General features: G+C 58.5%; 100 protein-coding genes and 1 tRNA gene (2 of these 101 running past the window's edge). 45 read left to right on the forward strand and 56 right to left on the reverse strand.

The window, feature by feature from the left end; all coding sequences use genetic code 11:
- From ACA074_RS22260 to ACA074_RS22270, 3 genes are all read right to left on the reverse strand, one after another.
- Positions 1-371: the 5' portion of a UbiA family prenyltransferase gene (locus ACA074_RS22260; protein WP_497677813.1), read on the reverse strand. 1,099 nt of this gene lie to the left of the window's left edge; the window shows 371 of its 1,470 coding nt (coding positions 1-371); the start codon lies at positions 369-371; its stop codon lies off the left edge, out of view.
- Positions 368-730 carry a GtrA family protein gene (locus ACA074_RS22265; protein WP_187680211.1) on the reverse strand — a complete coding sequence of 121 codons (363 nt, stop codon included), beginning with the start codon at positions 728-730 and terminating at the stop codon, positions 368-370. Before ACA074_RS22265 ends, ACA074_RS22260 begins: the two co-directional genes overlap by 4 nt.
- Before the next feature lie 197 nt (positions 731-927).
- On the reverse strand, positions 928-2,349 hold the full coding sequence (locus tag ACA074_RS22270; protein ID WP_401266415.1) for an amino acid permease: 1,422 nt from the start codon (positions 2,347-2,349) through the stop codon (positions 928-930).
- A gap of 624 nt (positions 2,350-2,973) precedes the next feature.
- Between ACA074_RS22270 and ACA074_RS22275 the strand changes: the two genes are divergently transcribed.
- From ACA074_RS22275 to ACA074_RS22290, 4 genes are all read left to right on the forward strand, one after another.
- Entirely contained in the window at positions 2,974-3,432 is a 459-nt protein-coding gene (locus ACA074_RS22275) for an REP-associated tyrosine transposase (RefSeq protein WP_489878947.1), read from the forward strand.
- Between the two features lie 292 nt (positions 3,433-3,724).
- Entirely contained in the window at positions 3,725-4,183 is a 459-nt protein-coding gene (locus ACA074_RS22280) for an REP-associated tyrosine transposase (RefSeq protein ID WP_497679344.1), read from the forward strand.
- Positions 4,184-4,509: 326 nt separating this feature from the next.
- Positions 4,510-7,644 carry a transglycosylase domain-containing protein gene (locus ACA074_RS22285; protein ID WP_497677814.1) on the forward strand — a complete coding sequence of 1,045 codons (3,135 nt, stop codon included), beginning with the start codon at positions 4,510-4,512 and terminating at the stop codon, positions 7,642-7,644.
- 202 nt (positions 7,645-7,846) lie between these two features.
- A complete protein-coding gene (locus ACA074_RS22290; RefSeq protein WP_497677815.1) occupies positions 7,847-12,994 on the forward strand; it encodes an NEL-type E3 ubiquitin ligase domain-containing protein in 5,148 nt (1,715 codons plus the stop codon).
- Positions 12,995-13,042: 48 nt separating this feature from the next.
- Here the strand turns inward: ACA074_RS22290 and ACA074_RS22295 are convergent, their stop codons facing one another.
- From ACA074_RS22295 to ACA074_RS22320, 6 genes are all read right to left on the reverse strand, one after another.
- Positions 13,043-14,287: a hypothetical protein gene (locus ACA074_RS22295; RefSeq protein ID WP_497677816.1), complete on the reverse strand. Its 1,245-nt coding sequence runs from the start codon at positions 14,285-14,287 to the stop codon at positions 13,043-13,045.
- A 52-nt stretch (positions 14,288-14,339) separates the two neighbouring features.
- Complete coding sequence (locus tag ACA074_RS22300) at positions 14,340-14,840, reverse strand: CS1 type fimbrial major subunit (protein WP_401266407.1); 501 nt, start codon at positions 14,838-14,840, stop codon at positions 14,340-14,342.
- Between the two features lie 27 nt (positions 14,841-14,867).
- A complete protein-coding gene (locus ACA074_RS22305) occupies positions 14,868-15,617 on the reverse strand; it encodes a molecular chaperone (protein WP_489878801.1) in 750 nt (249 codons plus the stop codon).
- 43 nt (positions 15,618-15,660) lie between these two features.
- Positions 15,661-16,869: a hypothetical protein gene (locus ACA074_RS22310; protein ID WP_497677817.1), complete on the reverse strand. Its 1,209-nt coding sequence runs from the start codon at positions 16,867-16,869 to the stop codon at positions 15,661-15,663.
- Between the two features lie 3 nt (positions 16,870-16,872).
- Entirely contained in the window at positions 16,873-19,395 is a 2,523-nt protein-coding gene (locus tag ACA074_RS22315; RefSeq protein WP_497677818.1) for a CS1-pili formation C-terminal domain-containing protein, read from the reverse strand.
- Positions 19,396-19,504: 109 nt separating this feature from the next.
- Positions 19,505-19,996: a CS1 type fimbrial major subunit gene (locus ACA074_RS22320; RefSeq protein WP_497677819.1), complete on the reverse strand. Its 492-nt coding sequence runs from the start codon at positions 19,994-19,996 to the stop codon at positions 19,505-19,507.
- 498 nt (positions 19,997-20,494) lie between these two features.
- On the opposite strand from ACA074_RS22320, the gene ACA074_RS22325 reads away from it, so the two are divergent.
- Both ACA074_RS22325 and ACA074_RS22330 read left to right on the forward strand, forming a co-directional pair.
- Positions 20,495-21,070 carry a PadR family transcriptional regulator gene (locus tag ACA074_RS22325; RefSeq protein ID WP_187680222.1) on the forward strand — a complete coding sequence of 192 codons (576 nt, stop codon included), beginning with the start codon at positions 20,495-20,497 and terminating at the stop codon, positions 21,068-21,070.
- Positions 21,067-21,852, forward strand: coding sequence for a siderophore-interacting protein (locus ACA074_RS22330; RefSeq protein ID WP_489878799.1), 786 nt, complete (start codon positions 21,067-21,069; stop codon positions 21,850-21,852). Before ACA074_RS22325 ends, ACA074_RS22330 begins: the two co-directional genes overlap by 4 nt.
- A gap of 180 nt (positions 21,853-22,032) precedes the next feature.
- Here ACA074_RS22330 and ACA074_RS22335 read toward each other — a convergent pair whose 3' ends face one another.
- Together ACA074_RS22335 and ACA074_RS22340 are read right to left on the reverse strand one after the other, a co-directional pair.
- Positions 22,033-22,677 (reverse strand): Pr6Pr family membrane protein, encoded by a 645-nt coding sequence (locus ACA074_RS22335; protein ID WP_497677820.1) that lies wholly within the window; start codon positions 22,675-22,677, stop codon positions 22,033-22,035.
- A 1-nt stretch (position 22,678) separates the two neighbouring features.
- The gene (locus ACA074_RS22340) at positions 22,679-22,909 is read right to left on the reverse strand and encodes a VF530 family protein (RefSeq protein ID WP_187680225.1); all 231 of its coding nucleotides are present in this window, start codon (positions 22,907-22,909) and stop codon (positions 22,679-22,681) included.
- A 301-nt stretch (positions 22,910-23,210) separates the two neighbouring features.
- Here ACA074_RS22340 and ACA074_RS22345 point away from each other — a divergent pair, with 301 nt between their 5' ends.
- From ACA074_RS22345 to cmoB, 12 genes are all read left to right on the forward strand, one after another.
- A complete protein-coding gene (locus ACA074_RS22345; RefSeq protein WP_497677821.1) occupies positions 23,211-24,572 on the forward strand; it encodes a carbohydrate porin in 1,362 nt (453 codons plus the stop codon).
- A gap of 131 nt (positions 24,573-24,703) precedes the next feature.
- Positions 24,704-27,115 (forward strand): glucose/quinate/shikimate family membrane-bound PQQ-dependent dehydrogenase, encoded by a 2,412-nt coding sequence (locus ACA074_RS22350; RefSeq protein ID WP_497615286.1) that lies wholly within the window; start codon positions 24,704-24,706, stop codon positions 27,113-27,115.
- Between the two features lie 499 nt (positions 27,116-27,614).
- Positions 27,615-27,980 (forward strand): DUF6124 family protein, encoded by a 366-nt coding sequence (locus ACA074_RS22355; RefSeq protein WP_497615288.1) that lies wholly within the window; start codon positions 27,615-27,617, stop codon positions 27,978-27,980.
- 252 nt (positions 27,981-28,232) lie between these two features.
- Positions 28,233-29,459: a hydroxymethylglutaryl-CoA reductase gene (locus ACA074_RS22360; protein WP_497615289.1), complete on the forward strand. Its 1,227-nt coding sequence runs from the start codon at positions 28,233-28,235 to the stop codon at positions 29,457-29,459.
- A 3-nt stretch (positions 29,460-29,462) separates the two neighbouring features.
- Positions 29,463-30,521, forward strand: a complete 1,059-nt coding sequence (locus tag ACA074_RS22365) for a mevalonate kinase family protein (RefSeq protein WP_497615290.1) — start codon at positions 29,463-29,465, stop codon at positions 30,519-30,521.
- Positions 30,518-31,519, forward strand: a complete 1,002-nt coding sequence (mvaD, locus tag ACA074_RS22370) for a diphosphomevalonate decarboxylase (protein WP_497615291.1) — start codon at positions 30,518-30,520, stop codon at positions 31,517-31,519. The genes ACA074_RS22365 and mvaD overlap by 4 nt, the downstream gene beginning before the upstream one ends.
- Positions 31,520-31,972: 453 nt before the next feature.
- Positions 31,973-32,347 carry a DUF6124 family protein gene (locus ACA074_RS22375; protein WP_187680604.1) on the forward strand — a complete coding sequence of 125 codons (375 nt, stop codon included), beginning with the start codon at positions 31,973-31,975 and terminating at the stop codon, positions 32,345-32,347.
- A 658-nt stretch (positions 32,348-33,005) separates the two neighbouring features.
- A complete protein-coding gene (gene lon, locus ACA074_RS22380; protein ID WP_497615293.1) occupies positions 33,006-35,429 on the forward strand; it encodes an endopeptidase La in 2,424 nt (807 codons plus the stop codon).
- Between the two features lie 217 nt (positions 35,430-35,646).
- The gene (locus tag ACA074_RS22385; RefSeq protein ID WP_497677822.1) at positions 35,647-36,039 is read left to right on the forward strand and encodes a protease inhibitor I42 family protein; all 393 of its coding nucleotides are present in this window, start codon (positions 35,647-35,649) and stop codon (positions 36,037-36,039) included.
- Positions 36,040-36,041: 2 nt separating this feature from the next.
- Positions 36,042-36,677 (forward strand): lysoplasmalogenase, encoded by a 636-nt coding sequence (locus tag ACA074_RS22390; protein WP_497615294.1) that lies wholly within the window; start codon positions 36,042-36,044, stop codon positions 36,675-36,677.
- Positions 36,678-36,889: 212 nt separating this feature from the next.
- Complete coding sequence (gene cmoA / locus ACA074_RS22395; RefSeq protein ID WP_489878791.1) at positions 36,890-37,633, forward strand: carboxy-S-adenosyl-L-methionine synthase CmoA; 744 nt, start codon at positions 36,890-36,892, stop codon at positions 37,631-37,633.
- On the forward strand, positions 37,630-38,586 hold the full coding sequence (gene cmoB, locus ACA074_RS22400; RefSeq protein ID WP_497677823.1) for a tRNA 5-methoxyuridine(34)/uridine 5-oxyacetic acid(34) synthase CmoB: 957 nt from the start codon (positions 37,630-37,632) through the stop codon (positions 38,584-38,586). Before cmoA ends, cmoB begins: the two co-directional genes overlap by 4 nt.
- 165 nt (positions 38,587-38,751) lie before the next feature.
- Here the strand turns inward: cmoB and tadA are convergent, their stop codons facing one another.
- The 7 genes from tadA to treP all read right to left on the reverse strand — a co-directional run bounded on the left by tadA (position 38,752) and on the right by treP (position 48,085).
- Positions 38,752-39,252: a tRNA adenosine(34) deaminase TadA gene (gene tadA / locus ACA074_RS22405; protein WP_497615296.1), complete on the reverse strand. Its 501-nt coding sequence runs from the start codon at positions 39,250-39,252 to the stop codon at positions 38,752-38,754.
- Positions 39,252-40,628, reverse strand: coding sequence for a multicopper oxidase family protein (locus ACA074_RS22410; RefSeq protein WP_187680609.1), 1,377 nt, complete (start codon positions 40,626-40,628; stop codon positions 39,252-39,254). The genes tadA and ACA074_RS22410 overlap by 1 nt, the downstream gene beginning before the upstream one ends.
- 108 nt (positions 40,629-40,736) lie before the next feature.
- Entirely contained in the window at positions 40,737-41,036 is a 300-nt protein-coding gene (locus ACA074_RS22415) for a PTS sugar transporter subunit IIB (protein ID WP_497615297.1), read from the reverse strand.
- A 2-nt stretch (positions 41,037-41,038) separates the two neighbouring features.
- A complete protein-coding gene (gene ptsP, locus ACA074_RS22420; RefSeq protein ID WP_497677824.1) occupies positions 41,039-43,576 on the reverse strand; it encodes a phosphoenolpyruvate--protein phosphotransferase in 2,538 nt (845 codons plus the stop codon).
- A gap of 62 nt (positions 43,577-43,638) precedes the next feature.
- Positions 43,639-44,862, reverse strand: a complete 1,224-nt coding sequence (locus ACA074_RS22425; RefSeq protein WP_401266369.1) for a maltoporin — start codon at positions 44,860-44,862, stop codon at positions 43,639-43,641.
- A 105-nt stretch (positions 44,863-44,967) separates the two neighbouring features.
- Positions 44,968-46,614 (reverse strand): alpha,alpha-phosphotrehalase, encoded by a 1,647-nt coding sequence (gene treC, locus ACA074_RS22430; protein WP_497677825.1) that lies wholly within the window; start codon positions 46,612-46,614, stop codon positions 44,968-44,970.
- Between the two features lie 28 nt (positions 46,615-46,642).
- Positions 46,643-48,085 carry a PTS system trehalose-specific EIIBC component gene (gene treP / locus ACA074_RS22435; protein WP_401266363.1) on the reverse strand — a complete coding sequence of 481 codons (1,443 nt, stop codon included), beginning with the start codon at positions 48,083-48,085 and terminating at the stop codon, positions 46,643-46,645.
- A 236-nt stretch (positions 48,086-48,321) separates the two neighbouring features.
- Between treP and treR the strand changes: the two genes are divergently transcribed.
- From treR to ACA074_RS22450, 3 genes are all read left to right on the forward strand, one after another.
- Positions 48,322-49,026 (forward strand): trehalose operon repressor, encoded by a 705-nt coding sequence (treR, locus tag ACA074_RS22440; RefSeq protein ID WP_489878783.1) that lies wholly within the window; start codon positions 48,322-48,324, stop codon positions 49,024-49,026.
- A 101-nt stretch (positions 49,027-49,127) separates the two neighbouring features.
- Positions 49,128-52,223: a membrane-targeted effector domain-containing toxin gene (locus ACA074_RS22445; RefSeq protein ID WP_497677826.1), complete on the forward strand. Its 3,096-nt coding sequence runs from the start codon at positions 49,128-49,130 to the stop codon at positions 52,221-52,223.
- A gap of 186 nt (positions 52,224-52,409) precedes the next feature.
- Positions 52,410-55,514: a membrane-targeted effector domain-containing toxin gene (locus ACA074_RS22450; protein WP_497677827.1), complete on the forward strand. Its 3,105-nt coding sequence runs from the start codon at positions 52,410-52,412 to the stop codon at positions 55,512-55,514.
- A gap of 89 nt (positions 55,515-55,603) precedes the next feature.
- Here the strand turns inward: ACA074_RS22450 and guaA are convergent, their stop codons facing one another.
- The 4 genes from guaA to ACA074_RS22470 all read right to left on the reverse strand — a co-directional run bounded on the left by guaA (position 55,604) and on the right by ACA074_RS22470 (position 60,272).
- On the reverse strand, positions 55,604-57,181 hold the full coding sequence (guaA, locus tag ACA074_RS22455; RefSeq protein WP_187680618.1) for a glutamine-hydrolyzing GMP synthase: 1,578 nt from the start codon (positions 57,179-57,181) through the stop codon (positions 55,604-55,606).
- Positions 57,182-57,280: 99 nt separating this feature from the next.
- Positions 57,281-58,750, reverse strand: coding sequence for an IMP dehydrogenase (guaB, locus tag ACA074_RS22460; RefSeq protein ID WP_187680619.1), 1,470 nt, complete (start codon positions 58,748-58,750; stop codon positions 57,281-57,283).
- A 116-nt stretch (positions 58,751-58,866) separates the two neighbouring features.
- A complete protein-coding gene (locus ACA074_RS22465; RefSeq protein ID WP_497677828.1) occupies positions 58,867-59,415 on the reverse strand; it encodes a sugar ABC transporter ATPase in 549 nt (182 codons plus the stop codon).
- Between the two features lie 89 nt (positions 59,416-59,504).
- Complete coding sequence (locus tag ACA074_RS22470) at positions 59,505-60,272, reverse strand: sulfite exporter TauE/SafE family protein (RefSeq protein ID WP_497677829.1); 768 nt, start codon at positions 60,270-60,272, stop codon at positions 59,505-59,507.
- Between the two features lie 100 nt (positions 60,273-60,372).
- On the opposite strand from ACA074_RS22470, the gene ACA074_RS22475 reads away from it, so the two are divergent.
- The 4 genes from ACA074_RS22475 to leuA all read left to right on the forward strand — a co-directional run bounded on the left by ACA074_RS22475 (position 60,373) and on the right by leuA (position 65,622).
- Entirely contained in the window at positions 60,373-61,263 is an 891-nt protein-coding gene (locus ACA074_RS22475) for a LysR family transcriptional regulator (RefSeq protein WP_497677830.1), read from the forward strand.
- Positions 61,264-61,273: 10 nt separating this feature from the next.
- Entirely contained in the window at positions 61,274-62,653 is a 1,380-nt protein-coding gene (xseA, locus tag ACA074_RS22480) for an exodeoxyribonuclease VII large subunit (RefSeq protein ID WP_401272023.1), read from the forward strand.
- A gap of 3 nt (positions 62,654-62,656) precedes the next feature.
- Entirely contained in the window at positions 62,657-63,478 is an 822-nt protein-coding gene (locus ACA074_RS22485; RefSeq protein WP_489878777.1) for a peptidoglycan DD-metalloendopeptidase family protein, read from the forward strand.
- 464 nt (positions 63,479-63,942) lie between these two features.
- On the forward strand, positions 63,943-65,622 hold the full coding sequence (gene leuA, locus ACA074_RS22490; protein WP_489878776.1) for a 2-isopropylmalate synthase: 1,680 nt from the start codon (positions 63,943-63,945) through the stop codon (positions 65,620-65,622).
- Positions 65,623-65,800: 178 nt separating this feature from the next.
- Here leuA and ACA074_RS22495 read toward each other — a convergent pair whose 3' ends face one another.
- From ACA074_RS22495 to trmJ, 21 genes are all read right to left on the reverse strand, one after another.
- A complete protein-coding gene (locus tag ACA074_RS22495) occupies positions 65,801-66,592 on the reverse strand; it encodes an amidohydrolase (RefSeq protein WP_497677831.1) in 792 nt (263 codons plus the stop codon).
- Positions 66,580-67,728 (reverse strand): pyridoxal phosphate-dependent aminotransferase, encoded by a 1,149-nt coding sequence (locus ACA074_RS22500; RefSeq protein WP_401272020.1) that lies wholly within the window; start codon positions 67,726-67,728, stop codon positions 66,580-66,582. Before ACA074_RS22500 ends, ACA074_RS22495 begins: the two co-directional genes overlap by 13 nt.
- A gap of 292 nt (positions 67,729-68,020) precedes the next feature.
- The gene (gene der / locus ACA074_RS22505) at positions 68,021-69,490 is read right to left on the reverse strand and encodes a ribosome biogenesis GTPase Der (protein ID WP_187680628.1); all 1,470 of its coding nucleotides are present in this window, start codon (positions 69,488-69,490) and stop codon (positions 68,021-68,023) included.
- A 139-nt stretch (positions 69,491-69,629) separates the two neighbouring features.
- Positions 69,630-70,781 carry an outer membrane protein assembly factor BamB gene (bamB, locus tag ACA074_RS22510; RefSeq protein ID WP_497677832.1) on the reverse strand — a complete coding sequence of 384 codons (1,152 nt, stop codon included), beginning with the start codon at positions 70,779-70,781 and terminating at the stop codon, positions 69,630-69,632.
- Positions 70,774-71,415 (reverse strand): YfgM family protein, encoded by a 642-nt coding sequence (locus ACA074_RS22515; protein WP_489878773.1) that lies wholly within the window; start codon positions 71,413-71,415, stop codon positions 70,774-70,776. The genes bamB and ACA074_RS22515 overlap by 8 nt, the downstream gene beginning before the upstream one ends.
- A gap of 41 nt (positions 71,416-71,456) precedes the next feature.
- Positions 71,457-72,746 (reverse strand): histidine--tRNA ligase, encoded by a 1,290-nt coding sequence (gene hisS, locus ACA074_RS22520; protein WP_201236920.1) that lies wholly within the window; start codon positions 72,744-72,746, stop codon positions 71,457-71,459.
- Positions 72,747-72,782: 36 nt separating this feature from the next.
- Positions 72,783-73,892 carry a flavodoxin-dependent (E)-4-hydroxy-3-methylbut-2-enyl-diphosphate synthase gene (gene ispG / locus ACA074_RS22525; RefSeq protein WP_095190527.1) on the reverse strand — a complete coding sequence of 370 codons (1,110 nt, stop codon included), beginning with the start codon at positions 73,890-73,892 and terminating at the stop codon, positions 72,783-72,785.
- Between the two features lie 3 nt (positions 73,893-73,895).
- A complete protein-coding gene (locus ACA074_RS22530; RefSeq protein ID WP_497677833.1) occupies positions 73,896-74,930 on the reverse strand; it encodes a RodZ domain-containing protein in 1,035 nt (344 codons plus the stop codon).
- Positions 74,930-75,688 carry a type IV pilus biogenesis/stability protein PilW gene (gene pilW / locus ACA074_RS22535; protein ID WP_497677834.1) on the reverse strand — a complete coding sequence of 253 codons (759 nt, stop codon included), beginning with the start codon at positions 75,686-75,688 and terminating at the stop codon, positions 74,930-74,932. The genes ACA074_RS22530 and pilW overlap by 1 nt, the downstream gene beginning before the upstream one ends.
- A gap of 12 nt (positions 75,689-75,700) precedes the next feature.
- Positions 75,701-76,849 carry a dual-specificity RNA methyltransferase RlmN gene (gene rlmN / locus ACA074_RS22540; protein ID WP_497677835.1) on the reverse strand — a complete coding sequence of 383 codons (1,149 nt, stop codon included), beginning with the start codon at positions 76,847-76,849 and terminating at the stop codon, positions 75,701-75,703.
- A gap of 28 nt (positions 76,850-76,877) precedes the next feature.
- A complete protein-coding gene (gene ndk, locus ACA074_RS22545; RefSeq protein WP_042560926.1) occupies positions 76,878-77,303 on the reverse strand; it encodes a nucleoside-diphosphate kinase in 426 nt (141 codons plus the stop codon).
- An 89-nt stretch (positions 77,304-77,392) separates the two neighbouring features.
- The gene (gene iscX, locus ACA074_RS22550) at positions 77,393-77,593 is read right to left on the reverse strand and encodes a Fe-S cluster assembly protein IscX (protein ID WP_194691274.1); all 201 of its coding nucleotides are present in this window, start codon (positions 77,591-77,593) and stop codon (positions 77,393-77,395) included.
- A 15-nt stretch (positions 77,594-77,608) separates the two neighbouring features.
- Positions 77,609-77,950, reverse strand: coding sequence for an ISC system 2Fe-2S type ferredoxin (gene fdx / locus ACA074_RS22555; protein ID WP_497615308.1), 342 nt, complete (start codon positions 77,948-77,950; stop codon positions 77,609-77,611).
- A complete protein-coding gene (hscA, locus tag ACA074_RS22560) occupies positions 77,950-79,815 on the reverse strand; it encodes a Fe-S protein assembly chaperone HscA (protein ID WP_489878770.1) in 1,866 nt (621 codons plus the stop codon). The genes fdx and hscA overlap by 1 nt, the downstream gene beginning before the upstream one ends.
- 51 nt (positions 79,816-79,866) lie before the next feature.
- Positions 79,867-80,388, reverse strand: a complete 522-nt coding sequence (gene hscB / locus ACA074_RS22565) for a co-chaperone HscB (RefSeq protein WP_187680637.1) — start codon at positions 80,386-80,388, stop codon at positions 79,867-79,869.
- A gap of 8 nt (positions 80,389-80,396) precedes the next feature.
- Positions 80,397-80,720 carry an iron-sulfur cluster assembly protein IscA gene (iscA, locus tag ACA074_RS22570; protein WP_157710466.1) on the reverse strand — a complete coding sequence of 108 codons (324 nt, stop codon included), beginning with the start codon at positions 80,718-80,720 and terminating at the stop codon, positions 80,397-80,399.
- 34 nt (positions 80,721-80,754) lie between these two features.
- The gene (gene iscU / locus ACA074_RS22575; RefSeq protein WP_003227907.1) at positions 80,755-81,141 is read right to left on the reverse strand and encodes a Fe-S cluster assembly scaffold IscU; all 387 of its coding nucleotides are present in this window, start codon (positions 81,139-81,141) and stop codon (positions 80,755-80,757) included.
- Between the two features lie 83 nt (positions 81,142-81,224).
- Positions 81,225-82,439, reverse strand: coding sequence for an IscS subfamily cysteine desulfurase (locus tag ACA074_RS22580; RefSeq protein ID WP_187680638.1), 1,215 nt, complete (start codon positions 82,437-82,439; stop codon positions 81,225-81,227).
- 50 nt (positions 82,440-82,489) lie between these two features.
- Positions 82,490-82,981 (reverse strand): Fe-S cluster assembly transcriptional regulator IscR, encoded by a 492-nt coding sequence (gene iscR, locus ACA074_RS22585; protein WP_007956690.1) that lies wholly within the window; start codon positions 82,979-82,981, stop codon positions 82,490-82,492.
- A 182-nt stretch (positions 82,982-83,163) separates the two neighbouring features.
- Positions 83,164-83,940, reverse strand: a complete 777-nt coding sequence (gene cysE / locus ACA074_RS22590) for a serine O-acetyltransferase (protein ID WP_187680639.1) — start codon at positions 83,938-83,940, stop codon at positions 83,164-83,166.
- Positions 83,941-83,943: 3 nt separating this feature from the next.
- Positions 83,944-84,714: a tRNA (cytosine(32)/uridine(32)-2'-O)-methyltransferase TrmJ gene (trmJ, locus tag ACA074_RS22595; RefSeq protein ID WP_095122505.1), complete on the reverse strand. Its 771-nt coding sequence runs from the start codon at positions 84,712-84,714 to the stop codon at positions 83,944-83,946.
- 145 nt (positions 84,715-84,859) lie between these two features.
- On the opposite strand from trmJ, the gene suhB reads away from it, so the two are divergent.
- Together suhB and ACA074_RS22605 are read left to right on the forward strand one after the other, a co-directional pair.
- Entirely contained in the window at positions 84,860-85,678 is an 819-nt protein-coding gene (gene suhB, locus ACA074_RS22600; protein WP_016984379.1) for a type III secretion system regulator SuhB, read from the forward strand.
- A gap of 388 nt (positions 85,679-86,066) precedes the next feature.
- Positions 86,067-87,038 carry an IS110 family RNA-guided transposase gene (locus ACA074_RS22605; RefSeq protein WP_497657778.1) on the forward strand — a complete coding sequence of 324 codons (972 nt, stop codon included), beginning with the start codon at positions 86,067-86,069 and terminating at the stop codon, positions 87,036-87,038.
- Between the two features lie 92 nt (positions 87,039-87,130).
- Here ACA074_RS22605 and ACA074_RS22610 read toward each other — a convergent pair whose 3' ends face one another.
- The 6 genes from ACA074_RS22610 to queA all read right to left on the reverse strand — a co-directional run bounded on the left by ACA074_RS22610 (position 87,131) and on the right by queA (position 93,233).
- Entirely contained in the window at positions 87,131-87,679 is a 549-nt protein-coding gene (locus ACA074_RS22610) for a glycine zipper 2TM domain-containing protein (RefSeq protein WP_187677955.1), read from the reverse strand.
- A gap of 120 nt (positions 87,680-87,799) precedes the next feature.
- Positions 87,800-88,714 (reverse strand): protein translocase subunit SecF, encoded by a 915-nt coding sequence (gene secF, locus ACA074_RS22615; RefSeq protein ID WP_497677836.1) that lies wholly within the window; start codon positions 88,712-88,714, stop codon positions 87,800-87,802.
- A 9-nt stretch (positions 88,715-88,723) separates the two neighbouring features.
- Positions 88,724-90,592, reverse strand: coding sequence for a protein translocase subunit SecD (secD, locus tag ACA074_RS22620; RefSeq protein ID WP_401272038.1), 1,869 nt, complete (start codon positions 90,590-90,592; stop codon positions 88,724-88,726).
- Between the two features lie 64 nt (positions 90,593-90,656).
- Complete coding sequence (yajC, locus tag ACA074_RS22625; RefSeq protein ID WP_007916913.1) at positions 90,657-90,995, reverse strand: preprotein translocase subunit YajC; 339 nt, start codon at positions 90,993-90,995, stop codon at positions 90,657-90,659.
- Between the two features lie 43 nt (positions 90,996-91,038).
- Entirely contained in the window at positions 91,039-92,154 is a 1,116-nt protein-coding gene (gene tgt, locus ACA074_RS22630) for a tRNA guanosine(34) transglycosylase Tgt (RefSeq protein WP_170947342.1), read from the reverse strand.
- Between the two features lie 14 nt (positions 92,155-92,168).
- Entirely contained in the window at positions 92,169-93,233 is a 1,065-nt protein-coding gene (gene queA, locus ACA074_RS22635; RefSeq protein WP_497677837.1) for a tRNA preQ1(34) S-adenosylmethionine ribosyltransferase-isomerase QueA, read from the reverse strand.
- A gap of 108 nt (positions 93,234-93,341) precedes the next feature.
- Here queA and ACA074_RS22640 point away from each other — a divergent pair.
- The 11 genes from ACA074_RS22640 to ACA074_RS22690 all read left to right on the forward strand — a co-directional run bounded on the left by ACA074_RS22640 (position 93,342) and on the right by ACA074_RS22690 (position 102,883).
- Positions 93,342-93,426 (forward strand) — tRNA-Leu (locus ACA074_RS22640).
- Between the two features lie 164 nt (positions 93,427-93,590).
- The gene (locus tag ACA074_RS22645; RefSeq protein ID WP_497677838.1) at positions 93,591-94,832 is read left to right on the forward strand and encodes a tyrosine-type recombinase/integrase; all 1,242 of its coding nucleotides are present in this window, start codon (positions 93,591-93,593) and stop codon (positions 94,830-94,832) included.
- Between the two features lie 280 nt (positions 94,833-95,112).
- Positions 95,113-95,952 (forward strand): hypothetical protein, encoded by an 840-nt coding sequence (locus ACA074_RS22650; protein ID WP_497677839.1) that lies wholly within the window; start codon positions 95,113-95,115, stop codon positions 95,950-95,952.
- A 92-nt stretch (positions 95,953-96,044) separates the two neighbouring features.
- A complete protein-coding gene (locus tag ACA074_RS22655) occupies positions 96,045-96,365 on the forward strand; it encodes a helix-turn-helix transcriptional regulator (RefSeq protein ID WP_497677840.1) in 321 nt (106 codons plus the stop codon).
- On the forward strand, positions 96,362-96,970 hold the full coding sequence (locus ACA074_RS22660; RefSeq protein ID WP_497677841.1) for a hypothetical protein: 609 nt from the start codon (positions 96,362-96,364) through the stop codon (positions 96,968-96,970). Before ACA074_RS22655 ends, ACA074_RS22660 begins: the two co-directional genes overlap by 4 nt.
- A complete protein-coding gene (locus ACA074_RS22665) occupies positions 96,967-97,272 on the forward strand; it encodes a hypothetical protein (protein WP_497677842.1) in 306 nt (101 codons plus the stop codon). Before ACA074_RS22660 ends, ACA074_RS22665 begins: the two co-directional genes overlap by 4 nt.
- 531 nt (positions 97,273-97,803) lie before the next feature.
- A complete protein-coding gene (locus tag ACA074_RS22670) occupies positions 97,804-98,088 on the forward strand; it encodes a hypothetical protein (RefSeq protein WP_083354188.1) in 285 nt (94 codons plus the stop codon).
- Positions 98,085-98,357: a DUF3077 domain-containing protein gene (locus tag ACA074_RS22675; protein ID WP_497677843.1), complete on the forward strand. Its 273-nt coding sequence runs from the start codon at positions 98,085-98,087 to the stop codon at positions 98,355-98,357. The genes ACA074_RS22670 and ACA074_RS22675 overlap by 4 nt, the downstream gene beginning before the upstream one ends.
- The gene (locus tag ACA074_RS22680; RefSeq protein ID WP_497677844.1) at positions 98,354-101,260 is read left to right on the forward strand and encodes a DUF927 domain-containing protein; all 2,907 of its coding nucleotides are present in this window, start codon (positions 98,354-98,356) and stop codon (positions 101,258-101,260) included. The genes ACA074_RS22675 and ACA074_RS22680 overlap by 4 nt, the downstream gene beginning before the upstream one ends.
- Before the next feature lie 93 nt (positions 101,261-101,353).
- A complete protein-coding gene (locus ACA074_RS22685) occupies positions 101,354-102,298 on the forward strand; it encodes a chromosome segregation protein SMC (RefSeq protein WP_497677845.1) in 945 nt (314 codons plus the stop codon).
- A 219-nt stretch (positions 102,299-102,517) separates the two neighbouring features.
- The gene (locus tag ACA074_RS22690; RefSeq protein WP_497677846.1) at positions 102,518-102,883 is read left to right on the forward strand and encodes a histone-like nucleoid-structuring protein, MvaT/MvaU family; all 366 of its coding nucleotides are present in this window, start codon (positions 102,518-102,520) and stop codon (positions 102,881-102,883) included.
- A 324-nt stretch (positions 102,884-103,207) separates the two neighbouring features.
- Here the strand turns inward: ACA074_RS22690 and ACA074_RS22695 are convergent, their stop codons facing one another.
- Positions 103,208-104,383, reverse strand: coding sequence for an MFS transporter (locus ACA074_RS22695; RefSeq protein WP_497677847.1), 1,176 nt, complete (start codon positions 104,381-104,383; stop codon positions 103,208-103,210).
- 94 nt (positions 104,384-104,477) lie between these two features.
- Between ACA074_RS22695 and ACA074_RS22700 the strand changes: the two genes are divergently transcribed.
- Positions 104,478-105,371: a LysR family transcriptional regulator gene (locus ACA074_RS22700; RefSeq protein WP_497677848.1), complete on the forward strand. Its 894-nt coding sequence runs from the start codon at positions 104,478-104,480 to the stop codon at positions 105,369-105,371.
- 387 nt (positions 105,372-105,758) lie between these two features.
- On the opposite strand, the gene ACA074_RS22705 is transcribed toward ACA074_RS22700, so the two are convergent.
- Positions 105,759-106,013 carry a bacteriocin immunity protein gene (locus tag ACA074_RS22705; protein ID WP_347803078.1) on the reverse strand — a complete coding sequence of 85 codons (255 nt, stop codon included), beginning with the start codon at positions 106,011-106,013 and terminating at the stop codon, positions 105,759-105,761.
- Between the two features lie 7 nt (positions 106,014-106,020).
- Positions 106,021-107,346 (reverse strand): S-type pyocin domain-containing protein, encoded by a 1,326-nt coding sequence (locus ACA074_RS22710; protein ID WP_497677849.1) that lies wholly within the window; start codon positions 107,344-107,346, stop codon positions 106,021-106,023.
- Between the two features lie 1,035 nt (positions 107,347-108,381).
- Between ACA074_RS22710 and ACA074_RS22715 the strand changes: the two genes are divergently transcribed.
- Positions 108,382-108,984, forward strand: coding sequence for a hypothetical protein (locus ACA074_RS22715; RefSeq protein WP_497677850.1), 603 nt, complete (start codon positions 108,382-108,384; stop codon positions 108,982-108,984).
- Between the two features lie 265 nt (positions 108,985-109,249).
- Here the strand turns inward: ACA074_RS22715 and ACA074_RS22720 are convergent, their stop codons facing one another.
- Positions 109,250-109,606 (reverse strand): DUF7079 family protein, encoded by a 357-nt coding sequence (locus ACA074_RS22720; RefSeq protein ID WP_497615309.1) that lies wholly within the window; start codon positions 109,604-109,606, stop codon positions 109,250-109,252.
- A gap of 74 nt (positions 109,607-109,680) precedes the next feature.
- A complete protein-coding gene (locus ACA074_RS22725) occupies positions 109,681-109,941 on the reverse strand; it encodes a DUF6429 family protein (protein WP_497615310.1) in 261 nt (86 codons plus the stop codon).
- Positions 109,942-110,170: 229 nt separating this feature from the next.
- Here ACA074_RS22725 and ACA074_RS22730 point away from each other — a divergent pair, with 229 nt between their 5' ends.
- Complete coding sequence (locus ACA074_RS22730; protein ID WP_489878767.1) at positions 110,171-110,500, forward strand: hypothetical protein; 330 nt, start codon at positions 110,171-110,173, stop codon at positions 110,498-110,500.
- A gap of 19 nt (positions 110,501-110,519) precedes the next feature.
- Here the strand turns inward: ACA074_RS22730 and ACA074_RS22735 are convergent, their stop codons facing one another.
- Positions 110,520-110,888, reverse strand: coding sequence for a PH domain-containing protein (locus tag ACA074_RS22735; protein ID WP_187677962.1), 369 nt, complete (start codon positions 110,886-110,888; stop codon positions 110,520-110,522).
- A 45-nt stretch (positions 110,889-110,933) separates the two neighbouring features.
- The gene (locus ACA074_RS22740; protein ID WP_497658057.1) at positions 110,934-111,680 is read right to left on the reverse strand and encodes a hypothetical protein; all 747 of its coding nucleotides are present in this window, start codon (positions 111,678-111,680) and stop codon (positions 110,934-110,936) included.
- A 119-nt stretch (positions 111,681-111,799) separates the two neighbouring features.
- Between ACA074_RS22740 and ACA074_RS22745 the strand changes: the two genes are divergently transcribed.
- The 4 genes from ACA074_RS22745 to ACA074_RS22760 all read left to right on the forward strand — a co-directional run.
- Positions 111,800-112,165: a hypothetical protein gene (locus tag ACA074_RS22745; RefSeq protein ID WP_187677964.1), complete on the forward strand. Its 366-nt coding sequence runs from the start codon at positions 111,800-111,802 to the stop codon at positions 112,163-112,165.
- Between the two features lie 101 nt (positions 112,166-112,266).
- A complete protein-coding gene (locus ACA074_RS22750; RefSeq protein WP_497677851.1) occupies positions 112,267-113,004 on the forward strand; it encodes a hypothetical protein in 738 nt (245 codons plus the stop codon).
- A gap of 72 nt (positions 113,005-113,076) precedes the next feature.
- Complete coding sequence (locus tag ACA074_RS22755; protein ID WP_497677852.1) at positions 113,077-114,996, forward strand: alkaline phosphatase D family protein; 1,920 nt, start codon at positions 113,077-113,079, stop codon at positions 114,994-114,996.
- Positions 114,997-115,227: 231 nt separating this feature from the next.
- Positions 115,228-115,343 carry the start of a type II toxin-antitoxin system prevent-host-death family antitoxin gene (locus ACA074_RS22760; protein WP_086791676.1) on the forward strand. Its footprint extends 139 nt past the window's final position, so the window shows 116 of its 255 coding nt (coding positions 1-116); its start codon is at positions 115,228-115,230; its stop codon lies off the right edge, out of view.

Raw genomic sequence — 115,343 nt, forward strand, 5'->3', positions numbered from 1 at the left:
AACACCTCATCGAACACCTTCAGGTGTTCGGCAATGCGTACTGCCAATGAGTAATGGCTGGCCGTGGCCAAGACTATTTTCCGGCCGCTTTTGCGTTGCCCCTCAATCATCCAGAGTACGTCGGGATCGTAGGGCAGCGTGGCGACATCGATTTCCGTCGATTGCGCCAATTGCTCTTTCAAATACGCCTTGCCATGACTGAGCCAGGCCAAAGGTTTCAGACATTGCGACGGCTTACTGCGGATAAAGGCCATTGCGCATTCGAACAGCAAATCGGACTTGAGGAGGGTTCCGTCCAGATCGACTACGAAGGGCAGTGAAGTCACGCAAGACTCGGACGTCAGGGGGTAATCCGTCAGTGATACGTTCATGTCTGACGCTCACGAAACAATACAAAACGGAAAAAGCAGTACCCGAACAAGATATTCAGCAACGAAAACGAAGCCACGGTCACTAGCCCGGGAAGATTACGGGCATCAGCAATCACGCCCACGCCGAAACTCACGGCCCCCATCAGGCCGATAAACATCAGGTAGACGAACACCGACGTTTCTCGCTCGAACGTATAAAGCGCATTCACGTAAAACGAGAATGCCGCGGCCACACAGAACGCCGCAAAATTGCTGGCCGCCTGATCAAGGCCAACCGCAGTGCGGAGCACGAAGAATATTTGCCAGTGGATAAGTGCATCGGCCACGCCGATCACGCTCGTTGCGGAAAATCCTTTCATGCCCGTTCCTTGCCGTTGCCAATTGCCGGGCTTTCAAGCTAGGCCAAGGGGATGGGCCGGTCTACTGTCAGAAATTACAGGTAGGCGGGTGATTCCGACCAACGGTCGCGCCTGCTTTACCCGCCCCGCGACCGGGTATCACCCACAAAAAAGCCCCGATCTCTCGACCGGGGCTTTGCTGTTTCAGCCTCTGCAAACTACGAAACCGAACGCACCGCGCCTTGCGCCGCGTTGGTCGGTTGCAGCTTGAACACGTAGAACAACACGGTCAGCAGCACCAGGAACACAGGGCCCACGTACAGGGCAATGCGCGTGTCCGGGAAGTACGCCATCAGGCCGACCACCAGCACCAGGAACGCCAGGGCAAAGTACGAACTGACCGGGTACAGCCACATCTTGTATTTGAGGCCGGCACGTTCGCTGGCACTCAGGCCTTTGCGGAATTTCAGTTGCGCCAGCAGGATCATCACCCAGGTCCAGATCGCGCCGAAGGTGGCGATCGAGGTTACCCAGACGAAGACTTTTTCCGGCACCAGATAGTTGAGCAGCACACCCAGCAGCAGCGCAAAAATCGACAGCAGCAGCGCACGACGCGGCACACCGTTGTTCGACGTCTTGGCGAAACCGGCCGGGGCCTGACCATTTTGCGCCAGGCTGTAGAGCATGCGCCCGGTGCTGAAAATGCCGCCGTTGCAGGACGACAATGCAGCGGTGATCACCACGAAGTTGATGATGCCGGCGGCCGTCTTGATGCCCAGACGTTCGAAGGTCATCACAAACGGACTGCCCTGGGTGCCGATTTCATTCCACGGGTAGATCGACAGAATCACGAACAAGGCGCCGACGTAAAACAGCAGAATCCGCCAGAACACCGAGCCGATCGCGTTGGGGATGGTCTTCTGCGGGTTCTTCGCCTCACCGGCGGTCAGGCCGATCATTTCGACGCCGAGGTAGGCGAACATGACCATTTGCAGGGACATCAACACGCCCTGAATGCCGTTGGGCATGAACCCGCCGTGGGCCCACAGGTTGGAAATCCCCAGTGCCACGCCATCGTTGCCGAAACCGAAAGCGATAATGCCGACGCCACCAATCACCATGGCAATGATGGTGACGATCTTGATCAGGGCGAACCAGAACTCGAACTCACCGAAGGCTTTCACTGCGATCAGGTTGATCGAGCCCATGCTGACCAGCGCCGCGAGCGCCCAGATCCAGCGCGGTACGTCGGGGAACCAGACGCCCATGTACACGGCCACGGCGGTGATTTCCGCCACGCAGGTCACCAGCCACAGGAACCAGTAGTTCCAGCCGGTGAGAAAGCCCGCCAATGGGCCGAGGTAGTCTTGTGCATAGCGACTGAACGAACCGGCCACCGGGTTATGCACGGCCATCTCGCCGAGGGCGCGCATGATCACCAGGATCGCCAGCCCGCCAAGAATGTAGGAGAGCATGATCGCCGGGCCAGCCATTTCGATGGCCTTGGCCGAACCTAAAAACAGACCGACGCCGATACAGGCACCGAGTGCCATCAGGCGAATATGCCGTTCGCCGAGTTCGCGTTTGAGCGGACCGCCCTGAGCGGTTTCGCCGTGAGGCAGGTGATTGCCAACTGGCATAGGGATACAACCTCGTCTTGTTATTGGATATGACCACCGAGTATCGAAGCGTCGGCCGATAGGCCTTGGCTGGCAGGAAACCGCGCCTGCTTCGTGGGCAGACGCGTCTTGCAGGACAAACCTTCAAGATCAGCGGGGCGTGCAGTATAAAAAGCCTTCTGCAGGCGTTTTCACTCTATAAACCACAACATTCAGCGACAACTCTCGGTAAAAGTGGGGTTTTCGGAGAGGCATTAGCTGGTTTACGTAGGAATACTCGCCACAGAAAAAGGCGCCGAGTATTGCACAGCATTGGTGCATCGTCATGCCCTGGGGTTTGGTGGTATTGCTCTGGCAATCGCTCTACCCCGCGGATCTGTCCGGGGTCCCTATGTGGCGAGGGGATTTATCCCCGATGGCCTGCGCAGTAGGCCCAAATCCAGAGAATGCGGTGTGCCTGAATATTTGGGGGATAAGGTTTTGGGGCTGCTTCGCAGCCCATCGGGGATAAATCCCCTCGCCACGGGTACAGACCTTTACCAGTCCTTCACACGATAAGGAAAATTCACTCAGCAGTTACAGATCCGGCTTGGATAAGCGAGCTCTAGCCTTAGGAGATCAATGAACCAACACACGGAAGTGAAAGTGCCTGCCTATCCAAACTCCTATCGTCTGCGTCTTGGCCGAAGTTCCGAAATTGGGCGCGCGTACTTCATCACTGCGGTGGTACACGAACGCCAGCCCATATTTTCTGATTGGCAAACGGGCCGTCTGCTAGTCGCTCAACTTCGTCAGGCTCACGACGAAGGCCAAGCAGAGTCAATTGCCTGGGTTGTCATGCCTGACCATTTTCATTGGTTGATGCAGTTGAAAACCGACAATCTTGGAGAGGTCGTCGGTGGAATAAAGGCTCGCTGCACCCATGCTGTTAATAAAAAAATCGGACGTCGCGGTCCTTTATGGCAGACCGGGTTTCACGACCGCGCCATCCGCGATGATGAAGACTTGAAGCCATTCGCCCGCTATATCGTGGCCAATCCCCTAAGAGCTGGATTGGTAACGAAAATCGGCGATTACCCGCTTTGGGATGCCTGCTGGCTCTGAACCTGATTCAGCTCGGTTTATCTGTGATGGAGAGGTATCAGTGGCGAGGGGATTTATCCCCGATGGCCTGCGCAGCAGGCCCAAATCCAGAGAATGCGGTGTGCCTGAATATATGAAACCTGAGGTTTTGGGGCTGCTTCGCAGCCCATCGGGGATAAATCCCCTCGCCACGGGTACAGACCTTTACCAATCCTTCACACGATAAGGAAAATTCACTCAGCAGTTACAGATCCGGCTTGGATAAGCGAGCTCTAGCCTTAGGAGATCAATGAACCAACACACGGAAGTGAATGTGTCTGCCTATCCAAACTCTCACCGTCTGCGCCTTGGCCGAAGCTCGGAGGTCGGTCGCGCCTACTTCATCACCGCTGTAGTACACGCACGGCAGCGGGTATTTTCTGATTGGCAGACAGGTCGTTTATTAGTCGCCCAACTTCGTCAGGCTCATGACGAAGGCCAAGCAGAGTCAATTGCCTGGGTTGTCATGCCTGACCATTTTCATTGGTTGATGCAATTGCAAACCGGCACGCTGGGCGGGGTGATTGGCGGGATAAAGGCACGCTGCTCTCACGCAGTTAACAAAAAAACCGGACGACGGGGGCCTTTGTGGCAAACCGGCTTTTACGACCGCGCGATTCGCGACGGCGAGGACTTGAAGCCATTCGCCCGCTATATCGTGGCCAATCCCCTAAGAGCTGGACTGGTGAAGAAAATCGGCGATTACCCGCTTTGGGATGCCTGCTGGCTCTGAACCTGATTCAGCTCGGTTTATCTGTGATGGAGAGGTATCAGTGGCGAGGGGATTTATCCCCGATGGCCTGCGCAGCAGGCCCAAACCCAGAGAATGCGGTGTGCCTGAATATTTGGGAGATGAGGTTTTTGGGGCTGCTTCGCAGCCCATCGGGGATAAATCCCCTCGCCACAGATAAATTCCTCGCCACAGCCCATGACCCCAAAGTCAGATACTTATTTCAGATTTATTCAGCTTCCCAACCTTTCACAATTTTTTCACCACCGCCAACCACCGTCTAAGCTTCAGACAAGTCCGATCAATCTGCGTGAATGGATCAATCGACTATGGGCGCTTTGTGGCAAACCGATTCGAGTAAAGCCGTGGTTCCGACTGAACGTGTGGATGATCAAGCGCCTGTCCCTGAAAAAACCCGCCGCCGGCACGGGTGGAAGGCTTTCTGGTTGTTGCTGCTGATTATCGCGGTGGTGGTGGGGCTCGCCGCGTCAAAAGAGATGCGCACCTCGCGCTTTCAATCCCGTGAGCTCAGCCAATATGCCGCCTCGCTGACCTACAAACTGGAGCCCGGACCCAGTGAAGCCATTCGCTATCCGGGTAACGGGCCGTTCGATCTGCGTCTGGGTTACAGCGCCCTCGATGAGTTCCTGCCGCGCCTGCTCAAGCGCAATTATGTTGTCACCGAGCAGACACGCTTTTCGCCCGCGCTGCTCAGCTACACCGACAAAGGCCTGTTCGTACCGTATTCCGAGAAGATCCAGGCCGGGCTGTCGATCACCGATTGCCGGGCCGCGCCGCTGTACAAGTACAACTATCCGCAGCAACTGTATGCGAGCTTCGCGACGATTCCGCCGGTAGTGGTCAGCAGCCTGTTGTTCATCGAAAACCGCTTTCTGCTCGATCCCAAACAACCGCTCGCCAATCCGGCGGTGGACTGGCCACGGTTCGGCAAGGCCGCGTGGTCGCAAGTGGCCAAGTTACTGAACCTGCCCGGGCAATCGGCCGGCGGCAGTACGTTGGCCACGCAATTGGAGAAGTACCGGCATTCGCCTGACGGCCTGACCGTCTCCGGCGCCGAGAAAATCCGCCAGATGATGTCCGCCAGCGTGCGCGCCTATCAGCCCGGCCCGCAAACCCTGGAAGCGCGGCAGAACATCGTGCGCGATTACCTCAACAGCGTGCCGCTGTCGGCAGTGCCTGGGCATGGCGAAGTGCATGGCATGGCCGAAGGCTTGCGGGTCTGGTACGGCAGCGATTTCAACAAGGCCAACGCCCAGTTGAACAGCCCGGCAACGGATGCGAAAACCATGGCCGACAAAGGCCTGGCCCTGCGCGAAATGCTCTCGCTGATGATTGCCCAGCGGCGCCCGTCGCATTACCTGACCAAGGGCCGTGAAGAACTCTCCGACCTCACCGACAGCCACTTGCGCCTGCTCAAGCAGAGCGGCGTGATCGACAGCGCCCTCGCCGATGCTGCGCTCGCCAGCAAGGTCAGCTACCGCGACTGGCAGACTCAGCCGACCATGCAGCCGATTGAAACCAACAAAGGCATCAGCGCTGCCCGCAGTCGTCTGGCGAGCATGCTCAATCGCCCGTTGTACGATCTCGACCGCCTCGACCTTTCGGCCACCAGTACCCTGCAGGGTGACCTGCAAACTCAGGCCACCGCCTACCTGAAGAAACTCGCCGATCCGGCTTATGCCGGCGAAATCGGTTTGCTCGGTGAACGTCTGTTGACGCCGACCAGCACCACGCAGGTGCGCTACAGCTTCACCCTGTTCGAACTGACCCCGGACGGCTCGCGTGTACGGGTGCAAACCGACAGCACTGACCAGCCGTTCGACATCAACGAAGGCAGCAAACTCGAATTGGGCTCAACGGCGAAAATGCGCGTGCTCACCACGTACCTGCAAATCATCGCTGAACTGCACGACAAGTACGGCGCGATGAGCGTGCCGGAACTGAAAAAAATCGAGGTGCCCGATCAGGATCGCCTCAGCCAGTGGGTCATCGACTACCTGATCCAGAACAAGGACCACGACCTGTCAAAGATGCTCGGCGCCGCACTCGATCGCAAATACTCGGCCAGCCCCGGCGAGGCGTTTTTCACCGGCGGCGGGTTGCACACCTTCAACAACTTTCGCAAGGAAGACAACGGCCGCATACCGACCCTGCGTGATGCCCTGCGTGAATCGATCAACCTGCCGTTCATTCGCCTGATGCGCGACGTGGTGCGCTACGTCACGTATTCCGGCCCCAACAGCAGTGCCGAGTTGCTCAAGGACGATCGCGACCCGCGACGCCAGGAATACCTGGCCAGTTTTGCCGACCGCGAAGGCACCTCGTTCCTGCTCAAGTTCTGGAAAAAATACAAAAACAAGAACACCCAGGCGCGCCTCGACACGTTCCTCGACAGCATGCGTCCGACACCGATCCGCATGGCTGCCGTGCACCGTTATCTGTTGCCGAACGCCAGTCAGGAAGACTTCAACAGCTTCGTGCGCTCGCATCTCAAAGGCGCCAAGGTCACCGAGAAGCTCACCGATGATCGCCTGATCAGGCTCTACGATTCCTACGGCCCGGGCAGCTACGATCTGCCGGATCAAGGCTTCATCGCCAAGGTGCATCCGCTCGATCTGTGGCTGATGGGTTATCTGCTGAACAACCCGGACGCAACGTTCACCCAGATCGTCAAAGCGAGCCATTTCGAACGCCAGGAAGTCTACAGCTGGCTGTTCAAGAGCAAACACAAAGGCGCCCGTGACAGTCGCATCCGCACCATGCTCGAGATCGAAGCGTTTCTTGAGATTCACCAGCGCTGGCAAAAAGTCGGTTACCCGTTTGATCACCTGGTGCCATCGCTGGCCACCGCCATCGGCAGCTCCGGCGACCGTCCCGCCGCGCTGGCCGAGTTGATCGGCACCATCCTCAACGATGGCGTGCGGATGCCGACGCTGCGTATCGACAGCCTGCATTTTGCCGCCGACACACCGTATGAAACCCGGCTGGTCAATGACCCCAACGTCGGCAAACGAGTGATGCCGTCCGAAGTCGCCAACGCCATGCGCGAAGCCCTTTCGCAGGTGGTGGACGCCGGTACTGCAAAACGTGTTTCCGGCAGTTTCAAACTGGCTGATGGCAGCCCGCTGGCCATGGGTGGCAAAACGGGTACCGGCGACAACCGGATCGAGGCCATCGGCTCGGGAGGACGCATCCTCAGTTCGAAGTCGATCAACCGCACGGCGACCTTCGTGTTCTTCATCGGCGACCACCATTTCGGCACCCTCACCGCGTTCGTTCCTGGGCGCTCGGCGGAGAACTTCAAATTCACCTCGGCCCTGCCCGTGCAGGTGCTCAAGGGCATGGCGCCGATTCTCACGCCGTATTTGCAACCGGGCAGCGACTCGCAATGTCATCCGACGCAGACACCCGGCGTGGCAGTGGCCGGCATAATAAAGCCTTGAGCGAAGTAACAATTCGTGTCAGGCATTTCTGATACAGGGTGAGGATTTTTCTCGTTGGCGGGTGGTACTTATGTATTTTTCAAATTCGAATTTTCGTCGGGTTAGCCACCCGTAGCGCCCTTTGCTCGCTGATCTTTGAACTTTTGTTTTACCCCCTCGCAGGTAGGCTGATCACTCCTCCAACAATCAAGGATGATTGGCCATGTCTGACTCCCCCGTGCCTGCTCACACACCGGACAAAGGGCAGCATTACGAACTCATTGCCAACGCAGTCGATGACCGCTTCAAGGCCGCCACGGTCGGCCGAGGTCTGGCACTCGCAGCGACACCGCTGAACGTCGAACCGTGGTACATCAGCGCGCCAACCGCCTACCTCGAAAAGCTCAGAGCCGCCAATCTCAAAGCATGGGGCTCACAGAACCAGGTTGATCACCTGCTGCAAAAAATCGACCTGAAAACCTTCGCCACTCCCCTGCTCCAGAGTGAGCTGAAAAAACGCTTCGGCATCGAAACCACCCGCAACACCGAAAGCGATACCGACATCGAAAGGATCTGGCTGCGCCTGTACATGCCCAAGGACAACCCCTGGTATGTGCTGAACCTTTCCGACGGAGTCACCGCTCGTAACGTGTCCCTACTGGATGCTGCACTGCACAATTTCGCCAGCCATGAAAAGGTCGCCGCCGGTTCCGACTTCATCAGCAAACCGGATCGGATCGGCAATTTCGACATCCTGCCCATCAAACAGAAAATGAGCATCAGCCAGTTCCAGACACTGTGCCGGGAACTGGACATCGGTGCGCAATACAAAAAACACCTCGAAAGCTATCTATTGCCCGGCGAGCCTGTCGCCGAAGCCGTGCTGAAAAACAAAGTGATCGAAAGTCAGAAAGATGCACTGGCCGTTGCGGCGCAACTGGCATTGCTCACCCAGGACATCGAGTACGACGCCTACAAGATGCTGCTCGAACTGGCCGCCAACCAGACCCGGCTGATGCTCAACGGCAGACGGCTGCAATGCTGTGACCTGTCGATGCTGGGTACGCGGTTGACCGGGGTCCTTTTGTTGATGCACGCCGTGCGTGACAGTCGAGGGATCAATCGACTGATTGTCTATGTCCCGCACGATCCCGATCACCCGCTCAAGGAATACCCGTCGCCACAGGCGTTCAGCGCCGAACTGTCGCGTCAGTTGCGCGAAGACAAAGTCACCGCGTCAACGAAACAGAGCTACCGGCAATTCTTCAGCCAGTTTGTCGACCAGCAACAACGCGGACACTTCTTCGCCGAGCTTGAGCAACGCTTGTTTATCACTCGATACCACAAGCCTGACGACCACAACGATAAACGGCCACCGTGGCGCAAAGACCCCATACCCACCCCGCGCCTGCAACTTGCACACCTGCCGCTGGCACCGGACTACTGGACCCACGCCTACCAACAGAAACTCAACAAGATCCTCAACGATGCCCGCGAACTCGCCGTGTCCACCGCCGACACAGACAGCAAGGCGCGCTGGGCCTGGTGGGACAACTTCAAGAAAATCGTATCGGACATTTTCAATGCTGCGCTGTTGATCGCCACGCCGTTCGTGCCGGGGCTTGGCGAACTGATGATGGCCTACACGGTTTATCAAATCACCACTGATGTCATCGAAGGCCTGGTCGATCTCGCCGAAGGTCTCTGGCAAGAAATGGGCGAACATGTGATCAGTGTGGTGACAAGCTTTATTCAACTGGCTGCGTTCGGCGCAGGCGCTGAAATCGGCAGCGCGTTCAAGCTCAAACTGTCGTCACTGGTCGAAGGCATGAAACCGGTAACGCTGCCCAATGGCAAACCTTCGCTGTGGCATCCGGATCTTGCGCCTTACGAGCAAAAAACGATGACGCTGCCGGCCGCCTCGAAACCCGACAGGCACGGTCTGCATCAGGTCGGCCGCGACACCCTTTTGCCCTTGGAAGGCAAACTCTACAGCGTCGAAAAAGCCTCGACACAACCCACCTCCAGAACTCACCGGATCAAACACCCTTCGCGCCCCAACGCCTACCGGCCGAAGATCGAGCACAACGACCATGGTGCCTGGCGGCATGAAGCCGAAAGCCCGCAGGACTGGTCGGATCAGACCCTGATGCAGCGTTTGGGACACGACGTCGAACGCTTCTCGCCCGCCGAGCTTGAACAGATCCGCATCAGCAGCGGCACCGACACCGACGAATTACGACAGATGCATGATGACAACAGCCCACCGCCACCGCTGCTGGCCGACACCATCAAACGTTTCACCGCCTATGACGATGTTCAGCGATCAGCCACCCTTATTCGCGACGGCCAGCCGCTCGCCTCGGACGCCGTCTGGTTTGAACCGATCACCACCGGCTTGCCGGGATGGCCCCGTGAACGGGCGTTGAGGGTGTACGAACAGGCCGACTTGAGTGGCTATTCGCGCAAGTACCGCAACCCCGGCGCCACAGATGCCAACACCCTGAACATCAGTCACACAGACCTTATCTACGGCAAGTTACCCGAACGCCTCGCCGGTTTTCTCGATGACGCCGAGTGCAAGGCCCTGCTCGGTCGTGACGTCGCGCCAGCAGAACGTCCTCAGGCACTGCGTGAGCGTTTGGCCGATGCAGTGCAGGCCCGTCAGGGAGAAGTGGCCAAGCGTCTGTACCAGGCGGGTGAACGATCAAACAAGGCCGATATCCGCGTGGTGCAACAGACATTTCCTGAAATGCCACTGACACTGGCAGAAAAACTCCTGACCGGGGCCAAACCCGCCGAAATGCAGCGTATCGTCGATGAAAACCGCCTGCCTTTGCGGATCAAGGCGCAAGCCCGTGAGTTGAATTTCGAAGCCTCTGCCGCACGTGCCTATGAGGGTTTCTATCGCGACGAGAGCGTCCTGCCAGACACCGAACGACTGGTGCTGAACACCCTCAAGATTCACACCGATACCTTTGCCGATCTGCGCATTGAAGTCCTCGATGGCGTCCATGACGGCCCCTTGCGTTGCAGCGCCGGGGCGGATGACGCCACGCAGGTGCGGCGGCTGATTCGCAATGAACACGGGCAGTACGAGGTAGTGGACGGCAACAACCGACCCTTGCATGACGCCAGCGATTTTTACCAGGCGATGCTTAATGCCCTGCCCGACGGCAAACGTGTGGAACTGGGTAGCAAGGGCACCGATGGTCGCCGACTCAAGGCGTGGATCATGGAAACCACCGCCGCACCCGGCGAACGCAGAACCTTGCTGGCCGAGCCACCCATTCGCACCGTGCCCACGATTGAAACCGAGACACTGGTGCGAGGCTGGCCGTGGTTCTTTGGCGAAAAAACACCGGAGAAAAGGATCAAACAGCTGTATCCAAAAATGAACGACCGAGAGGTGACAACGTTCATCCAGGCGCTCCAGAACAATGGGGACATTGTCCCTGCTATCGAGCAACTGGAGAACGAACGCAGTGCCTTGCGCCAAACCCTGAGCAGTTGGCGAGAAAGTTATTCGGGCGAACTGGACGACTTTGGCGACCGGATCCCGGGAGTATCGAGGGATTTCCTGCAAAACGGCGGGAGACACATCGAAGAGCAACTGCTTGAATGTTTCGAACGCAAAAGCGACATCTTCGGTGAGCGCAGCAACCACCCGGAACAAGGCTATACGCTGGACTTGTCCACCGACCTTTCACAACCCGATCTTGATCGTTGGTGGAACGATCTGCGCCAGCAACCCGGGATGAAAAAATACCTGAACCAGATCACCGCGCTGAAACTCGACAACACACACTTTTCTGTCGCAGACAAAGGTCTGCTGGATGACTTCGCCCATTTGCGCCAACTGAGCGCCCGTCAATGCGATTTGACCGAGATATCTCCGGCGCTGGGTCGCATGCGTCAGCTCGAAACGCTGGATCTGGCAGACAACAACATCACCGTCATGGCCAACAGCAACAAGCAATTGAGTCGACTCTCCCGCCTGCAAACCCTGATCCTGAGCGGCAACCCACTGCGTCGCCCGCCCGCCGTCGGGCGTCTGTACCGACTGAACCGGCTGGACCTGGCCAACAGCACAATCGAGACTTGGCCGGAGGGCCTGTTCAAGGTGGGTAATGCAGACAGACATCGCTCACGGGGATTCGCCCTGGACATGCGCCAATGCCCGATCAGCAGCCTGCCCGAGGTCACGCCGGGATCCGATCAGGCCTTCATTCTCAGTCGCGCGCGTTTCGACACGGCCCGACTGTCCAACGGCGACCGGATACGTTACGGCGACTATCGCCAGTCGGTAGGTTTCAGCCGCCAGCAAGTCTACTCCCCGGCCGTTGCGGACGAGATAAATCACTGGCGATTGCTACCCCAGGAGCAAGGAACGTTCAGTCCTTCAACGTCTTTCACACAGTACCGCGAGGAGTCCTGGCAGGATGTGCTGGCAGAGCCCGGCTCCGAAGGTTTGTTCAAGGTCATACGCAAGCAGAGAGACGCCCGGGACTACCAGTCCGACAAGTCGCGTAGACAGTTGACGCAGCGAGTCTGGGAAATGATCGATGCCGCTGCGCTGGACAGCGAACTGCGCGAAGAACTGTTCAAGCACGCCCGGGAGCCGGACAACTGCCGAGAAGGCGGGGCGCAGCTGTTCAACTACATGGGCATGAAGGTATTGGTATCGAAAGCCTATGCGCAGCCGACATCCGCCAAAGTGCTGGACATCGACCTTACGCGGCTCGCACGCAGTGCCGCGCGTCTGGACCGGATAGCGGATGTGGCCGTGGAAGAGGTCAAACGCCAAGAGCAACAGCACCTGATCAACCCTGGGCGAAATGCCGCGCCCGATGAAATCGAAGTGCACATGGCCTACGAGACGGGGCTTGGCAAGCGCCTGGAGTTACCGTGGCAGTCCGAGGGCATGCTCTATCAGCCGCGCTCAGGCGTGACGCAAGTCAAGATCGACGCGGCCTACGATTCAATCATTGCCCGCGAGCAAGGAGACGGGCTGGTGGACGGGATGATCGACTCGTATTCCGATCCGTTCTGGGAACGTCATTTACGTCGAACCCATCCGACGCAATACGAAATCAATGATCGTCTGTTCGAGGAAAAACCGGGGCTGCTCGATGAGTTGCGCAAGGCCCAGGCGGAATGGGCGAACCCGACCCCGCAAACGCAAATGAACCGACTTCAACGAAAAATGGAAGGCCTGGCCAATCAACTGAACATTCCCCACCGGGAGGTCTTCAGCGGCGACCCCATGAGCGATGCCCGCTATGACCGCTGGATGAAGGACATCGGTTATGCGCGCAACCAGTTGAGCAGAACATTGACCCATCAAGCGTTGGCCCGCGCCGGACTTTGATCGGTGCCGTCAGCCAGCCCCGTTACAGGCTGGCTGACGCCGCCAGACTCAACCCAACTCCGAATCCCAGATCACCGTGACATTGCCCGAATAGTTACGAGCCACACCTTCGTTGAGCATTTCATCCACTGCTTCACGGGCCACCTCGAAATGCAGCGTGCCGACCTTGCGATCCAGATAGAAACCCGGCTGGAACAACTCGGTGCCACTGCCATCGCGCAGCAGTCGCCGGCGATTGACTGGCTGCCCTGCGCCATCCGTCAGGCCGTTGGGCAGGCTGACGCTGACTTCCAGCGGCACGGCGTGGCCGGCGGTCGACTCCCATAACGCACAGTTGTTGCCCATGACGTACTGGCATTCCATGTTCATTTTGAAGCGGCTCGACGCCGAGATATTGAAGGTCTGGTCGCGCAGCAGCCGTGTCGGCTTGCGCCCCTGATCCAGCCAGGACTGCCAGCCCCCCACCGGCTCCAGCACCACGCGATTGCCGCCGGGAGGAATGTCGACCTTCATGGTGTGGGTGACCTTCAGATTGAAGTTGAGGGTCAAAATCGAGTCGTCCGGGGTCAACACATCGCCCATGTCGAAGTCCATATTCGGGCCGACGGTGTAGGTGATGGAGCCGGTGTAATCGCCCGACTCCATTTTCAGCGGGTCCGGGGTGCGCAGTTCGTAGGCGTAAACGAAATACTGGTAATGCATGCCAATCGGAATATCGAACAAGGCCTTTTTCGAGCAGACACCCGCGCCTTCCGGCACTCTCCAGAAACTGTTGTAGCCATGGTGGCCCGCCGTAGCTATACCAACCCCCAGGCACGGTGCCGGAGCGTAGCTCCAGGCCCCCCCTTCCCATAAATCATCCCACCAACCGCCTCCGGTTATTTCACCGACCGATATCGGGAATCCGGTTTCATGACCAATACCGGCAATCCTTAGCTCGACAACGTGCGTATCACCTGAAGCATGGGTGACGGTGACCGTGCGCCAGTCCGAAGGCACCTTGGCCATCCCCCCCTGACGCGGATCAGCGTGGTTGGCCTGAATCGGCGCCTTGGCCTCGAACGGTATGCGCGCAACCAGGCTAAACAGACCCAGGGACTCGCAAGTTGCAGGCACCTGGAGACAAAACCCCTCGGACGGCGTCTGGTTCTTGAACTGATTTCTCTGCGGGTTGGCAAAATCCGGTTCGAAGGTCGCGTCGATGTTATGCACTTCTGCCGATGCCGCACTGGCAACCAGTGTCAGCAGCAAACCGATCCATGACCGGCAGGCCGGGGCGATTGAAAAGCTCACGGGCGTTCTCCAAAACAGTGTCGATAAAGCCAAGGAAATTTCACGGTCCGACTCACTCGCCCGGCGCCCTGGCGTTGAACAGCAGCAGCACGTTGCCGCTGTAGTCCCCGGGGCGGTAACCACCGTCCGGCTTGATCGGATCGATCTGCAACAGAACCCGTTTGCCCGTAGCGGCTTCTTCCTGCGACACCACTTGGCGCGGTGTCGTCTCGGCGCTCAACTGCACCCCGTTGAAGCTCACCTGCAAATAAATTTCCTCACCGGCGCGACCGTTGGACAGGTACGGCTCGGCCTCCAGGCGCGCTTCAATCGCGCTGGTGTCGTGCCGCACATCAAAGTTCTTGCGCACACTGCTCAGACTCGATGTCGAGTGATTCCAGTCGAGCCGCTGGGGCCGGTGAATCCAGTCCGGCTCGGAGGGGATGATGTAGAACGGTCGGCTGGGGATGGTCAGGGACACTTCAAAGGTGTGTTCTTCCCGGGCCGCCCACGCCACGTTGGCTGTCAGAGCCGCCGTGACCATCAGCGCGACAACGGTGCATTGCTTGATCATGTCGGTTACCCGTTGCGTCATTGGAAATCAGGCCTTGCCGCCTGCGACCTTGAGGACTTTCTTATCGCCACCCTCGATCAGGAGAAAGCGGTACTCGCGCCCCTTCTCCTTGTCGAAAGCGAAGGTCTTGCCCGCCAGCAAGTGGTGCTTGGTGGTCGCGCCGCAGTCGGTTTCCTTGTTCACCGCGCAGCTTTTGAACTCGTCGACAATCACCACCGTGTTGCCATCGTTGCGCAGTTCATAACGGCTGTCGGTCTCGGTAATTGCGGTGGCAAAACGCGCATCCTTGGGCCGCACGAAAAACACAATGCCAAACCCGGTCATCACGTTGACCCCGGCTTTCAGCGACTTTTTGTAGTCTTCGCGTTCTTCACCGGTGACGGCGAACTCATCTTCCTTTTCCGGCACCACCGGCACGAAACGTACGCGGAAGTAGCGCTCGCGATCACGCTCGCCCATGTACAGCAAACGCGTGCCCTGCATGCCCTGGGCCGGCACGATCAGCCGCGCGGGGCTGGCCATCAACCCGTTGCGCGAGGCGCCGTCAGCGGCGTTCTGAACCGGGATCTCCTGAGGTGTGCCATCAGCACCGTAGACAATCTCCAGCACGTTGACCTTGACGAACGCTGTCGCGTCGCCGCTGTTGAAGATCCGTTTCAGGTAGGTACTTTTATCGGCATCCAGATAGTCGTATACCGTGCCGACGTTGATCTGCGGACCGGCTTGTGCCGTCAGGTAAAACACGCTGAGCACACCCAGCAAAAAAACACGTTTCATCGGTTTCAACTCCATGAAAAACGAAATGGCCTGACCGGAGTGCTCACACTTCCGAGTCCCAGATAATGGTGATGTTGCCGCTGAGCGTGTCGCTCAGGCCGGGCCTGAAAAGAAAATCGATAGCGTCCCTGGGCATTTCAAAACGCAGTGAGCCGGCCTTGCGGTCGAGATAGACAGTGGGCTGGAAAGGCCCGACCCAAGTGTTGTAAAGCAGCTTGAGCAACTTCACCTCACCGCCACTCGGCCCACCGATTCCGGCGGGCAATGTCAGGAAGGTTTCCACTTCGGTGACGTTGCCTCGCGGGCTGCCTAACTTGCAGCGTGTGCCGCCAGTCGAATCGCACAGCATCATGACTTTGAAGCGCGACGAGGCGGAGATGTAGAACAGCTGGTCGCGGTAGATGCTTGTCGGCTTGCGGCCACTGTCGATCCAGCGCATCCAGCCGCCCTCGGGTTCGAGCATGACTTTGTTGCCGCCCGGTGGCAGATCGACCTTCAGGGTGTGCTGCACGTCGAGGACGAAATCCAGATTGAGAACGTTGTCGTCCGGCTGGATCAAAGACCCCAGATCGAAATCGCCGGCCGGACCGATGCTGTAGACCATCGAGCCGCTGTACAGACCCGACGACATGTTCAAGGGATTGGGTGTGCGCAGCTCATAGGCAAAGTCGAGGTACTCCATAGACATGTGAGGGATGGCGTAAGCGGCGGTTTTGGTGCACGCCCCTTCCTGAGGTGTTTTCCAGAAAAACTGGTAAGTCTTGGGTGTGAGGTAGCCCATACCGCTGTACTGACAGGGAGGCGGCGCATTGACCCAGCTGCTTTCCACCCAGAGCTTGCGATGCGCATCGATGTTATCCACTTCGCCGGTGATCGCGGTGGCAGCATCACTCAGGACATAATTGGAACCAATCCCGGTAATACGCACTTCGACGGTTTCCGTTTCCCCGGTTTCACTGTTCTTGACGGTGAGTTGTCGCCAACTGGCAGGCACCCTGATCTGGATATAGTCCGCCGGCACCAGTGGACGCTGCGCGTTAAAACGAATCGGCAGTTGCAGACTGAACATATTGTTGTCGGCGCACTCGCTTACATGACTTGCGCAGTAACCACTGACCGGTGTCTTGTTGATAAACACGTTTTTGCTCGGTTGCGACGGATCAGGCTGAAACAACGCCCGGATTTCCTGGCTCGCGCCTTCTGCCGATGGCAAAGCCAACGCCAGTAGCCAGCCACAAAGGGACTTGTGCATGGCTCAACCCGCCTTCTGATCGGTGGAGGTCACGTCGGCCAGCGTGTCCGGCGTGCAGCGCAGATCGCCGATCATCAGCACATTGTTTTCACTGCGGTGCTGGTTCGCATCGAGGCGGAACTGGCACAGCAACTGGCTGCCCTGACGCACTTCCAGGGTCGGTGAGCCGGCGTTCATCTCCATCGAGAAGAACCCGTCGACTTCCGTCACCCCACGGCTGGCGTGGTTGATCACGTGGTGGCCCTTGAGCGGTTGCCCTTGCCCGTCGACCAGACGACCGAGCACGGTCAGGGTCTTCATCACGCGGATCTTGCGGTACTCCACGCCGCCCTTGTTCAGGTGATAGCGGGTACGCGCCGGTTCAATGGTGGCCGCTGGGACGTGGTTGCCTTCGAAGTCGAAACTCACCGAGCTGTTGCGGTACGCGGTGATCGGAATGAAGTTGCGCCCCGGCTTCAACGCCGCACTGCCGCCGCTGTAATCGTCGGCGCGCAGAGCGATGTCATCGATGTCCGATTCCACATCGACGATCATCCCCGCACCGCGCATCTCGTACTGACTGGTCATGAGCATTTTCTCGCCGCCGACCACCAACGTGCTGTCGACGTTGAGGCCACCGGTGAAATTGCCGTTGTAGGAAGAACGCTGAATGAAGGCATCGCCATTGACCGCATCCGTGCGCCAGTTCGTCAGACTGGACATCCCGACGCCATAGGTGTCGGTCAGCGCGGTGACCGAGACGTTTTGCAGTACATGATCCTTGAAGTCCTTGCGCCAGCCGATCGAGCCATTGTTGTCGCGACTGCCATCGCGGGCCGTGCGCGAACCGATGCTGCCGGTGATCTGCTGACCGGGGGCGCCGAGTGCCATGTTGACGCTCAAATCGACGCCGCGATTGCGCGCATCGCCACTGCTGTAACTGCCCGGCCGATCGAACAGCGACAAGCGCCAACTGGCGTCGCTGCCAAACAGTTCGGTGCGTTGGGTCCAGCCCAGATCCATGCCGACGCCTTCGACGTTGCCCTCGCTGTGCGACACCCGCGCGTTGATCGAACTCTTGCTGCTGACGCGATGGTTGAGCGCCAGCGACGAATTGCTGGTCTGGCCGATAAACACATTGCGCGGACGAACCCGGGTGCCGTCCGGCAGGGTGTCGTAGGTGTTGGTGGTGTCGAGCCAGCTGCGGTTGTGGCTGACGACCACGCTGCCGGAACCATAGTTATAGAGGCTTTGCAGATCCAGACCGGTGCCGTAATCCTCGGTCTTGTAGACGTTGGCATACAGGCTGATGTGGTTGGCCAGCGTCCAGTCGATGGACGTGCCGTATTGCAGCTTTTCGCGAATCTGCCGCGCCGACACGCCAAGAATCACCCGTGGATGCAGCAGGTAATTGAGCGCCGCACCGGCGGTGGGGCTGCCGCTGGCCTGAGTGTCCCAGTTGCTCAGCAGTTTGCTTTCCTCACCGGCAAACACGTTGTAGCGCCAGCGGTCGTCGAGGTTGCGCCAGTTGTTGGGCTTGTACACCAACTCCTGGGTGGTGGAGGTGATCTGGCCGTCTTCGATCAGGCGGACTTCCACTTCATAAATGCCACCGGGCAAGGGCCGGGTGTCGAGGGTCTGCAAACCGGCCGGCACCGATTGCGTATTGATCAACAGGCCATCGCGCCAGATTTCCACAGAACCCTGACGGTTGGCGGTGACATAAATCGGATAGACGCTGGGCATCGGGCTGTTGATGGCCAGACTGTCGGAGCTGCCGTACATGACACCGACTGCTGTATCGGGACTGGTGCCGAACGTGCGCGGTTGGCGAGTCAGCCCTTCGGAATTGGGGGTGAAATAGCCCAGGCGGAAAAAACTGCCTTGCAGTTCGCGCTGGGTGTGAAGCTCGTGTACTGCGTGATAAAGCTTGTCATCGGGGCCGCCGAGACGGGCCAATTGCAGGTTCAGCGTCTGGCTCCAGTTACCCAGACTGCCACTGGCCTCAAGGCCGAAACGTCCGCCCAGATCCTGCTCCTGGCCGCCATTGAGGTTGAGCTGATTGCGCACCATCAAACCGCTGCTGCCGCCATCGGGCTGTTCGTAATAACGCTTGGCCTCGACGTCGCGCTCGGCGTTTTCAGTGAGAATCGAAACCAGCGAGTTTTCCAGGTTGTAATGCACCGCCAGCACCTGATCGGGACAGGAGCCGGTGCAATTGCCCAGTGGCACGCCGGGCTTGAGAAAAGCCGCCCATTTCTCCCGTTCGGCGGGGCCGAAACGGTTTTCGCTGGTGTCGGTGAATTCCAGCAGGGTGATGCGATCGTCGCGGGACAACACCACCATGGCCTCGCCCAATGGCTGATGATCGAGTTCGACCCGAACCGCCAAAGGTACGTCAAAGAAGTGCTCCTCGAAATCCGCCGGCAAACCTTTGGCCTGAGCCAACAGGCTTCGCGGCGTGGTGCCGGCGGAGTTGGAAGCCACGGCTGCGCTGGCACAAAACAGCAGCGCAAGCGCAGCCGCGATGGGTGTCATCGGGAACATGAACTCTTACTCTGATTACGAATAGTGGAAGTCCGACGGGGCAAGCACGGTGGCCGGCCCCGTCGGTTAACGCCAACAAGATGTCAGCGTTGATCTCAGGACGGATTGATCACTCGCCACCGACCGGAGGAACGGCATCGAAGGTCATTGCCACAACACCGGTGTAATCACCCGGGGCGAAGTTAGTGCCAATGGCGCTGATTTTCACCGGCATACGGTAGTTAACGTCCGACTCGGCCTCACCCACTACTTCTTGCGGAGTCAGGGTGAGGGTCTTGTTGTTGAGTTCGACTTTCAAGTCGATGTTGCTGCTGCCCGCGATCAGTTTCGGTGCGCTGTCGAGGCTGGCGTGAACCGAACCGTTGTTGTTGCGCACGTCGAAGAAACCGGTGACTTCGCCCATCTTGCCGGTGCTTGGGTTGTAGCTCATGTCCTGATCCTTATTGACCAGATCAGGATTGGTCGGCACCACGTAGAAGCCGTTGGTCGGAACCTGAGCGACGATATTGATCGAGTGAGCGGCTTCACCAGCGGCGAAAGCGCCCGAGGAACCCAGTGCCAGAAGAGCCAGAGGAGCAGCGATAGCGATTTTCTTGAACATCGTTCAGTACCTTGTTTTCTTTAAGAGAAGGAGTGATTGAAAGTCCAAGTCAAACGCCAGGGGAGTTGAGCCAGATCAACTTGAACTTTCAATGCCGGAGCATCATCGGCTGTTGCCTCTGGAAAGTAAGCAAGTAACTTCCTATAAGCGCGTAGTTAAACAACCCCATGACCCGCAAGAAAAAAGAACAAAAAATCAATAATCAAAACGATGACTGTAAGTTATTCCCTACATACAGTTTTAGTTGAAAAACCATACAGCAATACGGCCTCGATACAGCGGGCCTTAGTTGCGATTTTAGAATAATCACTCAAGACAAATAGAGTGTTAACTTTAACTTTCAAGTTATCGAAGGCTGAAGACTCTCGCGAAAATGCCTATTGCAACATCGGCACAGACCCCCACTCGTCAGCTGGCCGGTACTCCGAGCAAAAACGTCTTGCGCCGGCGTAAAGATATATCTTAAGTTCTATCTAAACGTGACGAGAGAAGACAGAAATGAGAGACCATCATTCCCCCCACCGAGAACACGGCGACGGCCGTGACGGCTTTGAGAAGCGCCCCGGCCGCGAACGCGGCGGCCGTGGGCCACGCGTGTTCGCCCCCGGTGACCTGAAGTTGCTGCTGCTGGCGCTGGTCGCCGAACAGCCCTGCCACGGCTATGACCTGATCCGCCAGATCGAAGGCATGTTCGACGGCGCCTACAGCCCGAGCCCCGGCGTGATCTACCCGACCCTGACCTTTCTGGAAGAAAGCGAACTGATCACAGGCGATGCCGAGGGCGGCAAAAAACGCTACAGCGTGACCGACGCCGGGCGCCTGTCCCTGAGCGAGCAAGCCGTAGCCCTCGACGGCGTGCGCATGCGCATCGACGTCAGCAAACGCTCTTTGCGTGGCCATGACCGGCCGCCGGAAATCCACGAGGCGGTGCACAACTTGCGCCACGCCCTGCAACTGCACCACGGGCGCTGGAGCCCGGAAGAAATCCAGCGCGTGCGTGACCTGCTCAACGACACCGCCAAAGCCATCGTCGACGGCCCAGCCGTTCAACCTGCCCCGGAGAAAGCCGAATGACTGCAGTCGATACCCAAACCATTCACCGCGTGACACACGAAATCAAACGCCGTCGCCTCGAAGTGTTGCGCGTGGTCGATATCACCCCGCGCATGCGCCGCATCACCCTCGGCGGGCCGGAGCTGGCCGGGTTCATCAGCCTCGGCACCGACGATCACGTCAAATTGCTGTTCCCGCAGAACGCCGAACAAACGGCCGCGCTGGAAACCATGGTGCTCGGCGGCAAGAACGATGGCCCGACACCCGAGATGCGCGACTACACACCGCGCCGCTATGACCTCGACAAACTTGAGCTGGACATCGACTTCGTCCTGCACGGCGATGGCCCTGCCTCGACCTGGGCGGAACAGGCCGCACCTGGGCAGTTCCTGCACATCGGCGGCCCACGCGGCTCGATGATCGTGCCGGACATCTTCGACAGCTACCTGTTGATCGGTGACGAAACCGCCCTGCCCGCCATCGCCCGCCGCCTCGAAGGCCTGGCGGCCAATCGCAAGGCGCTGGTGGTGATCGAAGTGGAAAACGGCGCCGAGCAGCAAGCGCTGGAGAGCGCGGCGCAGGTCAATGTGATCTGGGTATTGCGCGACGGCGGCAAGGACAACCTGCTGACCACCGTCAAACAGTTGCAGGTGCCCAAAGGCAATCTGTATGCGTGGGTGGCGACCGAGACCAAGGTTTCGCGGCAGATCCGCCGGGTGTTGCTCGATGAGCACGGGCTGGACGAGAAGCTGGTGAAAGCCGTCGGCTACTGGCGCGCCGAGGGTTCTGAAGAAGAGGAATGATATCCCCTGCTTTGTACAAACCAACTGTGACTGGGGACTATTGTGGTGAGGGGATTTATCCCCGATGGGCTGCGCAGCAGCCCCAACCCAGCACCTCGGTGAATCAGGTAAATCGCGCTGGCAGGTATCAGGGCTGCTTCGCAGCCCATCGGGGATAAATCCCCTCGCCACAGTTTTCAATCAACTGTGCAGTTGAGGCCGAGACCAGCGATCGAGGCCAATCACCGCCAACCCAATCACCACAAACCCCACCAATATCCCCCCGGCATTGATGAACACCTGTGGATAACCCAGCACCGACACATCAATGAACGGATACGCATACGCCCCCAGCACATGCCCGCGCAGCAAGGCATAAGCGAAATACGCCAGCGGATAAATCAGCCATAGCGGCAGATGCCAAAGACGCAAGGTGCCTTTGGGTACGCAACACCACCAATAGCCCAGAAACAGCAACGGCATCACGTCGTGAAGCAATTCGTCAGCGATGAATTGCCAGCCTTCGGGGTGCCATAAATGCCGCAGCAAAAGGCTATACGCGACCCCGACCACCGCAATACTCACCGCCACCCCACTGCTCACCCACGGTTGCAAAAACCAGCGGCGCGCGGCCGATTCACGCGGCGTGACGGCGCAGGTCAGCACCGTCGCCACCAACGTGTTGGTCAATACCGTGAAGTAGCTGAAGAAACTCACCAGACCGCCCAACAGACTGGCGCCGACACTCAAACGCGCGAAGAAAATCAGGTACAGCTGAATGGCCAGTCCCGCCCAGCCAAGCATGGCGGCGAGGATGATCAGGCGTTGGCGCCATACGGCGTCCATCTCAGAGCGGTCGCTTGGTGCGCATCAGTTTCACGTACAGACGCTCGACCTTCTCCCGCGCCCACGGAGTTTTACGCAGGAACGTCAGGCTCGACTTGATGCTCGGATCGCTCTTGAAACAACGGATGTCGATGCGCTCGGCCAACCCAGACCATTCGTAATGGGCCACGAGAGCGGTGAGGATCTGTTCGAGGGTTACGCCGTGCAGCGGATCGGGGGATTGTTCGTTCATGCCAGGCCTTTGGACGAAGTGAAAATGCAGAAGCCGCGCACCTTAGCCGAGGGGGTGATCGGGTGGAAGGCCTTGCATCAAATGTAGGCCAACCCGAAAAGATCGCAGCCTGCGACCAGACCCGCAATGCGCCCGTTTGCCGCACTGTTACCGAATCCGAAACTGTTCATGTCAATAAAACCCCTTTGTCTTTTTGTTACAGATCATTATCCTGCCGCCTTTCCGCTGAATCGCTTCACTGCCTGCGTCAAATCGTAGCGGTCAGCTCATCCCCAAAAAAAGATCAAGAAAGACCCCTTTTATGCCCGATTTTCCGTTCTTCCGAGACAGCGCTATCTCATCCCTGCGCGTGATCGGCGGCTGCACCGCCCTTGGCCTCGCCACCTGCGCCCACGCGGCTCCCGCGTTCGACAGCGAATCACCGTACATGCTCGGTGACTGGAACGGCACGCGCACCGAACTCTCGGAAAAAGGCTACGACTTCAAACTCGATTACACCGGCGAAATGGGCAGCAACCTGCACGGCGGCTACGACCACGACCGCACCGCACGTTACAGCGACCAGTTCGGCCTCGGCACACACCTGGACCTGCAAAAGATCCTCGGCTGGGACGACGCCGAGTTTCAACTGACCATCACCAAACGCAGCGGCAACAACATCAGCAACGACCGCATCAACGATCCGCGCGTCGGCGGCTTCACCTCGGCTCAGGAAGTCTGGGGCCGTGGCCAGACCACCCGCCTGACGCAGATGTGGTACCAGCAGAAATTCTTCGATCAGAAACTCGACATCAAGGTCGGCCGTTTCGGCGAAGGCGAAGACTTCAATACCTTCCCCTGCGACTTCCAGAACCTGGCGTTCTGCGGTTCGCAGGTCGGCAACTGGGTCGGCGGCATCTGGTACAACTGGCCGGTCAGCCAGTGGGCGCTGCGCGTCAAATATCACCTGACGCCGGAGCTGTACGCACAGGTCGGCGCCTACGAGCAGAACCCGTCGAACCTTGATCGCGGCAACGGCTTCAAACTCAGCGGCAGCGGCACCCAAGGCGCGATCCTGCCGGTGGAACTGGTGTGGACGCCAAAGCTCAACGGCCTGCCGGGCGAATACCGCGCCGGTTACTACTACAGCAACGCCAAGGCCACTGACGTCTATAAAGACAACAATGGCCAACCGGCAGCGCTGAGCGGCGAAGCCTACCGCAGCGCGTCGAGTAAACACGGCGTGTGGTTCGGTGCCCAGCAGCAGATCACCAGCATCGCCAGCGACAACAGCCGTGGCCTGAGCGTGTTCGCCAACGCCACGATGCACGACAAGAAGACCAACGCCATCGACAACTACGTCCAGGCCGGCCTCACCTACAAAGGCCCGTTCGACGCCCGCGCCAAAGACGACATCGGCTTCGCCCTGGCCCGCGTGCACGTCAACCCGGCCTATCGCAAAAACGCCGAAGCGAGCAACCGGGCCAACGCGGTCTACGACTACGACGATCCATCGTTCCTGCCGCCGCAAGACACCGAATACAGCGCCGAACTGTATTACGGCGTGCACGTGACGAACTGGCTGACCGTACGCCCGAACCTGCAATACATCCGCCATCCGGGCGGCGTGGACAAGGTCGATGACGCACTGATCGCGGGGCTGAAGATCCAGTCCTCGTTCTAACCAACACCACGGCTCGCTCCCACATAAAATTCGTTAGCTAGACAAGTTTTTATCTGAACCATGCCCACGCCAAATCGTCATCTAAAGTGACTACAGCGCGGGACTACATAAACGTCACGGAGATTCACACTATGAGCACCGTAAGTGCTTCGAGTCGGGGCCGTCTGCTACCGGGCCTGCTCGGCATTCTGCTTCTACTGATGGGCCTGGCCATGCTGGCCGGGGGAGTCAAGCTGAGCATGCTCGGCGGCTCGCTGTACTACCTGCTGGCCGGTATCGGCATCACGCTGACCGGCATTCTGATGCTGCTGCGCCGTCGCGCGGCGCTGGGCCTGTACGCCATCGTGCTGTTCGCCAGCACTGTTTGGGCCTTGTGGGAAGTCGGTCTGGACTGGTGGCAACTGGTGCCGCGTCTGGCGCTGTGGTTTGCCCTCGGTTTCGTGATGCTGCTGCCGTGGTTCCGTCGTCCGCTGCTGCTCGCCGGCCCTGCGCCAATGGGCACCGGCGGTCTGACCGTGGCGGTGGTTCTGGCCGGCGTCACGGCTCTGGCCAGCCTGTTTACCCACCCGGGCGAAACTTTCGGCGAACTGGGACGCGACACAGCCGACATGACCAGCACCGCGCCAGCCATGCCTGATGGCGACTGGCAGGCTTACGGCCGCAGCGAATTCGGTGATCGTTATTCCCCGCTCAAGCAGATCACCCCGGCCAACGTCGGCAAGCTGCAAGAAGCCTGGCGCATCCAGACCGGCGACCTGCCGACCGCTGATGACCCGGTTGAGCTGACCAACGAAAACACCCCGCTCAAAGCCAACGGCATGATCTACGCCTGCACCGCGCACAGCAAAGTGCTGGCACTGGACCCGGACACCGGTAAAGAACTGTGGCGCTTCGACCCGCAGATCAAGAGCCCGGTCGGCTTCAAAGGCTTCGCCCACATGACCTGCCGTGGCGTGTCGTATTACGACGAAGCCGCTTACGCCAAGTCTGAAAACGCGGCCTCCGCCGTGATTTCCGAAGCTGGCAAAGCCGTTGCTCAGGCCTGCCCACGTCGTCTGTACCTGCCAACCGCTGATGCGCGCCTGATCGCGCTGAACGCCGACACCGGCAAAATCTGCGAAGACTTCGGCAACAAAGGTGTGGTCGACCTGACCCAAGGCATCGGCCCGTTCACCGCCGGTGGCTACTACTCCACCTCGCCGGCCGCGATTACCCGTGATCTGGTGATCATGGGCGGTCACGTCACCGACAACGAGTCGACCAACGAGCCATCGGGCGTGATCCGCGCCTACGACGTGCGCGACGGTCACTTGGTGTGGAACTGGGACAGCAACAATCCCGACGCCACCGAACCTTTGGCCCCAGGCGAAACCTACAGCCGTAACTCGGCCAACATGTGGTCGCTGGCCAGCGTCGACGAAAAACTCGGCATGGTTTACCTGCCACTGGGCAACCAGACCCCAGACCAGTGGGGCGCCGACCGCACCCCGGGCGCCGAGAAATTCAGCGCCGGTGTTGTAGCGCTGGACCTGGCCACCGGTAAAGTGCGCTGGAACTACCAGTTCACCCACCACGACCTGTGGGACATGGACGTTGGCAGCCAGCCAACCCTGCTCGACATGAAAACCGCCGACGGCGTGAAACCCGCGCTGATCGCTCCGACCAAACAGGGCAGCCTGTACGTCCTCGACCGTCGTGACGGCACGCCGATCATCCCGATCAAGGAAATCCCAGTACCGCAAGGCGCCGTGAAAGGCGACCGCACCGCACCGACCCAGGCCCGTTCGGACCTCAACCTGCTGGCCCCGGAACTGACCGAAAAAGCCATGTGGGGCGCGAGCCCGTTCGACCAGATGCTGTGCCGCATCCAGTTCAAGGAACTGCGTTATGAAGGCCAGTACACCCCGCCGTCGGAACAGGGCAGCCTGATCTACCCGGGTAACGTTGGCGTGTTCAACTGGGGCGGCGTGTCGGTCGATCCGGTTCGCCAGATGCTGTTCACCAGCCCGAACTACATGGCCTTCGTCTCGAAAATGGTGCCACGCGAGCAAGTCGCCGCCGGCAGCAAACGCGAGAGCGAAACCGCTGGCGTACAACCGAACACCGGCGCGCCATACGCGGTGATCATGCACCCGTTCATGTCGCCATTCGGCGTACCGTGCCAGGCCCCGGCCTGGGGCTACGTCGCCGGTATCGACCTGACCACCAGCAAAGTCGTGTGGAAACGCAAAAACGGCACCAGCCGCGACAGCTCGCCAATCCCGATCGGCTTCACCCTGGGCGTGCCTAGCATGGGCGGCTCGATGGTAACGGCCGGCGGCGTCGGCTTCCTCAGCGGCACCCTCGACCAGTACCTGCGCGCCTACGACGTCAACTCCGGTAAAGAGTTGTGGAAAGCGCGTCTGCCGGCTGGCGGCCAAGCGACCCCGATGACCTACACCGGCAAGGACGGCAAGCAATACGTCCTGCTCGTTGTCGGCGGCCACGGCTCGCTGGGCACCAAAATGGGTGACTATGTGATTGCGTACAAACTGCCGGAATAAGATTTAGCGGCGGTAAAACAAAGGCGACATCCTGTGAGGGATGTCGCCTTTTTTAATTCCCCCTGTAGGAGCTGCCGAAGGCTGCGATCTTTTGATCTTGTTTCTGACAATCAACGTCAAAAGATCGCAGCCTTCGGCAGCTCCTACAGGTTGGAATGTGTGGGGTTGTAGGAATTGTGCTTGTCCTACAGATGCTGGAGATTGCGCGGAGTTTTCCGACAACTCGCGTCGGTTGTGCGTCGGAAATGGGATGGATAGGCTCGGTGAGTCGCTGCAAATTCAGCGATGGGGCGTCGCGGCCCGATAACTGATGCATAATCGCCAACCTGACGGCACCTCGGTGCCCGTTGTTTGTGTCATGGCGGCTGTGCGCGGGATACCGTCCTTGGAGGTATGCCGATTTCTCAGTTATCGGTCCGCGAACCCGCGTACAGCTGCCACCTCAGATTGCGTCGCGGCAATCGAAGGCAGCTCCACTTTCACCAACTGAGTATTCATCATGAAAAAGCCAACACCCAATCCGCCAGAAACCAACGACACCTCGCCCTACCAATCCCCCGATTCAAAGAAATTCCACGAAGCCGCCGAACGCGCCCTCGACCACTACCTCAAACCCAACGCGCTCACCTTGCGGTTCCACAAACCCAGCACCATGTTCCAGGTCGCGCCCGATCAAGACAGCGAAAGCCTGCTGGTACATGCCTGCGAATCCCTGGCACAAGCCAGCCTCATGACCAGCGACATCGCCGCCTACATCGACCTCCCGCAACGGCGCACGATTTTGGCGATCCAGCAAATCATCATGCTCGCCGAACTGGCCGTAAACCGCGTACTGGATAACCACGAAATCCCCGCAAAAACCTGACAATTTGCCCGTAAAAGCTGCCGCAGGCTGCGATCTTTTGACGTTGGTTCGAGAGGTTCATGGCCTGCTGCACTTCTGGATCAGCCTGTCCCTGCCCAGCATTTTTCATCGTTAACCAAACCACTTAAAAAACCGTGCTTGATCGCCAATCGGTCTAGAAACCCTGTCAGGTCTAACAGTAGTCGCTGACGTGATGCGCATGCATGATCGACGCAGTCAAAGCCTTCCATTGAATTGCAGAGCGACGACGTCATGGCACACACCCGTTTTGACCATCAGTGGATCGATGCTTTGATTAAGGGCGAACTGCGCCTGCATCAGTTGCCCGCCCACCTCCCCCCAGAAGAAGCCGCTCTGATTCGGCGTGAGGCCCTGCAACACATCGTCGGTGTGTCATTGCGCAGCATCAGCCAGTACACGCCGAACGTTCCCGCCGCCAAGTGCGAGAACTTTATCGGCGCCATCCAGGTGCCAGTCGGTGTCGTCGGCCCGCTGTTGATCAAGGGGCAGGCCACCTGCGCCCAGGAACTCATCTATGCACCGCTTGCCACCAGCGAAGGCGCACTCATCGCCAGTGTGTCCCGTGGTTGCGCCGCGTTGCATGCGGCCGGCGGCGCTGTGGTGCGCAGCGAGGATATGGGCATCACGCGCGCGCCGGTCTTCCGCTCCAACGGCATCGTGCAGACTCAAGCATTTCTGCTGTGGATCAGCAGCCATTTCGATCAGGTCAAACAACTCTGCGAGCAGGACAGTCAGCACCTCATCCTGCTTGATATCGTGCCCGCCATCGTCGGCACGTCGATTTACCTGCGCTTTCGATTCCACAGCGCTGATGCCATGGGCATGAACATGGCTAGTATTGCGTGCGACCGGGCCATCACCCAATTGATCAGCCCCGCCACGGGCGTACCGTGCATCAGCATCTCAGGCAACTATTGCACCGATAAAAAGCCGTCGATGGTCAACTTCATCAACGGTCGCGGTCGACGCACCCACGCCGAAGTTCACCTGAGCGCCGACATCCTGCGCGACATTCTGAAAACCGATGCCGACGCGCTGTGTGAATTGCAATACCGCAAAAACCTGTTGGGTTCGACCATGGCCGGAATGATTGGCGGTAACGCCCATCACGCCAATGTCCTCGCCGCGTTTTTTATCGCCACCGGTCAGGATTTGGCGCAGGTGGCGGAAAGCGCGATCGGCGTCACCTGCCTTGAAGCTCGCGCACATGGCGCGATGTACGCATCGATTCTGCTGCCTGACACACCGCTGGGAACCGTCGGGGGCGGCACGGGACTGAGCACACAGCGTGAAGCCCTGGCCTTGATGGGAATCGTGCCCGGGGAAAAGAAACCTGGGGTCGATACCCAACGGCTGGCCGAAATACTCGGTGCGCTGGTATTGGCCGGCGAGCTGTCGATCATGGCAGCCCAGGCCTCTCACCAACTGGTGCAAGCCCATGTGCGTCTTGGGCGGTGAACAATGACTGTGGTCCACGCGCGCACCCCGGCCAAAATCATGTTGATTGGCGAACACGCCGCGCTTCACGGCTGCCCTGCGCTGGCCGTTTCTGTAGGTTTGTATTGCAACGTTTGGGGATGGCCGAGGGCAGACGAACAGATCGAGGTTCATCTGCCTGACCTGTCGCTGCACCAGCATTACAGTCCCGCCGCGCTGATCGACTACACCCGCAAAGTTCGACAGGCCTGGCAGTGTTTTCAGAAAAGCCCTTCAGTGCAGGCCTTTACCCAGGTCAACGACGGCGATCGTAGTCACTTGGTGAAATGTGCTTTGGGTGAGTGCCTGCTCAGGCTTGATCCGCAAGCACGGTGCGGTTTTTCCGTGCGGGTGGAATCGGCTATCCCTGTCGGCGCAGGATTCGGCAGCTCCGGCGCCCTTGCGGTCGCGTTGACGGCGACCTTACAACGCCTGTTCAAACGTTCAACCGACTTACAGACGCTGGATCGGCTGGCAATGACCCTCGAACGCTACGTGCACGGTCAGCCGTCGGGCATTGATCACAACGTCAGCCTGTACGGTTCGATCATCGAACGACGATCCGGCGTGAACGATACCTTCGAGTTCGCTTCATGGCCCGCGACAGCGCTGAGCCTGCCGCAGGACCTCAAGCTGTACCACACCGGTACGGCCCGCGAGAGCACCGGCCACGTCATCGCCGCCACCCGCCATCGACTCGAAGGTGCGGACAATCCATTGTTGGCGAGCATGCGCCGCAACGCCGAACGCTTTTGCAAGCTCATGCAGCAACAAAGCCCCATACCGCAAACCCTCAAAGCCGTGCTGCGCGACTATGAACTCGATCTGGAAACGCTTGGCGTGGTACCCCGGCCCATCGCTAAAGTCGTCCGCGCGATAGAACTCGCCGGCGGCGCAGCAAAAATCTGTGGCGCAGGCGCGCTCTCAGGCGATCAGGCCGGCGCCATGCTGGTCGTCGATGCTCCACAACTGCCGGAACTGGCACGCTATCGGCGAATCGACGCGCCGCTGGCAGTCGGCGGCCTCGAGCTAAGCGAGCAATGAAACCCATCACCGTTTCATCACCGAGCAATATTGCGCTGATCAAATACTGGGGCATGCGCGATGAGCGACAGACACTTCCGAACAACGCCTCGCTGTCCATGACGCTGAGCCGCTGCGTCAGCCTCTGCACCTTGGCCTCTCCCGGCACGGGCAGCGCAGACGAAATTCTCTGGCAAACCGCTGACGGGGTATTGATTCCCGCCGAGCCACACCTGCGCAACGGTATCGAATTCCATCTGCACCAATTGCGTCAGTACTTCGACGATTGGCAACCGCTGCGCATCGCGACCACCAATCGCTTCCCGACAGGTGCCGGCATTGCCTCGTCGGCGGCTGGCTTCAGTGCATTGGCTCTGGCGTTTGCGCTCAAATGCGGACTGGATCTTGATGATCCACAGCTCAGCCTACTGGCACGCCTGTCCGGATCGGGCTCGGCGGCACGCTCGATAATCGGCGGATTCGTCCAGTGGCCCGGTAATCCTCAAGACCCGTCGGGACCCGCGCAGCAACTGGCCGACGCGCAGCACTGGCCCCTGTGTGACTTGATTGCCGTGGTCGATGCCCGCCAGAAAAAAGTCAGCTCCCGACAAGGCCACCACATCGCACCCACCAGCCCTTTTTACTCCACGCGCTTGAACCTGCTGCCGGCACGCTTGAACGACGTACGCCTCGCGATCCTGACTCGGGACTTCAATGCCCTGGCCGATGCGGTTGAACGCGAAGCCGTTGAAATGCACATGATTGCCATGACCTCGCAGCCTCCGCTGTTTTATTGGCAAGCGGCGACGCTCGCGCTACTGGAGCGCGTTCGACAATTGCGCAACGAGGGTCTACATGTCTGCGCTACGGTAGACGCCGGTCCCAATGTGCATGTCTTGTGTACCCCACGGGACGTGCCGGCGGTCTTTGCCGCGCTGCGGCGATTGCCGGGTATCGAGCAGTGGATCTTCGATCATGTCGGCAACGGCCCCCGCAGGTTGGAGCAGCATTTGTTCTGAAGTCGCCTTTTAACTGCCGTTCGTCCTGCCGAAGCGGGCATCCCCATCTTGCGAATCAATCGCTGCAACAAAGCTCCGTAATCACGCTACAGCCTGCATGAACCTACAGGGGGATTGGGGACGTCCTACAGAGTGGGTAATTGGCGGGAGATTTCCGACAACTCGCGTCGGTTGTGCGTCGGAAATGGGGTGGATAGGCTCGGTGGGTCGCTGCAAATTCAGCGAACGGGCGTCGCGGCCCGAGCAGTTCATTCGATTTGATGCATAATCGCCGGCCCAAACTGGAGCGCCCTGGTGCTTTTCGTTTGGTTTGATGGTGGCTGTGCGCGGGATACCTTCGGGTATGCCGAGATTGCCGAATGGCTCGGTCCGCGAACCCGCGTACAGCTGCCACCCTCTGTCGCGTCGCGGTGATTGAGAGTGATAGCCCCACTTATCATTCGGAGTTTCACCATGAAAAAGCACACACCCAATCCACCAGAAACCAACGACACCTCGCCCTACCAATCCCCCGATTCAAAGAAATTCCACGAAGCCGCCGAACGCGCCCTCGACCACTACCTCAAACCCAACGCGCTCACCTTGCGGTTCCACAAACCCAGCACCATGTTCCAGGTCGCGCCCGATCAAGACAGCGAAAGCCTGCTGGTACATGCCTGCGAATCCCTGGCCCAAGCCAGCCTCATGACCAGCGACATCGCCGCCTACATCGACCTCCCGCAGCGGCGCACGATTTTGGCGATCCAGCAGATCATCATGCTGGCGGAACTGGCGGTGAACCGCGTGCTGGATAACCACGAAATTTCCCAATCCCCAACACACAGCTGAAAAGCCCCTCACCCTAACCCTCTCCCAAAGGGAGAGGGGACTGACCGAGGTGTTTGAAAGAAGTACGCCGACGTGAAATACCGAGGCGAACTCAGATTTTGAAAAGCCCACAAATAGGCCTCCTCTCCCTAGGGAGAGGGCTGGGGTGGGCAAACCCACCACAAAACAAAAGCCAAGCGAGCGCTCCTCACCACTCAACAGGATGAGCGTTAGCTCGGCTGCAGCTTTTGACGTACCGGCCCCTTCGGCAGGCTGAGTGAAGGTGTTCATCCGGGGGTAGGCGCGCAGCGCCGTTCGACGAAGTCGAACACATCGAGAGGAGGTGCAGCGAAGCAAACCGGAGGCGATGCCCCCGGATGAGCACCGTAACGAAGGAACCCCGAGCCCCAGCGAGCGGGCCGAACGCCGGGGCCGAGCGTTTTGGTTACTTTTGGGCGTCTGCAAAAGTGACTCGCTGTAAAAGCGAAACCGCCAGCAGCGGCACCGCAAAAACGGATATACCCCCAAAACCCCAAGAACATGGTCGGCCCAAAGGCCGCCAAGTCCAAAGCGTGAACCCTGTCAAAACCCTGAACACACAAGCAGAAACACCGCCCCCCATTGAAACCACCCAAGCCCTGCCCCATCTAAGACCCATACCCCATTGCGCAGGTGCCCCATGAGCGACCAGCAAGAATTCCCCGATAACTCCGACGACTACACCGAAGCCAGCGAAGATCACATCGAACACACCGCCTCCGGCAAAGGCCTCGCCCTGCCCGGCCAGAACCTGCCGGACAAGGTCTACATCATCCCGATCCACAACCGCCCATTCTTCCCGGCCCAAGTCCTGCCGGTCATCGTCAACGAAGAACCCTGGGCCGAAACCCTCGAACTGGTCAGCAAATCCGAACACCACTCCCTGGCCCTGTTCTTCATGGACACCCCCCAGGAAGACCCGCGCCACTTCAACACCGACGCATTGCCGCAATACGGCACCCTGGTCAAAGTGCACCACGCCAGTCGCGAAAACGGCAAACTCCAATTCGTCGCCCAGGGCCTGAGCCGCGTACGCATCAAGACCTGGCTCAAACACCACCGCCCGCCGTATCTGGTCGAAGTCGAATACCCGCATCAGCCCACCGAGCCGACCGACGAGGTCAAGGCCTACGGCATGGCGCTGATCAACGCGATCAAGGAACTGCTGCCGCTCAACCCGCTGTACAGCGAAGAGCTGAAAAACTACCTCAACCGCTTCAGCCCCAACGACCCGTCGCCGCTGACCGACTTCGCCGCCGCCCTGACGTCCGCCACCGGCCCCGAGCTGCAAGAAGTGCTCGACTGCGTGCCGATGCTCAAGCGCATGGAAAAAGTCCTGCCGATGCTGCGCAAGGAAGTCGAAGTCGCGCGCCTGCAAAAAGAGATCTCGGCGGAAGTTAACCGCAAGATCGGCGAGCATCAGCGCGAGTTCTTCCTAAAAGAACAACTCAAAGTCATCCAGCAGGAACTCGGCCTGACCAAGGATGACCGCAGCGCCGACCTCGAACAGTTCGAACAGCGTCTGGAAGGCAAAGTCCTGCCGGCGCAGGTGCAAAAGCGCCTCGAAGAAGAAATGCACAAGCTGTCGATCCTCGAAACCGGCTCGCCGGAGTACGCGGTCACCCGCAACTACCTCGACTGGGCGACCTCGGTGCCGTGGGGCGTGTACGGCGAAGACAAACTCGACCTCAAGCACGCACGCAAAGTCCTCGACAAACACCACGCCGGCCTAGACGACATCAAGGATCGCATCCTCGAATTCCTCGCCGTCGGTGCTTACAAAGGCGAAATCAGCGGTTCCATCGTGCTGCTGGTCGGCCCGCCGGGCGTGGGTAAAACCAGCGTCGGTAAATCCATCGCCGAATCCCTCGGCCGACCGTTCTACCGCTTCAGCCTCGGCGGCATGCGCGACGAAGCCGAGATCAAGGGCCACCGCCGCACCTACATCGGCGCGCAGCCGGGCAAACTGGTGCAGGCGTTGAAAGACGTCGAAGTGATGAACCCGGTGATCATGCTCGACGAGATCGACAAGATGGGCCAGAGCTACCAGGGCGACCCGGCCTCGGCGCTGCTGGAAACCCTCGACCCGGAGCAGAACGTCGAATTCCTCGACCACTACCTCGACCTGCGCATGGACCTGTCGAAAGTCCTGTTCGTCTGCACTGCCAACACTCTGGATTCGATTCCGGGCCCGCTACTGGACCGGATGGAAGTGATTCGCCTGTCGGGCTACATCACCGAAGAAAAAGTCGCCATCGCCAAGCGTCACCTGTGGCCGAAACTGCTGGAAAAGGCCGGCGTGTCCAAGGGCAGCCTGAGCATCAGCGACAGCGCCCTCAAGGCCTTGATCGACGGTTACGCCCGTGAAGCCGGCGTGCGTCAGTTGGAAAAACAACTGGGCAAACTGGTGCGCAAAGCGGTGATGAAGCTGATCGACGAACCGAAAGCGGTGATCAAACTCGGGCCGAAAGATCTGGAAGCCTCGCTGGGCCATCCGGTGTTCCGCAATGAACAAGTGCTGTCCGGCACAGGCGTTATCACCGGCCTGGCGTGGACCAGCATGGGCGGCGCCACATTGCCGATCGAAGCGACGCGGATTCACACGCTCAACCGTGGTTTCAAACTCACCGGGCAACTGGGTGATGTGATGAAGGAATCGGCGGAGATCGCTTACAGCTATGTCAGCTCGAACCTCAAGCAATTTGGTGGAGACGCGAAGTTCTTCGACGAAGCCTTCGTTCACTTGCACGTGCCAGAAGGCGCGACACCAAAGGACGGCCCGAGCGCCGGCGTGACCATGGCCAGTGCCCTGCTCTCACTCGCGCGTAATCAAGCGCCGAAAAAAGGCGTGGCGATGACCGGCGAGTTAACGCTGACCGGGCATGTGCTGCCGATTGGCGGGGTGCGCGAAAAGGTGATTGCGGCGCGGCGGCAGAAGATTTTCGAACTGATTTTGCCGGAGCCGAACCGTGGCAACTTCGACGAATTGCCGGAGTATTTGAAGGAAGGCATTACCGTGCACTTTGCCAAGCGCTTTGCTGATGTGGCGAAGGTGCTGTTCTGACAATCATGTAGTGCCTGCTGTACCGCTATCGCTGGCAAGCCAGCTCCCACAATGTTCGTTGGTGTTCACAAATTTTGTGTTCAACCGAGAAACCTGTGGGAGCCGGCTTGCCAGCGATGGCGTCATTGCTGACAACACTGAATTCCCTGACTGTCACACTTTGTCTCATCTTCAGTTATGCTCGCCGTTCGTCGTAAACGCCGGAGCCGCTGACCTTATGTCCCCCACTCGCCTGTTTGTCCCCCTCGCCCTTTCCTTGCTGGCCGCTTGCGCCACGCAGCCGAAACACAACGTGACCGTGGAAAAACAGAGCGAATGCCCCGTGCGCATGACCAACGGGCAAAACCTGATCGTGATGCTGCCCAGCAACCCGACCACGGGTTATCGCTGGGCCATTCAGGATTCGGCCGGTGGCGTGCTGCGTGCATTGAGCCCCGAGGTTTACAGCAACCCGGAAGATGCCGGTGTGGTCGGCGCTGCCGGCCTTTCGACCTGGCGCTTTCAGGCCTTCGCTCCCGGCACCGGGCGTCTGCGCTTGACCTCGCAACAGCCGTGGGCACCGGAAGTGTTGCCGGTGGAAACCTTTGACTGCGCCATTTCGGTGAACTGATCGTGGGCTGGCTGATTCTGGCGCTGATGGGCGCGGTGACTTTTCTCTACGGTGTGAGCACCCACGCGGCGCTGCTTTGCCTGTTGGTCAAACCGTTACCGGTGCTGGCGCTGCTCGGCTGGCTACACGACGCCCCGCCCAGCGACTATCGGCGCTGGATCAGCCTTGGACTGATTTTCTCGCTGCTCGGCGATGTATTGCTCGCGTGGCCGGGGGATTTGTTTGTGTTTGGCCTCGGTGCGTTTCTGGTTGCACATCTGGCGTACCTCAAGGCTTACCTCAGCGATTGCAAACGTCTGGCGCTGTTGCCGCTGGTGCTCGCCGTCGTTGTCGGCGCGGTGCTGCTGGGCATTCTGATTTCCAGCGGACTCGGGCCATTGCTGATTCCTGTGATTGTTTACGGCACCGCCATCAGCGCGATGCTTTGGCGCGCCCTCGCTCGCCTGGGAACTGATGTGCCGAAGCGTTCGGCGTTGCTGGCAGCCGGCGGTGCGCTAGCATTTGTGTTCTCCGACAGCGTGATCGGCATCAACCGCTTCGTCGCGCCGTTCAATGCCGCGCCGTACATCATCATCCTCAGCTATTGGCTTGGGCAGTGGGGCATCGCGGCGTCGGCCTTCTCCCAAAAACACCGCTAAATCCTGTGGTGAGGGGATTTATCCCCGACCGGCTGCGCAGCAGTCGTAAAACCTATGCACGCGGTCTGCCTGACATACCGTGCTGACCGGTTTTGGGGCCGCTTCGCAACCCATCGGGGATAAATCCCCTCGCCACGTCGGACAACCCAAGCATCCCCGCGCCACTTTGGCTAAAATGCCGGCCTTTTCCACCGACACCGCCGGAAACCGCCGTGAGCAAAGAACCCGATCGCATTTTCGCCCAGCCTTTGGCCCAGGTGCCTGACTTCGCCTTCAACGAAGACGTGGTGCGGGTGTTCCCGGACATGATCAAGCGCTCGGTGCCGGGTTACCCGACCATCGTCGAAAACCTCGGCGTGCTCGCTGCGCAGTTTGCCCAGCCAAACAGCGTGCTCTACGACCTCGGCGCCTCGCTCGGTGCAGTGACTCAAGCGCTGCGCCGCCATGTGCGCACCGACGGTTGCCGAGTGATCGCTGTGGATAACTCGGCCGCGATGGTCGAGCGTTGCCGTGAATACCTCAATGGCCAGAACTCGATGTTCCAGGAGTTGCTGCCGGTCGAAGTGATCGAAGGCGATATCCTCGCGCTCGACTTCCAGCCAGCTTCGGTGGTGGCGCTGAACTTCACCCTGCAATTCATTGCCCCGGAACAGCGCACCGCGTTGCTGTCGCGCATCCGCCAATCGTTGCTGCCCGGCGGCGCATTGATTCTCTCGGAGAAGCTGCGCTTCAACGATGCCGAAGAACACGCCTTGCTCACCGATCTGCACGTCGCGTTCAAACGCGCCAACGGCTACAGCGAACTGGAAATCGCCCAGAAGCGCAGCGCCATCGAAAATGTCATGAAGCCCGACAGCCTCGAAGAACACCGCGAACGCCTCTTGGCCGCCGGGTTCTCGAAAGTCGTGCCGTGGTTCCAGTGTCTTAACTTTGCCTCGTTGATTGCCTTGCCATGATTGATCTGTCCCCCCTCGCCCGCCGCCTGGCCGGTACCCCGCTGGCCGACTGGGCCAACACCCTGCAAGCACAACTCGACAAGAAAATGGAGAAAGGCCACGGTGATCTGGAGCGCTGGCAAAGTGCGCTGGACGCCTTGCCGAAGATCCAGCCGAGCGAAGTCGATCTGCTCAACGGCTTGAAACTCGACACCGATTGCGACGATGAAACCCGCGCGCAAATGCACACCGCGCTGATGGGCCTGTCGCCATGGCGCAAGGGGCCGTTCGATCTGTTTGGCGTGCATGTCGATACCGAATGGCGCTCGGACTGGAAGTGGTCGCGGGTCGCCCCGCATCTGGACCTCAAAGGCAAACGCATCCTTGATGTCGGTTGCGGCAATGGTTACTACATGTGGCGCATGCTCGGTGCCGGTGCGGACAGTGTGATTGGCGTCGATCCAAACTGGCTGTTCTTCTGCCAGTTCCAGGCTGTGCAACGTTACCTGTCCGAACCAAACGCCTGGCACCTGCCGTTCCCGTTTGAAGACCTGCCACCAAGCCTTGAAGGTTTCGACACGGTGTTTTCCATGGGCGTGTTCTACCACCGCCGCTCGCCGATCGAGCATTTGCTGGCGCTGAAGGACTGCCTGGTCAAGGGTGGCGAACTGGTACTGGAAACGCTGGTGGTTGAGGGCGACAAGCATCAGGTGCTGGTGCCGGAAGACCGTTACGCGCAGATGCGCAACGTGTGGTTCCTGCCGTCGGTGCCTGCATTGGAACTGTGGCTGCGCCGCGCCGGCTTCACTGACATTCGTTGTGTCGATGTGAGTACGACAACGGTCGAGGAACAGCGCGGGACCGAATGGATGAAGTATCAGTCGCTGAGCGACTTCCTTGATCCTGAGGATCACAGCAAGACCATCGAAGGGCTGCCGGCGCCGATGCGGGCGGTCATCGTCGCCCGCAAGTGACTAAAACTCCCTAACACCGCGGTGAGCCCACCCCTCACCCCAGCCCTCTCCCCAGGGAGAGGGAGCCGATCTTTGAGCGTTTCAGGATCCGAGTTCAACTCGATATCCCGGTCGCCGCACCTCTGCCAATCACCTCGGTCAGTCCCCTCTCCCTCTGGGAGAGGGCTAGGGTGAGGGGCTTTTGGCTCGGCGGGCTCTGAAGAACTTAGTCAAAACCGCCCCACACTCCTCCGCCAGCACCCCGCCTTCATACAACACCCGATGATTCAAAAAGCCCTGGGTAAAAAACTGCCCCTGACTCTGCACAATCCCGGCCTTCGGCTCCAGTGCGCCGTATACCACCCGCGCCACCCGAGAATGCACGATCAACCCCGCGCACATGCTGCACGGTTCCAGCGTCACGTACAGCGTGCTGCCCGGCAGGCGATAGTTGTTCACGGCTTGAGCAGCGGCGCGGATCGCGACCATTTCTGCGTGGGCGCTGGGGTCGCTTCCGGTGATCGGGCAATTGAAACCGCGCCCGATAATTTCACCATCCTGCACCAGCACTGCGCCCACAGGCACTTCGCCGAGGGCTGCGCCTTGCGCGGCGAGGGCCAGGGCTTCGTGCATGAAATCGCGATCACGGCTGCGGTCGATGATCGCTGCGGGGCGAATCTGGCGCATCACTTCACCTCGATGGCGGCCATCAGGCCGGTTTCCATGTGGTCGATCACGTGGCAGTGGAACATCCATACCCCCGGGTTATCAGCCACCAGCGCCACTTGCGCGCGCTCGTTCTTGCCCAGCAGATAGGTGTCGGTGAAGTACGGAATGATCTTGTGCCGGTTCGACGCAATCACCTTGAAGCTCATGCCGTGCAAATGAATCGGGTGCTGATACTGCGTCATGTTCTTCAATTCGAAAATATAGCTCTGGCCCAGTTTCAGACTGGCAATCGGCCGATCGGCACAGGTCTTGTCGGTGATGTCCCAGGCCTTGCCGTTGATCTGCCACAGACTTGGCGGCTTGCCGTTGTCGACATTGACCGACACCGACCCGACCCATTCGAAATTGAAGTTGAGTTTCTCGGCATTCGCCAGATCCGGCTCGGCCACCGGATTGGCCGGCAAGGCTTTCGGCCATTCAGTCGGGGCGTCGGTGTTGGCCACCGAACGCAAGGTGCCCAGTCGAACCGGGCCGTTGCGCAGCGACAGTTCTTCGCCAGCCGCTGGCGCCTTGATCGCCAGGCAAATACGCATGCCCGGGCCAAGCCAGTATTCCTTGCCCAGCGGCCGTGGTTCGACCGGGTTGCCGTCCAGCGCATAGATCTTCGCTTCGACACCCGGGATGTTGATGCGATACGTCAGGGTGTTATCGAGGTTGAGCAGTCGCACTCGCGTGATCTGCCCTGCCGGTAATTCGATCACTGGCAACGGCACGCCGTTGATGGTCGACAGCCGCCCCGCCGTACCGCCACGCGCGGCCTCACGCGGGATGCTGAATTCGACGAATTTGCCTTCGTCGTCGATGTGCCAGTTTTTCAGGCTCAGGGTCTTTTCGTACTTGAAACCGGTCGGTTCGCGCTCTTCGATGATCAGCGGCCCGACCAACCCGCGACCGAGTTCTTCGCTGCTGCTGACATGCGGGTGATACCAGTAGCTGCCGGCGTCCGGCACACGGAATTTGTAGTCGAAGTATTCGCCCGGCAGCACCGGCAACTGCGACACGTAAGGCACGCCGTCCATTTCCAGCGGCAGGCGAATGCCATGCCAGTGAATGGTGGTCGCCACCGGCAGGTGATTGATGAAGCGCACTCGCAGCCATTCACCCTGACGCACGCGCAACTCGGTGCCCGGCGCCGACGGGCCGAACGCCCAGGCTTCGGTCTTGTGCCCCGGCACCAGTTCGACGTCCAGTGGCGCGGCGATCAGCTCATAGTCGTGACCAGCCTCAGCGTCAGCCATTTTGCCCAGCCAGTAACGCGACGCGCCCCCCGCTCCCACGCCAACGACAACAAGACCGGCCAGGCCACCGAGGATTTGGCGACGGGTAAAGGACATGAACTCAACTACCTCACGTATCAGCGACGGACCCTGAAGGCCCGTAAAAGGCGAATACGATACACCTGCAATTGCGAAACAGTAAGGGCGACCTGAGGCCGCACATCGTCAATCGGCTTGAGGTCGCAGGCCGGTAATCAGGTGCACCACACCGCCCTCCAACGGCATGACGCCGGCGACACCGGCATCGCTCAACGCCTGGCGATCCATGCGCGAGACATCGCGCAACGTCACTCGCACTCGGGTCAACGCCGCCGGTTGTTGCGATTCGAGGTTATCCACTCCCCCCAGCGCCACCACGATCTGCGCACTCAGCCCCTCGACAGGTACGGCCTGCACTTTCGGCTCGTCCACTACCAGATCCGGGGTCAGCGCTTTCCAGAAGGCTTTCTGCAATTTATCGAACATGTTCAGTTCTCCAGAACCCGTAGAGTATCGACCGTCGCCTCGTGATACAGGCGCAGCGCCTCGCGCACTTCTTCAGCGCTTTCCAGTCCCTGCACCTGCTCGGCGATGGCTTTGCAGTCGAGCAGATGCACCTCGCGCACTGCGGCTTTGATCGCCGGTATTTGCGGCACGCTGACCGACAGCTCATCTACGCCTAACCCGAGCAACAACGGCACGGCCAGACGTTCGGAGGCCATCGCCCCACACACACCGACCCATTTGCCGTAGGCATGCGCGGCTTTCACGGTCATGGCGATCAGGCGCAATACCGAGGGATGAAAGCTGTCGGCCTGACTGGCCAGACGCGGATGATCGCGATCCATGGCCAAGGTGTATTGGGTGAGATCGTTGGTGCCGATCGAAAAGAAATCCACGTGCGGCGCAAACAGATCGGCCATCAATGCCGCCGCCGGCACTTCGATCATGATCCCCAGTTTGGGCAGCTCGACCAGGCCGAGCGCCAGCGCTTCCTGCTCCAGCATCTGCCGAGCCTGATGCAGCTCCGAGAGCTGCGTGACCATCGGCAACATGATGTGCAGGCGGGTCAGACCGACACTGCCAAGGATTGCCCGGAACTGTTCGCGCAACAGCTGCGGGCGCTCCAGACACAGGCGGATCCCGCGCAACCCGAGAAATGGATTGGTTTCGCTGTCCATTGGCACGTAGGTCAGAGGTTTGTCACCGCCGACATCCAGTGTGCGCACCACCAGATTGTGCGACGGCCCCACGGCCCGGGCGATGGCGCTGTAGGTCGACGCTTGTTCGTCGCCAGTCGGTGCGTGGTTGCGATCCAGATAAAGAAACTCCGAGCGTAAAAGCCCCACGCCCGCACCACCCAGGCCCATCGCTTGTTCAGTCTCGCTCAGCGAAGCGACGTTGGCGGTCACTTCGATGTGATGTCCGTCGCGGGTACAGGCCGCCAGTGTTGCCTGCGCGTGTTCGTGCTGACGGCGCTGGTGTTGTTGCTCGTGCCTGGCCTGCCATTGATTGATCGCCACGGCGTCCGGATGCACCTGTAACTCGCCCTTGTCGGCATCGAGCAACACCTGTGAGCCGTTGGCCAACGCCAGCATCTGCACGGGCATCCCGCAAATTGCCGGTAAACCACAGGCCCGCGCCAGAATCGCCACGTGACTGGTTGCACCACCGCCGACCGTGGCGAATCCCAGCACTTTGCTCGTATCGAGCCCGGCCGTCTGTGACGGTGTCAGTTGATCGGCAATCAGAATGGTCCCGGCCGGCAGCTCCAGCGCATGCTCGCGAATCCCGAGGATCAGTTTCAGTACGCGCTGGCCGACGTCAGCCAGATCCGCCGCCCTTTCGGCCAGCAACGCACTGCCCAGTTGCTGGAAAAGTGTCGCTGTTGTCTCGGTGGCGGCGCGCCAGGCAAACGCGGCGCTTTTGCCCTCGGCAATCAACGCCTGGGCCTGATCGAGCAGGCTCGGATCTTCGAGCAGCTCCTGATGCGCCTTGAAGATCTCGGCCTTGGCCTCGCCGGTGGCGGTATCGCGCAAATGCTGCAAGGCCATATCCGCCTCGATCAGAGCATTGGCCAAAGCCTCCTGTTCGATAGCCGGGCCGGCCCCAAATTCGCTCACGTCGAGCGTCGACTCGGTGACCTGCATCACTCGTCCCAACGCCGAACCCGGTGAAGCGCAGACCCCCAGCAGAACACCCGGACTCTCAGGCTCGATGGTCTCGACTTGAACCTCCGCCGGCAGCGCGGTCACCGCCTCACCACAACCCTCGGCCAGCAACCGGGAGAGCGCACTGATAGCAGCCTCAGCATCTTCGCCCACTGCACTGACCCGCACGCTGTCACCCAAAGCGGTCTGCAGCGCCATGATCGCCACCAGAGATTTGGCGTTGGCTTCGGCCTGTTGTTTGTGCAAAAGGATTTTTGCTGCAAAACCCTTTGCCGCCTGGGCGAAAACCGCTGCCGGACGCGCATGCAGGCCATTGGGATTGGGCAATTTCAAAAACCGGGAGAAAAACGCTTCGCCTTGTGGCGTCGCAGGCTCCTCGGCGGTGGTTTCTGCACTGGCGAGGCTCAGCAATGGCTGGCCGGTTTCGACCAGACCGGTTGGCGCGGTCAGCCAGGTGAAAGGCTCGCCGCTGACCACCAGCATCAGCGTCATCAAACTGCGGGCATGCAAAGCAATGTAGTCGGCATCGAATTCGATCAGTGCCTGACCGAATTCCACCCGCTGACCTTCTTCAACCAATCGGGTGAATCCCTGACCGGCGAGGTTCACCGTATCAAGACCGATGTGCAGCAACACCTGAACGCCGTGGTCATCGGTGATGCTCACGGCATGCCCGCTGGCCTGCACGTTGCTGATCACCCCGGCCAGCGGCGCGCACAGCGTTGACGAAGTCGGGTCTATGCACAGACCGTCGCCGATCACGCGGCTGGAAAACACCTGATCGGGTACTTGATCCAGCGGTATCAGCACGCCAGCCAAAGGCGCCAGCAGTTGCAAGGGTTGAGATGTGGCCATGACGTCACCTGCGGTTTTATTCTTTGAAGTGCCCATGGAGCGCAACGCCCCACCAGCATCGCTTATTTCCACCAGTATTCGACCTGCAATCCGACGTTCGCCCCGTGGCGTGCGGTGCCAAAGGCGCCGGTGTCCGATAGCGCCGAGCCTTTGGCCAGTTCGTTGGCCGCCCGTTTGGCCGCCTCGTTCCAGGTGGCATAGGTGTAATACAGACGCACCTCGGGGCGCGCCCAGAATTCAGGGCCTTTGGGAGACCACGTCGGGGCAATCGTAAACTTGCTCAGTTTGCGCGTACCGCCAGGGGCTTCGACTTGATCATGACCCAGCTCGGTCACCAGTTTGAATTGTTCGGTGAGCGCATAGGCCGGGCGAACGCCCAGTGACATCCAGTTCTGATCAGCACCGTCCGGGCGAATGTCCTTCTGATACACCGCTTCGAATTGTCCGCCAAAGCGCGGCGTCACCTGCCAGTCAAAAAACTCCACGACCCGATAACTTTTGTTGCTGTCGTCCAGTTTGACGTTGCCGGTATAGCCGAGTCCGGTACCCGGCCCCTCACCGTATTGCAGGGCCAGTTTGTTCTTGCCGCCGAGAAAATCCTTCTGCACATGCTGGGTGGTGATCGCCCAGCCACGGTGGGCATCGCGGCTGTCGGGTTTGTCGATGTAGCTCAAGCCGAACTCAAGCTCACCGCCCGGGTTGGTATTGAAACCGGCCACGTTGAAGTCGTGACGGTTGATGTAGTCCTTCTGGTACAGGTTGTCCTTGCGCGAAAAGGCGTAGCTGTATTTCAGGTCGCCGATCAGCACGTCCTCGACACCGCCGCCCGTGGCGCTCTGGTTCCAGTAGTAGAAGTCGGAAATGTGGATGTCATTACGCTTGTAGTAGCGGCGCCCGGCCCACAGCGAACCGCCATTGAGCGCGGGCATGTTCGACCATTGTGCGTAGGCCTGTGGCAGGCGGATCGAGCCGTTATCCTCGTTGAACGTGGGGCTGCGGTTGTAGCGGTTGTACAGCGAGGCCATGCCATCGACGCTGAGCACCGAGCCGTCGTCGAGGGTGTACAAATCCTGGCGCAGCTCAAGCTCGCCGTACTGTTCGCATTCGTTGCCCAAACGGTATTTGGTCTGCGCCCCCGGTAACTGGAAACACGATTGGCCACCGCCCTTGGTCGAGTTGCCGACACCGCTGCGCAAGTAACCACCGAACTCCAGCGCTTGTGAAGTCTGTGGTAACGCAAGGCAAATACCTGCAACTGCAAGGCTGCGATTTATTGTTGTTTTCATAAGCCACCCCATTATTTTTATTGTGTGTTTGCATGAATTCGGCGCGCAAAACTCCCCCGCGCAGGGCTCTGCGTGTTTTTTAAACGTCGGCTTTTTAGTTAGGTATCAGTGATCGATCAGGTGCAGGACGAACGATTCGTAAGGTCGCAACGTCAACTGTCGCTTGCGCCGCGGGCAGTCCGGGTAGTTGCTGATCAGCAACCGCTGGCTCTGCGTCTCGTCGATCACGGGCGGCAATTCGATCTCACACGGCGTGCCATAGAAGTTGTTCACCACCAGCAGGCGCTCGCCCCTTCCTTCGCGAAGGTAAGCCCAGACTTGCTTGTGCTCGGGCAACAACTGTCGATAGACACCGTCGGAAATCAACGTTTCCGTGCGCCGTAACGCGATCAATCGGCGGTAGTGATGCAGCACCGATTGCGGGTCGTCGAGCTGGTTGGCAACGTTGATCTGCGCAACATTGGCCGGCACTCCGATCCACGGCTCGCCACGACTGAAACCGCCATTTGGTTCAGCGTTCCAGTGCATCGGCGTACGCCCGTTGTCCCGGGACTTCTGCATGATCGCCGCCATGTTGTCGGCGTCGCTGCTACCGGCGTCGCGCTTGAGCCGGAAGATGTTAAGCGTTTCGACATCACGGTACTGATCGATATGCTCGAACCCTGGGTTGGTCATCCCCAGCTCTTCGCCCTGATACACGAACGGCGTGCCCTGCAGGAAGTGCAGCGCGGTGCCGAGCATCTTTGCCGAGATCTCCCGATACTCGCCGTCGTCACCGAAGCGTGAGACCACCCGTGGCTGATCGTGGTTACACCAGAACAACGCATTCCAGCCACTACCGGCCTGCATGCCGGTCTGCCAGTCGGACAGAATCTGCTTGAGTTGCAGAAAATCGAAATCGGCACGAACCCACTTTTGCAGGTTCGGATAATCAACTTTCAAATGATGGAAATTGAACGTCATCGACAACTCTTTCGATTGCGGATTCGAATAACGAATGCAGTGTTCGAGGCGGGTCGATGACATCTCGCCGACGTTGATCAGGTCGTGCCCTTCGAAGACTTCGCGGTGCATCTGCTGCAAGTATTCATGGACGTTCGGCCCGTCAGTGTAAAAGCGTCGACCGTCGCTGTCGTCTTCGGGAAAATCCGCAGGCTTGGAGATCAGATTGATGACATCCAGACGGAAACCACCCACCCCCTTGTCCCGCCAGAAACGCATCATCTTGAAGACTTCGGCGGGCACCTTGGGGTTGTCCCAATTCAGGTCGGCCTGGGTGTGATCGAACAGGTGCAGGAAGTATTGGCCGGTCTGGGCCTCGTACTCCCAGGCAGAGCCGCCGAACTTGGATTCCCAGTTGTTCGGCTGATCGCGCCAGATATAGAAGTCGCGGTAGGGATTGTCGAGGCTGCTGCGCGCCTGCTGGAACCAGACGTGCTCGATCGAGGTGTGGTTGACCACGATATCGAGCATCAACTTGATCCCGCGCTTGCCGGCTTCGGCGATCAGCAACTCACAGTCGGCCATGCTGCCGTAACTCGGGTCGATCGCGTAGTAATCGCTGATGTCGTAACCGTTGTCACGTTGCGGCGAGCGCAGGAACGGCGTGATCCACAAGTACTCGACACCCAGCCATTGCAGATAATCGAGCTTGGCCACAACACCGAGCAAATCCCCTGTCGGGTTGCCGGCGTGGCTGTGAAAACTCTTCGGGTAGATCTGGTAGATCACCGAACGTTGCCAGTCTTGCATGGCAGGACTCCTTCAATAAGTGGACGCGTCAGGCAACCCGATATCCAGGCCGGACAATCTTCATGCTCAGTGCACAGGTCAGAACGAATGGCACCACCATGGCGATGACCATCCCGAACACAAACATCGGGATGAACTGCGGGATGATCGAGATGAAACCGGGCAGGCCACCGACACCGATGGCCGAGGCCTGAACCTTGTTCAGTGACAGGAAGATGCAGCCCAGCGCCGAACCGGTCAGCGCGGCATAGAACGGAAACTTGTAGCGCAGATTGACGCCGAACATGGCCGGCTCAGTGATGCCGAAATACGCGGAAATGGCCGAGGTCGAAGCCATGCTTTTATCCCGCGCATTGCGCGTCATATAGAACACCGCTAACGCAGCACTGCCCTGCGCGAGGTTGGACATGACGATCATCGGCCAGATAAAGGTGCCGCCCTGGGTCGAGATCAACTGCAGATCGACCGCCAGGAACATGTGGTGCATGCCGGTGATGACCAGTGGCGCATACAGCAGGCCGAAAATCGCCCCGCCGACCATCGGAGCCAGATCAAACAACATGACCACACCTTCGGTGATGTAGATGCCGATGTGGCGGGTTACCGGGCCGATCACCGCCAGCGCCAGCACACCGGTGACCACGATGGTGGTGATCGGCACCACCAGCAGTTGCACCGCGTTCGGCACCCGTGCCCGCAGCCATTTTTCAATGACGCTCATGACATACGCCGCCAGCAGAATCGGCAGAATCTGCCCTTGGTAACCGACCTTCTCGATCTGGAACAGCCCGAGGATGTCGAAGTACGGCATCTGCTGGCCGTCCAGCCCGGCCACGGCCTTGCCGTAGTTCCAGGCATTGAGAAGATCCGGGTGAACCAGCATCAGGCCGAGCACGATGCCAAGGATTTCACTGCCACCAAAACGCTTGGCTGCCGACCAGCCCACCAGCGCCGGCAGAAATACGAAAGAGGTGTTGGCCATCAGGTTGATCAGGCTCCAGAGCCCGTCGAGTTTCGGGTAGGCATCCAGCAGGGTCTGCCCGTCGATGAACATGCCCTTCGCGCCGATCAGGTTGTTGATACCCATCAGCAGGCCGGCAATGATCAGCGCGGGAAGGATCGGCATGAACACATCGGAAAACACCCGCACCAGACGCTGCATGGCGTTGATCTTCTCGGCGCTTTTCTGTTTGACGTCGGCGATGGTCGATGCGGCGAGACCGGTCTGGCGGCGCAATTCGGCGTAGACCTTTTCTACTTCGCCCGGACCGATCACCACTTGATACAGGCCACCCGTGAAGAACGAGCCTTTGACCAGATCGATCTGGTTGAGCGTGGCGCTGTCGACCAGACCGGGATTCTTCAGGGCCAGTCGCAACCGCGTGACGCAATGCGCGGCCTGCTCGAGGTTGTCGCTGCCGCCAAGGCTTTGCAGCAGTTCCCTGGCGATGTTCGGATAGTCGTGGCTCATGCTAGTTCTTCCGCTGTGGATTGTTGTTATTGGCAGCACGCCGAAGCGAAAAGTACTCGTCTGTACGAGTTAATGCAACAACTCGTACAGACGAGTTTGTTTTTGTATGTTTTTGCCGGACCAGCGGAGAAATTTCCTACCGTGCCCTTAGTCGATTTCCAATCCCTACATGGACAAAGCCCTACCCTGCCCTTAAGGTTCGAAGCTTTGAGCACAGCCGGCATCGAGCCCCTTCCATGAGTAAATACAACCAGATCTATAGCGATCTGCTGGCCAGCATTACGACCGAACGCCTGGAGCGCGGCGCCCGCCTGCCGTCGGAAACCGAATTGATGGACAGCTATCAGGCCAGCCGCGGCACCGTACGCAAGGCCATCGAACTGCTTCAGGAGCGCGGTTTCGCCCAGAAAGTCCATGGCAAAGGCACGTTCGTCCTGTCGACCAATCCGATCGAGTTTCAACTCGGTGGCATTGTCAGTTTCCAGGAAACCTATCCGCGGCTGGGCAACGACGTCAGCACTGAAGTCGTCGAGTTGTCGCAGATTCCGCTCGAAGGCCCCCTTCTCGAGCACATCAAGGCCGAGCCCGGCTGCCTGATAACCCGGGTCAAACGCGTGCGGCGGATCGACGGCAAACGGGTCATTCTCGACATCAACCACTTTGTCAGCGAAGTCATTCCCGGCCTGTCACTCGATATCGCCGAGCAATCGATCTACGCCTATATCGAACAGACCCTGCAGCTGCAGATCGCTTACGCCCAACGGACCATCGAAGCGCAGCCACGCAGCAAGGATGACCAGTCACATCTGGATCTTGACGGGCAGAGCCACGTGATCGTGGTCAGCAACCAGACGTTCCTTCAGGACGGACGGCAGTTCGAGTACACCGAATCCCGGCACACCCTGGACAAGTTCTACTTCTCCGACGTGGCTCGCCGCTGACCGCAGCACGTTTGCCTCGGTAATGTGCGGTATCTATGTAGCGCACTCCACTTGAGCGAATCGGCCATGCTCGGCCTTCATTTCTCAAGGATGGAGAAAGCATGAATTCGCCTGAACAGCGTCCTCTGCCGAATGCGGCAGACAAAGCGTCCCTCAAAACCATCGCTGCGGCTGTCGTACAAATGTGCCCCAGCCTTCACGACGAGGCACATCAAGTCGCTCGCCAGTTGCTGGAACGTAAGGGCCTGACGAGGTTCGATCCGGACCGGGTTTATTTCCATCGATTCAGATCGGCACAAAGCAGTACCAAGGCGTTTACCGGTTGGGAGCACATCCGCGAAAAGCCCTACGAATCGATGACTCTCACGCAACTGGTGATTCATCGCTTTCGTGCCACCGACCAGGACAACGCCGACCTGCTGGACCTCTACGCCGGTTTCTACACGGACGGCCCCGAGACCGAAAATTTCGACCAGAACAATGAATGTCACCTGCACGGCAACGAGGTGCTCAACGCCTTCTGGGGCATCGACTTCAGCACGCGATACAACGACAAGCTGACGACTTTCTGGAACACACACGCCGATAATTTTCGTACGTTGGCCAAGTGCAATTTCCTCAGCCGGGCGGTGCAGGCACTGGAACTCAAGCAACTGACCGCCAGCGATTACCTATGGATCGTCGGCGCAGTCATCGGGCCTGTCACCTGGCCGGTGACCCTGTCCATGCTGCAATCGAGTCACTCTGTAACCGGTGATGTGCGCGCGCTCGATATCGCTGGGCATGCCTCCACCAACCTCCTGTGCTTCATCTCCCCCACGGGTCGGCAAATCGTCTATCTGCCGGGTGAAGCGCAATCATTTGTCGTGAACGAAACGTTGGCGGATATGCACTGGTGGGTGCTTGAGCAGATGAACGAGGAGATCCGCCGCGAGTCCTTGCTCAATCACTATTCACTTGCCGAAAGCCAGCAGGTGAGGGAGAACATCACCGATATGATGAATCGGCTGGTGAGCACCTGGGGCCGCTCCGACCATCATCTGATCAATCAGAGCAAACTCGAGATCACTGGCGACGCGTTCAGTTGGTTGTGTGACTCAACCCGCCGCTCAATGTTTGCCGAAGCCAGCCTCAGCCTGACGTCCAATGCTGATCTGCGCAAAAAACTGTGGATCGGTTACTTGAGCGCAGGCCTCAAAGTGCTTGGCCCGATGGCCGCCGTCGGCTGGCCAGTCGCGCTGCCAGTGATAGGCGCCAGCATCGCCAACATGGGGCTGAACATCGACCAGGCAGTCAACGCCAAAACCGCTGGGGAGCGTAAGGCCGGCGTGGTTGGCGCCGTGCTGAGCGGCATTGATGCGCTGTTCAACGTGCCCTTTCTCAAAGGTACCGGCTCGATGCTGGAGGCTGGTGGTGCGGTGGACGCGGCCGAAGCGACAGAGATGGCGGAGCTCAACGAGTCTGCCGCGGCATTGGAGCCAGGGGATTCGCTCGCTGATGAGGCGCCGGCAAGGGTTGCCGGTGAGCCCGAAGTGATCACCCCGGCTATTGAGCCCCCACGGTTGCCCCCGGCTGACAGCGCCGCACCACCACCCATTCCAGACAAATACATGTGCAACGAATTGCTCGACGGGCTGGACGTGCAAAGTGATCCCGGACAGTTTCAGGGTATCTTTCGACTTGATACCGACCCGCCTTTCGCCATCCTGATGAATGACAATCCGTACTACGTGCGTTATTTCGGCGAACCAGGCGACGGCGGTTTTTGGGCTATCGTCGATCCAGAGCGTCCCAATCAGTTTATTCATTCATTGCCGGTGCGGCTGAATGCCGAAGGTGCCTGGGAGCGGATGCAAGCGCTGCGTCTATCAGGCGGCGGTCAATGCGTGGGAAAACCGTGCGCCCCCGATATCGCCCTCGATACCTATGAACCGCCAGCGCCCGAAGCGGCGATTCAATCGGAGGTCGAATCACCTTATACGGTATTACGCCCAGTGCGCATCGTGACCTCTGCCTACGATATCGAGCCGACGGTGCGTCGTTCGATCAAAGGCTGGGCCTTGAACCTGAACGAAACCCACGCCCAACTGGAGCCAAATGCCGACGGCGCTTTCGGCATGTCCGACCCCTTTGAGCTGTATGCAGTCAGCAAGCGCAAATTGCTGCATGCCGCCGCAAGAAAATTCTTCAGCAACCTTCCGTGGATCACCCCTCCTTCCCGTCCGCCACTGCCAGAAATCAGGGCGCAGATGGAAATTTCCGAGCTCTTGGATCGCATCTTTGAATCAGCCTCCGGACTGGTGGTGGGTGAGACCCTGGATCGCATTGCCAGCATGCGCTTCATGATCGAGAACATGCCGGCACTGGCCAGACACGCAAAAACCCTCTACATGCGCGGGGTACTGAGTGACTTCGCTCAAGTGGAGCTGAACCGCTACTTCACGACTGGGACCCTGTCGGCAGATCTGCAAACCTACCTGACCAGCCTGGGCACCGATCCGGCGGGGCGCTTCAATGCATTGGAGCTGGTCAAGGTGGCCAGGGAAAATGGTGTTCGAATCCAGGGCATCGATTGCGCCGCGAGCTACAAAATGAAGACGCCCCTCTCGCTCTATGACGAGCAAATGATCGGCACCTACCTGGCGAGCGACATCATGACGGGCGACACCTACCTCAACAGCCCGAAAAAGTGGATCGTGCTGATCGGTGCACAAAACACCAACACGCTCAGAGGCCTTGCCGGTATCAGCGAAATAAAGGGCGGCATCGGTGTGCGGATCGAGGAAGTTGGAGTGGGCACGATCATGGATATCGACGTTGATCCGGGTATCGAAGTGCGTCGAGGTTCGTTTCCAAACGGTGCTGCCGCACAGGGCAATCATGATGTTCTTCGTGCTGATTTTCGCGTGCGAATGCCAGCCGAACCAATGAACTGGACGGAGGATGCGTTAGAAAACTTATTGCACAGACGTGGCATGTTCATCATCAACAAAATCGCAGACACCTACACCGTGGTGCACCGCAGCAAGCAGGGCATACTCGTGCGAACGCGCGTGGTTCTACTGGCGGACGGAGGCGTTTCTTTGCACCGCCCGTCATGGCCACAAGTGAACGATGTCCGGTTCGCCAGCATCGAGGCCATGTCTAATCGATTGATCGAAATGGGCCTGACCTTACAAAGCCGCCTCCCGGATTAACGGCCGAGCCAGAACGAAAAGCCCCTGTCGTGTGCCAGGGGGGGGTCAGTCACGCAATATGCACATCGAAGTGCAGCGGGATCATTCCACCCCTCGGCCTTGCGATAAGCAATACATATGTAATGCATCCCCCCTGAGCAGATCGATCATGCTCGATCTTCGTTTTCCCCAAGGATGGAGAAGTGCATGAACGCCCCCGAACGCCGCCTGTTGCCGAACGCAGCAGACAAGGCCAGCCTAAAGGCAATCGCTACAACACTCGTACACACATGTCCCAGCCTGTTGGAGGCGGCCCGTGAGATCGCCCTTCAACTGCTGATCGACAAAGGACTGTCGGACATCGATCCGGACCTTATCTATTTCCACAGATTCAGGGCAGCGCAGAGCAGCAATCTGACGTTTACCGGTTGGGAACACCTGCTGGAAAAGCCTTATGAATCGTTGACCCTCACACAACTGGTGATCCATCGCTTTCGCGCCACCGATCAGGACAATGCCGATCTGCTGGGCCTGTACTGCGGCTTCTACTCGGACGGGCCGCAAGCTGAAAACTTCAATCAGAATAATGAAGTGCGGCTGCTGGGTAGCGATGTTCTGAATGCATTCTGGAACATCGATTTCAGCACGCTTTACACCCATCAGCTGACCACTTTCTGGCAGTCCTCGTGGAACGATTTCCGGACGCTGGCCAAGTGCAACTTCCTCAGCCTGGCGGTACAAGCGCTGCAAAAAGGTCAACTTGACGGCACTGATTTTCAGCGCGTAATCAACTCGGTGACAGGGCCCATTACCTGGCCCGTCACCCTTCAAATGCTACAAGCCAAGTACCCGGTGAGTGGTGATGTGCGCGTGTTGGATCTCGATGGTCATGTCGCCACCCAAGTGCTGCGTCTGGTTGAGGACAATGGCCGGCAAACCCTCTACCTACCCGGCGAAGCTCAACCCTTTCGGTTGATGGAAGATGAAGCGGATCTGCACTGGTGGATGCTTGAACAGATGAACACCGAGGATAAGCGCAAGGTTTTCATGAACCGCTTTTCGCTGACTGACCGCAATCAGATGAGCGAAAAACTGAATGATCTGATGACCCGTCTGGTGAGCAGTTGGGGACACAGCGATCACCGGATGATCAACCACAGCAACGTCGCGATCAGCGGTGACGCATTCACCTGGTTAAGCGATTCGACTCGTAGCGCCATGTTGGCCGAGGCAAATCTGGCATTGACCTCCAACAATGATCTGCGCAAAAAACTCTGGATAGGGTACTTGAGCGCGGGTCTGAAAGTATTCGGCCCAATGGCAACCGTAGGCTGGCCGCTGGCATTGCCGGTGATTGGCGCCGGCATCGCCAATATGGGGCTGAACATCGATCTTGCAGTCAAGGGCAGGACAGCTGCCGAGCGCAAGACCGGCACCCTTGGCGCGGTGCTTAATGGCATCGAAGTGGTGTTCAACGTCCCGTTCCTGATCGGCACCGGCGCACAGCTGGAGGTGGGCCCGCAGGTTGAATTTGCCGAAGCTGAGGAAATGGCCGGGCTGATCGAGTTCACCTCGGCGAACGAGCCCTTCCTGCCACCGCGGGATCAGGCGTCGTTGGTGATCGCTGACGAAGAGGCAGACGAGATGGCAAACGAAATTCCCGTCGAGGTCACACCCACCGCGCCCCTGCCGCAACGCCCGTCTGCGCCGAAAGTGCCTGTCCGGTATCAGTGCAACGAGTTGCTTGATCGCTATTATGCAGAAACCGAGCCAGGAAAGTTTCAAGGCATCTACCGCCTCGATAACGCCCACCCCTATGCGATCGATATCGATGGCAGCGCGTACTACGTGCGCTACTTCGACGCCTCCGAGAGCAGTGGCAACTGGGCCATCATCGATCCTCAACACCCCAACCAGTTCGCTTATTCGTTGCCGGTTCGCTTCAATGCTGCCGGCAAGTGGGAGCGCATGCCTGCGCTGCGTCTCAGAGGGGGCGGTCAGTGCATTGGCAAGGGATGCACGCCGAAGACTCAAGGGACCTCGTTTACCTCTACATCAACGTCATCGCCGGATCTGCCACTGGTCGAACCGGTGCCACCGGCTGCCCGCCCACTGCGCCTGGTTACCACCCTCGCCGATACTGGAAGCCTGGACAAGGTCAGGCTGAGAAAGTGGGCGATGAACCTCCCTGATGATTCCGCTGATGTGGCGAGCACGGCCAGACATCCATCTTTCAATGATCAGGTTGCGCTGCATTTCAGCCAAAAACGCACACAACTGCTGAACCAGGCCAAAGAGTATTACTCTGAGCTGGATTGGACCAACCTGCCTGCACGTCCGGCACTGCCCGAAGTCAGTCACTCGATGTCGACCGATGAACTCATTGATCGCCTCTTTGAAAAAACGGTTGGCCTGGCAGTGGGAGAAACCCTTGATCGCATCACCAGCATGCGTTTCATGATCGAAAACATGCCCGCGCTTGCACGACACGCCACGACGCTCTACGTGGGTGAGTTGCTGAATGATTTTGCCCAGGTTGATCTGAACAGTTTCTACACCACAGGACAGATGTCCGAGGATCTGCGGATTTACCTGACCAGCCTCGGAACCGATCCGAACGAGGTGTACAACATCCTGGAACTGGTGAAGACCGCCCAGGCCAATGGCGTGCGCGTCCAAGGCCTTGGGTGCGCGGCGAGTAGCAAAATCAGGGTGCCGCTCACGTCGATTGAAGAGCAAATGATGCGCGCGCATCTGATGTCCCGGATCATGTGGGGCGACGCACTCCTCAATCGACCGGGTAAATGGATTGCCCTGATCGATGCACAGAACACCAATAATTTCAGAGGCCTGCCAGGAATCAGCGAACTTAAAGGCGGCATCGGCTTACGCATTGAAGAAGCCTTTGCCTCGGAAAATCCAGGCGTCAGCATCGACCCGGGACTCAAGGTAGCTCGCGGCCCTTTTGACAATGGTGCATCGACCCGCGACTCGTTCGACTACCTCTACGCTGACCTGCGCCTGCAAATCGACGCGCCTGCGGTGATATGGACTGAGGAAAAGCTGGGTCGCCTGCTGCATCGCAATGGCGCTTACCTGTTTGAAAAGTCGCAAAACGATTACATGCTCGTGCGCCGTAACAGCACAGGCAACATTGTTCGAATACCGGTGAATCGGACACTGGACGGCCAGGCTTACATCTGGCTTCAGTCCATGCCGCGAATCAGTGGGATATTGTTTCCGGATATCGCGGCTTTATCGCAGCGCCTGATAGAAGTCGGCATGAAACTTCAGAGTCGCCTACCCGCCTGAAAGGATTTCAAAGGCGCTTGAAACGAAAAACCCCTGGCCTGGGCCAGGGGTTTTCAGTCACTCAATGCAGGCATCGACGTGCAGCGGGATCACTCCCACTCAATCGTCGCCGGCGGCTTGCTCGACACGTCGTAAGTGACGCGGGAGATGCCTTCGATTTCATTGATGATGCGGCCGGAAACGGTTTCCAGCAGTTCGTAAGGCAGGTGAGCCCAACGCGCAGTCATGAAGTCGATGGTTTCCACGGCACGCAGGGCCACGACCCAGGCGTAACGACGGCCATCACCTACAACACCTACCGATTTCACTGGCTGGAACACCACGAAGGCCTGGCTGACTTTGTGGTACCAGTCGGCTTTACGCAGTTCTTCGATGAAGATGTGGTCGGCGCGACGCAGCAGGTCGGCGTATTCCTTCTTCACTTCACCGAGGATGCGCACGCCCAGGCCCGGACCCGGGAACGGGTGACGGTAGACCATGTCGTACGGCAGGCCCAGTTCCAGACCCAAACGACGGACTTCGTCCTTGAACAGTTCGCGCAGTGGCTCGACCAGTTTCAGGTTCATCTCTTCCGGCAGGCCGCCCACGTTGTGGTGCGACTTGATCACATGAGCCTTGCCGCTTTTCGCGCCAGCCGACTCGATCACGTCCGGGTAGATGGTGCCCTGAGCGAGGTACTTGATGTTGTCCAGTTTGTTCGACTGGGCATCGAATACGTCGATGAAGGTGCGACCGATGATCTTGCGCTTCTTCTCTGGGTCGGCTTCGCCAGCCAGATTGTTCAGGAACTGCTCTTCGGCGTTGGCGCGGATCACTTTGACGCCCATGTTCTCGGCGAACATGGCCATCACTTGCTCGCCTTCGTGCAGACGCAGCAGACCGTTGTCGACGAAGACGCAGGTCAGTTGATCGCCGATGGCTTTGTGCAGCAGCGCGGCAACCACCGAGGAGTCAACGCCGCCGGACAGACCCAGCAGCACGTTGTCGGTGCCGACTTGTGCGCGGATGTTGGCGATGGCGTCTTCAGCGATCTTCGACGGGGTCCACAGGGCTTCACAGCCACAGATGTCGAGAACGAAGCGCGACAGGATCCGACCGCCCTGCTTGGTGTGGGTCACTTCCGGGTGGAACTGCACGCCGTAGTACGCGCGATCGTCGTTGAACATGCCGGCGATCGGGCAGCTCGGGGTGCTGGCGAGGATGTGGAAGTCTTGCGGCATCTTGGTGACTTTGTCACCGTGGCTCATCCACACGTCGAGGCCGAACAGGCCGTCGGCGTCGATATGGTCTTCGATGCCGTCGAGCAGACGGCTCTTGCCGACCACGTCAACGCGGGCGTAACCGAACTCACGCAGTTCGGAACCTTCAACCTTGCCGCCCAGTTGCTCGGCCATGGTCTGCATGCCGTAGCAGATACCGAAGACCGGCACACCCAGGTCAAACACGGCCTGCGGGCAGCGCGGGCTGTTGGCTTCGTGCACGGACTCGGGGCCGCCGGCGAGGATGACGCCTTTAGGAGCGAATTCGCGGATCGCATCTTCGTCCATGTCGAACGGGTGCAGTTCGCAGTACACACCGATCTCGCGCACGCGGCGGGCGATCAGTTGGGTGTACTGGGAACCGAAGTCGAGGATCAGGATGCGGTGAGCGTGAATATCGAGGGCCATGATTCAGTCTCGTCTAAGTCATTCAGAAACAGTCGTGATTCAGAAACAACTCGGGGCTGAATAAAACAGCCCCGGTTGCTTAGCTTGTTGCTTGAAGGCTCAACCTACGCGGTAGTTTGGCGCTTCTTTGGTGATCTGCACGTCGTGAACGTGGGATTCGGCCATGCCGGCGCCGGTGATCCGCACGAATTCAGGCTTGGTGCGCATTTCTTCGATGTCGGCGCTGCCGGTGTAGCCCATCGAGGAACGCAGGCCGCCCATCAACTGGTGAATGATCGCGCTCAGGGTGCCTTTGTACGGCACACGGCCTTCGATGCCTTCCGGAACGAGTTTCTCGGCGCCTGCCGAGGAGTCCTGGAAGTAACGGTCGGAAGAGCCTTGAGCCTGGGACATGGCGCCCAGCGAACCCATACCGCGATAAGCCTTGTACGAACGGCCCTGGAACAGTTCGATCTCGCCCGGCGCTTCTTCAGTACCGGCGAACATCGAGCCCATCATGACGCAGGAAGCACCGGCAACGATGGCCTTGGAAAGGTCACCGGAGAAACGGATGCCGCCGTCGGCGATCAACGGTACGCCGGTGCCTTCAAGGGCGGCAGCAACGTTGGCGATGGCACTGATTTGCGGGACGCCAACACCGGCGACGATGCGGGTGGTGCAGATCGAGCCAGGGCCGATACCGACCTTGACCGCATCGGCGCCAGCTTCGGCCAGGGCCTTGGCGGCTGCGCCGGTGGCGATGTTGCCGCCGATCACCTGCACTTCAGGGAAATTCTGTTTAACCCAGCGAACGCGGTCGATCACGCCTTTGGAGTGACCGTGAGCGGTGTCGACCACCACCACGTCCACACCGGCATTGACCAGCGCGGCTACGCGGTCACCGGTGTCTTTACCGGTACCAACGGCAGCGCCAACGCGCAGACGACCTTGATCGTCCTTGCTGGCCAGCGGGTAGGCTTTGGCTTTTTCGATGTCTTTGACGGTCATCATGCCTTTGAGGGCAAACTTGTCATCGACGATCAGAACTTTTTCCAGACGATGCTTGTGCAGCAGCTCGCGGACTTCGTTCTTGTCGGCGCCTTCGCGTACGGTGACCAGACGCTCTTTAGGCGTCATCACTTCACGGACGGTGGCATCCAGACGGGTTTCGAAACGCACGTCACGGGAAGTGACGATACCGACCAGGTCGCCATCGTGCAGTACCGGTACGCCGGAAATGTTGTGCATGCGGGTCAATTCGAACAGATCACGAACCGTGGCATCTGCCTCGATGGTAATCGGATCCTTGACGACGCCGGCTTCGAACTTCTTGACCTTGCGAACTTCGGCAGCTTGCTGCTCGATGGTCATGTTCTTGTGGATAATGCCGATGCCACCTTCCTGAGCCATGGCAATTGCCAGACGGGCTTCAGTAACGGTGTCCATTGCAGCAGAAACCAGAGGAATGTTCAGTTCGATGCCACGGGTAAGGCGGGTCTTGAGACTGACTTCGTTAGGAAGCACCTCGGAATAACCGGGCACTAGGAGAATGTCGTCGAATGTCAGAGCTTCTTGGCTGATACGCAGCATCGCGGGGGCTCCCGAGCGGGAAAATGGAAGCGCGCCATTATAGTCAGACACCCCCCGCTGTTCAACGTAAAACTCTGCTTAATATCAATGTTGCTGATGTACGGGAATCGCCGCTTCTACAGTTCCACCTTGACCCAAGAGACAGGTTGATCCAGCCAATCGGCGAATTCGTCGATAAAGCTCTGCTTGAACCCGGCTTCCAGCCAGTTGTTGAAGATGAACCCCAGGTTGGAGAACGCGCATTCCTGCAAATACAGAAAGCCGTTGATGTCGTCTTCATGCCCGCATTCCGGGCAAGTGAAGTTGTCGGTGCGCCCTGGCATCCAGTCTTCCAGGCTTTCGAACAGCGCTTCACCAACTTCGCGGCGGCACTCGGCGCAACCAGCCTCTTCCAGAAATCCCTTGGCCGGGGTGTAGATGCAGCGCTTGGTGACGATTTCCAAGCCGTTGATCGGCTCGCCGAACGGCAACGCCTCGGGGTGCAGCACCACGGCGCGGGCACCATGGGCAATAGCGTGCGCCATGCGGTTGCCAGTGCGGCCGCAGGTGGTCAGTTCTTCCTCGATGATGTTCTTGCGCACCAGCCAGCGCACGATCGCCCGGGCCCGGGGTTCGTGGACCGGCAGGGTGGAGATTTTCGGGACGATGATGCTTTGCGAATTCATGGAAAGTCCTGCGGTATGGCTTCTGACGCCTTCGCGAGCAAATCGAAGAGGCCCTAAAAGCCGGCAGCTTAATCCCTGACGAAATCCGGTCAAGTACTCAAATAGCGCCCGATCAAGGCAATGCCGCTCGCCAGCACCAACCACGTCACCAGCCGCACAAACGCCTCGCGGGACAACCGCATGGTCAAGCGCCGCCCGATCCACAACCCCAGCGCCATGGCAGGCAACAGACACAGCGCCAGCATTAGCAAGGGTAGTTCGGCATAAACACCGGCGATGGCGAACAGGCTCAAGCGCACCACCGTGCTGCAACTGATCAGCGCACTTTGCGTAGCCCGGGCCGCGTCTTTAGGCAGTCGGCTATTGAGATAGATAGCGTATAGAAAGCCACCACTGCCAAACAACGCTCCGAACAACCCGCCCACCGTCCCCATCGGCACCGACCACGCAGTTGACAGTTGTGCGGGCCGCGCTTTGATCCACAGGCTGTAAATCGCATAAGCGCTGATAAACAGCCCCATCAACAGCAACAACAGATCGGATTTGAGATTGAGCAGAAAAATCACCCCCAACGTGCAACCAACCGCCATGCACGGCAGCAATCGCAGCAATTCGGGTTTCGCCACGTCCCGCCGCGATGGCAGCAGATTGCCAAACGCAGCGACAAAATCCAGCAGCACCAGCAACGGCACAATCTTCGACAACGGCATGAACAGAATCAGAATCGGCCCCGCCACCAGCGCCGTGCCGAAACCGGCAATGCCAAACACGATATAGGCCAGCGCGATCGCCAATCCGATCACCGCCCAGCCCTCGGCACCCCATGCCCACTCACTCAGCAGCCCCACAACGCTCATCGCTCGACTTCCTTTATAAGCCTTTGATGACTTTAGCCACCGCCGAGGGTTGCGACTAATATCTTCAAAGTCGCCAACCCATCTCGAAAAGGCATGTCTTGTGCTTTCAACCCGTCAACTGCGTTACTTCGTGGAAATCGCCGAATGCGGCAGCTTCAGTGCGGCGGCCGAGCGTTTGTTCATCGCGCAATCGGCACTGAGCCGCCAGATCAAAGACATGGAAACCCGTCTGCAAACCCCGCTGTTCGAGCGCACAGCACGGCAACCCCGACTCACGGCGGCGGGTGAAGCGTTGTTACCGCGAGCGCGCAATCTGCTGATTGAGTTGAACAAGGCCAGCACCATGGCCACCGAAGTCGGCCACGGTCAACTCGGCACATTGCGCTTGAGTCACTCAAGTACCGTACCGATCAGCGGGCGATTGCTGCGCGACATCAGCACTTACCTTGATCAGCAGCAAGGCGTGTCGCTGGACATCGGCAAACTGTCGTCGGAAGCGCAACTGGAGGAACTGGCCGAAGGTCGCCTCGATATCGGCCTGCTGCGTCTGCCGGTGTTGCGTCAGCGCGAGGGTATTCAGGTTACGCCCCTGTTTACTGAACGCTTGCTGTTAGCGGTGCCGGCGAGTCATCGATTGGCTGACCTGAGAATTGTCGAACTGGCGCAATTAAAAGACGAGCCGTTCATTTCGATTCCCCATCCGCAGCGCGGTCGCCTGAGCTATTTATGCGCCGACCTGTGCATGCGCCAGGGCTTCTTCCCGAAAGCCGCGAGAGTGATGTCGCGCAAAACCACGCAATTGCAGTTGATTCAGGCGGGGTTCGGCATCGCCCTGCTGCCCGAGTCGATGCAGGACATCGCACCGTCCGGCGTAAGATTTCTACCGCTGGCCGATCCAGATTGCCAAAGCACTGTGGCCCTCGCCTATCGGCAAAATCCGACACCGCTGGTGCAACACTTCCTCCAGACATTCACCGGCGAATGCCTTTAAACTGCGCCCCATGATTAAAGATCCCTTTGCAAGACTTGGCCTGGACCGTGAAGTCCTGACCGTCAGCCAGCTCAACGGCCGCGCGCGGGTGTTGCTCGAAGACGTGTTCAGCAACATCTGGGTCGAAGGCGAAATCTCCAACCTCGCCCGCCCGGCGTCCGGCCACATCTATTTCACGCTCAAGGACAGCGGCGCGCAGGTGCGTTGCGCCTTGTTCCGTCAGAACGCTGCACGCGTGCGCCAGGCGCTGAAAGACGGCTTGGCCGTGAAGGTTCGCGGCAAGGTCTCGCTGTTCGAGGGCCGTGGTGACTATCAACTGATTCTCGACACCGTGGAGCCGGCGGGTGACGGCGCGCTGCGTCTGGCCTTCGATGCGTTGAAGGAAAAGCTCAGCGCCGAAGGCCTGTTCAGCGCCGAACGCAAAGTGCCGCTGCCGGCGCATCCGCAACGCATCGGCATCATCAGTTCGCCGACTGGCGCGGTGATCCGCGACATCATCAGCGTGTTCCGCCGCCGTGCACCGCAGGTTCAGTTGACGTTGATTCCGACTGCCGTGCAGGGCCGCGAAGCCACTGCGCAGATCGTCCGCGCCTTGAAAATGGCCGATGCCCGCGGATTTGACGCTCTTATCCTCGCCCGTGGCGGCGGCTCGCTGGAAGACCTCTGGTGTTTCAACGAAGAGGCCGTGGCCCGCGCAGTCGATGCTTGTGTGACACCGATTGTCAGCGCCGTCGGCCATGAAACCGATGTGTCGATCAGCGACTTCGTTGCCGACGTCCGCGCACCCACGCCTTCCGCTGCCGCCGAGCTGCTCGCTCCCGATTCCAGCCACCTGATCCGTCAGGTCGAAAGCCTGCATCGCCGTTTGGTCATGCGCATGCGTGACCGTTTGATGCGCGATCGTCTTCGTCTGGAAGGCATGGCCCGGCGCCTGCGCCATCCCGGCGAGCGTCTGCGCCAGCAGGCTCAGCGTCTGGACGACCTCGACATGCGTATGCGCCGGGCCTTCGAGCGTCATCTCAATACTCGACGCGAACGCCTGATTCGCCTGGAAACCCGCCTCGCCGGGCAGCATCCGGGACGGCAACTGGCGATGTTGCGCCAGCGCCTCGACAGCCTCGCCGAACGTTTGCCGCGAGCGATGCGTGAAGGCCTGAAAAACCGTCGTCTGCAACTGCACAGTCAGATGCAGACGCTGCATGTGGTCAGCCCGCTGGCAACCCTTGGCCGTGGTTACAGCATTCTGCTGGATGAGCGCGGCAACGCGATCCGCAACGCCGCGCAGACCCACACCGGCCAGCGCCTGAAAGCCAAGCTCGGCGAAGGCGAACTGCAAGTGCGCGTCGAGGACAATCACCTGACGCCCGTCACCCTCTCTTTACTGGACTGATCCATGCCGCGTTTTCTGGCTCCATTGTTTTTACTCTGTCTGACCTTCAACGCCCACGCCGACAGTTACATCACCCGGCTGCTGAACAAACCGGTGCCGGGCGGCGTGGCAGTGGTTGATCTGGGCGCTGCCGCTCAAGCGCCGAAAGCCACCTATCAGGGCAAACCGGTGTTAGTGGTCAAAGAGCAGAACAACTGGCTGGCGATTGTCGGCGTGCCACTGACCGTCAAACCGGGATCGCAGCAAATCAGCACTGGCGGGCGCAATCTGCCGTTCACGGTCGGCAACAAAAAATATCCGGAACAGCGCATCACCCTGAAGAACACCCAACAGGTCAATCCAAACCCGGCCAACCTCAAGCGCATCGAAGGCGAACTGGCCGAGCAGATCAAGGCCTACCGCAGCTTCAGCCCGAACACGCCGAGCAACCTGTTGCTGGACAAACCGGTCAACGGGCCACTGTCGAGCAAGTTTGGTGTGCGTCGCTTCTTCAACGGCGAAGAGCGCAATCCGCACGCAGGCCTGGACTTCGCGGTGCCGGCCGGCACGCCGATCAAGACCCCGGCGGCGGGTAAGGTGATTCTGACCGGTAACTACTTCTTCAACGGCAATACGGTGTTTGTCGACCACGGTCAGGGCTTTATCAGCATGTTCTGCCATATGTCGAAGATTGATGTGAAGGTGGGTGATCAAGTGGCGCGGGGTGCAGTGGTGGGCAAGGTCGGCTCGACTGGCCGGGCGACCGGGCCGCATATGCACTGGAATATCAGCCTGAATGATGCGCGGGTGGATCCGGCGATTTTCATTGGGGCGTTCCAGCCCTGATTTATTCAGCGAGGCTTCTGGCCTCATCGCGACCAGGCTCACTCCTACAGTTGATCGTGTTCACAACACAACTCCCCCGTAGGAGTGAGCTTGCTCGCGATAGCGGCCTATTCCCCACCACAAATACCGCTGAAACCCACCTCTTTCAATTGCGCCCCCATCAAACCCTGCGCAAAAATCCAGACACTCTCTGGCTTATCACACAATAAAATCGCGCGAACCCTCTCTTTTCGAGTATTCCTCTCAATTTTTTTCGACTGCTTGCCATCCTCCCCACCCGCGGTTAGGGTTGAAAGCATGAAAACCTCTCACACCCTTATTCAGCTTCGCCAGCACCGCAGCCTGTGCCTCGTCAGCGCACGACTGCCGGGCTGAATCGCTGCGCCTCGTCCCACGCTTTTCCAAGAACATTCGTTCCACCGGCAGGCCGCCTCTTTTCGGCCCAGACAATAAGGAATTTCCCGATGAGCATGCTCAAAGATCCGTCCTCCAAGTACCGCGCGTTCCCTGTCATCAATCTGCCGGATCGCACCTGGCCGTCGAAAACCATCGACGCAGCGCCGATCTGGTGCAGCTCCGACCTGCGTGACGGCAACCAGTCGCTGATCGAACCGATGGACGCGGTGAAAAAGCTGCGCTTCTGGAAAACCCTCGTGCAAGTGGGCGTGAAGGAAATCGAAGCCTCGTTCCCGGCAGCTTCGCAAACCGACTTCGACTTCGTGCGTACCCTGATTGAAGAAGGCCACATCCCGGACGACACCACCATTCAGGTGCTGACCCAGGGCCGTGAAGACCTGATCGAGCGCACCTTCGAATCCCTGCGTGGTGCGAAGAAAGCCATCGTTCACCTGTACAACGCCACCTCGCCTTCTTTCCGTCGCATCGTCTTCAATCAGGACAAGGACGGCATCAAGGCCATCGCGGTCAACGCCGCCAAACTGTTCGTCAAATACGCAGCGATGCAGCCGGACACCGAGTGGACCTTTGAGTACTCGCCGGAAACCTTCAGCGCCACCGAGCTGGAGTTCGCGAAGGAAGTCTGTGACGCGGTGATCGAGGTCTGGAACCCGACGCCTGAGCACAAGATGATCCTCAACCTGCCGGCCACCGTTGAGTGCGCGACCCCGAACATCTACGCCGACCAGATCGAATGGTTCGGCCGTAACATCAACCGTCGTGACAGCGTCATCATCAGCCTGCACACCCACAACGACCGTGGTACCGGCGTGGCTGCCACCGAGCTGGGCCTGATGGCCGGCGCCGACCGTGTTGAAGGCTGCCTGTTCGGCAACGGCGAGCGTACCGGTAACGTCGACCTCGTCACTGTCGCACTGAACATGTACACCCAAGGCCTCGACCCTCAACTGGACTTCTCCGACATCGACGGCGTGCGCAAAGTCGTCGAAGAGTGCAACCAGATCCAGGTTCACCCACGTCACCCGTACGTTGGCGACCTGGTCCATACCGCGTTCTCCGGCTCCCACCAGGACGCGATCCGCAAGGGCTTCTCCCAGCAGAAACCGGACGCTTTGTGGGAAGTGCCGTACTTGCCGATCGACCCGGCCGACATCGGTCGCAGCTACGAGGCGGTGATCCGCGTCAACAGCCAGTCGGGCAAGGGCGGCATTGCTTACTTGCTGGAGCAGGAGTACGGCATCAGCCTGCCGCGTCGCATGCAGATCGAGTTCAGCCAAGTCGTGCAGCGTGAAACCGACCGCCTGGGCCTGGAAATGACCGCCAAGCAGATTCACTCGCTGTTGATCAGTGAATACCTGCAAGCCAACACCCCGTACGCGCTGGTCAGCCATCGCCTGCAGGAAGAAAACGGCAACAGCGCCGTCGAAGTGGAAGTGGCGAGCAAGGGTCAGGGCGAAACCAACCTGCACTGGCGTGGCAAGGGCAACGGTGCGCTGGAAGCATTGGTGGCCGGCCTGCCGATTCCGGTGGAAATCATGGACTACAACGAACACGCGATCGGCGCGGGCACCAACGCCAAAGCAGCGGCCTACATCGAGCTGCGTGTAAATGGTGAACGTGCAGTACACGGCGTGGGCATTGATGAAAACATCACCACCGCCAGCTTCAAGGCGCTGTTCAGTGCACTGAACCGCTCGTTGAGCCAGCCGGAAGCGAAAGCGGCTTAATCGACTGCTGAAATGCAAAAGGCCCCGGAGTGCGAACTCCGGGGCCTTTTTTTGCCTGACATTTTTGTGCAGATTTCAAAGCCCCGTTCGCGAGCAGGCTCGCTCCCACAGGAGGATCGCATTCCAATGTGGGAGCGAGCCTGCTCGCGAAAGGGCCCTCCCCGTCACCGCTTGAATTTCAGGTGAATTCGAAGGTGTCGGCATCCAGATTAGCCGGGAATCTTTCGCGATAAGCCGCCAGTGGCGCCGCTTCCAGCACAACCTTGAATACGCCATCAGCCTCCCCCGCCGCCAGCAACGTCTCACCCTGGAAATCCAGCACCTGACTGTCTCCCGTGTACGCGAAACCCTTGCCATCGGTACCGACGCGATTGACCGCCGCCACGTAGCAGAGGTTTTCGATGGCCCGGGCCGGCAACAGACGATTCCAGTGCAGACGACGCGCGCCGGGCCAGTTGGCGGTGTAGAGCAGCAGATCGGTGTCTTGCGCATCCCGGCTCCACACCGGGAAGCGCAGGTCATAGCAAATCAGCGGCCGAACCCGCCAGCCCTTGAGTTCGAACTGCACCTGGCGCTCGCCGGGGGTGTAATGGTTGTGCTCGCCGGCCATGCGGAACAGATGGCGCTTGTCGTAATGCAGCACTTCACCGTCGGGCCGCGCCCACAACAGGCGATTGCGATGGCTACCGTCGGCGGCCTGAATAATGACACTGCCGGTGATCACCGCGTTGAGCTTCGCCGACTGAACCCGCAGCCATTTGCTGGTCGGGCCGTTCTCGGCTTCGGCGAGGGTTTCTGATTCCATGGAAAAACCGGTGGTGAACATCTCCGGCAGGATAATCAGATCCGCCCCCTGCGCCTGCTCCAGCAACGCATCGAAATGCTCGAGATTGGCCTGACGATCATGCCAGGCCAGGCTGGTCTGGATCAGCGCCAGATTGAGATCGGGCAACATACTCAAATCACGCATAGTTTTGCCGCCGCTTCGCGCAGCGTCTCCTCGCGTTTGGCAAAGCACAGACGCACCAGGCGCTGGCCTTCGGGTGGGCTCTGATAGAACACCGACACCGGAATGCTCGCCACGCCGTGTTCGCGGGTCATCCACATGGCCATCTCGACATCGTTCAGGTCGGGACGGATCTGCGAGTAATCGACCAGTTGGAAGTAAGTACCGGTGACTCGGGTAAAGCTGAATCGCGACGGTGCCAGCAGATCGCAGAACAGATCGCGTTTGGCCTGATAGAAGCCCGGCAACTCTTCGACGTGCTCCGGGTGCTCGGCCATGTAATCAGCCAAGGCATATTGCAGCGGCGTGACGCCGCAGAAACTCACGTACTGATGCACTTTGCGCAATTCGGCAGTCAGCGCTGGCGGCGCGACAACATAACCGGTTTTCCAGCCAGTGACGTGATAGGTCTTGCCGAACGAGCTGACCACGAAGGCGCGTTGATACAGCTCTTCGTGAGCGAGCACGCTGACATGCGGCACGCCGTCGAATACCAGATGTTCATAGACCTCATCGCTTATCAGATAGATGTCGCGATCGCGGATCAATGCGGCCAGTTGATCCAGCTCGGCACGGCTGATCAGGGCACCGCTCGGGTTGTGCGGGGTGTTGAGGACGATCATTCGCGTGCGCGGCGTGATGGCAGCGCTGAGTTGCTCGAAATCGATGGAAAAGTCGTCGCTTGCCAACTGCACATGCACGCAGCGACCGCCGGCCAGCTCCGTTGCAGGTGCATAACTGTCGTAACACGGGTCGAAGACGATGACTTCGTCGCCGCTGTGGATAACTGCCTGAATCGCACAGAAGATCGCCTGGGTCGCTCCCGGGGTCACCGTCAGTTCGCTGTCAGCATCCACGCTCACGCCATAGCTGCGGACGATTTTTGCCGCGATCTGCTCGCGCAGCGCCGGCAGACCGGTCATCGGCGAATACTGGTTGTGGCCACTGGCAATATGCCGACCGACCGCATCGAGCAGGGACTGCGGGCCGTCGAAATCAGGAAAACCCTGGGACAGGTTGATGGCTCCGGTCTGCGCCGCGAGCTGAGACATCTGCGTGAAAATAGTGATGCCGACATTCGGCAGCTTACTGGTGATCATCGGGGGTTCCCTGCTCAACACCCGGCTCTGACGACGGCGCGGGAGAGCCCGAGAATAGCCCATCCGGCGCCCATAAAAAAAGGGCGCCAACCGGCGCCCTTCTTCTTTGTAAAACACCGCGATACCTGTGGCGAGGGGATTTATCCCCGATCGGCTGAGAAGCAGTCGCAAATCCGTTGAATGCGGTTTGACTGATACACCGCGGGCACAGGTTTTGAGGCTGCTGCGCAGCCCATCGGGGATAAATCCCCTTACCACAAAAGCCCCACACAAAATTGTGCAGGGCCTCGGATCACTTCTTGTCGCGGCGCTTCTTGTCGGCTTTCTTGGTGTGCGACATCATCCGACGCTTCCTGTTGACCTGGCGGTCGGTCAGCGTGTTTTTGTTGCCTTCGTACGGGTTCTCGCCGCCCTTGAACTCGATGCGGATCGGCGTACCGACCAGCTTCAGCACACGACGGTAAGTGTTCTCCAGATAGCGCACATACGACTTCGGTACTTTCTCGATCTGGTTACCGTGGATCACGATGATCGGCGGGTTTGCACCACCCAAGTGGGCGTAACGCAGCTTGATCCGGCGGTTGTTGACCATCGGTGGCGCGTGCTCCCCAACAGCGTCTTCCAGAATCTGGGTCAGACGGTTGGTCGGCCAGCGGGTGACCGCCGACTTGAACGAGTTCTGTACGGAAGCGTAGAGGTTGCCCACGCCAGTACCGTGCAGCGCCGAGATGAAGTGGATGTCGGCGTAGTCAACGAAGAACAGACGACGCTGCAGCTCGACCTTCACGAAGTCGCGTTCGCTCGGCGTCATACCGTCCCACTTGTTGATCGCGATCACCAGCGCACGACCCGACTCGATGGCAAAGCCCAGCAGGTTGAGGTCGTGATCGACCACACCTTCGCGGGCGTCCATCACGAAGATCACCACGTTGGCGTCTTTGATCGCCTGCAGGGTTTTGACCACGGAGAATTTTTCGACTTCTTCGTGGATCTTGCCGCGCTTGCGTACACCGGCGGTGTCGATCAGCGTGTACTTCTCTTCATTCCGTTCGAACGGGATGTAGATACTGTCACGGGTAGTGCCGGGCTGGTCATAGACGATTACCCGGTCTTCACCGAGCATGCGGTTGACCAGGGTCGACTTGCCAACGTTCGGACGACCGATGATGGCGATCTTGATCCCGTCTTTTTCGCTCGGGCCAGGAATGCGCTTGGCTTCCTCGCCTTCGGCAACGAGTTCTTCTTCGCCGTCTTCCGGCTCTTCTTCGTCTCTCGGGAAATCGCCCAGGGCGATTTCCAGCATCTGAGTGATGCCACGGCCGTGAGCACCCGCGATCGGAATCGCGTGCCCCATGCCCAACGGAGCAAATTCAGCGCGGGCCATTTCCGGGTCGATGTTGTCGACCTTGTTGGCAACCACGTAGGAGCGCTTGTTACGTTTGCGCAAGTGTTCGGCGATCATCTGGTCGGCGGCGGTAAAACCGGCCTTGGCATCTACCAGGAACAGCACAACATCTGCTTCTTCAATGGCCAGCAGCGACTGCTCGGCCATTTTTTCGTCCATACCGTGCTCGTCACCGGAGATACCACCGGTGTCGACCAGAATGTAGGAACGCCCTTGCCACTTGGCCTCACCGTACTGGCGATCACGGGTCAGACCGGACAAGTCGCCGACGATGGCGTCGCGAGTCCTGGTCAGGCGGTTGAACAAGGTGGATTTGCCGACGTTCGGTCGGCCCACCAGGGCGATTACGGGAACCATGCGGCTCTCCACTTCGTTATTTCAGAAAATACAAAAGCCGCTGCTAGGCAGCGGCTGGTGCTCGGGGCAACACTGTGAGGGCGAACAGGTTCACTCCCACAAGTGAAGCTGCCTGGGGTGTTATCCCCAAGCATAGTTGTTACTTGATGGTCAGGGCTTCCAGTTTGCCGCTGTTGCCATACACATAAATCGTGTCACCCACCACCAGCGGACGGGCACGCAGGCCGTCGCTGTCGATGCGCTCACGGCCGACGAAACGACCGTCAACCTGACTTAGCAGATGCAGATAACCTTCCAGGTCACCCAAAGCCACGTAGCTGGAGAACACTTCCGGAGCCGACAGTTGACGGCGAGCCAGCGAGTCGTTGCTCCACAGCGCGGTGGTGGAACGCTCGTCGACGCCTTCAACGGTGCCCGAAGACAGGCTCACGTAAACACTGCCGAAACCCTGAGCAATACCGGCGTAGCTCGACGCATCGCGCTGCCAGAGTTGACGACCGCTTTCCAGATCCAGTGCCGCAACGCGACCCTGATAGCTGGCAACGTACAGTGTGCCGCCGGAAAGCAGCAGACCGCCATCGATGTCGACAACGCGTTCCAGTTCCGAACGACCCTGTGGAATCGCGATGCGTTGTTCCCACACCGGTACGCCGTTGGAAATGTCCAGAGCGACCACTTTACCGGTCGACAGACCCGCCACCGCGAGGCGGTTGGTCACCAGCGGTGCACTGGTGCCACGCAGGGTCAGAACGGCCGGAGTGCTGTCATACACCCAGCGTTGAGTACCGGTGGAGGCATCCAGACCGATCAGACGATCGTCCTGAGTCTGCACCACCACCACGTCGCCGTTGTTGGCCGGCGGCGCGAGGACTTCGCTGTTCACGCGAGCACGCCACTTCTCTTCACCGTTGATGGTGTCCAGAGCGACGACTTCGCCACGCAGCGTACCGATCAGAACCAGACCGTAACCCACGCCAACGGCGCCGGAGACAGGCAGTTCGAGATCCTGTTTCCATTTCACGTCGCCGTTGCTGCGATCCATGGCCATCACCACGCCGGTCACATCGGCCGCGTAGATGGTGTCACCGTCGATCGCCGGCACCAGCATGTTGTAGGTTTCGCCCTGACCGTCACCGATCGAACGACTCCACTGCTTTTGCAGAACCACTTCTTCTTTGAAGTCGGTCAGCTCGGCCGGTGGCAATTCTTTTTTACTGTTGCTGCTGCAACCCGCGGCCAGAAGGGCCAGAGCCAGCAATGCTGCATGCTTCCAACGGATCACGTCACGCATCCCCTTTGGCCAGGTCGTCGAGCTTGATTTGAAGGCCACCGACCGCCGCTTCATCCGACAGTGCCGCCTTGGCTTTTTGATACGCCTTGTTCGCGTCATCGGTACGGCCCAGCTGCACCAGCAGGTCGCCCTTGAGTTCTTCGCGAGTGGCCAGGAATGCTTTGTCGGCATCGCCATCGAGCAGCTTCAGGGCGTCTTCGGCCTTGTTCTGCGCGCCCAGCACCTGTGCCAGACGCTGACGGGCGATTTCGCCCAGCGCCGGGTTGGCCGGTTTGTCGACGATGGCCTTCAGCTCGGTCGCCGCGTCATCCAGCTTGCCGCTGTCGACAGCAACCTTGGCCACGAACAGGCTGCCGTACTGCGCGTAGGCAGTGCCGCCGAACTCGCTGTTGAGCTTGCCGGCCAGATCCGCAACGCGGGCTGCGTCAGGCTTGCCGTCCGGGGTCAGCGTGGTTTCCAGCAGTTGCTGATAGAGCACCGAGGCGCCTTGCGACTGGTTGCCCTGATACTTGTGATAAGCCTGCCAGCCGAACACGATGACCAGCGCCAACAGGCCGCCGGTGACCAGAGGTTTGCCGTTGCGTGTCCACCAGTCTTTCAAATCCGCCAACTGTTCGTCTTCGGTACTCGACACCCCAATACTCCTTAATCGCTAAATCGGCTGTTAAGACAGCTTCAACCCTGCACGACGCAGGTGGCCAGGTGAGCGGCAAGCGCATCCCAGGCAATGCTTTGTTGTTCGCCCTGGCCACGCAGGGGTTTGAAACCTACCACTTGCTGGGCCATTTCGTCGTCACCCAGGATCAGTGCGTACAGCGCACCGCTCTTGTCGGCTTTCTTGAACTGGCTTTTGAAGCTGCCGGCGCCGGCATTGACTTGCAGACGCAGGTTTGGAAGCTGATCACGTACACGTTCGGCCAAGGCCAGACCCGCCAGCTCGGCTTCTTCACCGAAGGCGCAGAGATAGACATCGACCTGACGGGAGATTTCTTCCGGGATCTGCTCCAGGGTTTCGAGCATCAGCACCAGACGTTCGATGCCCATGGCGAAACCAACGCCGGTGGTCGGCTTGCCGCCCATCTGCTCGACCAGACCGTCGTAACGGCCGCCCGCGCAAACAGTGCCCTGGGCGCCGAGCTTGTCGGTGACCCATTCGAAAACGGTTTTGCTGTAGTAATCGAGGCCACGAACCAGCTTCGGGTTGAGCACGTAAGGAATGCCAACGGCATCCAGACGGGCCTTCAGGCCTTCAAAGTGGGCACGGGATTCGTCGTCGAGGTAATCCGCCATCTTCGGCGCATCGACCAGCACGGCCTGGGTGTCGGCATTTTTGGTGTCGAGCACGCGCAGCGGGTTGGTTTTCAGGCGACGCTGGCTGTCTTCGTCGAGCTTGTCGTGGTGCGCAGAGAGGTACTCGACCAGCGCTTCACGATAACGACCACGGGACTCGCTGGTGCCGAGGCTGTTGAGTTCGAGTTTGACCGCATCACGAATGCCCAGCTCGCCCCACAGGCGCCAGGTCATGATGATCAGCTCGGCATCGATGTCCGGACCGTCGAGGTTGAACACCTCCAGACCGATCTGGTGGAACTGACGATAACGGCCTTTCTGGGGACGCTCGTGGCGGAACATCGGGCCGATGTACCAGAGCTTCTGCACTTGGCCGCCGCCGGTGATGCCATGCTCGAGCACGGCACGCACGCACGCCGCGGTGCCTTCCGGACGCAGGGTCAGGGAGTCACCGTTGCGGTCTTCGAAGGTGTACATCTCTTTTTCAACGATGTCGGTCACTTCACCGATGGAGCGCTTGAACAGCTCGGTGAACTCCACGATCGGCATGCGGATCTGCTTGTAACCGTAGTTATCCAGCAGACGCGCGACCGTGCTCTCGAAATAACGCCACAGCGGGGTCTGTTCGGGCAGGATGTCGTTCATGCCACGGATGGCTTGCAATGACTTGCTCACTATAAATCCTTAAATTCGTTCGGCTTTCAGTCAGGCTCAGCCGCGCGCGATAACCGCTGCGTCAGCTTCGACCTTCTCGGCCGCTTTCTGGCGGATCAGCCTTTCCAGCTCGTCCACCAGATTGTCATTCGTCAGTTTCTGCGACGGCTTGCCATCGATGTAAATCAGGTTTGGCGTACCGCCGGTCAAGCCGATATGGGCTTCCTTGGCTTCGCCGGGGCCGTTGACCACACAACCGATCACCGCGACATCCAGCGGCACCAGCAGGTCTTCAAGGCGCCCTTCCAGCTCGTTCATGGTCTTGACCACATCGAAGTTCTGCCGCGAGCAGCTCGGGCAGGCGATGAAGTTGATGCCACGGGAACGCAAATGCAAAGACTTGAGGATGTCGTAACCGACTTTCACTTCTTCGACCGGGTCGGCCGCCAGCGAGATGCGGATAGTATCGCCAATCCCCTCGGCGAGCAGCATACCTAGGCCCACGGCGGATTTCACTGTGCCCGAACGCAATCCACCGGCTTCGGTGATGCCCAGGTGCAGTGGCTGAACAATTTCTTTCGCCAGCAGACGGTAGGCTTCGACGGCCATAAACACGTCGGATGCCTTCACGCTGACCTTGAAGTCCTGGAAATTCAGGCGTTCGAGGTGCTCGACATGACGCAGGGCTGATTCAACCAGCGCAGCCGGGGTCGGCTCGCCGTATTTCTTTTGCAGGTCTTTTTCCAGGGAACCGGCGTTGACGCCGATGCGGATCGGGATCCCGCGATCACGGGCAGCATCAACCACGGCACGCACGCGGTCTTCACGGCCGATGTTGCCCGGATTGATGCGCAGGCAGTCCACACCCAGTTCGGCTACGCGCAAGGCGATCTTGTAGTCGAAGTGGATGTCGGCAACCAACGGCACCTTGACCAGTTGCTTGATTCTGCCGAACGCCTCGGCGGCGTCCATGTCCGGCACCGAAACGCGGACGATGTCGACGCCGGCGGCTTCCAGACGGTTGATCTGCGCCACGGTGGCGGCAACATCATTGGTGTCGCTGTTGGTCATGCTCTGCACAGCGATAGGCGCATCGCCGCCCACCGGTACGTTGCCGACCCAGATCTTGCGCGATTCGCGACGTTTGATTGGAGATTCGCCGTGCATGACTTATTGACCCAACTTCAGGCGAGCAGTCTCGCCACTGGTGAACGGAGCGATATCGACCGGCTGGCCGTTGTAGCTGACCTGTGCCGCGCGGGCCACGCCCAGACGCACGGCAAGCGGTGGTTTACCGCTAACGGAAACGTTATCGCCTTTGTGCTTCAGACCACTGAACAGTACTTTGCCGCGGCCATCGGTAACCTGTGCCCAGCAATCGGCGGTGAACTGCAGTTGCACCTGACCTTCTCCGGCGAGCGGTGCGGTCGCTTCTGCGACTGGTGCAGGCGTCGCAGGAACAACCGGTGCGGTGACGGTCGGCGCTGGAGTGGCCGGTACGTTCGTAGCCGGGGTGGCGACCACTGGCGCGGGCGTATGAACCGGTGCAGTTGGCGTTGCAACGGGAGCGGCCGGTGCCGTTGGAGTGGTTGCCGGAGCAGCAGGCTCGGCGCCGGTCGATTCAGCGGTAGTTTCCGATTGCGGCAGCGCCAGAGCGGTTGCGCCCTCGGCCTGATTTTCGGCGACGGCCTGATCTTCCGGCTCATCGATCGGGTGAATCTGCGTGGTGCCATCGGCGCCTTCGACTTCGACGTGCTCCGGAGCCAGGCTGGTCAAGTCTTTGCTGCGCTGCGAAGTCTGATCCTGCCACCAGACGAAACCACCGCCGATGACCGCGATCAGCAACAGCAGGCTGACGATACGCAAAATGGTGTGAGAAACACGCACCGGCTCTTCGATACGACCGAGCGCATGGACATTGCTGCCCTGGGAGTCGGTGCCGGTGGACTGGTCGAACTGTTGAACCAGAACGGTCTGGTCCATGCCGAGCAACTTGGCATAGGCGCGAATGTAACCGCGAGCGAAGGTATGCCCCGGCAGCTTGTCGAAAGCGCCGGCTTCAAGATTACTCAGGGAAGTCACGGTGAGGTTGAGCTTGAGGGCCACTTCGGCCAGCGACCAGCCATTGCTTTCGCGTGCCTGGCGCAGGGTCTCACCGGGGTTAACGCGATTCGCTGCTACAACTTCGGGATGCGCCGCTTTCATCATTGCTCCGACAGGTATTGCTGATATTCCGGCGTACCGGGATAGAGTCGTTTTAATTGCAGGCCATAACTGGCGGCCTTGTCGCGATTTTCAAACACTTTTGCCAGCCGAACACCGAGCAATAGACTACGTGCATTTTGTTCGGCAAGCAGGCTGAAACGGTCGTAATAGTCACGTGCGGGCACATAATGCCTGTCTTCGAATGACAACTCAGCCATTTCGAGCAGCGCGCGCGGTTGTTGACGGTTCAGTCGCAGGGCTTTTTCAAGTTGCTGCTGCGCCAGATCGCGCTGCCCCAGCTTCGATGCGGTCATGCCGAGGTTTTCGAACACACGAGAGCGCTCAGGATACAGGGTATCGGCGGCGGCCTGTTCAAAACGCTCGTAGGCTTCCTTGTAACGCTGTTCTTCGTAGAGAAAACTGCCGTAGTTGTTGAGGATGCGCGCATCGGAGGGGCGACCGGACAAGGCCTTGCGGAAGTGCTCGTCAGCCAGTTTCGGCTCCATTTCGGCCTGAAACACCAGCCCGAGGGCAGCATTGGCGTCAGGATCCGAGTCGTCCAGATCCAGCGCCTTCTTCAGCGGCACCTTGGCCCGCTCGGTCATGCCTTGCTGCAAGTATCCCAGTCCCAACTGCACATAGGCAGCGCGCGCCTCGTCGCGGCCCTTGCTGGTCTTCATCGGGTTGTAGTCACCCGACAGAACACAACCAGCACACAGGCTGGCCAACAGCAACAGCAGCGCAAAGCGCAGGGACATAGAGATCCTCTCTTAGTTAGTGTTCGCAGCGTTCTGTGCCAGATCGCCGTCGGAGTTCAACTCACGCACGGCGATGTAACGTTCGCTGCGGCGGGTGCGATCCAGCACCTGCCCTACCAATTGACCACAAGCGGCGTCGATGTCTTCACCACGGGTGGTGCGCACGGTGACGTTGAAACCGGCCTGATGCAGCTGATCCTGGAACCGGCGGATAGCGTTGTTGCTAGGCCGCTCGTACCCGGAATGCGGGAACGGGTTGAACGGGATCAGGTTGATCTTGCACGGAATGTTCTTCAGCAGCTCGATCATTTCCACCGCATGCTCAACTTTATCGTTGATGTCCTTGAGCAAGGTGTACTCGATGGTCAGCACACGCTTCTCGCCAAGGGCGGACATGTAGCGCTGGCACGATTCGAGCAGCATCTTAAGCGGATATTTCTTGTTGATCGGCACCAATTGGTTACGCAATGCGTCATTCGGTGCGTGCAGGGACAACGCCAGGGAGACGTCGATGTGCTTGGCCAGCTCATCGATCATCGGCACCACACCCGACGTGGACAGGGTCACGCGGCGCTTGGAGATCCCGTAGCCGAGGTCATCCATCATCAGATGCATGGCGGCCACGACGTTGTCGAAGTTCAGCAGCGGCTCACCCATGCCCATCATCACCACGTTGGTGATGGCACGGTCGACGGTTGCCGGGACGCTGCCGAAAGATTTGTTGGCAATCCACACCTGTCCGATGACTTCGGCGGCGGTGAGGTTGCTATTGAAGCCTTGCTTGCCGGTGGAGCAGAAACTGCAGTCCAGGGCACAGCCTGCCTGGGACGAAACGCATAGAGTGCCGCGTTTGCCCTGGGGAATGTACACGGTCTCGACACAGCTGCCGGACGCCACGCGCACCACCCACTTACGGGTGCCGTCGCTGGAAATGTCCTCGCTGACCACTTCAGGACCACGGACCTCAGCAATAGCCTTGAGCTTGTCGCGCAAGGCCTTGCTGACGTTCGTCATGGCGTCGAAATCATCGACACCAAAGTGGTGAATCCATTTCATTACCTGACCGGCACGGAAACGCTTCTCCCCGATTGAGTCGAAGAATTTTTCCATTTCCTGTTGAGTCAGACCCAGCAGGTTGGTTTTTACAGTCGATGTAGTCATGGATTCACCTTCACTCTTAAGCCAATGCTTAGCGAGTGGTTACTTCAGTAGCTGCGAAGAAGTACGAGATTTCACGAGCAGCTGCGGCTTCGGAGTCCGAACCGTGAACAGCGTTGGCGTCGATGGAATCAGCGAAATCAGCGCGGATGGTGCCGGCAGCAGCTTCTTTAGGGTTGGTAGCGCCCATCAGCTCACGGTTCAGAGCGATAGCGTTTTCGCCTTCCAGAACCTGAACAACAACTGGACCGGAGATCATGAAGGAAACCAGATCGCCGAAGAAACCACGAGCGCTGTGCTCAGCGTAGAAGCCTTCAGCTTCAGCTTTGGACAGTTGCTTCAGTTTCGAAGCTACAACGCGCAGGCCTGCTTTTTCGAAACGAGTGGTGATCTCGCCGATGACGTTTTTTGCAACTGCGTCAGGCTTGATGATGGAGAAAGTACGTTGAACAGCCATGGTGTAACTCCAGAAACGGTAATTTGCGAAAAATTAAACCCGCGAATTATACGCGGGTTCTTTGGTATTGCCTAACCTGTAGCGTGGGCTCAGTCGAGCTCTTCGATCCAGTAGGCCTGAATGGCCTCCAAAACTTTCTCGCCACTGCGATCCGGCGCATCATCGAACTCGGGCAATTCCATCACCCATTTGCGCAGATCGACGAAGTTAAGCGATCTTGGATCAACATCCGGCTTGCTTTCTGCCAGCTGGATAGCGATTTCCTGCACATCAACCCATTTCAGACTCATGTCAGCTTCCTTGAATCAGTGCGGCGCTTCGGCAGCATGGTTGAGCGAGTATTTCGGAATTTCAACGGTCAGGTCTTCAGTCCCGACAATCGCCTGACAGCCTAGACGCGATTGCGCTTCCAGACCCCAGGCCCGATCAAGAAAATCCTCTTCCAACTCATCCGCTTCTTCCAGCGAGTCAAAGCCTTCACGAATGATGCAGTGACAAGTAGTGCAAGCGCAGACGCCACCACAGGCGCTTTCCATATCGATATGGTGTTCGTGGGCCAGCTCGAGAATGGAAGTCCCCGGCTCAGCCTCCACAACCATGCCATCCGGGCAGAACTTCTCGTGGGGCAGAAAAATGACCTGCGGCATCAGATATCCTCGATTTCATTCAGATTGCGCCCCGACAGAGCGGCTTTCACCGTCAGATCCATGCGGCGGGCAGCAAAAGCATCGGTCACTTGCGACAGACGCTTGGTCTGCTGCTCGATGGCGTAACCATCAGTACCTTTCATCAGTTCGGTCAGTTCCTGCACTTGCATGTCGATGACCATGCGCTCTTCGGCGTCGAGCAAACGCTCGCCATCAGCCTCCAGAGCGCCCTGCACCGCCTCGATCAGGCGCTGGGCATCAACTTGCTGCTCGCGCAGGACACGGGCGACCTTGTCGTCATTGGCATGCTGGAACGAATCTTTCAGCATCTTGGCGATTTCGCCGTCGGTCAGACCGTAGGACGGCTTGACCTGAATGCTCGCCTCGACGCCCGAACCCAGTTCACGAGCGGAAACACTGAGCAGACCGTCGGCATCGACCTGGAAGGTCACGCGAATCTTCGCCGCACCGGCCACCATTGCTGGAATGCCACGCAATTCAAAGCGCGCCAGCGAGCGGCAATCGCTGATCAGCTCGCGCTCGCCCTGCAATACGTGGATCGCCATGGCCGACTGGCCGTCTTTATAAGTGGTGAAATCTTGTGCGCGAGCGACAGGGATGGTGGTGTTACGCGGAATCACCTTCTCCATCAGGCCGCCCATGGTTTCCAGCCCCAGGGACAACGGAATCACGTCGAGCAGCAGCAGTTCGCCGCCATCGCGCTTGTTGCCAGCCAGGGTATCGGCCTGGATCGCGGCCCCGATGGCCACCACTTGATCCGGATCGATTTCAGTCAACGGCTGACGACCGAACGCTTCGGCGACGGCTTCACGAACACGAGGAACGCGAGTCGAACCGCCGACCATGACCACGGCGTGTACATCATCCAGCTCGACGCCGGAATCGCGAACGGCGCGGCGGCAGGCTTTCAGGCTACGCGCGACCATCGGCTCGATCAGCGCATCGAAGGCTTCGCGGGTCAGCTGTGCTTTCCAGTCGCCATAGGCAACTTCAACACTGGCCGCATCGGTCAGGGCTTCTTTGGCCGCGCAGGCGGTTTGCAGCAGATTACGTTGTGCGCCCGGATCGAGATCGGCGGACAGACCCGCACTATCGATGATCCAGCCGGCAATCGCGTGATCGAAGTCATCGCCGCCCAGCGCGCTATCGCCGCCGGTGGCCAGGACTTCGAAAACACCGCCAGTCAGACGCAAAATCGAAATATCGAAGGTGCCGCCGCCCAAGTCATAAATCGCTACGAGGCCTTCAGCGTGCTGATCCAGACCGTAAGCCACAGCGGCGGCGGTCGGCTCATTGAGCAGGCGCAGCACATTCAGACCAGCGAGTTTCGCCGCATCCTTGGTGGCCTGGCGCTGGGCGTCGTCGAAATACGCCGGAACGGTGATTACCGCGCCGACCAGTTCGCCACCCAACGTCGCTTCAGCACGCTGACGCAACACCTTGAGGATATCGGCGGAAACTTCGACTGGGCTTTTCGGGCCTTGCACGGTGTCGATGAACGGCATGTGCGACTCGCCACCGACAAAGCGGTATGGCAGTTGCTCGCCCAATTGCTTGACGTCGGACAGACCACGACCCATCAAGCGCTTGACCGACAGCACGGTGTTCAAAGGATCGGAAGCGGCGGCCAGCTTGGCCGACTCGCCGACTTCGACGCGATCGGCGTGGTAACGCACGGCAGACGGCAGGATGACCTGCCCGTCAGCGTCGGCCAATGGCTCGGAAAGACCACTGCGCAACGCAGCGACCAGCGAATTGGTAGTGCCCAAGTCGATCCCCACAGCCAGACGACGCTGGTGCGGTTGAGGACTTTGGCCGGGTTCGGCGATCTGCAGTAGGGCCATCGTGATCAGGACTTATCTGTATATCAGGCGTGCGACCGGAGCGGCACTGGGTTAATCGTCGAGGCGCTCTTCTAACTGGCGCACTTCGTAGGTGAGCTTGTCGAGGAATTGCATGCGTCGCATCAGGCGTTCGGCCTGTTCGCGTTGCGCTGCATCATCCCAACAGGCTGCGAAGCTTTCGTTGAGTTCTTCCTGAGCCACTTTCAAGCGACGCTTGAACACCGCGACACCGTCCAGATCGGCGCTGTCCTGGAGGTCTTCGAGCTCTTCGCGCCACTGCATCTGCTGCAGAAGAAACTCGGGGTCGTGAACCGTGACTTCCATCGGCACTTCATGACCGCTGACTTTCAGCAGATAGCGCGCACGCTGCGGCGGGCTCTTGAGCGTCTGATAAGCATCGTTTAGCCGCGCAGACTGCTCGAGCGCCGACCGCTGCTCGCGCTCGGAAGCGTCGGCAAAACGGTCAGGATGAACGCCGCGCGCCAACTCACGGTAGCGCGTGGCCAACTGCTCGAGATCCAGACGGAAGCTCGGTTGCAGCTCGAATAAAGCGAAATGACAAGGAATACCCACGACAAGCCTCAGATGTTGAAGCTTTCGCCGCAGCCACATTCACCGCGCACGTTGGGGTTGTTGAACTTGAAGCCTTCGTTCAACCCTTCCTTGACGAAATCGAGTTCGGTGCCGTCCAGGTAGGCCAAGCTTTTCGGGTCGATGATCACTTTCTCGCCGTGACTTTCGAACACCTGATCCTCTTCAACCACCTCGTCGACAAACTCCAGCACGTAGGCAAGGCCGGAACAACCTGTGGTGCGAACACCCAGACGAATCCCTTCACCTTTGCCGCGCCCGTTGAGGGAGCGTCGCACGTGCTGAGCAGCCGCTTCTGTCATGCTGATAGCCATCGTTGACTCCTTACTCGTCGCCAAATCCAGAAAGTCAGATCAAGCCTTTCTTCTGCTTGTAATCGCGAACAGCCGCTTTGATAGCGTCTTCAGCCAGTACCGAGCAGTGAATTTTCACTGGCGGCAGGGCCAATTCTTCGGCCAGTTGGGTGTTCTTGATGGTTTCGGCTTCGTCCAGGGTCTTGCCCTTCATCCACTCGGTGGCGAGGGAGCTGGAAGCGATTGCCGAACCGCAGCCGTAGGTCTTGAACTTGGCGTCTTCGATAACGCCCTGATCGTTGACCTTGATTTGCAGGCGCATGACATCGCCGCACGCCGGAGCGCCGACCATGCCAGTACCGACATCCGGGTCTTCCGCGTTCATCTTGCCGACGTTGCGCGGGTTTTCGTAGTGGTCGATGACCTTTTCGCTGTAAGCCATGATGCTTAATCCTCACTCATCAGAGAGTCGCTCTTTAAGCCCTGCAACCGTGGGGCGCAGGGCCGGTTCGCGGCGACTTGAAATCAGTGTGCCGCCCACTCGATTTTCGAAATGTCGACACCGTCTTTGTACATGTCCCACAGCGGCGACAGAGCGCGCAGCTTGGTAACGGCCTCGCAGACTTTCTGCGCGGCGTAGTCGATTTCTTCTTCGGTGGTGAAACGGCCGAAGGTGAAGCGGATCGAACTGTGCGCCAGTTCGTCGTTGCGGCCCAGGGCGCGCAGTACGTACGAAGGCTCAAGCGATGCCGAGGTGCAGGCGGAACCGGACGAAACCGCCAGATCCTTGAGTGCCATGATCAGCGACTCGCCTTCAACGTAGTTGAAGCTCAGGTTCAGGTTGTGCGGAACGCGGGCGATCAGGCTGCCGTTGACGTACAGCTCTTCCAGATGCTCGACCTGCTTGTAGAAACGGTCGCTCAAGGCTTGGATACGAACGTTTTCAGCAGCCATGTCTTCTTTAGCTACACGGAACGCCTCGCCCATACCAACGATCTGGTGAGTCGCCAGGGTGCCGGAACGCATGCCACGCTCGTGACCGCCGCCGTGCATGGTCGCTTCGATGCGCACACGCGGCTTGCGGCTGACGTACAACGCGCCGATGCCTTTAGGGCCGTAGGTTTTGTGGGCAGAGAACGACATCATGTCGACTTTCAGCTTCTGCAGGTCGATCTCGACCTTGCCAGTGGACTGAGCAGCGTCAACGTGGAACAGGATGCCCTTCGAACGAAGCAGCTCGCCGATGGCGGCGATATCGTTGACGGTACCGATTTCGTTGTTCACGTGCATGGCCGACACGAGGATGGTGTCTTCGCGCAAAGCGGCTTCGATCATGGCCGGAGTGATCAGACCGTCTTCAGTCGGATCAAGGTAGGTGACTTCAAAACCTTCACGCTCGAGTTGGCGCATGGTGTCAAGGACAGCCTTGTGCTCGATCTTGGAGGTGATCAGGTGCTTGCCCTTGGAGGCGTAGAAATGTGCCGCACCCTTGATTGCCAGGTTGTTGGACTCGGTGGCGCCGGACGTCCAGACGATTTCACGCGGATCAGCGTTGACCAGATCGGCCACCTGACGACGAGCGTTTTCGACGGACTCTTCAGCTTTCCAGCCGAACACGTGGGAACGGGAAGCCGGGTTACCGAAGTTTCCGTCGACCAGCAGGCATTCACTCATTTTTTGCGCAACGCGCGGATCGACCGGGGTGGTCGCAGAGTAATCAAGGTAAATCGGCAATTTCATGGACTATCTCCTAAATCAGGCTGGCTGGCGTGCCGCTAGCTCTTTGGCTGTCATTCGACGGCGGACGCTTCAATCTTGTCCAGGCGCGGCGCCTTGCCATTGCAACGACGCTGATCCTGACGCTGGGCTACTTCTTGCACCTCACGGCGAGTCACAAGATCAGCCAAGCTGATACCGCTGAGAAATTCGTGAATCTGCAGGCTAAGGTCGCACCACAGGTGATGGGTCAGGCAAGTGTCGCCGGAATGGCAATCGCCTTGGCCCTGGCATTTGGTGGCATCGACCGATTCGTTAACCGCATCGATCACCTGTGCAACCTGGATGCCCTGCATGTCGCGGGACAACTGGTAGCCACCGCCCGGACCGCGAACACTGGATACCAGGTTGCTGCGGCGCAGCTTGGCGAAAAGCTGTTCGAGATAGGACAGGGAGATGCCTTGGCGCTCGGAGATATCGGCCAGGGACACCGGCCCGTGCTGCGCGTGCAACGCCAGGTCGAGCATGGCGGTCACGGCGTATCGGCCTTTTGTAGTCAGTCGCATGGACAGTTACCACGGAGTTCAGAATGGGCGGGAGTATGCAATTCCCGAGCATTTAAGTCAACTATAAGACCTAGTGCTTTAGTCGGGTTTACCCGCAAAAGAGCGCGCGAATGATATCAGGGTCTGCGGCTTAATGGCACACCGGTTGCCGGATGTGCCGTGCAGGAGCTGCCGCAGGGGTGTCAGCCAGTTTTGGATTCGTCTTTGCCTTTTACACAGGCGAAATCTTCTTCGCGCAGCTCAGGCAAATCTTTCGCACAGTAATTACTGCCCAGATCCTTCAGTGCGCCGCACATCCCCTCCAGTCGCCCATCCACCGCTTGCAGGTGATCAAGCAACTGACCGATGGCGCGCGCCACCGGGTCAGGCATGTCTTCGCTGACACCATAGGCATCGAAGCCGATTTTCTCGGCCATGGCCTTGCGCTTGGCGTCCTGCTCCTCATCGGATTTAACGATGATTCGCCCCGGAATACCCACGACCGTCGCGCCCGGCGGCACCTCCTTGGTCACCACAGCGTTGGAGCCGACCTTGGCCCCGGCGCCGACAGTGAATGGCCCAAGCACTTTCGCTCCGGCACCGACAACAACACCATCGCCCAAGGTCGGATGACGCTTGCCTTTGTTCCAGCTTGTGCCGCCGAGGGTCACGCCCTGATAGATAGTCACGTCATCGCCAATCTCGGCGGTTTCGCCAATGACGATGCCCATGCCGTGATCAATAAAGAAGCGTCGACCGACTTTCGCCCCCGGGTGAATCTCGATCCCGGTCAACCAGCGACCAAAGTTCGACACCAGACGCGCCAGCCACTTCAGGTCATTGCGCCAGAGCATCCCGGCCAGACGATGAATCCAGATCGCGTGCATACCGGGGTAGCAAGTCAGGACTTCAAAAGCGTTACGCGCCGCCGGATCTCGATGGAATACGCTTTGGATATCTTCACGCAAACGCTCAAACATCATTCAGTCCTTCCGTTTCAGAAGCTCACCACGGGCCGCTTTTTGGGTTTCCGTGAGGATGCCACGCAATATATTCATTTCCGCCCGGCTGACCGAGCTGCGTCCGTACAACCGGCGCAGGCGCGCCATCAGGTGCCGCGGCTTCTCAGGATCGAGGAATTCGATGGCGACCAGCGTCTGCTCCAGATGCTCATAGAATCGCTCCAGCTCATCCATGGTCGCCAGCTCGGCGCTTTTCACCGAAGCCACTTCTTCCTTCTCGATCTTGCTCGGCTGACCTTGTGCGGCCAGCCATGCCATGCGCACTTCATAGCTCAACACCTGCACCGCCGCCCCAAGGTTCAGCGAACTGAACTCAGGATCGGAGGGGATGTGCACGTGAAAGTGACATCGCTGCAGCTCGTCATTGGTCAGGCCGGAATCTTCACGGCCGAACACCAGCGCAATCTCTGCGCCCTGCCCGGCTTCCTCAACCACTTTGGTGCCGCATTCGCGCGGATCCAGCAGTGGCCAGGGAATACGCCGGTCACGGGCGCTGGTGCCGAGCACCAGATTGCAGCCGACCAAGGCATCTTCCAGGGTGGCGACGACCTGGGCGTTTTCAAGGATGTCACCGGCACCGGAAGCGCGAGCATCAGCTTCGTGATGCGGGAAGACCCGCGGTTCGACCAGCACCAGCCGCGACAGACCCATGTTTTTCATGGCGCGCGCGGCCCCGCCGATGTTGCCGGGGTGGCTGGTATTGACCAGGACGACACGAATGTTCTGCAGCAAGGGAGGCGCTCTCGGACACAGGAAAGGGGTGCAAATCTTACAGAACAGCCTACCGTTAAGCTATGAAAGCGAACAGCAACCTTCACCTGAAGAAAAGTTCTGATAGAATGCGCGGCTTTCTTTAACAACCTTAGGTGACACATCCATGCAGCCCATGCTGAATATCGCGCTGCGCGCCGCCCGCAGCGCCAGTGAACTGATCTTCCGCTCCATCGAGCGCCTGGATACCATCAAGGTCGACGAAAAAGACGCCAAGGATTATGTATCCGAGGTGGATCGCGCCGCCGAACAGAAAATCATCGACGCGCTGCGCAAGGCTTACCCGAACCACTCGATCCGCGGTGAAGAGACTGGCCTGCACGCCGGTACCGGCATCGAAGGCGAAGAATACCTGTGGATCATCGATCCGCTGGACGGCACCACCAACTTCCTGCGCGGCATTCCACACTTTGCTGTCAGCATCGCCTGCAAATACCGTGGTCGCTTGGAACACGCTGTTGTTCTGGATCCGGTTCGCCAGGAAGAATTCACCGCCAGCCGTGGTCGCGGCGCGCAACTGAACGGTCGTCGCCTGCGCGTCAGCGGTCGCACCAGCCTCGACGGCGCCCTGCTGGGTACCGGCTTCCCGTTCCGTGACGATCAGATGGACAACCTCGACAACTACCTGGGCATGTTCCGCGCCCTGGTCGGCCAGACTGCCGGTATCCGCCGCGCCGGTTCCGCCAGCCTGGACCTGGCTTATGTAGCTGCCGGTCGTTTCGATGCATTCTGGGAGTCGGGTCTGTCCGAGTGGGACATGGCTGCAGGCGCCCTGCTGATTCAAGAAGCTGGCGGCCTGGTGAGCGACTTCACCGGCGGGCACGACTTCCTTGAAAAAGGCCATATCGTTGCCGGCAACACCAAATGCTTCAAGGCAGTGCTGACGGCGATCCAGCCGCACCTGCCAGCCTCGCTGAAGCGCTAAGCTTTACGCGAAACGAAAAAAAGCACCCTTCGGGGTGCTTTTTTTATGCCAAAGATTCAACACACTCCCTGTAGGAGCTGCCGAAGGCTGCGATCTTTTGGCTTTGTTTTTTTAGAACAGGATCAAAAGATCGCAGCCTTCGGCAGCTCCTTGTATCTCGACTATCGCTCCGTCAGGAGCGATAGTTCTCGACTGATCATCGAGGGAGGGACTTGGAAGCCGTGCAGCTCCTTAGGCTTTTTGCCTGTGATGTAGATCGTGCTCCAGCCCTCCACACTCACTCGTATAGTTCGAACGGTATCTTGGGCCCGTCTCTGGCGAGAGCCCGCATTCGCAAGGTTGGACAGAGTGCAGTGATGATCGAAAACGGATTAATGGAGAAACGGTCATGTCCAATTTCGTCGGCGTCGATGTCGCTAAAAATACCTTTGATATTGCCACTCACCTGCCAAACGGCAAGCACAAAACCAAGGCCAAACTGGCTAACGACTCAAAAGGTTTCAAAGAGTTTGACGCCTGGCTGAACAAGCAGGTCGAGCCTACAGCTCTGATCGTGATGGAAGCCACCAGCGTTTATCACCTGGAACTTGCCGAGTTCGTCTACAACAAGGGTTACCGGGTCTGCGTCGTCAATCCGGCTACGACCCACGCTTACGCCGACAGCGAGCTGCGCCGGATCAAAACCGACAAAAGCGACGCCAAATTGATCGCTGACTTTGCTCGGGAAAAGGCTGAAAAGCTTCAGCTTTGGGCTCCAGAGCCGCTGAAATATCGTCAGCTAAAGGCGATGGTACGTCGCTTGGATGACCTTCAGGAAATGGAGCAAATGGAGCTCAATCGCCTGGATGTATCCGACGAAAAGGTCAAAGACTCGATCAACTCTGTGCTGCGTCACATCGAGAAAGAGATCGTTGAAACTCACAAATCAATCAAAAAACACATCGACGATGATCCAGACATGCGCCAAATGCGCGACTTGATCGTGACCATCGACGGTATCGGCCAGAAAACCCTTGAGCGGCTGCTGGCCGAGTTGGGCGACCTGCGTAAATATGACGACCCTCGCAAGCTGGTCGCTGCCGCCGGGTTGAACCCAAAGCTGCAGGACTCGGGAAAATTCAAAGGCAGAACAGTGATTTCGAGGATCGGATCGGCTCGCGTTCGGGCGGGTCTATACATGCCTGGGTTGGTTGCACTGAAGCACAACAAGGCAATCATCGCCATGAAGGACCGCTTGAAGGCCAACGGCAAGGCCCCCAAGCAAATCATCTGTGCAGCGATGCGCAAACTCCTACATTTTGTCTACGCCGTTCTTAAATCGGGCCAGCCATTTGACCCGAAAATTGCCCTTGCCCGATGAGGGGCAAGACGGTATCTACACTGGGGATTGGTTTAACTGCAGGGCACAAAAAAAGCACCCCGCAGGGTGCTTCTTTTTAAACGCTCGGACTATTACTGAGCAGGCTCATTCTGCGACAGAACCAGCTTGCCTTCCTTGTCGACCGGAATCTGGTTGCCCGGATCACGATCCATCCGCACCTTGCCTTCCTTGCCATCCAGCGAATAACGCACGTCGTAACCTACAACTTTGTCACTGATGTCATTCACCGTGTTACAGCGAGTCTGCGTGGTGGTGTAGGTATCGCGATTCTGCATACCTTCCTGCACCTTGTTACCGGCATAACCGCCACCAACCGCACCGGCCACGGTGGCGATCTTCTTGCCAGTACCGCCGCCGACCTGATTACCCAGCAAACCACCCGCTACCGCGCCAATCGCGGTACCGAGGATCTGGTGTTGATCCTTGACCGGCGCCTGGCGGGTCACGGCTACATCCTTGCACACTTCACGTGGAGTCTTGATCTGTGTTTTGACCGGTTCAACAGCCAGTACTTGCGCATACTCAGGGCCGCTTTTAACCAGGCTGTAGGTGGCAACAGCACCCCCGGCAGTCACACCGACAGCACCCAATACCGCACCAACCAGCAACGACTTGTTCACATGAACCTCCTGACCATCACATGCGGGACGCGCCCGCGCTTCTCCCAGCCTTGGAGCATAAAAAAAGGCGCGAGTTCAACTCGCGCCTTTTTCGGCTGACAGCGGGGAAAACGATGGCCGTTATGGACGGTCGTCGACTTCCTTCTCGGTGTTGACCGGAGGAATCAGATCCTCAGTGGTCAGGTTCAGCCAGATCAGCACCACGTTAGCGATGTAGATCGACGAGTAAGTACCCGCCAGAACACCGATAAACAGGGCGATGGAGAAGCCGAACAGGTTGTCGCCACCGAAGAACAGCAGTGCCGCGATCGCCAGCAAGGTGGAGATCGACGTCGCCATGGTGCGCAGCAGGGTCTGAGTGGTCGAGATGTTGATGTTCTCGATCAGCGTCGCCTTGCGCAGCACGCGGAAGTTCTCGCGAACCCGGTCGAATACCACGATGGTGTCGTTCAGCGAGTAACCGATGATCGCCAGCACCGCCGCCAGTACCGTCAGATCGAAAGTGATCTGGAAATACGACAGGATACCGATGGTCACGATCACGTCGTGGATCAGCGAAACAATGGCGCCGACCGCGAACTTCCACTGAAAGCGGAAAGCCAGGTAGATCAGGATGCCGCCGAGCGCCAGCAGCATGCCGAGGCCGCCCTGGTCGCGCAGCTCTTCACCGACCTGCGGGCCGACGAACTCGACACGCTTGACCGTTGCCGGGTTGTCGCTGCCGACCTTCAGCAGCGCTTCCGCTACCTGATGGCCCAACTGCGGGTCTTCACCCGGCATCCGCACCAGCAGATCGGTAGTCGCACCGAAGCTCTGCACGACGGCTTCGTGATAACCCGAAGTCACCAGTTGCTCGCGCACCTTGGTGACATCGGCCGGACGCTCGTAGGTCAGCTCGATGAGCGTACCGCCGGTGAAGTCCAGCCCCCAGTTCATGCCCTTGGTGAAGACACTGAACATAGCCAGCAGGGTGAGAAATACTGTGACGCCGAACGCGAAGTTGCGAACGCCCATGAAGTTGATTGTACGTAACATGGCAGCCCCTTAAATCCACAACTTCTTGAAGTCACGTCCGCCGAAGATCAGGTTGACCATTGCGCGGGTCACCATGATGGCCGTGAACATCGAGGTAAAGATCCCGAGGGACATGGTCACTGCGAAGCCTTTGACCGGGCCGGTGCCCATCGCAAAGAGAATCCCGCCGACCAACAGAGTTGTCAGGTTGGCGTCGAGAATCGCAGTGAATGCCCGGCCGAAGCCTTCGTTGATTGCACGCTGCACGGTCATGCCGGCGGCGATCTCTTCGCGGATCCGCGAGAAGATCAGTACGTTGGCGTCAACCGCCATACCCATGGTCAACACGATACCGGCGATACCCGGCAGGGTCAGCGTTGCACCCAGCAGCGACATCAGCGCCAGCAGCAACACCATGTTCACCGACAGAGCGACAGTGGCGATGATGCCGAAGAAGCGGTAGATGGCGATGATGAACAGCGACACGAACAGCATGCCCCACAGCGATGCATCGATACCTTTGGTGATGTTGTCAGCACCCAGGCTCGGGCCGATTGTGCGCTCTTCAGCGAAGTACATAGGCGCTGCCAGACCACCGGCACGCAACAGCAGCGCCAGTTCGGACGACTCGCCCTGACCGTTCAGACCAGTGATGCGGAACTGAGCACCCAGCGGCGACTGGATGGTCGCCAGGCTGATGATCTTCTTCTCTTCCTTGAACGTCTGCACCGCGACGTCTTTCTCGACGCCATTAACCATTTGCTTGGTGTAAGTGGTGACCGGACGCTGCTCGATGAAGATCACTGCCATGCTGCGACCGACGTTCGAACGAGTCGCGCGGCTCATCAACTCACCACCGTGACCATCCAGACGGATGTTCACTTCAGGTGTGCCGTGCTCGCCGAAACCGGCCTTGGCGTCAGTCACCTGGTCACCGGTGATGATCAGGCCACGCTCGATCTGCGCAGGAGGACGGTTGCCCTCACGGAATTCAAAGCTCTCGGAAGTGGCTTTCGAAGCACCCGGCTCTGCAGCCAGACGGAACTCAAGGTTGGCCGTCTTGCCCAGAATACGCTTGGCTTCGGCAGTGTCCTGCACGCCTGGCAGCTCAACCACGATGCGGTTGGCGCCCTGACGCTGAACGATCGGTTCGGCAACACCCAGCTCGTTGACGCGGTTACGTACCGTGGTCAAGTTCTGCTTGATGGAGTATTCACGGATTTCCGCCAGCTTGGCCGGGGTCATCGCCAGACGCAGCACCGGTTGACCGTTGAGGTCGGCCGGAACAATGTCGAAATCGTTGAAGTTCTTGCGGATCAGCGCACGGGCCTGTTCGCGGGAATCTTCATCGCTGAAGCCCAACTGAATGGCACCGCCCAGTTGCGGCAGACTGCGATAGCGCAGCTTCTCTTTACGCAGCAGGCTCTTGACGTCGCCTTCGTAGACTTTCAGGCGTGCATCGAGGGCTTTATCCATGTCCACTTCCAGCAGGAAGTGCACACCACCGGACAAGTCCAGGCCCAGCTTCATCGGGTGCGCGCCCAGATTGCGCAGCCATTGCGGGGTGGTCTGTGCCAGGTTCAGCGCGACGACGTAGTCATCACCCAATGCCTTGCGCACAACGTCTTTTGCCGGCAGCTGGTCTTCAGCTTTGGCCAGACGGATCAGGCCGCCCTTGCCGTTGTCCGCCAGCGTGGCAGCCTTGACGGTGATCCCGGACTCTTTGAGCGCGGTGCTTACGCGATCCAGATCGGCCTGATTGACCTGCAGTGCCGTGCTGGCGCCGCTCACCTGAATGGCCGGGTCATCGGGGTATAGATTGGGAGCGGAATAAATCAGACCGATCGCCAGCACCGCCAGGATCAGAATGTATTTCCACAGAGGGTATTTGTTCAGCATCACGCCGCCCGTTATGAACGCGGGGCGCCTTGCGCGCCCCGTCGATTGAGTAGAAGTTGGAACCTTAGATCGCTTTCAGCGTGCCTTTTGGCAGCGTGGCGGCGATGGCGCCTTTCTGGAACTTCATTTCCACGGTGTCGGAAACTTCCAGAACCACGAAGTCATCGGCCACTTTGGTGATCTTGCCGGCGATGCCGCCGGTGGTGACCACTTCGTCGCCCTTTTGCAGGCTGCTCAGCAGGTTCTTCTGCTCTTTGGCGCGCTTGGCCTGTGGACGCCAGATCATCAGGTAAAAGATGACCAGGAAGCCGACCAGGAAAATCCACTCGAAGCCGCCGCCCATTGGGCCGGCAGCAGCCGGTGCAGCTGCGTCAGCCATGGCATTAGAGATAAAAAAGCTCATTTAGCACTCCAGTTGCAAATGTTGAATCTTGGGGTCAGAAAACTCAGTCCAAAGGCGGAACGGGGAGCCCGCGTTTGGCGTAGAAGGCATCGACAAAGGCGGCCAATGTACCCTGTTGAATAGCCTCGCGCAAACCAGCCATCAGCACCTGATAATGGCGCAAGTTATGGATGGTATTGAGCATGCTTCCCAGCATTTCGCCGCACTTGTCCAGGTGATGCAGATAAGCGCGGGAGAAGTTCTGGCAGGTATAGCAATCGCAGGTCGGATCCAGCGGCGAATCATCATGGCGATGAAACGCGTTACGGATCTTCAGCACGCCTGTATCAATGAACAGATGCCCATTGCGGGCATTACGGGTTGGCATCACGCAATCGAACATGTCCACACCGCGGCGCACACCCTCAACCAGATCTTCGGGTTTGCCAACGCCCATAAGGTAACGAGGTTTGTCAGCCGGCATCATGCCCGGCAGATAATCCAGCACCTTGATCATCTCGTGCTTCGGTTCGCCCACCGACAAACCACCGATGGCCAGACCGTCGAAGCCGATCTTGTCCAGACCTTCCAGCGAGCGCATGCGCAGATCCTGGTGCATGCCGCCCTGAACGATACCGAACAGCGCCGCGGTGTTTTCACCGTGGGCATTTTTCGAACGTTGAGCCCAGCGCAACGACAACTCCATCGACACACGGGCGACGTCTTCGTCAGCCGGGTACGGCGTGCATTCGTCGAAGATCATCACGATGTCGGAACCCAGATCGCGCTGAACCTGCATCGACTCTTCCGGGCCCATGAACACTTTCGAGCCGTCGACCGGAGAGGCGAAGGTCACGCCCTCTTCCTTGATCTTGCGCATCGCGCCCAGGCTGAACACCTGGAAGCCGCCGGAGTCGGTCAGGATCGGGCCTTTCCACTGCATGAAATCGTGCAGGTCGCCGTGCGCCTTGATCACCTCGGTGCCAGGACGCAGCCACAGGTGGAAGGTGTTGCCCAGAATGATTTCCGCGCCAGTGGCGACGATGTCACGCGGCAACATGCCCTTGACCGTGCCGTAAGTACCGACCGGCATGAAAGCCGGGGTCTCAACGGTGCCACGCGGAAAGGTCAGACGACCACGACGGGCCTTGCCATCGGTGGCCAGAAGCTCAAAGGACATGCGACATTCGCGACTCATTCTGTTTCCTCTGGGCCTGTTTGTTTAGGGGCAGTAGGTGCGGGATTACGGGTGATGAACATGGCATCACCGTAGCTGAAAAAGCGGTAACCGTTGTCGACGGCGGCCTTGTAGGCGGCCATGGTTTCGGGATAACCGGCGAATGCCGAAACCAGCATCAACAGCGTGGATTCCGGCAAATGGAAATTGGTGACCAAGGCATCGACCACATGGAACGGCCGGCCCGGGTAGATAAAGATGTCGGTATCGCCACTGAACGGCTTGAGCACGCCATCGCGCGCGGCGCTTTCCAGCGAACGCACGCTGGTGGTGCCAACGGCAATCACTCGACCGCCGCGCGCACGGCACGCAGCGACCGCATCGACCACGTCCTGGCCGACTTCCAGCCACTCAGTGTGCATGTGGTGATCTTCAAGCTTCTCGACGCGCACCGGCTGGAAAGTACCCGCGCCCACGTGCAGCGTGACGAATGCGGTCTCGACACCCTTGGCCGCAATCGCCTCCATCAGCGACTGATCGAAATGCAGCCCCGCCGTCGGCGCCGCCACCGCGCCCAGGCGCTCGGCGTACACGGTCTGATAACGCTCGCGATCCGAGCCTTCATCCGGGCGGTCTATATAAGGAGGCAGCGGCATGTGCCCGACGCGATCAAGCAGCGGCAACACTTCCTCAGCGAAGCCCAACTCGAACAACGCGTTGTGACGCGCAAGCATTTCAGCTTCGCCACCGCCGTCGATGAGAATCTTCGAACCCGGCTTCGGCGACTTGCTGGAGCGCACATGGGCCAGCACGCGATGCGTATCGAGCACCCGCTCGATGAGGATTTCCAGCTTGCCGCCGGACGCTTTTTGTCCAAACAGCCGCGCCGGAATCACCCGGGTATTGTTGAACACCATCAAATCGCCCGGGCGTAAATGCTCAAGCAAATCAGTGAATTGACGGTGTGCCAAGGCGCCGCTCACCCCATCCAGGGTCAACAGGCGACTGCCGCGACGCTCGGCCAAAGGGTGGCGAGCGATCAGCGAATCAGGGAGTTCGAAGGTAAAGTCAGCAACGCGCATGATGGGGTTCGTCTAGCAGGGCCGGAAAGTCTAGCGGAAATATCGAAAATTGACCATGAAACGTGATTGACCAACGGTAATCTCATCTCTATACTTCGCCGCCATTGAGCCCTGATGGCGGAATTGGTAGACGCGGCGGATTCAAAATCCGTTTTCGAAAGGAGTGGGAGTTCGAGTCTCCCTCGGGGCACCATATAGCTGTATCTGAGAGTCTCTACCAGTCTCTCAGACCCAAAGAAACCGGCCACTTGGCCGGTTTTTTTGTGCCTGTCTGTCTACAGCTGTCTACCCTTATCCGTTGTATCCCTGTATCCCTGCTTGTATCCTGAGAAAAATACCGAACTTTGGGATACAAGGATGAAGCGCGCGGATATCAAGCGTCGGCCTCTCGCAGATACCACACTCGCGGGACTGGAGCCGGAATCAAAGGAATATCGAGAGCTAGATGGAATTGGCCTCTACTTCAGGGTCAAACCTGATGGTGGTAAATCTTGGCAGCTCCGCTACAAACGCCCGGCGGGTAATTGGGCGTGGATGGGGCTGGGGGGTTATCCAGAGGTAAGCGGCGCGCTAGCAAGAGACAAAGCTGCCGAACTACGCAAAGTAGTGAGCAGTGGTGCTGATCCCCTCGAACAAAAGCGATCAGCAAAAGCGGCAATAGATGCAGCTAAAACTCGAACCTTCCGAGCGGCTGCCGACGCTTGGCTAAAGGCGAAAGAAGAAAAGGGTCTGGCCCCGTCCACCCTGAATAAGATTCGCACATACCTCGATAAGGACATTCTCCCAGCGCTCGGTGACAAACCACTCGACGAAATCACCCGGACAGATTGCGCAGACCTGCAAGCATCCATAGAAGCGAGAGATGCTCACAACGTTGCGGAAAAGTGTCGCACCTGGATCAATCAAATCTTCGGTCGAGCCATCGGATTAGGCTTGACCGAGAACGACCCGGGAAGCCGACTTCGCGATATCGCCGCCCAAGCACCGAAAACGCAACAGCATCCTCATTTGCTGGAACCTGAACTTGGCGACTTTCTGATCGCGCTAAAACATACACCCAGCAGACTGACGGCCCGAACCGCAGCATGGCTCTGCATCTGGACGGCATCGAGACCGGGAATGGTCCGCTTGGCCGAATGGAAAGAGTTCGACCTTGATAAAGCCATCTGGACGACACCGGCCGCCAAAATGAAGATGCGCAGGGATTTCGTGTGCCCACTTCCCAAGCAGGCGTTATACGCCCTCAAAGAACTCCAATGTCTAACAGGGCGCGGTCGGTGGTTGTTTCCCGGCGTCGGAGCCAAGAACCCGACAATCAGTGAAAACACCATTAACAAAGTCTTTGCGACTGTTGGCTATAAAGGTCGCTTGGTCGGCCATGGAACTCGCCACACCGCTAGTACCTTGCTCAGGGAACACGGCTGGCCAAAAGAACACGTAGAAGCGCAGCTAGCTCACAAAGAAGAGGGAATCTCTGGGATCTACAACAAGGCTCAATATCTCGATCACAGAGTGAAGATGATGCAGTGGTACGCGGATTACCTAGATCAGTTGGCTGCTGGGAATGTCACTCACGCACCTCTTGATGAGGTGGTATGAGCGCGTACATCCGTACTTCCTCCAAAAGCGGTGTTACAGGTGTTACGTGTGTAACGACCTATACGAAACGCCCGATTTCATTGATCCTTAGGCTTGTTACACGATTGCGCGGATGCTCGTACACCCGATGTAACTCGGCACAAACGTGTAACGCCAAAACGAGCCCTTGCCCTACTGCGGGCCGCTGCTTGCCGCGAGCTGAAAGAGGCGTTTCGCTGGTTACGCTCGCAAAATATAGGGCGTGGGATCGAGGCGCACACGATGCGCGAGCCTCTGACCAATGACTAGTGACCAAAGCATCGCGCAGTCGGCACTCACGTCTGGCTTGAGGGGTTTCCTATCGGACCAGTCGCTTTATGCACTATGCCGCGAACAGCTCACTGATGTGTGTTACTTGATCGATCAGTGCTGTCAGCGCATCCAGAGCAGCGACATCAGCAGCGATCTCAGCAGCATGTGCATCAAGGCGACCATGCATGAGGAAACCATTTTCCAGTACGCCTCTACCGACCACAGAGCGCGCCTCGCACACTGGGTTCGTCAATACAGCGGCTGTCACGCTGCTTCGGATCGAGAAGCACATGCGGCCTACATCATGGCCTGCGCCGTGAAAGCACTCGGCATTTTGAGCGACTGGATGCGTGAAGCCGATCAGAAGGTCTGGTCATACGTATCGAAGCATCCGACCGACTGGCCTTGGAGCTTCTACTGTAATTTCGTCGAGACTCAGATTGACCCTCGAGAACGCATTGAAGCACTCGATCAATACGCGCTTCATCTGGAGCCGATTACTTCACTCCCCTGCCTAATTGATGATGAGCTGACCCCGACTGCAGATAGAGCTATCAAAAACGCCATTCGCAAGAAAGGTGGCGTCATCAGTGGGATAGGGCGTGCTCAGGACATGATCACCCGCGATGCGGCTATCACTAAGCAGGGCCTTCATTACTTGGCGAGCGGCATGTCACATAGGGATATCACCTCGAAGGTACATTCCTGGCTTGAGCAGGAAGTCGCAAAACCACCCGCGCAGCGCCCTGAGTGGATCGCCCTTGAAACTGAAAAGGCGTTGTCACGCAAAAGCGTAGAGGCCATTCTCAAACGCAACTTCGTCGTGTAAACCTGAAATTTCAAATGGAAGTGAACTGCTCACCGCGGCTCAATCTCTAGACCATTGCTCTCGTCAGTCCAAACCAATCGAGAGCAATACCAATGACAAAGAACATCGCCCAATTCACCAGCCCAACCTTCTCGAATCTTGCCAGTCCTTTCGACTCCACTTCAGCCGTACCAGACCTAGCCACTCCATTTGACCCCGCTACCACCCTCATCAGAATGCCACGTCTAGAGATCGCTACGGGACTCAAGCGCTCGACGATCTACAAGCTTATGCAGTGCCCCGAAAGTGGTTTCCCACTGCCAGTCAAACTGAGCAACAGCAACGCACGAGGCGCACCGGTTGCCTGGGTTTTTTCTGAAGTGCAGAGCTGGGTCAAAAGCCGCATTGAGGCCCGTGATCAGGTGGCCGCATGAAGCGCAATTACTGCCCTTTCAAGGGACCATTCTTCGACTCGTACAGCGTCGGATTCCGCCTCTATCAACCTGGTGAAATCAACTGGCGCCATCGCACCATCGCGGGTGTGAGCTGGAACGGTGAAGAGCAGGAAGCGTTCTTTTTCAGCCCTGACGGTCTCGTACTCCCACTGAAAGCCAACCCGTGGGAGCTACCCGAGTTGATCCGCAAAAATGCGGTGCGCAGAGAGTTTTCGAGTGTTCACGGCATCGGTTACTTCGCGATGAACCCAAGCCGCCTAGCCTCACTGAAATCACGCGGCATGACCGACTGGGTTACCTACTGGCTCGTCGATCAATCAGCGGGATTCGCCAACGATCCAGCGGTATGGCAACGCATCATGGATGAGGATCTAACCGTCGAAAAGACAACAAGCGAACGCACTCACCAAGACATGCGCTTGACATCCGATCTAGCGAGTTATGTCGAAGAATGTGTAGCAAAACGCCGCCAGCAGATGACCATTACGCACCGCCGTCGCTGTGCAGAGGACAGCAGGATCCTGGCTTGGCTTAAAGGCGAAACACCAGCGCCACTTTTTGCCCAAGTGCAGGAGGCGGCATGAATCGCAAGATCGCTGATAACGCCTTGATGCATCCGTTTTCGGTGCTACGCCGGATTGGCTTTTCGCCCCGCCTCATGCAACGCCTTGAGCGCTACCGCAGCCAGCAGGACAAACAAGGCCGTGTCGTGAGTGTGCTCAGCTGGGCCGACGGAACCTGGTGCGCCCTCTCCCTCCACTGCGAAAAAATCGGTGCAGTGATTGTCGATGAAGGCCAGCAAACGCAAGCCTACGAAGACGCACGATCGATGCTCAGCGGTGGCTTCCTGCCCCTCCTCTCCCTGCGCTGGGAAGCCCACGCCTGAAACGAAAACGCCTCCGGGGGCGATCCGGAGGCGTTGAGGTAAATCTACATGCACGAACAATTTATGCCGCTCCAGAAAAATCCGCAAGCCGTCAACGCAGTTGCACTTTCGAAAAACGGACGTTACTCTTTCGCCGTCGCTGCAAAATCAGCGACCGGGTTTGACGGCCCGATCAACAATAGGCGCACAGGCGCCCCCATTACGATTGCAGGCGCTTTTTTTGTGCCCGCATTCCCGTTTTATGGTGGCTGTGCGTGGGAGACCTTCGGGTCTGCCGGGTTCCTATTGTCCCGGTCCGTCAACCTGCGCACAGCTACCACCCCAATTCGTTTGACGGCGAAAGGTGGTAGCTCCTCAACAATAGGAGCTTTACCCGATGCACGCCCTCAATCCGTTCAAAAATCGCGCCGCTGCACACCGTGCAATGGCTCTCGCCGCTTTACACGCCAATTCCAGTCTCGCTACACGCCTTTCCCGCTACAACGCTCACATGGCCAAAGCCCGCGCACTCGAAACCGCAGGCGGTGCCCAATGAACAACGCATTGAGTTTTGCCCTGCCCGAAGATCTGCTCTGCGTGAATCCAACCGCAGAAGCCGGTGTGCCCATCGACGCAATCACCTGCGCTATTGCTCGCGCCGACTCGGTGCTAACGCTGCTTGAAGAACACTTCGAAAATGACTCTTCGCGCCTTGCTAACCACGTCATCGCTGCCGTCCTCTGGGACGTTCGCGGCACCCTTGGTTTGATTAAAACACTGACCTTGCACGGCGACTCCACCTCGATGCCTGCTGCGCAGAAAGGCGGTGCGCTATGAACGCCTCCACCACGCTGGGTCACGCCACCTTTACTCGCGTGAATGCCTCCGATTTGAAGTTGTTCCGGGTCAATGCCGGAGTACCGGTCGAGGATGCACTGGAGATGGTTTCCCTGCTGCAGCATCACGCCAACCAACTCAACTTCGACGCCGCCATGAGTGACAGCGGTGAGCGTTTCAGTTGGCCTGCTATGTACCTCGGCGAGATGGCCAAAGCGCTGACCGATGACATTAACGACGCGCTGTTTCTGCCGAGGGCTGACGCATGAGCCAACGCCAGAGCAACACCGCGAAACGCCCAAGTTTTGCCGACGTGAAAGTCGCCGCGCTGAAAGACATTGATCGTGTCTTGTCGCACTGGCTGCCCAACGGCAAGCGCATCGACGGTGGCAAGGAATACACTGCGCCGAATCCGACCCGCAGCGATAAGCGCGCTGGTTCGCTAAAAATCAATTTGAGCAAGGGCACGTGGGCCGACTTCGCCACCGGTGACAAGGGCGGCGATCTGATCGATCTGGTGCGCTATCTCGACGGCGGCACCGATGTAGAGGCCTGCAATAAACTGGCAGACCTCCTCAATGTATTGCCCGGCGGCGCCCAAGCGAAGCCTGCGACCGCCAAGACAAAAGCGCCTGAGTGGAGTGCCATTCGGCCGATCCCGGCCGAGGCCATGAACAAGTGCCCGGCCAAACATCGGCAACACGGGGCGCCCTCCAAAGTGTGGATCTACCGTGATGCGCAGGGCCAGCCACTCATGGCGCTCTACCGCTTCGACCTCGCCCCCGATGAAGACGGCAAGCCGAAGAAGGTATTTGCTCCCCTGACATGGTGTCAGCGCGCCGATGGCCAAACCAAGCAATGGCGCTGGCAGGGCCTGCCCGATCCGCGCCCACTGTTGCGCCTTGATGAGCTGGCTCAGCGCAGTGACGCACCTGTAGTTCTATGTGAAGGCGAGAAAGCTGCTGACGCTGCCGCCGAACTGATGCCCGGCCACGTGGCCACCTGCTGGCCTAATGGTTCCAACTCCTGGCACAAAGCCGACCTGACACCGCTCAAAGGTCGCGACGTGTTGTTGTGGCCAGACAATGACGTCAGCGGCACAGCCTGCATGGAAACCGTAGCCGACAAGCTGCGCGATATCGGCGCCGCGTCGGTGCGAGTCATCGCGCTGGAGGTGTTCAAGCGCAAGCCAACGCTGAAGAACGGCGCCGCTGACTTCGCCAAAGGTGGTCAATGGGACGAAGGCGACGATGCAGCCGATGCGCTTGTCAAAGGCTGGACAGCGCCCCACTTCACCAAGCTGGAAAGCAGCGGTGAACTGTTCGGTTTGGTTGTGGAAAAGTCGGAGCCAGAGCAGGCCAAGGCTAATCCGGAACCGAAGGCAAAAGCAGCAGCCAAGCGTCCCTCGAAGCCAAAGAATGACCCGATGCCCGGTGGTTTCCGCCTCACGTCCGAAGGCGTCTTTTATGCGGGCGACGACGGCGAAGCGCGGCCAGTGTGTTCGCCTCTGGAAATCCTTGCCCGCACTCGCGACGACAAAGGCCAGAACTGGGGCCTGCTGGTCGAGTTCGACGATCCCGACGGCGCCAAAAAACGCTGGAACATCCCTGCGCGCACCATGACCGGCGACTTCGGCAAGGACGTACTTGGCCCATTGGTCGACATGGGGCTGCGTCTGGCCGGTAGTCGGTCCGGACGCAATGCACGCAACGACCTGCAAAGTTACCTAGGCGGCTTCGACAGCGCGCAACGGGCACGACTGGTCACTCGCTTGGGCTGGCACGACAGCGCTTTTCTATTACCCGAGCAACAGGTCGGCGCACACAGCGAACATCTGCATTTCTACGAGGCCGGTTCTCAGCTTCCGCCGATCAGCGAAGCGGGCACGCTTGAGCAGTGGCAGGAGCAGATCGGCGCGCTGTGCGTCGGTAACCATCGCTTGGCGTTTGTCGTCGGCGTGGCTTTTGCGGGACCACTGCTACACATGCTTGGCCATGAATCGGGTGGCTTTCACTTGTACGGCGACAGCTCGGGCGGCAAGACCACGCACCTGCAAGTTGCCGCCTCGATCTACGGCGGGCCGCGTCTGGTGCGTTCGTGGCGCTCCACCGACAACGCGCTGGAATCCATCGCCGCCGCGCATTCCGATGGCCTTCTGGTACTGGATGAAATCGGCATGTGCGACCCGCGCATCATCGGCGAAACGGTGTACATGCTTGGCAACGGCACCGGCAAGGCCCGCGCCAATGATCGAGGGCAAGCAGGCCGACAGGTGCAAGAGTGGCGTTTGCTGTTTCTCTCCACCGGTGAGAAGACGCTGGCCCAGCACATGGCCGAAGCCAACAAAGAACTGAAAGCGGGCATGGAGGTACGCATGCTTGCGGTCCCGGCAGATGCGAGCAAAGGCCTCGGCATGTTCGACACACTCAACGGCTTTGAGGATGCGGCGGCACTGGCCGACGCGCTCAAGGCACGAGTAGCGAAATATTACGGCACTCCACTCACTGCATTCCTCACGGCGCTGTGCGAACCCGGCAAACGTCACGGTTGGTCCGCCATCCTGCGCCGCACGCTGGAAGGGTTTATCGCCCAGTCGCTCCCGGCCTCGGCCAGCGGACAGGCACACCGTGCAGCCGCTCGCTTCGGCCTCGCGGCCGCAGCGGGTGAGCTGGCCACCGCGATGGGTATCACCGGTTGGCCGGATGGGACTGCCACTACCGCCGCTCGCGTGTGTTTGAACGCATGGATGAACGAGCGAGGCGGAGCCGGGAACTTCGAGGGTGATGCGATCTTGGCGCGGCTGCGCCAGGTCATTGAACGCTTTGGCGAAAGTCGGTTCACCCGCTGGGAATCGGCGGCGGCGAAGATCGACGAACACGGCCCGCGCACCATCGACCGCCTCGGCTTTCGCAAGACGCTGGAGCACGGCTTGGGCGACTCCCTGCACACCACCAACACCTATTACGTGCTCCCCGAGTTATGGCGCTCGGAGATCTTCCGAGGCATGAACATCACTGCCGTGAACAAGGAACTGCTACAGCGCGGTGTTCTGGAGCCCGGAGGTGATGGCAAGGCATCGAGTTTGATCCGATTACCCGGTCTGGGCACGCAACGCTGCTACGTCGTGAAGACGATTCCGGGAATGGACGAAAGCGAGGCTCGGGCTGCCTGAGGGTATCTCTGCTGATTGAGGTAGCGCCGGCTTTTCCCCGGCCTCGCCAGCCACTCAACCAACCCACAATCGAATTGCACAGAGACTAAACAGATGAACGAGCTTCAAGACCTGAAAGACCAACGCGACCATTTGCGCAGCGAGGCTGAAACGCTGCATGCCGAAATGCTGCCACTCGAAACGGTGCTGGAAAGCGACGACGCCATCGAACCGGATCGCAAGCGCGAACTGCGGGACAAGTACAACGAATTGAAAGGCAAATTCGACTCGCGCAATCTCAATGCCGATCTGTTGGACCGGCGAATCAATCGCCGAGAAAACCTCACCAATTGCGATTCCCTGATGGCGGGTTACATCGAGGCTATGGATAACTGGAAGGCTGATGAGCTGGAGCTTAACGAAAAGCGCCACAGCCTGAGTACCCGCCTGGAACAGATCCAACAACAGGCGGTAGAGGATATGACCAAAGCCCGTCAGGCCGAAACGGACGCTGCCACTGCGTACGCGCAGGCCGTTGCGTGGGGTGACACCGAAGGCGAGAAGACTGCCAACGCCGACGCACAAAAGGCCGCGAAGAACCTGACAACAGCCGCTGAACATAACCGTCGGCAACTTTTGATCATAGCCGCGTTGGAGCAGGAGTTGCTCACCGTAGATAAATACATCTCAGAAGCACAGGTAAAGCATAAAGATATTGAGCGCACAGCTCTGTTGCTTTCGCACACGGTACTCGAAGAAAAATGGAATGAGGCCGCTAAAGCGTTGTTCGAGGCTGGCGGAAAGCTATGGGCGAGTTACAACTTGCTTGGCCGAGACCAGATCGGGCTGATGAAGCTTGCCGTTCCAGAGCAAGGTGAAAACTTTGGGAAGTGGACGTGGGAAGAGCTATCAGTTCGCTCGCGCCAATACCACGCCCGGGACTTAATCCAGCTCGACACCTTGCCAATACCGCAACAGCCAGCAGATATAAACAATCCAGAACAACGCAGAGATGATCGTAATGAAAAAAACAATACAGAACAGCGCGAGCTGGTCTGACACACTCAAAACTCGGAAAGCCCATCTCAATGCCCTGCTGAAGACCATCAACGCAGGGCCGGGCAAAACCAGTCCGATACAAACGCTAACTATCAACGCGATTAAATCGGAAATGGCGCATATCGAAAGCCAACTGAATCGCCGGAAATAGTGCTGAACTTGTCACTCGCACTACCATCCAAATAAGCACGCATGACTTCACTGAACAAGGGAAACAACATGTCCAAACTCGCAGAATACCGTCAGCTGGAAAAACACCTCGCCGAGCAGCTCCAAGCACTTGAAGCACTGAAAGGTGATGATGGACTGAAGAAAGAAATCGAGTTCGAAACGAAGCTGCGCAAGCTGCTTGAACACTATGGTTTTAGCCTGAAGCATATCATTAACCTACTCGATCCACAGACCACCGCACGGCGCCAAGCTGCGGCCCCAACCGGAAGCACGCGCAAACCACGTGAGCTGAAGGTGTACAAAAATCCTTATACCGGTGAAGTGGTCGAAACCAAGGGTGGGAATAACAAAGTGTTGAAGGAGTGGAAAGCAAAACACGGCGCCGACGTCGTAGAGGGATGGCTGAAGAAGTAAAAATAGCTTCACCTGAAAAAGGGCCCCGTCGGGCCCTTTTTGCTGCTGACCCTAAACCCAAAAAAATCGACGTCATCTGGTAGATTCGTGGCGACAATGCTCCACAATTACAGCTTTCCCCACGAGAAGGATTAACGACATTCTTTGGCCATATAGACCTTCGCGACAGGCAGCTATCGGCCATAAGCAGTCAATCCCGAAGGACGGCTTTTGACCCGAAGCTGCTGGTCAGCAATGGCTAAAATTGACCGATTGCCGCCCCTCGATAAGGGCAGCAATTCTACCACTCGCCGCCACTCATCGATGGTAACGAACCACTCCCCCTCATCTTCGTGACACCACTGCAGCTTCAATCGTTTTGGAACGCCAGACATAAGCCAACACCATCAGCAGCCCCAGAGCAGCCATCGCCGCTCCGGCCAGGGAAATCGCCGGATAACCCAGACCCGCGTTGATCACCGCTCCGCCCAGCGCTGCGCCAATCGCGTTGCCAAAATTGAAGGCGCCAATGTTCACCGCAGAGGCAAGATTGGGCGCGTCCTTCGCTGCTTCCATGACGCGCATCTGTAGCGGCGGCACCAGGGCAAAGCTGGCGATACCCCAAATCAGGATGGCTACGGCAGCCGGCAGCGGCCAACGCATCAGTACGGTGAACGCCAACAAGACGAGAATCAGCACGCTCAGCGAGATGATCAGAGTGCGATCTATCGAGCGGTCAGCGGCCTTACCGCCCCACATGTTGCCCAGCGTCAACCCGACACCGAATAGCACCAGCATGGCGGTGATGAAGGCGGTGGACGCATGGGTCTCGCTGCTGAGGATCGGCGCGATGTAGGTGAAGACGGTGAACATGGCACTCGAGCCGACTACGGTCAGGGCCAGCGCACCCAGCACCGGGCCGCGCCCCAATACCCGAATTTCCGCCATTACACCGGCGCTTTGCGGCGTCTTCAGGTTAGGCAGGGCAAACCACAAGGCGGCCATGGTCACCACGCCCAGGCCGGTAATACCCCAGAAAGCGGTGCGCCAACCGAACAGCTCGCCAAACCAGGCGGCCAGCGGCACACCGCCGATGGTTGCCAGGGTCAGGCCCATGAACATCGCCGCAACCGCCCCGGCACGCTTCTCCGGTGCGACCACGCTGGCGGCGACGATGGAGCCAACGCCAAAAAATGCACCATGGTTCAGTGAGGTCACAACCCTGGCGACCATGAGGCTGTAGTAATCGGTGGCCAGGGCTGACATCAGATTACCCAAGGTGAAAATCGCCATGAGCCCGATCAGCAGATAGCGCCGAGGAATTCTGCCGGTGGTCAGGGTCATCAGCGGTGCGCCGAGCAATACGCCCAGCGCATAGGCACTGACCAGCAAACCGGCGGCGGGAATGGAAACGCCCAGATCCGCAGCGATACCTGGCAACATGCCCATGGGGGCGAACTCCGTAACGCCGATGCCAAAGGCACCAATGGCGAGTGCGACAAGTGGTGGATTGATACGCATGGAAGGCTCCTTATCTATGCCGCTGATGCTACGATCGAGTCTTTTCAGGCGGTAGATAGCATTTTTGGCAATCACCTTTGCGCAGGAGGCACAAGTGGATTTCAACGGCAGGTCAGGTGAAATGAGCGTGTTTATCACCGTGGCACAGGAAGGTAGCCTGTCGGCCGCCGCGCGTGCACTGGGCCTGACACCCTCGGCAGTCAGTCGGATCATCGCTCGTACCGAGCAACGTCTTGGCACCCGCCTGCTGTTGCGCACCACCCGGGCGATTACCTTCACTGCCGAGGGCGAAGCGTTCCTGCGCGGCGCCCGGCGTATCCTGGCCGACATGGACGAGGTCGAAGAAGCCATCGCCGACCAAGGCGTACCCAAGGGGCGATTGCGGGTCAGTGCCGCCCTTGGCCATGGACGGCTGGCCATCGTTCCCTTGGTTGCAGCATTCAGCGCCCGTTACCCGAACATCGTCGTCGACCTCACCCTTGGCGACGAAGTGGTCGACATTCTCGGCGGGCAGGCCGACGTCGCGGTCCGCTTTGGCCATCTGCCCGACAGCCCGCTTACCGCGCGCAGGATCGGCGACACCGGCCAGGTAGTGGTGGCATCGCCCGAGTATCTGCAGCGCCACGGCATCCCCCAGGAACCGGTAGACCTGCTACAGCACAACTGCTTGCGCTTCAACTTCCGGCGTGCGGAACCCAACTGGCCGTTCATCCGCGATGGAAAAGAGTTTTCCCTAAAGGTCAGCGGCAACATCGAATGCAGCAGTGGTGAAGCGCTGGCACAACTCGCGCGAGTAGGTGCCGGCATTGCACGTATCGGTGAGTTCAGCGTGAGCGAGGATTTGCAGCGCGGCGACCTGATTCCGCTGTTGGAAGCCTGGAACCCCGGGGACCAGGAACCGATTCATGCGGTGTTCGTCGGCGGGGTGGCAATGCCGGCGCGGGTGCGATTGTTCGTTGACTTCTTGCTGGAACATCACCGGATGTAAGCGGAGGCGTAAGCTGATATTTCCGGATACCTGTGATTTTGAAGTGACCAAAACATTTTTGGGTGCGTTATCAATAGGTGGTTTGCCTTACTGGAACAATTGTGAGCTCTGGGATAGATGGTTCGTCCGCACGTCTTAAATGGCCGTCGTGAAAGACCGGTCTTGGCCGCTATCTGCCAGTCACGGCAGGGAGTCGACTGAGAAACGGATGCAGCTCACTTGCAGGGGGAACGCGTGCATTAACGCCAGCGTGAGTGCTCTACCTGCTGCCGCTGTAGCCACCAGGACGCCCTGCCCCAATCCATGCATGTTGCAATCCTTCTGAATAAACGCAGCATTTACCGGGTGGGCTGGCAGCTAGCGTCGCGTAATGGGCCAAGACCTGAATCAGTCCTTTTTAAATGCCGATAGGCCGTTAGCAGCGCGCCATTCTTTCACCGTCCTAGTGACACCTTCGGCAGAGTTGTCCGCACCGGGTTCTGGGTGAAAAATAAGGTCGTAACCATCTGGATGGCCCGCGAGCTTGCTGAACTGTTCAAGCAATTCACCCAGCTCATCGTCCGTGCCGCCCTTGTTAACGACTCGTATGTTTTTGATGAAGGCGATGAATTCGACTTCGGTAAAATCAGAAATATCTTCCATGTTGTGCCTACTTTCTCTTGTGAAGGTCAATGTGGTTTCGTGGGGTATTCACCCTCAAGTTATCCGCGTCGTACACCGCCCCACCGTCTACGATTCGTTCGACATGGTGTATTTCGAACGTCACCCGTTTTCCTACCGAATCTCTGAATCGAACCGTAGGCGCATTACCAGTTAGCACACGCGCCTGATCGTCCTCGCTCAGTTGGCTAAGTAACTCCGGGTCGTTACTTACAGCTTTCCAAAAAGCCCGCCTGAAGCTATCGAACGTTCCGAAACTTTGGCCTCGCAATGCGTCCGCTATCCGCTTAGGGATTGGCGCACCAAGCCCGACACCAGCATCTGCGAGCCAGACCCCTGTTACATCCTCGCCCCTCCCTGTAGCTATCCCCGGCGCATGACGGGCACTGATAACGATGTACAGCGGCGAGATACCGGAGTCAGCCGGGAACACAAGGATGAAGTCTTTGTATTCATCGGGGTAGATCGGGCTGACGATGATGTTATCTGCCTGTTCCGTAGGCGGATAAATCCATATTTGGGGTGTTTGGGGTGCGCCCTCTAACGGTGGAATTCCTGAGGAGCTGGATGGGTCAATGGCTGGCGTCCAAATCAGCGTTACCCCGTTGCCAAAGTCTGCCACCTGCTGAGAACTTTGCTCAACGAATTGCACCACCGGAATCATCTCCCAGTCGGTGCGCTTCTGAGTGTTGTACCCGTATCCCTTCAAGGTGCCATCTGCTTGCTGTTCGACATGTATCCGAACGCGTGTGCGGCCTTCTTTAAGGGATTTGAGCTGTTCGTCTGTATATAGGCTGCTATCGCCCAGGCTCGACGGCCACATCATGGCGACAATACCTGCCAAAGTACCAGCAGCCACACCCGCAGTGAGTACCCCCGATCCACCAGCGGCCCCAGTTGCAGCAGTTTCAGTGGCTACAACAGCACCAGCAGTGCACAAACCACCACAGGAGACAGTAGCGGCTGATGCGGCAGCTCCGCCTAAAAGAAGCGTTCCCAGCGTTGCAGGTATTGAACCGCTGATTTTCTTGAGTGGAATGTTTCCCTGTGCGTCCGTTTCACGGCCACCGAGAATGGCGAACTCACCATAATTGCCTACCTTCTCAACAGGGATGAAGCCAGACGGTTTTTTGTGATCGATCACACCGTCAGGCAGATCGCAGCTCTTGGCGAACACACATCCCAAACTCTTTGGTTTGGATTGGTCTTTGGTAGGAATGTCCTTGTACTCAGCCCAACGCTGGGCATGAGTGTCTACAGGTTCTACGCCGCTGTAGCGGTGGCCTTTGGGGGCGTTTGGCACGTAGCCGCTCAATCCTTGATTCCTTATCCGTGTAAGTGCAATTCCTTAGATTGCAAATGATACCCGGTACAGCCCGCTCCCTTGAATACCGGCAGAAGGCCATAGGGATGCACAGATAACCTTCGTAGGGTTTATTGGACTAACCGTCGATCCGTGATGGGAGAACAGATCTTGTTTTTCTCGGTTGATCGATTGGCGGCATGGCAGCCGGTAACACTATCAATCAGGTATGAAGAGTAAGCAAAAAGCATCTGTATTTGGCCGTCCGCTTATTGAGGCGCACAGTGCTGTGTGACCGGCTGCGGACCATGTCCGATTCAGCACGCAAGCTAAAAACGTTACACCTTTTGTAATTGTTACACCGAGAACCTCAGGGGGGCGCGAGACAGTGTAACGCCTATTTTATCTAATAAAATCAATAGTTTGAATAGAAACGCTACACCTGTAACACCAGTTACACGTCGTTTTGTGTACATTCGCCCCGCCCCCCATTAGCAACGCGTTCCACCAGCGAAGATATTCCGGCAGGAGCCGGGGTCCCCTGAGCAAAAGAGACATATACGGGGTCGGAAACCCGCCAGACTTTGTTAGCGGACAGGTGCCCAGCTTAGTGAACAGGTGAACCGGGTGAACACACAGTTCACCAGTGCAATTGCACAAGATGGTGAGAGGGCACCGGGGACCCTGAGCATTTCTGAATGACACGGGGCACATAACCCGCGCGATCTTGACAGTGGCTGATTTTTCTACATTGGTTGACAGGTTGAGTCGGTTGACAGCCCAAGGTGTCCATAATCATCAACACAAAAGGCCATCGTTACCGATGCGGTAACGATGGCCTTTTTTCAGCAGTATTCTTTCGATTTCAACGCCTGAAATTTCAGTAACTTTGAAATCCTTCCACTAACACAGTCCCGCGGGTTTCCGACCCCGTGTTGAAGGGAATCTCTCAGGGGCCCCCGGTGTTTTTGGCGCATTCGATAAGATCCGGCACCGATTCTGTTACGTACCTAGACTGTCACCTAGAAAATTCAGAGGTACTCTCGTATGGAAACGTTAGAGATACAACAAATGCTCCTCGACGTCGGCGCTCTCTCCCAGCACGAAGCAGCACATTATGTGACAGCTTCAGCACTTGGCTTCGATGCTACGGAGATCAGGCTGCACTACCAGATTCAGCCACGTGCGCACCGAGGTAAAGCGCACGCTGACTACAACATACGCTGCGAATCACTGAGCGAGCTGCATACGCTCATGTCGAACAGAGTGATCATTGCTTTGTCGGGGGCGATGGGAGAGGCGATTGATCGTTCCACCTATAAGGTGAACGGCGTGAATGCCTACAAGATTCTTGAGGAAGGAGCGACAGGTGCTGGCCAAGATTTCGCGGTGGCGAAGGAGCTTGTCAATTTGATACACAACTCCTCCCCTGTGGTAGCGAACGTGATAACAGGGAAGGATCAATCCTCCAGAGACCTACTCAACGATTTCCTTGGCACCGCACTTGTCCTGGTAGAACTAAATGCGGAGACCATTTGTGTTATCGCTGATGGTCTTGCAAAACGAGTAATGGAGAGCCAAGGGACGGGGGTATTGCAAAAATTTGAGATCGAACAATTGCTATCACCGCGTGCTCAGGAACAACCCTAGCCGGTTTGACCTTGTATCCCCACTTGTATCCCCATCGTTATAATATCGCCGCAAGCCCCGAATTATATGGAGCTCGACAGTCTCCCTCGGGCACCAAAAATTAAGAAAGGTCTTGCTTAGCAAGGCCTTTTTTTTTTCGTCTGCAATAAAGCCCCCCTTCACTCATTTGCCACCAGCTCACCTACGATCAGACTGGCCGTGCGTTGAAACCGGACGAAAGTGTTGATCGCTAAAAGCAAAGATTTCTAAAACCCTAATCACAAGTTCAAAGTCTGCTGGCGATTTCTTCCCACATATAGTCGTAGTTGTATTTCAGCCAACGAACCAGCAACTTGTCGAACTGCCTGCGAAACCAATTACGCTGCCGCGCCGCGAGCCTTTCCTCTATCGCGGCCCTGAGCCAATCAGGGTCAAAACCTGTCCAGACAGTGGGCAAGACCACCGCAATGTTCGTAAAGCACACTGGCGCTACTTCCGAATAAAAAATCTCATAGAGCACCGCTGGATCGACGCCTTTGAGCTGACGTGCGACGTAGTCGTAATCAGTTGGAAAATGGTTGAAAGGTTCGGACAGTGCGGCTCTGATGTTTGTCAGTTGTGGTTCAGTCAGAAAATGTCCCAATGCTAAAATTCCTCCAGTTCCTCATCTAGCGAGTCGGCGACGAGTCCTCTCGCTACAGTCGGCGTAGCAGTGACTCAGGTGTCGGAACTGGATACAGGCTCAGGTTGAGCACTCCCTCCAAACAACCGCTCGGCAATCTGCCGACCTCGCTCCAGGCCCTCCTCCGTCAACCAGATCGACTTGTTCCTGTTCACCGGGTTACTGATGAAACCCTGCTCATGTAATCGATTCATGATTTCGAAGTCGAAGCCTTTCCAGGCATTGCCGTCATCGGAACTGAGCGCTGCCAGCAAGGCAAGCACGGCGTCGTCCATCAGTTTGTTGTCGTATTCCATGGTCGTCGCTCCGCTCGTATCCAAGAGTTAACGTCGAGTTGTCAGGGCTCACCATAATACTCGCCGATCTTCCGAGGGAAATGGCGTTCGATCCAGTAAAGGTTACTGATCGGCTTCAGCGTGCCCAGTCTCGCCTTTGGGCTGCACTTGTTGATCCCTCTCCGTATAATCACGTCCATCTGAAAACAGCCCGCCATCTTTTTCTGAAGGACATCGCTAAAGGCACACCATGGAAACGTCACTGGAAACAGTCGCCCTTTTCTCCCTCAAACTCGCTTACGAGGAAGAAGGCCTGAGCCCGATTTTGCGGGACGACATGGTCATGGGTGATTATCAGAAAGACGTGTTCGAATTGCTGGTGCGCCGGGGTGATGTCGAGACCATTCAGTTCAAAGTGAATGAGTGCCTGGATTTGGCGATGAATGCATTGGGCGGTGTCGAGAAACCGTTGGGGCGGGAGCTGCACAAGCTGTCAGCCGATTTCAGCCAGGCGCAATCGCTGGAGCAGCTTGATCAGCCGCTCCTCGCGCTCAAGGGTTACTTGAAAGACATTCTTTGACTGACCGCCCTGAGCGTTCTTACAACAGATGCTTAGAGATGTACTTCGAAATCTCGACCATCGAAGTCTTCCCGGTGAATTCGAACTTCACCTTCCCCAGAGACGAAAAGTAAATCTCCAGCTCCGAATCCAGATCAAACGTCCCTGATGTCTCCACGGAGTACGCGACGATGTTTTTGTACGGCAGCGAAGTGAAATCCTTCTTGCTGCCAGTGATGCCCTGGACGTTGACGGCGATGATGCGTTTGTTGGTAAACACCACGCCGTCGCGCATGGCCTTGTAGGAGTCGATCACTTCTTCCCCGTCCAGCAACAGGGCGGTGACGCGTTCGGCGTATTCATTGTTCTGCTTGAGTTTGAAGAAGCCTTTGTTGTTGAAGTCGATCATCTGCTCATCCCTTTATTCAAGAAAACATCCAAGTGTTGACGCAACTTAACGACGGGCTTTCAGCACCCGAATATCCGTCGGAAAACCATCCGCACCGACAATATTCTTCCATCCCAGATACTGAAACTCCCCTCTTTCATCGATGTAGTCACCCTTCTCCACCGCTCGGCCACCCATGATCGCCACGCGCTTTACCTCCCCACAACCGCCATCCGAAGGCCTGACCGTGTAGATCACATACGGCTTAACATACTGCGTCGCGCGGAAGTATTGGCCGCAGACTTCGTCGACGGTGATCAGCATGGTTTTCAGGTGTGCTTCGCCTTCGGTGTCTTCGTGCAGTTTCAGGAAAGAAATGTCACCGACGTCGCTGAAGCCGAGGGAGCGCGCGCGTTGGTATTCGGGGGAGTTCTGGTGGGCGATCCGACCCTCCTGCACGCCACGTTCCATTTTCGCGGCGAACTCGGCTTTGCCTTGGGCGATCATCGCCTCAGCCTGGGCGGCGACGTTTTCGCATTGGGCGAATTCGGCGGAACCTACGTGATCGGGAGTCAGGTTCGAGCGGTGCTCATTCATGGTTCGCAGATTGCTTTCCAGAGCAACCATCATCTCGTAGGCACTGGTTCGACCGCTCTGCACGTCGGCCAGTTTTCCCTGCACTTGCTGGCAGTTGCCGGCGTAATACTTCCAGCTGTTTTCCGGGTGTTCTTGCCAGGCGGCGAATGCCGGGGTCAGGGAAAAGCCCAGAGTGAGTGCACAAAACAGGCGCAAGGTTTTAGTGATTGCAGGCATGTGTAGTCCGTTACGAAGATAAGGGCAGTGGCGTGACGCTACTATTTTGATATCTTGCCGTCCACTTTCGCTGGAGGCGCACCAACCGCCTCTGCTATCGCGCACTCAGGAATGAATCAATGGATGCTTTGTTGTGCTTGCTGGTAATGGCCGGAACCTGGACGTGGGTCGTGAAGCAACGGGGTGAGTGGAATTTGTTACTTGCCAACCTTGCCGGTGCCGGAAGTGCCGTGGTGACTGGAATCGTATTCACGCTGATTTATGGCGGGGTCATTGGCACGACGATGGCGACGTCAAACCTGGATCGCAGCCTGGTGGTAATCATGAACAGCGCCGGGGTGTTGGCGGGTGTATGGATGTGGGTTGCCCATCGCCGTCAACCGGAGCATCCGGTCGCACGTCAGTTGCTGGGCGCACTGTGTGGTTTCGCCGCCGGATTTACCACGCTGGCGTTCCTTGCAGTGAATTATTTCCCCGGTTCTTGATAGCGCAGCGCTTCGATTTTGATATCTTGCCGTCCATCTTCAGGGCTCATCATCTGCTGCGCACTGTTTTCAGGTTTTTGAAGGTTTAAGGAAAGGATCAAATGGAGTTTTTGCGTTTTCTGGCGTTTGTCGCGGCCTGGGGTTTCATGTGGCGCTGGGTGGTGAAGAACCGCGGTAGCTGGAATATTTTCTACGGCAACATTGTTGGCGCTGCGGGTGGTTTCATTGTTGCGATGGTGGTGCTGTCGATCACTTTATCGCTGTTTCCTTCGTCGCATGACTACGAGGCGGCGCAGGCTGAAAACACGCAGGTCGCCGAGCCGACCTCCCTATTGCCTGAGGCCGAGTCAGTCACGCCCGCTGCCGAGCTGAAGGATGCGCCGGTTTTTGCTGCCATCGAGCCGGACGACAAGCCCTCTCCCGCCGACTCCGCATTGCTGCCGAACTACGCCAGCCGGGCGCCGAAATCAATCGGGTTACAGACCGTGCTGGATCAAAGCGACTATCAGGGTCGCATGGCCCTGGCAGCGCTGAACAAGAAATTGCGCGGCGATGCACAGGCCGACAAGTCGATGATCGCGTATGTCATGTGCAGCCCGTTCGTGACCAGCACGTTGCGCTTTCCCAACTCGGCGCGCTTTGCTGACAGCAAAGGCCTCGTCAGCCATCGCTTCAAGGATCAGGTCTACACCTTCAGCAACACCGTCACCGCGCGCAACATGAACGGCGACGATGTGAAATACCATTTCGATTGCTCCGTGCAGGAGCAGCCGAGAGTTGATGCGATTCCTGCCGAATGGCGCCTGCTGGGCCTGAAGCTGCAAAAAGCGGACTCTTAAGTCTGACTTAAGCGTTCAAGGCGCCGGCTGCGCTATCATCGCCGGCCTGTGCGCCTTGAGCTTTGTCCCCGGATGTCCCCAACACTTGATGAGCTGACCCCGTTGCCTCCTGTTCTGGCTGGCCCGTTGATCCGACGGCTGGAGCCCAAACGCCTGGTACTGTGGCTGGTTGCTACACGCCCGCTGTCGCTGACCTTGCGCTTGCAGGGTGTAGGAAACATTCCTCTCGATGCCGAGAAATGCGCAGTCATTGCCGTGGGCAGTCGAGCGTTCGTTCATCTCATCGATGTCAGACTCGAAAACGCCCTGCCCCTCGACGAATTTATCGACTACGACCTGCTGATTGATGACCAGGACGGTATCGCCGATTGGGCGCCGCACCTGTTGTATGGCGGCGCTACGTGTCCAAACTTCGTCGTGCGCTCACGCATCGATCAGTTGCTCCACGGTTCCTGTCGCAAGCCACATCACCCGGCGGCGGACGGTTTGCTCTGTGTCGATCAACTGTTGGCCGCCGAAACCGATCCACAGCAACGCCCGGCTCTGTTGATGATGAGCGGCGATCAGGTCTACGCCGATGACGTTGCCGGGCCGACGCTACGGGCGATTCATGCCTTGATCAAGCGCCTCGGCCTGTTCGACGAACACCTCGAAGGTGCCGTGGTCAGCGACAGCGCCAAGCTTTACGAACACCCGGCCAGTTACTACCACCGCGCGGATTTGTTACCGGCGCTGGAGAGCAACGAGACTCTGCGTGAGCGATTTTTCGGCGGCGCGCGTAAGCCGATTTTCACCAGCAGCAGCGCCGACAATCACCTGGTAACGTTCGCCGAAGTCATGGCGATGTACTTGCTGGTGTGGTCGCCGGTCGCGTGGACACTGATCAATCCGGCAGCGCCAACGCTCACGCCCGAACGGCTCAAGCGTTACACCCTCGAACAAACTCGTATCGACGCCTTCAAGGTTGGCCTGAGCAACGTCGCCCGAGCACTGGCGCATCTGCCGAGCCTGATGATTTTCGACGACCACGACATCACCGATGACTGGAATCTGTCCGCGCAATGGGAGGAAACGGCCTACGGCCATCCGTTCTCCAAACGCATCATCGGCAACGCACTGATCGCTTATATGCTGTGCCAGGGCTGGGGCAACAACCCGGATGCCTTCAAGGATGTACTGGAGAAAACCCGAGGTCTGATCGCCAGCGGCGATGATCACTACCTCGACAGCCCGGTACAGGACGATCTGATCGATGACCTGCTGCGCTTTCAGAACTGGCATTTTGTGCTGCCGTCCAGTCCCGCGCTGGTAGTCCTGGACACTCGTACTCGACGCTGGCGCAGCGAGTTGGCGCTCAAGCAACCGTCGGGTCTGCTCGACTGGGAAGCCTTGAGCGAGTTGCAGCAGGACCTGCTTGATCACCCGTCAGCAATCATCGTTTCGCCCGCGCCGATCTTTGGCGTGAAGCTGATTGAAACCGTGCAGAAGATCTTCAGTTGGTTCGGTTATCCACTGCTGGTCGACGCGGAGAACTGGATGGCCCATCGGGGTGCGGCGCAGGTGATCCTGAACATCTTCCGACACACGCGTACGCCAGGTAACTACGTGGTGCTGTCCGGCGATGTGCATTATTCCTTCGTCTACGAAGTGCTGATCCGACACCGCAAGGCCGGCCCGCGGATCTGGCAGATCACCAGCAGCGGCATCAAGAACGAATTTCCGCCGGCGCTGCTGGAATGGTTCGACCGGCTCAACCGCTGGCTCTACTCACCGCGCTCACCCCTGAACTGGCTGACCAAACGCCGGCGCATGCGCATCGTGCCGTACACGCCGGACCATGCTGAAGCAGGTGAGCGCTTGTGGAACTCGGCGGGGATCGGGCAGGTGTTTTTCAATGAGCAGGGGCAGCCGCGAGAGATCATTCAGCACAATTCGAATGGCGCGGCGAAGACGCGGATGCTGGCGCCGGATTTGACGGATTATCCGGACTGACGCACGACCCTTTTCCTACACTGAGGCTGCCACATGACGACAGTGTGATGGCTATTCAGGGTTCGCGACCGAGGATAGGGATTACAACTTTCTCAGAAACGTCTGCAGAATTCTTGAGTGATACTGAAGTTGCTCGCAAAAAGTCCATTTGCGAAACAACCACTGGTAGGTATCACCTTGTCATCATGTACTCATTTCTGTACGTTCTTTGCATCCAGCGAGGACTACAACATGCAAACCATCAACTACACCACAGCCCGTGCACACTTGGCAGAGACGATGGATCGGGTCAATGAAGACCGAGCACCACTTCTGGTAACCCGTCAAAAAGGTGAACCTGTCGTAAT

It is taken from the genome of Pseudomonas sp. LBUM1655 (assembly GCF_059716085.1).

Coding starts and splice junctions, on each gene's coding strand:
- ACA074_RS22265 (WP_187680211.1), bottom strand. CDS start 730: ATGAAAGGATTTTCCGCAACGAGCGTGATCGGCGTGGCCGATGCACTT.
- ACA074_RS22270 (WP_401266415.1), bottom strand. CDS start 2,349: ATGCCAGTTGGCAATCACCTGCCTCACGGCGAAACCGCTCAGGGCGGT.
- ACA074_RS22285 (WP_497677814.1), top strand. CDS start 4,510: ATGGGCGCTTTGTGGCAAACCGATTCGAGTAAAGCCGTGGTTCCGACT.
- ACA074_RS22290 (WP_497677815.1), top strand. CDS start 7,847: ATGTCTGACTCCCCCGTGCCTGCTCACACACCGGACAAAGGGCAGCAT.
- ACA074_RS22300 (WP_401266407.1), bottom strand. CDS start 14,840: ATGATCAAGCAATGCACCGTTGTCGCGCTGATGGTCACGGCGGCTCTG.
- ACA074_RS22305 (WP_489878801.1), bottom strand. CDS start 15,617: ATGAAACGTGTTTTTTTGCTGGGTGTGCTCAGCGTGTTTTACCTGACG.
- ACA074_RS22310 (WP_497677817.1), bottom strand. CDS start 16,869: ATGCACAAGTCCCTTTGTGGCTGGCTACTGGCGTTGGCTTTGCCATCG.
- ACA074_RS22315 (WP_497677818.1), bottom strand. CDS start 19,395: ATGTTCCCGATGACACCCATCGCGGCTGCGCTTGCGCTGCTGTTTTGT.
- ACA074_RS22320 (WP_497677819.1), bottom strand. CDS start 19,996: ATGTTCAAGAAAATCGCTATCGCTGCTCCTCTGGCTCTTCTGGCACTG.
- ACA074_RS22325 (WP_187680222.1), top strand. CDS start 20,495: ATGAGAGACCATCATTCCCCCCACCGAGAACACGGCGACGGCCGTGAC.
- ACA074_RS22330 (WP_489878799.1), top strand. CDS start 21,067: ATGACTGCAGTCGATACCCAAACCATTCACCGCGTGACACACGAAATC.
- ACA074_RS22335 (WP_497677820.1), bottom strand. CDS start 22,677: ATGGACGCCGTATGGCGCCAACGCCTGATCATCCTCGCCGCCATGCTT.
- ACA074_RS22340 (WP_187680225.1), bottom strand. CDS start 22,909: ATGAACGAACAATCCCCCGATCCGCTGCACGGCGTAACCCTCGAACAG.
- ACA074_RS22345 (WP_497677821.1), top strand. CDS start 23,211: ATGCCCGATTTTCCGTTCTTCCGAGACAGCGCTATCTCATCCCTGCGC.
- ACA074_RS22350 (WP_497615286.1), top strand. CDS start 24,704: ATGAGCACCGTAAGTGCTTCGAGTCGGGGCCGTCTGCTACCGGGCCTG.
- ACA074_RS22355 (WP_497615288.1), top strand. CDS start 27,615: ATGAAAAAGCCAACACCCAATCCGCCAGAAACCAACGACACCTCGCCC.
- ACA074_RS22360 (WP_497615289.1), top strand. CDS start 28,233: ATGGCACACACCCGTTTTGACCATCAGTGGATCGATGCTTTGATTAAG.
- ACA074_RS22365 (WP_497615290.1), top strand. CDS start 29,463: ATGACTGTGGTCCACGCGCGCACCCCGGCCAAAATCATGTTGATTGGC.
- mvaD (WP_497615291.1), top strand. CDS start 30,518: ATGAAACCCATCACCGTTTCATCACCGAGCAATATTGCGCTGATCAAA.
- ACA074_RS22375 (WP_187680604.1), top strand. CDS start 31,973: ATGAAAAAGCACACACCCAATCCACCAGAAACCAACGACACCTCGCCC.
- lon (WP_497615293.1), top strand. CDS start 33,006: ATGAGCGACCAGCAAGAATTCCCCGATAACTCCGACGACTACACCGAA.
- ACA074_RS22385 (WP_497677822.1), top strand. CDS start 35,647: ATGTCCCCCACTCGCCTGTTTGTCCCCCTCGCCCTTTCCTTGCTGGCC.
- cmoB (WP_497677823.1), top strand. CDS start 37,630: ATGATTGATCTGTCCCCCCTCGCCCGCCGCCTGGCCGGTACCCCGCTG.
- tadA (WP_497615296.1), bottom strand. CDS start 39,252: ATGCGCCAGATTCGCCCCGCAGCGATCATCGACCGCAGCCGTGATCGC.
- ACA074_RS22410 (WP_187680609.1), bottom strand. CDS start 40,628: ATGTCCTTTACCCGTCGCCAAATCCTCGGTGGCCTGGCCGGTCTTGTT.
- ACA074_RS22415 (WP_497615297.1), bottom strand. CDS start 41,036: ATGTTCGATAAATTGCAGAAAGCCTTCTGGAAAGCGCTGACCCCGGAT.
- ptsP (WP_497677824.1), bottom strand. CDS start 43,576: ATGGCCACATCTCAACCCTTGCAACTGCTGGCGCCTTTGGCTGGCGTG.
- ACA074_RS22425 (WP_401266369.1), bottom strand. CDS start 44,862: ATGAAAACAACAATAAATCGCAGCCTTGCAGTTGCAGGTATTTGCCTT.
- treC (WP_497677825.1), bottom strand. CDS start 46,614: ATGCAAGACTGGCAACGTTCGGTGATCTACCAGATCTACCCGAAGAGT.
- treP (WP_401266363.1), bottom strand. CDS start 48,085: ATGAGCCACGACTATCCGAACATCGCCAGGGAACTGCTGCAAAGCCTT.
- treR (WP_489878783.1), top strand. CDS start 48,322: ATGAGTAAATACAACCAGATCTATAGCGATCTGCTGGCCAGCATTACG.
- ACA074_RS22445 (WP_497677826.1), top strand. CDS start 49,128: ATGAATTCGCCTGAACAGCGTCCTCTGCCGAATGCGGCAGACAAAGCG.
- ACA074_RS22450 (WP_497677827.1), top strand. CDS start 52,410: ATGAACGCCCCCGAACGCCGCCTGTTGCCGAACGCAGCAGACAAGGCC.
- guaA (WP_187680618.1), bottom strand. CDS start 57,181: ATGGCCCTCGATATTCACGCTCACCGCATCCTGATCCTCGACTTCGGT.
- guaB (WP_187680619.1), bottom strand. CDS start 58,750: ATGCTGCGTATCAGCCAAGAAGCTCTGACATTCGACGACATTCTCCTA.
- ACA074_RS22465 (WP_497677828.1), bottom strand. CDS start 59,415: ATGAATTCGCAAAGCATCATCGTCCCGAAAATCTCCACCCTGCCGGTC.
- ACA074_RS22470 (WP_497677829.1), bottom strand. CDS start 60,272: ATGAGCGTTGTGGGGCTGCTGAGTGAGTGGGCATGGGGTGCCGAGGGC.
- xseA (WP_401272023.1), top strand. CDS start 61,274: ATGATTAAAGATCCCTTTGCAAGACTTGGCCTGGACCGTGAAGTCCTG.
- ACA074_RS22485 (WP_489878777.1), top strand. CDS start 62,657: ATGCCGCGTTTTCTGGCTCCATTGTTTTTACTCTGTCTGACCTTCAAC.
- leuA (WP_489878776.1), top strand. CDS start 63,943: ATGAGCATGCTCAAAGATCCGTCCTCCAAGTACCGCGCGTTCCCTGTC.
- ACA074_RS22495 (WP_497677831.1), bottom strand. CDS start 66,592: ATGCGTGATTTGAGTATGTTGCCCGATCTCAATCTGGCGCTGATCCAG.
- ACA074_RS22500 (WP_401272020.1), bottom strand. CDS start 67,728: ATGATCACCAGTAAGCTGCCGAATGTCGGCATCACTATTTTCACGCAG.
- der (WP_187680628.1), bottom strand. CDS start 69,490: ATGGTTCCCGTAATCGCCCTGGTGGGCCGACCGAACGTCGGCAAATCC.
- bamB (WP_497677832.1), bottom strand. CDS start 70,781: ATGCGTGACGTGATCCGTTGGAAGCATGCAGCATTGCTGGCTCTGGCC.
- ispG (WP_095190527.1), bottom strand. CDS start 73,892: ATGCACGGCGAATCTCCAATCAAACGTCGCGAATCGCGCAAGATCTGG.
- ACA074_RS22530 (WP_497677833.1), bottom strand. CDS start 74,930: ATGAAAGCGGCGCATCCCGAAGTTGTAGCAGCGAATCGCGTTAACCCC.
- pilW (WP_497677834.1), bottom strand. CDS start 75,688: ATGTCCCTGCGCTTTGCGCTGCTGTTGCTGTTGGCCAGCCTGTGTGCT.
- rlmN (WP_497677835.1), bottom strand. CDS start 76,849: ATGACTACATCGACTGTAAAAACCAACCTGCTGGGTCTGACTCAACAG.
- ndk (WP_042560926.1), bottom strand. CDS start 77,303: ATGGCTGTTCAACGTACTTTCTCCATCATCAAGCCTGACGCAGTTGCA.
- iscX (WP_194691274.1), bottom strand. CDS start 77,593: ATGAGTCTGAAATGGGTTGATGTGCAGGAAATCGCTATCCAGCTGGCA.
- fdx (WP_497615308.1), bottom strand. CDS start 77,950: ATGCCGCAGGTCATTTTTCTGCCCCACGAGAAGTTCTGCCCGGATGGC.
- hscA (WP_489878770.1), bottom strand. CDS start 79,815: ATGGCCCTACTGCAGATCGCCGAACCCGGCCAAAGTCCTCAACCGCAC.
- iscA (WP_157710466.1), bottom strand. CDS start 80,720: ATGGCTATCAGCATGACAGAAGCGGCTGCTCAGCACGTGCGACGCTCC.
- iscU (WP_003227907.1), bottom strand. CDS start 81,141: ATGGCTTACAGCGAAAAGGTCATCGACCACTACGAAAACCCGCGCAAC.
- ACA074_RS22580 (WP_187680638.1), bottom strand. CDS start 82,439: ATGAAATTGCCGATTTACCTTGATTACTCTGCGACCACCCCGGTCGAT.
- iscR (WP_007956690.1), bottom strand. CDS start 82,981: ATGCGACTGACTACAAAAGGCCGATACGCCGTGACCGCCATGCTCGAC.
- cysE (WP_187680639.1), bottom strand. CDS start 83,940: ATGTTTGAGCGTTTGCGTGAAGATATCCAAAGCGTATTCCATCGAGAT.
- suhB (WP_016984379.1), top strand. CDS start 84,860: ATGCAGCCCATGCTGAATATCGCGCTGCGCGCCGCCCGCAGCGCCAGT.
- ACA074_RS22605 (WP_497657778.1), top strand. CDS start 86,067: ATGTCCAATTTCGTCGGCGTCGATGTCGCTAAAAATACCTTTGATATT.
- secF (WP_497677836.1), bottom strand. CDS start 88,714: ATGTTACGTACAATCAACTTCATGGGCGTTCGCAACTTCGCGTTCGGC.
- secD (WP_401272038.1), bottom strand. CDS start 90,592: ATGCTGAACAAATACCCTCTGTGGAAATACATTCTGATCCTGGCGGTG.
- yajC (WP_007916913.1), bottom strand. CDS start 90,995: ATGAGCTTTTTTATCTCTAATGCCATGGCTGACGCAGCTGCACCGGCT.
- tgt (WP_170947342.1), bottom strand. CDS start 92,154: ATGTCCTTTGAGCTTCTGGCCACCGATGGCAAGGCCCGTCGTGGTCGT.
- queA (WP_497677837.1), bottom strand. CDS start 93,233: ATGCGCGTTGCTGACTTTACCTTCGAACTCCCTGATTCGCTGATCGCT.
- ACA074_RS22645 (WP_497677838.1), top strand. CDS start 93,591: ATGAAGCGCGCGGATATCAAGCGTCGGCCTCTCGCAGATACCACACTC.
- ACA074_RS22650 (WP_497677839.1), top strand. CDS start 95,113: ATGACTAGTGACCAAAGCATCGCGCAGTCGGCACTCACGTCTGGCTTG.
- ACA074_RS22655 (WP_497677840.1), top strand. CDS start 96,045: ATGACAAAGAACATCGCCCAATTCACCAGCCCAACCTTCTCGAATCTT.
- ACA074_RS22660 (WP_497677841.1), top strand. CDS start 96,362: ATGAAGCGCAATTACTGCCCTTTCAAGGGACCATTCTTCGACTCGTAC.
- ACA074_RS22665 (WP_497677842.1), top strand. CDS start 96,967: ATGAATCGCAAGATCGCTGATAACGCCTTGATGCATCCGTTTTCGGTG.
- ACA074_RS22670 (WP_083354188.1), top strand. CDS start 97,804: ATGAACAACGCATTGAGTTTTGCCCTGCCCGAAGATCTGCTCTGCGTG.
- ACA074_RS22675 (WP_497677843.1), top strand. CDS start 98,085: ATGAACGCCTCCACCACGCTGGGTCACGCCACCTTTACTCGCGTGAAT.
- ACA074_RS22680 (WP_497677844.1), top strand. CDS start 98,354: ATGAGCCAACGCCAGAGCAACACCGCGAAACGCCCAAGTTTTGCCGAC.
- ACA074_RS22685 (WP_497677845.1), top strand. CDS start 101,354: ATGAACGAGCTTCAAGACCTGAAAGACCAACGCGACCATTTGCGCAGC.
- ACA074_RS22690 (WP_497677846.1), top strand. CDS start 102,518: ATGTCCAAACTCGCAGAATACCGTCAGCTGGAAAAACACCTCGCCGAG.
- ACA074_RS22695 (WP_497677847.1), bottom strand. CDS start 104,383: ATGCGTATCAATCCACCACTTGTCGCACTCGCCATTGGTGCCTTTGGC.
- ACA074_RS22705 (WP_347803078.1), bottom strand. CDS start 106,013: ATGGAAGATATTTCTGATTTTACCGAAGTCGAATTCATCGCCTTCATC.
- ACA074_RS22715 (WP_497677850.1), top strand. CDS start 108,382: ATGGAAACGTTAGAGATACAACAAATGCTCCTCGACGTCGGCGCTCTC.
- ACA074_RS22725 (WP_497615310.1), bottom strand. CDS start 109,941: ATGGAATACGACAACAAACTGATGGACGACGCCGTGCTTGCCTTGCTG.
- ACA074_RS22730 (WP_489878767.1), top strand. CDS start 110,171: ATGGAAACGTCACTGGAAACAGTCGCCCTTTTCTCCCTCAAACTCGCT.
- ACA074_RS22735 (WP_187677962.1), bottom strand. CDS start 110,888: ATGATCGACTTCAACAACAAAGGCTTCTTCAAACTCAAGCAGAACAAT.
- ACA074_RS22740 (WP_497658057.1), bottom strand. CDS start 111,680: ATGCCTGCAATCACTAAAACCTTGCGCCTGTTTTGTGCACTCACTCTG.
- ACA074_RS22745 (WP_187677964.1), top strand. CDS start 111,800: ATGGATGCTTTGTTGTGCTTGCTGGTAATGGCCGGAACCTGGACGTGG.
- ACA074_RS22750 (WP_497677851.1), top strand. CDS start 112,267: ATGGAGTTTTTGCGTTTTCTGGCGTTTGTCGCGGCCTGGGGTTTCATG.
- ACA074_RS22755 (WP_497677852.1), top strand. CDS start 113,077: ATGTCCCCAACACTTGATGAGCTGACCCCGTTGCCTCCTGTTCTGGCT.